The organism is Brevundimonas nasdae (assembly GCF_016654005.1).
Lineage (GTDB): Bacteria > Pseudomonadota > Alphaproteobacteria > Caulobacterales > Caulobacteraceae > Brevundimonas > Brevundimonas nasdae.
This window is the reverse complement of sequence record NZ_JAEPWN010000003.1, coordinates 112,775-226,840: the sequence shown is the minus strand read 5'-3', so window position 1 is coordinate 226,840 and position 114,066 is coordinate 112,775. Positions and strand designations below refer to the sequence as shown.

The 114,066-nt window shown below is 65.8% G+C and carries 104 protein-coding genes, 1 tRNA gene and 2 pseudogenes (2 of these 107 only partly in view); 51 read left to right on the top strand and 56 right to left on the bottom strand.

The window, feature by feature from the left end:
- Positions 1–7: the 5' end (the start) of a phosphatase PAP2 family protein gene (locus JKF87_RS06765; RefSeq protein ID WP_236261194.1), read on the bottom strand. Its footprint begins 704 nt before the window's first position; 7 of the gene's 711 nt are visible here — the first part of the coding sequence; its start codon is at positions 5–7; its stop codon lies beyond the left edge, outside the window.
- Between the two features lie 334 nt (positions 8–341).
- On the opposite strand from JKF87_RS06765, the gene JKF87_RS06760 reads away from it, so the two are divergent.
- Both JKF87_RS06760 and JKF87_RS06755 read left to right on the top strand, forming a co-directional pair.
- Positions 342–2,231: a ribonucleoside-diphosphate reductase subunit alpha gene (locus JKF87_RS06760; protein ID WP_201098613.1), complete on the top strand. Its 1,890-nt coding sequence runs from the start codon at positions 342–344 to the stop codon at positions 2,229–2,231.
- 171 nt (positions 2,232–2,402) lie between these two features.
- On the top strand, positions 2,403–3,278 hold the full coding sequence (locus JKF87_RS06755; RefSeq protein WP_201098610.1) for a lipid A-modifier LpxR family protein: 876 nt from the start codon (positions 2,403–2,405) through the stop codon (positions 3,276–3,278).
- A 7-nt stretch (positions 3,279–3,285) separates the two neighbouring features.
- On the opposite strand, the gene JKF87_RS06750 is transcribed toward JKF87_RS06755, so the two are convergent.
- Positions 3,286–5,034 (bottom strand): gamma-glutamyltransferase family protein, encoded by a 1,749-nt coding sequence (locus JKF87_RS06750; protein WP_201098608.1) that lies wholly within the window; start codon positions 5,032–5,034, stop codon positions 3,286–3,288.
- Between the two features lie 146 nt (positions 5,035–5,180).
- Between JKF87_RS06750 and JKF87_RS06745 the strand changes: the two genes are divergently transcribed.
- Positions 5,181–5,257: transfer RNA gene (locus JKF87_RS06745), tRNA-Arg, on the top strand.
- A gap of 84 nt (positions 5,258–5,341) precedes the next feature.
- Here JKF87_RS06745 and JKF87_RS06740 read toward each other — a convergent pair.
- From JKF87_RS06740 to JKF87_RS06730, 3 genes are all read right to left on the bottom strand, one after another.
- Positions 5,342–6,346 (bottom strand): site-specific integrase, encoded by a 1,005-nt coding sequence (locus JKF87_RS06740; RefSeq protein WP_236261172.1) that lies wholly within the window; start codon positions 6,344–6,346, stop codon positions 5,342–5,344.
- A gap of 749 nt (positions 6,347–7,095) precedes the next feature.
- Positions 7,096–7,470 carry a hypothetical protein gene (locus JKF87_RS06735; RefSeq protein WP_201098602.1) on the bottom strand — a complete coding sequence of 125 codons (375 nt, stop codon included), beginning with the start codon at positions 7,468–7,470 and terminating at the stop codon, positions 7,096–7,098.
- Complete coding sequence (locus tag JKF87_RS06730) at positions 7,470–8,045, bottom strand: hypothetical protein (RefSeq protein ID WP_201098601.1); 576 nt, start codon at positions 8,043–8,045, stop codon at positions 7,470–7,472. Before JKF87_RS06730 ends, JKF87_RS06735 begins: the two co-directional genes overlap by 1 nt.
- A gap of 64 nt (positions 8,046–8,109) precedes the next feature.
- On the opposite strand from JKF87_RS06730, the pseudogene JKF87_RS18645 reads away from it, so the two are divergent.
- Positions 8,110–8,250: pseudogene (locus tag JKF87_RS18645) on the top strand (helix-turn-helix domain-containing protein); the annotation flags it as partial.
- Positions 8,251–8,306: 56 nt separating this feature from the next.
- On the opposite strand, the gene JKF87_RS06725 reads toward JKF87_RS18645, so the two are convergent.
- Complete coding sequence (locus JKF87_RS06725; RefSeq protein WP_201098599.1) at positions 8,307–8,510, bottom strand: hypothetical protein; 204 nt, start codon at positions 8,508–8,510, stop codon at positions 8,307–8,309.
- 628 nt (positions 8,511–9,138) lie between these two features.
- Positions 9,139–9,348 carry a helix-turn-helix domain-containing protein gene (locus JKF87_RS06720; protein ID WP_201098597.1) on the bottom strand — a complete coding sequence of 70 codons (210 nt, stop codon included), beginning with the start codon at positions 9,346–9,348 and terminating at the stop codon, positions 9,139–9,141.
- A gap of 105 nt (positions 9,349–9,453) precedes the next feature.
- Between JKF87_RS06720 and JKF87_RS06715 the strand changes: the two genes are divergently transcribed.
- Complete coding sequence (locus tag JKF87_RS06715) at positions 9,454–10,182, top strand: hypothetical protein (RefSeq protein ID WP_201098595.1); 729 nt, start codon at positions 9,454–9,456, stop codon at positions 10,180–10,182.
- Positions 10,183–10,356: 174 nt separating this feature from the next.
- On the opposite strand, the gene JKF87_RS06710 is transcribed toward JKF87_RS06715, so the two are convergent.
- Positions 10,357–10,650, bottom strand: a complete 294-nt coding sequence (locus JKF87_RS06710) for a hypothetical protein (RefSeq protein WP_201098593.1) — start codon at positions 10,648–10,650, stop codon at positions 10,357–10,359.
- Between the two features lie 722 nt (positions 10,651–11,372).
- Between JKF87_RS06710 and gmd the strand changes: the two genes are divergently transcribed.
- From gmd to JKF87_RS06675, 7 genes are all read left to right on the top strand, one after another.
- Positions 11,373–12,449, top strand: a complete 1,077-nt coding sequence (gmd, locus tag JKF87_RS06705; RefSeq protein WP_201098591.1) for a GDP-mannose 4,6-dehydratase — start codon at positions 11,373–11,375, stop codon at positions 12,447–12,449.
- On the top strand, positions 12,439–13,398 hold the full coding sequence (gene fcl, locus JKF87_RS06700; protein WP_201098589.1) for a GDP-L-fucose synthase: 960 nt from the start codon (positions 12,439–12,441) through the stop codon (positions 13,396–13,398). Before gmd ends, fcl begins: the two co-directional genes overlap by 11 nt.
- The gene (locus JKF87_RS06695; RefSeq protein ID WP_201098588.1) at positions 13,395–14,699 is read left to right on the top strand and encodes a hypothetical protein; all 1,305 of its coding nucleotides are present in this window, start codon (positions 13,395–13,397) and stop codon (positions 14,697–14,699) included. The genes fcl and JKF87_RS06695 overlap by 4 nt, the downstream gene beginning before the upstream one ends.
- Before the next feature lie 119 nt (positions 14,700–14,818).
- A complete protein-coding gene (locus tag JKF87_RS06690) occupies positions 14,819–15,364 on the top strand; it encodes an acyltransferase (RefSeq protein WP_201098587.1) in 546 nt (181 codons plus the stop codon).
- A complete protein-coding gene (locus JKF87_RS06685) occupies positions 15,361–16,662 on the top strand; it encodes an O-antigen ligase family protein (RefSeq protein WP_201098585.1) in 1,302 nt (433 codons plus the stop codon). Before JKF87_RS06690 ends, JKF87_RS06685 begins: the two co-directional genes overlap by 4 nt.
- Complete coding sequence (locus JKF87_RS06680; RefSeq protein ID WP_201098583.1) at positions 16,659–17,804, top strand: glycosyltransferase; 1,146 nt, start codon at positions 16,659–16,661, stop codon at positions 17,802–17,804. The genes JKF87_RS06685 and JKF87_RS06680 overlap by 4 nt, the downstream gene beginning before the upstream one ends.
- On the top strand, positions 17,801–18,727 hold the full coding sequence (locus JKF87_RS06675) for a glycosyltransferase family 2 protein (RefSeq protein WP_201098581.1): 927 nt from the start codon (positions 17,801–17,803) through the stop codon (positions 18,725–18,727). The genes JKF87_RS06680 and JKF87_RS06675 overlap by 4 nt, the downstream gene beginning before the upstream one ends.
- Positions 18,728–18,767: 40 nt before the next feature.
- Here JKF87_RS06675 and JKF87_RS06670 read toward each other — a convergent pair whose 3' ends face one another.
- The 4 genes and pseudogenes from JKF87_RS06670 to JKF87_RS06655 form a co-directional block, all read right to left on the bottom strand.
- The gene (locus tag JKF87_RS06670; RefSeq protein ID WP_307417559.1) at positions 18,768–20,078 is read right to left on the bottom strand and encodes a WcaI family glycosyltransferase; all 1,311 of its coding nucleotides are present in this window, start codon (positions 20,076–20,078) and stop codon (positions 18,768–18,770) included.
- A 104-nt stretch (positions 20,079–20,182) separates the two neighbouring features.
- Positions 20,183–20,422: pseudogene (locus JKF87_RS06665) on the bottom strand (SDR family NAD(P)-dependent oxidoreductase); the annotation flags it as partial.
- On the bottom strand, positions 20,419–21,741 hold the full coding sequence (locus JKF87_RS06660) for a UDP-glucose dehydrogenase family protein (RefSeq protein WP_201098577.1): 1,323 nt from the start codon (positions 21,739–21,741) through the stop codon (positions 20,419–20,421). The gene JKF87_RS06660 and the pseudogene JKF87_RS06665, both read right to left, overlap by 4 nt.
- Before the next feature lie 336 nt (positions 21,742–22,077).
- Entirely contained in the window at positions 22,078–22,656 is a 579-nt protein-coding gene (locus tag JKF87_RS06655) for a TetR/AcrR family transcriptional regulator (RefSeq protein ID WP_201098575.1), read from the bottom strand.
- A 97-nt stretch (positions 22,657–22,753) separates the two neighbouring features.
- On the opposite strand from JKF87_RS06655, the gene JKF87_RS06650 reads away from it, so the two are divergent.
- Both JKF87_RS06650 and JKF87_RS06645 read left to right on the top strand, forming a co-directional pair.
- Entirely contained in the window at positions 22,754–23,578 is an 825-nt protein-coding gene (locus JKF87_RS06650; RefSeq protein ID WP_201098573.1) for an SDR family NAD(P)-dependent oxidoreductase, read from the top strand.
- Positions 23,579–23,623: 45 nt separating this feature from the next.
- The gene (locus tag JKF87_RS06645; RefSeq protein WP_201098571.1) at positions 23,624–24,376 is read left to right on the top strand and encodes an SDR family NAD(P)-dependent oxidoreductase; all 753 of its coding nucleotides are present in this window, start codon (positions 23,624–23,626) and stop codon (positions 24,374–24,376) included.
- Positions 24,377–24,393: 17 nt separating this feature from the next.
- Here the strand turns inward: JKF87_RS06645 and JKF87_RS06640 are convergent, their stop codons facing one another.
- The 4 genes from JKF87_RS06640 to JKF87_RS06625 are packed head-to-tail and all read right to left on the bottom strand — an operon-like array spanning position 24,394 to position 30,596.
- Positions 24,394–24,915, bottom strand: a complete 522-nt coding sequence (locus JKF87_RS06640; RefSeq protein WP_201098569.1) for a TetR/AcrR family transcriptional regulator — start codon at positions 24,913–24,915, stop codon at positions 24,394–24,396.
- A 7-nt stretch (positions 24,916–24,922) separates the two neighbouring features.
- Positions 24,923–26,308 carry an efflux transporter outer membrane subunit gene (locus tag JKF87_RS06635; protein WP_201098567.1) on the bottom strand — a complete coding sequence of 462 codons (1,386 nt, stop codon included), beginning with the start codon at positions 26,306–26,308 and terminating at the stop codon, positions 24,923–24,925.
- 2 nt (positions 26,309–26,310) lie between these two features.
- Positions 26,311–29,451, bottom strand: coding sequence for a multidrug efflux RND transporter permease subunit (locus JKF87_RS06630; protein WP_201098565.1), 3,141 nt, complete (start codon positions 29,449–29,451; stop codon positions 26,311–26,313).
- A 14-nt stretch (positions 29,452–29,465) separates the two neighbouring features.
- Positions 29,466–30,596 (bottom strand): efflux RND transporter periplasmic adaptor subunit, encoded by a 1,131-nt coding sequence (locus JKF87_RS06625; protein WP_201098563.1) that lies wholly within the window; start codon positions 30,594–30,596, stop codon positions 29,466–29,468.
- A 154-nt stretch (positions 30,597–30,750) separates the two neighbouring features.
- Between JKF87_RS06625 and JKF87_RS06620 the strand changes: the two genes are divergently transcribed.
- Together JKF87_RS06620 and JKF87_RS06615 are read left to right on the top strand one after the other, a co-directional pair.
- Complete coding sequence (locus JKF87_RS06620; RefSeq protein WP_201098561.1) at positions 30,751–31,437, top strand: response regulator transcription factor; 687 nt, start codon at positions 30,751–30,753, stop codon at positions 31,435–31,437.
- Positions 31,434–32,459 carry a sensor histidine kinase gene (locus tag JKF87_RS06615; protein WP_201098559.1) on the top strand — a complete coding sequence of 342 codons (1,026 nt, stop codon included), beginning with the start codon at positions 31,434–31,436 and terminating at the stop codon, positions 32,457–32,459. Before JKF87_RS06620 ends, JKF87_RS06615 begins: the two co-directional genes overlap by 4 nt.
- Positions 32,460–32,467: 8 nt before the next feature.
- On the opposite strand, the gene JKF87_RS06610 is transcribed toward JKF87_RS06615, so the two are convergent.
- Complete coding sequence (locus tag JKF87_RS06610) at positions 32,468–33,697, bottom strand: MFS transporter (protein WP_201098557.1); 1,230 nt, start codon at positions 33,695–33,697, stop codon at positions 32,468–32,470.
- Between the two features lie 88 nt (positions 33,698–33,785).
- Here JKF87_RS06610 and JKF87_RS06605 point away from each other — a divergent pair, with 88 nt between their 5' ends.
- Positions 33,786–34,568: an AraC family transcriptional regulator gene (locus JKF87_RS06605; protein WP_236261170.1), complete on the top strand. Its 783-nt coding sequence runs from the start codon at positions 33,786–33,788 to the stop codon at positions 34,566–34,568.
- On the opposite strand, the gene JKF87_RS06600 is transcribed toward JKF87_RS06605, so the two are convergent.
- Together JKF87_RS06600 and JKF87_RS06595 are read right to left on the bottom strand one after the other, a co-directional pair.
- Positions 34,565–35,197: a LysE family translocator gene (locus JKF87_RS06600; RefSeq protein WP_201098555.1), complete on the bottom strand. Its 633-nt coding sequence runs from the start codon at positions 35,195–35,197 to the stop codon at positions 34,565–34,567. The genes JKF87_RS06605 and JKF87_RS06600 overlap by 4 nt on opposite strands.
- Before the next feature lie 88 nt (positions 35,198–35,285).
- Complete coding sequence (locus tag JKF87_RS06595) at positions 35,286–35,684, bottom strand: nuclear transport factor 2 family protein (protein WP_201098553.1); 399 nt, start codon at positions 35,682–35,684, stop codon at positions 35,286–35,288.
- Positions 35,685–35,780: 96 nt separating this feature from the next.
- On the opposite strand from JKF87_RS06595, the gene JKF87_RS06590 reads away from it, so the two are divergent.
- Positions 35,781–36,368: a TetR/AcrR family transcriptional regulator gene (locus JKF87_RS06590; protein ID WP_201098551.1), complete on the top strand. Its 588-nt coding sequence runs from the start codon at positions 35,781–35,783 to the stop codon at positions 36,366–36,368.
- Positions 36,369–36,390: 22 nt separating this feature from the next.
- On the opposite strand, the gene JKF87_RS06585 is transcribed toward JKF87_RS06590, so the two are convergent.
- The gene (locus tag JKF87_RS06585; RefSeq protein WP_201098549.1) at positions 36,391–38,850 is read right to left on the bottom strand and encodes a DNA translocase FtsK; all 2,460 of its coding nucleotides are present in this window, start codon (positions 38,848–38,850) and stop codon (positions 36,391–36,393) included.
- Between the two features lie 140 nt (positions 38,851–38,990).
- On the opposite strand from JKF87_RS06585, the gene JKF87_RS06580 reads away from it, so the two are divergent.
- Entirely contained in the window at positions 38,991–40,244 is a 1,254-nt protein-coding gene (locus tag JKF87_RS06580) for a UbiH/UbiF/VisC/COQ6 family ubiquinone biosynthesis hydroxylase (protein WP_201098547.1), read from the top strand.
- Between the two features lie 3 nt (positions 40,245–40,247).
- On the opposite strand, the gene JKF87_RS06575 is transcribed toward JKF87_RS06580, so the two are convergent.
- The 6 genes from JKF87_RS06575 to dapF form a co-directional block, all read right to left on the bottom strand.
- Positions 40,248–40,565, bottom strand: a complete 318-nt coding sequence (locus JKF87_RS06575; protein ID WP_201098545.1) for a hypothetical protein — start codon at positions 40,563–40,565, stop codon at positions 40,248–40,250.
- Positions 40,566–40,580: 15 nt separating this feature from the next.
- On the bottom strand, positions 40,581–41,396 hold the full coding sequence (locus JKF87_RS06570) for a transglutaminase family protein (RefSeq protein WP_201098543.1): 816 nt from the start codon (positions 41,394–41,396) through the stop codon (positions 40,581–40,583).
- Positions 41,397–41,418: 22 nt separating this feature from the next.
- Complete coding sequence (locus JKF87_RS06565) at positions 41,419–41,823, bottom strand: YraN family protein (protein ID WP_201098541.1); 405 nt, start codon at positions 41,821–41,823, stop codon at positions 41,419–41,421.
- Positions 41,820–42,692, bottom strand: a complete 873-nt coding sequence (gene rsmI, locus JKF87_RS06560; protein ID WP_201098539.1) for a 16S rRNA (cytidine(1402)-2'-O)-methyltransferase — start codon at positions 42,690–42,692, stop codon at positions 41,820–41,822. The genes JKF87_RS06565 and rsmI overlap by 4 nt, the downstream gene beginning before the upstream one ends.
- A 42-nt stretch (positions 42,693–42,734) precedes the next feature.
- On the bottom strand, positions 42,735–45,065 hold the full coding sequence (locus JKF87_RS06555; RefSeq protein ID WP_201098537.1) for an NADP-dependent malic enzyme: 2,331 nt from the start codon (positions 45,063–45,065) through the stop codon (positions 42,735–42,737).
- A 201-nt stretch (positions 45,066–45,266) separates the two neighbouring features.
- Positions 45,267–46,097, bottom strand: coding sequence for a diaminopimelate epimerase (dapF, locus tag JKF87_RS06550; RefSeq protein ID WP_201098535.1), 831 nt, complete (start codon positions 46,095–46,097; stop codon positions 45,267–45,269).
- A gap of 165 nt (positions 46,098–46,262) precedes the next feature.
- Here dapF and JKF87_RS06545 point away from each other — a divergent pair, with 165 nt between their 5' ends.
- The 4 genes from JKF87_RS06545 to JKF87_RS06530 all read left to right on the top strand — a co-directional run bounded on the left by JKF87_RS06545 (position 46,263) and on the right by JKF87_RS06530 (position 52,418).
- Positions 46,263–47,084 (top strand): potassium channel family protein, encoded by an 822-nt coding sequence (locus JKF87_RS06545; protein ID WP_201098533.1) that lies wholly within the window; start codon positions 46,263–46,265, stop codon positions 47,082–47,084.
- Positions 47,085–47,182: 98 nt separating this feature from the next.
- Positions 47,183–49,348, top strand: a complete 2,166-nt coding sequence (locus JKF87_RS06540; RefSeq protein WP_201098531.1) for a prolyl oligopeptidase family serine peptidase — start codon at positions 47,183–47,185, stop codon at positions 49,346–49,348.
- A 56-nt stretch (positions 49,349–49,404) separates the two neighbouring features.
- Complete coding sequence (locus JKF87_RS06535; RefSeq protein ID WP_201098529.1) at positions 49,405–51,606, top strand: prolyl oligopeptidase family serine peptidase; 2,202 nt, start codon at positions 49,405–49,407, stop codon at positions 51,604–51,606.
- Between the two features lie 59 nt (positions 51,607–51,665).
- Positions 51,666–52,418: a DUF1223 domain-containing protein gene (locus JKF87_RS06530; protein ID WP_201098527.1), complete on the top strand. Its 753-nt coding sequence runs from the start codon at positions 51,666–51,668 to the stop codon at positions 52,416–52,418.
- Positions 52,419–52,424: 6 nt separating this feature from the next.
- Here JKF87_RS06530 and JKF87_RS06525 read toward each other — a convergent pair whose 3' ends face one another.
- Together JKF87_RS06525 and glpK are read right to left on the bottom strand one after the other, a co-directional pair.
- Positions 52,425–53,495, bottom strand: coding sequence for a phosphotransferase (locus JKF87_RS06525; RefSeq protein ID WP_201098525.1), 1,071 nt, complete (start codon positions 53,493–53,495; stop codon positions 52,425–52,427).
- Positions 53,488–55,026, bottom strand: a complete 1,539-nt coding sequence (glpK, locus tag JKF87_RS06520) for a glycerol kinase GlpK (RefSeq protein WP_201098523.1) — start codon at positions 55,024–55,026, stop codon at positions 53,488–53,490. The genes JKF87_RS06525 and glpK overlap by 8 nt, the downstream gene beginning before the upstream one ends.
- Before the next feature lie 163 nt (positions 55,027–55,189).
- Here glpK and JKF87_RS06515 point away from each other — a divergent pair, with 163 nt between their 5' ends.
- A complete protein-coding gene (locus JKF87_RS06515; protein ID WP_201098521.1) occupies positions 55,190–55,645 on the top strand; it encodes a MaoC family dehydratase in 456 nt (151 codons plus the stop codon).
- 67 nt (positions 55,646–55,712) lie between these two features.
- Here the strand turns inward: JKF87_RS06515 and infB are convergent, their stop codons facing one another.
- The 8 genes from infB to JKF87_RS06475 form a co-directional block, all read right to left on the bottom strand.
- Positions 55,713–58,763 carry a translation initiation factor IF-2 gene (gene infB, locus JKF87_RS06510; protein ID WP_201098519.1) on the bottom strand — a complete coding sequence of 1,017 codons (3,051 nt, stop codon included), beginning with the start codon at positions 58,761–58,763 and terminating at the stop codon, positions 55,713–55,715.
- Positions 58,764–58,869: 106 nt separating this feature from the next.
- Positions 58,870–59,529, bottom strand: coding sequence for an RNA-binding protein (locus tag JKF87_RS06505; protein WP_201098517.1), 660 nt, complete (start codon positions 59,527–59,529; stop codon positions 58,870–58,872).
- Positions 59,530–59,547: 18 nt separating this feature from the next.
- On the bottom strand, positions 59,548–61,299 hold the full coding sequence (gene nusA / locus JKF87_RS06500; RefSeq protein ID WP_201098515.1) for a transcription termination factor NusA: 1,752 nt from the start codon (positions 61,297–61,299) through the stop codon (positions 59,548–59,550).
- Positions 61,299–61,898 (bottom strand): ribosome maturation factor RimP, encoded by a 600-nt coding sequence (gene rimP, locus JKF87_RS06495; protein ID WP_201098513.1) that lies wholly within the window; start codon positions 61,896–61,898, stop codon positions 61,299–61,301. The genes nusA and rimP overlap by 1 nt, the downstream gene beginning before the upstream one ends.
- 101 nt (positions 61,899–61,999) lie before the next feature.
- Entirely contained in the window at positions 62,000–62,566 is a 567-nt protein-coding gene (locus JKF87_RS06490) for a hypothetical protein (protein WP_201098511.1), read from the bottom strand.
- A gap of 80 nt (positions 62,567–62,646) precedes the next feature.
- Positions 62,647–63,360 (bottom strand): tRNA (guanosine(46)-N7)-methyltransferase TrmB, encoded by a 714-nt coding sequence (gene trmB, locus JKF87_RS06485; protein WP_201098509.1) that lies wholly within the window; start codon positions 63,358–63,360, stop codon positions 62,647–62,649.
- A gap of 48 nt (positions 63,361–63,408) precedes the next feature.
- The gene (gene galE / locus JKF87_RS06480; protein ID WP_201098507.1) at positions 63,409–64,395 is read right to left on the bottom strand and encodes a UDP-glucose 4-epimerase GalE; all 987 of its coding nucleotides are present in this window, start codon (positions 64,393–64,395) and stop codon (positions 63,409–63,411) included.
- Between the two features lie 10 nt (positions 64,396–64,405).
- Positions 64,406–66,589 (bottom strand): AGE family epimerase/isomerase, encoded by a 2,184-nt coding sequence (locus JKF87_RS06475; protein WP_236261189.1) that lies wholly within the window; start codon positions 66,587–66,589, stop codon positions 64,406–64,408.
- Between the two features lie 304 nt (positions 66,590–66,893).
- Between JKF87_RS06475 and JKF87_RS06470 the strand changes: the two genes are divergently transcribed.
- Positions 66,894–67,580, top strand: a complete 687-nt coding sequence (locus tag JKF87_RS06470) for a LolA family protein (protein ID WP_201098503.1) — start codon at positions 66,894–66,896, stop codon at positions 67,578–67,580.
- Between the two features lie 258 nt (positions 67,581–67,838).
- The gene (gene xth / locus JKF87_RS06465; RefSeq protein ID WP_201098501.1) at positions 67,839–68,636 is read left to right on the top strand and encodes an exodeoxyribonuclease III; all 798 of its coding nucleotides are present in this window, start codon (positions 67,839–67,841) and stop codon (positions 68,634–68,636) included.
- A 3-nt stretch (positions 68,637–68,639) separates the two neighbouring features.
- Here xth and yczR read toward each other — a convergent pair whose 3' ends face one another.
- Positions 68,640–70,130, bottom strand: coding sequence for a MocR-like transcription factor YczR (gene yczR / locus JKF87_RS06460; RefSeq protein ID WP_201098499.1), 1,491 nt, complete (start codon positions 70,128–70,130; stop codon positions 68,640–68,642).
- A 60-nt stretch (positions 70,131–70,190) separates the two neighbouring features.
- On the opposite strand from yczR, the gene yczE reads away from it, so the two are divergent.
- Positions 70,191–70,784, top strand: coding sequence for a membrane protein YczE (yczE, locus tag JKF87_RS06455; RefSeq protein ID WP_201098497.1), 594 nt, complete (start codon positions 70,191–70,193; stop codon positions 70,782–70,784).
- Positions 70,785–70,994: 210 nt separating this feature from the next.
- Here yczE and JKF87_RS06450 read toward each other — a convergent pair whose 3' ends face one another.
- Positions 70,995–71,681, bottom strand: coding sequence for a response regulator transcription factor (locus tag JKF87_RS06450; protein WP_201098495.1), 687 nt, complete (start codon positions 71,679–71,681; stop codon positions 70,995–70,997).
- A gap of 81 nt (positions 71,682–71,762) precedes the next feature.
- Complete coding sequence (locus tag JKF87_RS06445) at positions 71,763–72,461, bottom strand: YggS family pyridoxal phosphate-dependent enzyme (protein ID WP_201098493.1); 699 nt, start codon at positions 72,459–72,461, stop codon at positions 71,763–71,765.
- Between JKF87_RS06445 and JKF87_RS06440 the strand changes: the two genes are divergently transcribed.
- Positions 72,460–73,107: a thiamine phosphate synthase gene (locus JKF87_RS06440; protein ID WP_201098491.1), complete on the top strand. Its 648-nt coding sequence runs from the start codon at positions 72,460–72,462 to the stop codon at positions 73,105–73,107. The two genes, JKF87_RS06445 and JKF87_RS06440, sit on opposite strands and share 2 nt — an antisense overlap.
- Positions 73,108–73,119: 12 nt before the next feature.
- Here the strand turns inward: JKF87_RS06440 and JKF87_RS06435 are convergent, their stop codons facing one another.
- Entirely contained in the window at positions 73,120–73,506 is a 387-nt protein-coding gene (locus JKF87_RS06435; protein ID WP_201098489.1) for an NtrZ family periplasmic regulatory protein, read from the bottom strand.
- Between the two features lie 365 nt (positions 73,507–73,871).
- Between JKF87_RS06435 and JKF87_RS06430 the strand changes: the two genes are divergently transcribed.
- The 4 genes from JKF87_RS06430 to holA all read left to right on the top strand — a co-directional run bounded on the left by JKF87_RS06430 (position 73,872) and on the right by holA (position 78,565).
- Complete coding sequence (locus tag JKF87_RS06430) at positions 73,872–74,324, top strand: DUF3576 domain-containing protein (protein ID WP_201098486.1); 453 nt, start codon at positions 73,872–73,874, stop codon at positions 74,322–74,324.
- Between the two features lie 134 nt (positions 74,325–74,458).
- Positions 74,459–77,023, top strand: coding sequence for a leucine--tRNA ligase (leuS, locus tag JKF87_RS06425; RefSeq protein WP_201098484.1), 2,565 nt, complete (start codon positions 74,459–74,461; stop codon positions 77,021–77,023).
- On the top strand, positions 77,023–77,502 hold the full coding sequence (gene lptE, locus JKF87_RS06420; RefSeq protein ID WP_201098482.1) for an LPS assembly lipoprotein LptE: 480 nt from the start codon (positions 77,023–77,025) through the stop codon (positions 77,500–77,502). The genes leuS and lptE overlap by 1 nt, the downstream gene beginning before the upstream one ends.
- A gap of 10 nt (positions 77,503–77,512) precedes the next feature.
- Positions 77,513–78,565, top strand: coding sequence for a DNA polymerase III subunit delta (gene holA, locus JKF87_RS06415; protein WP_201098479.1), 1,053 nt, complete (start codon positions 77,513–77,515; stop codon positions 78,563–78,565).
- 26 nt (positions 78,566–78,591) lie between these two features.
- Here holA and JKF87_RS06410 read toward each other — a convergent pair whose 3' ends face one another.
- From JKF87_RS06410 to hemE, 11 genes are all read right to left on the bottom strand, one after another.
- Positions 78,592–78,774 (bottom strand): hypothetical protein, encoded by a 183-nt coding sequence (locus tag JKF87_RS06410; protein ID WP_201098477.1) that lies wholly within the window; start codon positions 78,772–78,774, stop codon positions 78,592–78,594.
- 26 nt (positions 78,775–78,800) lie between these two features.
- On the bottom strand, positions 78,801–79,685 hold the full coding sequence (locus JKF87_RS06405) for a ParB/RepB/Spo0J family partition protein (protein WP_201098475.1): 885 nt from the start codon (positions 79,683–79,685) through the stop codon (positions 78,801–78,803).
- 28 nt (positions 79,686–79,713) lie between these two features.
- On the bottom strand, positions 79,714–80,523 hold the full coding sequence (locus tag JKF87_RS06400) for a ParA family protein (RefSeq protein WP_201098473.1): 810 nt from the start codon (positions 80,521–80,523) through the stop codon (positions 79,714–79,716).
- Entirely contained in the window at positions 80,513–81,139 is a 627-nt protein-coding gene (rsmG, locus tag JKF87_RS06395; RefSeq protein WP_201098471.1) for a 16S rRNA (guanine(527)-N(7))-methyltransferase RsmG, read from the bottom strand. Before rsmG ends, JKF87_RS06400 begins: the two co-directional genes overlap by 11 nt.
- Positions 81,136–83,016, bottom strand: a complete 1,881-nt coding sequence (gene mnmG, locus JKF87_RS06390) for a tRNA uridine-5-carboxymethylaminomethyl(34) synthesis enzyme MnmG (protein WP_201098469.1) — start codon at positions 83,014–83,016, stop codon at positions 81,136–81,138. The genes rsmG and mnmG overlap by 4 nt, the downstream gene beginning before the upstream one ends.
- 93 nt (positions 83,017–83,109) lie before the next feature.
- A complete protein-coding gene (mnmE, locus tag JKF87_RS06385) occupies positions 83,110–84,420 on the bottom strand; it encodes a tRNA uridine-5-carboxymethylaminomethyl(34) synthesis GTPase MnmE (RefSeq protein ID WP_201098466.1) in 1,311 nt (436 codons plus the stop codon).
- A gap of 112 nt (positions 84,421–84,532) precedes the next feature.
- Positions 84,533–84,757, bottom strand: coding sequence for a DUF6489 family protein (locus JKF87_RS06380; RefSeq protein WP_201098464.1), 225 nt, complete (start codon positions 84,755–84,757; stop codon positions 84,533–84,535).
- Between the two features lie 81 nt (positions 84,758–84,838).
- Positions 84,839–86,272, bottom strand: a complete 1,434-nt coding sequence (gene rho, locus JKF87_RS06375; protein WP_201098462.1) for a transcription termination factor Rho — start codon at positions 86,270–86,272, stop codon at positions 84,839–84,841.
- 221 nt (positions 86,273–86,493) lie between these two features.
- Positions 86,494–86,964 (bottom strand): CopD family protein, encoded by a 471-nt coding sequence (locus JKF87_RS06370; protein WP_201098460.1) that lies wholly within the window; start codon positions 86,962–86,964, stop codon positions 86,494–86,496.
- Positions 86,961–88,055 carry a ferrochelatase gene (gene hemH / locus JKF87_RS06365; RefSeq protein ID WP_201098458.1) on the bottom strand — a complete coding sequence of 365 codons (1,095 nt, stop codon included), beginning with the start codon at positions 88,053–88,055 and terminating at the stop codon, positions 86,961–86,963. Before hemH ends, JKF87_RS06370 begins: the two co-directional genes overlap by 4 nt.
- Positions 88,052–89,110 carry a uroporphyrinogen decarboxylase gene (hemE, locus tag JKF87_RS06360; RefSeq protein WP_201098456.1) on the bottom strand — a complete coding sequence of 353 codons (1,059 nt, stop codon included), beginning with the start codon at positions 89,108–89,110 and terminating at the stop codon, positions 88,052–88,054. Before hemE ends, hemH begins: the two co-directional genes overlap by 4 nt.
- 473 nt (positions 89,111–89,583) lie before the next feature.
- Here hemE and JKF87_RS06355 point away from each other — a divergent pair, with 473 nt between their 5' ends.
- The 5 genes from JKF87_RS06355 to dnaQ are packed head-to-tail and all read left to right on the top strand — an operon-like array spanning position 89,584 to position 93,249.
- Complete coding sequence (locus tag JKF87_RS06355; RefSeq protein ID WP_201098454.1) at positions 89,584–90,444, top strand: pyruvate, water dikinase regulatory protein; 861 nt, start codon at positions 89,584–89,586, stop codon at positions 90,442–90,444.
- Positions 90,441–91,037, top strand: a complete 597-nt coding sequence (locus tag JKF87_RS06350; protein ID WP_201098452.1) for a Maf family protein — start codon at positions 90,441–90,443, stop codon at positions 91,035–91,037. The genes JKF87_RS06355 and JKF87_RS06350 overlap by 4 nt, the downstream gene beginning before the upstream one ends.
- A complete protein-coding gene (locus JKF87_RS06345; RefSeq protein WP_201098449.1) occupies positions 91,034–91,867 on the top strand; it encodes a shikimate dehydrogenase family protein in 834 nt (277 codons plus the stop codon). The genes JKF87_RS06350 and JKF87_RS06345 overlap by 4 nt, the downstream gene beginning before the upstream one ends.
- A complete protein-coding gene (gene coaE, locus JKF87_RS06340) occupies positions 91,864–92,514 on the top strand; it encodes a dephospho-CoA kinase (protein WP_201098447.1) in 651 nt (216 codons plus the stop codon). The genes JKF87_RS06345 and coaE overlap by 4 nt, the downstream gene beginning before the upstream one ends.
- A 6-nt stretch (positions 92,515–92,520) precedes the next feature.
- A complete protein-coding gene (dnaQ, locus tag JKF87_RS06335) occupies positions 92,521–93,249 on the top strand; it encodes a DNA polymerase III subunit epsilon (protein ID WP_201098445.1) in 729 nt (242 codons plus the stop codon).
- A 246-nt stretch (positions 93,250–93,495) separates the two neighbouring features.
- On the opposite strand, the gene secB is transcribed toward dnaQ, so the two are convergent.
- Complete coding sequence (secB, locus tag JKF87_RS06330; RefSeq protein ID WP_201098443.1) at positions 93,496–94,008, bottom strand: protein-export chaperone SecB; 513 nt, start codon at positions 94,006–94,008, stop codon at positions 93,496–93,498.
- Positions 94,009–94,206: 198 nt separating this feature from the next.
- Here secB and timA point away from each other — a divergent pair, with 198 nt between their 5' ends.
- A complete protein-coding gene (gene timA, locus JKF87_RS06325; protein ID WP_201098905.1) occupies positions 94,207–94,848 on the top strand; it encodes a TIM44-related membrane protein TimA in 642 nt (213 codons plus the stop codon).
- Between the two features lie 8 nt (positions 94,849–94,856).
- A complete protein-coding gene (locus JKF87_RS06320; RefSeq protein ID WP_201098441.1) occupies positions 94,857–95,972 on the top strand; it encodes an MltA domain-containing protein in 1,116 nt (371 codons plus the stop codon).
- Here the strand turns inward: JKF87_RS06320 and JKF87_RS06315 are convergent.
- The 3 genes from JKF87_RS06315 to JKF87_RS06305 all read right to left on the bottom strand — a co-directional run bounded on the left by JKF87_RS06315 (position 95,969) and on the right by JKF87_RS06305 (position 102,915).
- Positions 95,969–96,436 (bottom strand): universal stress protein, encoded by a 468-nt coding sequence (locus tag JKF87_RS06315; protein ID WP_201098439.1) that lies wholly within the window; start codon positions 96,434–96,436, stop codon positions 95,969–95,971. The genes JKF87_RS06320 and JKF87_RS06315 overlap by 4 nt on opposite strands.
- A gap of 111 nt (positions 96,437–96,547) precedes the next feature.
- Complete coding sequence (locus JKF87_RS06310; protein WP_201098437.1) at positions 96,548–101,398, bottom strand: NAD-glutamate dehydrogenase; 4,851 nt, start codon at positions 101,396–101,398, stop codon at positions 96,548–96,550.
- A 377-nt stretch (positions 101,399–101,775) separates the two neighbouring features.
- Positions 101,776–102,915 carry an AI-2E family transporter gene (locus JKF87_RS06305; RefSeq protein WP_201098435.1) on the bottom strand — a complete coding sequence of 380 codons (1,140 nt, stop codon included), beginning with the start codon at positions 102,913–102,915 and terminating at the stop codon, positions 101,776–101,778.
- Between the two features lie 96 nt (positions 102,916–103,011).
- Between JKF87_RS06305 and JKF87_RS06300 the strand changes: the two genes are divergently transcribed.
- From JKF87_RS06300 to JKF87_RS06255, 10 genes are read left to right on the top strand one after another with little or no spacing between them, the layout of a single operon-like run.
- On the top strand, positions 103,012–104,577 hold the full coding sequence (locus JKF87_RS06300; RefSeq protein ID WP_201098433.1) for a helicase HerA-like domain-containing protein: 1,566 nt from the start codon (positions 103,012–103,014) through the stop codon (positions 104,575–104,577).
- A gap of 48 nt (positions 104,578–104,625) precedes the next feature.
- Positions 104,626–105,186 carry a NifU family protein gene (locus JKF87_RS06295; protein ID WP_201098431.1) on the top strand — a complete coding sequence of 187 codons (561 nt, stop codon included), beginning with the start codon at positions 104,626–104,628 and terminating at the stop codon, positions 105,184–105,186.
- Between the two features lie 54 nt (positions 105,187–105,240).
- Complete coding sequence (tsaB, locus tag JKF87_RS06290) at positions 105,241–105,933, top strand: tRNA (adenosine(37)-N6)-threonylcarbamoyltransferase complex dimerization subunit type 1 TsaB (RefSeq protein ID WP_201098429.1); 693 nt, start codon at positions 105,241–105,243, stop codon at positions 105,931–105,933.
- On the top strand, positions 105,930–106,346 hold the full coding sequence (gene rimI / locus JKF87_RS06285) for a ribosomal protein S18-alanine N-acetyltransferase (RefSeq protein WP_201098426.1): 417 nt from the start codon (positions 105,930–105,932) through the stop codon (positions 106,344–106,346). The genes tsaB and rimI overlap by 4 nt, the downstream gene beginning before the upstream one ends.
- A 59-nt stretch (positions 106,347–106,405) precedes the next feature.
- The gene (locus JKF87_RS06280) at positions 106,406–106,891 is read left to right on the top strand and encodes a Fur family transcriptional regulator (protein ID WP_201098424.1); all 486 of its coding nucleotides are present in this window, start codon (positions 106,406–106,408) and stop codon (positions 106,889–106,891) included.
- A gap of 54 nt (positions 106,892–106,945) precedes the next feature.
- Positions 106,946–108,442 (top strand): tRNA (N6-isopentenyl adenosine(37)-C2)-methylthiotransferase MiaB, encoded by a 1,497-nt coding sequence (gene miaB, locus JKF87_RS06275; RefSeq protein ID WP_236261169.1) that lies wholly within the window; start codon positions 106,946–106,948, stop codon positions 108,440–108,442.
- Positions 108,442–109,428 (top strand): PhoH family protein, encoded by a 987-nt coding sequence (locus JKF87_RS06270; RefSeq protein WP_201098422.1) that lies wholly within the window; start codon positions 108,442–108,444, stop codon positions 109,426–109,428. Before miaB ends, JKF87_RS06270 begins: the two co-directional genes overlap by 1 nt.
- Positions 109,425–109,880, top strand: coding sequence for an rRNA maturation RNase YbeY (ybeY, locus tag JKF87_RS06265; protein ID WP_201098420.1), 456 nt, complete (start codon positions 109,425–109,427; stop codon positions 109,878–109,880). The genes JKF87_RS06270 and ybeY overlap by 4 nt, the downstream gene beginning before the upstream one ends.
- 1 nt (position 109,881) lies before the next feature.
- A complete protein-coding gene (gene lnt / locus JKF87_RS06260; protein WP_201098418.1) occupies positions 109,882–111,531 on the top strand; it encodes an apolipoprotein N-acyltransferase in 1,650 nt (549 codons plus the stop codon).
- A 14-nt stretch (positions 111,532–111,545) separates the two neighbouring features.
- Entirely contained in the window at positions 111,546–111,959 is a 414-nt protein-coding gene (locus tag JKF87_RS06255) for a helix-turn-helix domain-containing protein (protein WP_201098416.1), read from the top strand.
- 10 nt (positions 111,960–111,969) lie between these two features.
- Here the strand turns inward: JKF87_RS06255 and greA are convergent, their stop codons facing one another.
- Positions 111,970–112,449, bottom strand: coding sequence for a transcription elongation factor GreA (gene greA / locus JKF87_RS06250; RefSeq protein ID WP_201098414.1), 480 nt, complete (start codon positions 112,447–112,449; stop codon positions 111,970–111,972).
- Between the two features lie 76 nt (positions 112,450–112,525).
- Between greA and JKF87_RS06245 the strand changes: the two genes are divergently transcribed.
- Positions 112,526–113,734, top strand: coding sequence for a BaiN/RdsA family NAD(P)/FAD-dependent oxidoreductase (locus JKF87_RS06245; RefSeq protein ID WP_201098410.1), 1,209 nt, complete (start codon positions 112,526–112,528; stop codon positions 113,732–113,734).
- Between the two features lie 38 nt (positions 113,735–113,772).
- Positions 113,773–114,066: the 5' end (the start) of a M28 family metallopeptidase gene (locus JKF87_RS06240; RefSeq protein WP_201098407.1), read on the top strand. 1,359 nt of this gene lie beyond the right edge of the window; only the first 294 of its 1,653 coding nucleotides appear in the window; it begins with the start codon at positions 113,773–113,775; its stop codon lies beyond the right edge, outside the window.

Here is a 114,066-nt window from a genome sequence, read left to right as displayed (position 1 = left end):
CCGCCATCTCGGTGCGCGCCAATGTCAGTGCGCGTGTCAAAAAGGGACGTTGGGCGGGCGTGTTCATCGAGTTTCCAAACGGCTCCGTTTGCCGCGCGTTCCGATCACGCGTTCGTGATCGCGTGACTTGGAAGCGTCACAAGAGGTTCGCTGGCTTGCTGCCGGGCTTTGTCCCCAGTCGGCGATCATTTGTCCAAGTGATTCGCGCCCAAAGGCTGCGTCAAGTCGTTGACGGCTTATTAGGCATGTGCGCCCTATATGTGGGCTCAGGGAGCGCGACGGCCACAAGATGATGTGGTTCTGGCGCAAGTGGCTCTAGGCTCTTTTTGTTCAGGATGCAGATGACCATGGCTGGCGGCGAGGCTTTAAAGACGACCGAATTCCAAGGTGTTGCGGGGACGCAGGCGCCGGAGAAGCCGCATCTGACCGTCGTGAAATCGGTCCAGGTGGACCGTTCGCGCGACGCCCTGCTGACCGATTTCGGCAAGAAGACCCTGGAAGACCGCTACCTGCTGGCGGGCGAAAGCTATCAGGACATGTTTGCGCGGGTCTCGACCGCCTTCTCGGACGACGCCGAACACGCCCAGCGCCTTTATGACTATATGAGCCGCCTGTGGTTCATGCCCGCGACCCCCGTCCTGTCGAACGGCGGCGCCGACCGCGGCCTGCCCATCTCCTGCTTCCTGAACGCGGTGGGCGACAGCCTGGACGGCATCCAGAACGTCTGGAACGAGAACGTGGCCCTGGCCTCGAACGGCGGCGGCATCGGCACCTACTGGGGCGGCGTCCGCTCCATCGGCGAGAAGGTCAAGGGCGCGGGCAAGACCTCGGGCATCATCCCCTTCATCCGCGTGATGGACTCACTGACCCTGGCGATTTCGCAAGGGTCGCTGCGCCGCGGCTCGGCCGCCGTCTATCTGGACATCCATCACCCGGAGATCGAGGAGTTCCTTGAGATCCGCAAACCCTCGGGCGACTTCAACCGCAAGTCCCTGAACCTGCATCACGGCATCAACATCACCGACGAGTTCATGGAGGCGGTGAAGATCGGCGCCACCTTCGACCTGAAGTCGCCCAAGGACGGCGAAGTCCTGAAGACCGTCGACGCCCGCTCGCTGTGGACCAAGCTGCTCGACATCCGCATGCAGACCGGCGAGCCCTATCTGATCTTCTCGGACACGGTGAACCGCCAGATGGCGCCGCACCAGCGCGACCTGGGCCTGAAGGTCAAACAGTCGAACCTGTGCGCCGAAATCATGTTGCACACCGGCAAGGACCACCTGGGCGTGGACCGCACCGCCGTCTGCTGCCTGTCGTCCGTCAACGCCGAGACCTTCCTGGAGTGGCGCGAGGAGCCCCGCTTCATCGAGGACCTGATGCGGTTCCTGGACAATGTGCTGCAGGACTTCATCAACCGCGCCCCGCCCGCCATGGCCGCCGCCGTCTATTCAGCCAAGCGCGAGCGTTCGGTGGGCCTGGGCCTAATGGGCTTCCACTCCTTCCTGCAGGGTCAGGGCGTGGCCTTCGAAAGCGCCATGGCCAAGTCGTGGAACATGCGCCTGTTCAAGCATCTGCGCCGCGAGGCCGACAAGGCCAGCCGCACCCTGGCCGAAGAGAAGGGCCCCTGCCTGGACGCCCAGGACCGCGGCGTCATGGAGCGGTTCAGCCACAAGCTGGCCATCGCCCCGACCGCCTCGATCTCGATCATCTGTGGCGGCACCTCGGCAGGCATCGAGCCGATCCCGGCCAACATCTATACCCACAAGACCCTGTCGGGCTCGTTCGCGGTCAAGAACCCCTATCTGGAGCGCCTGCTCGACGAAAAGGGCATCAACACCGAGGCCGTGTGGAACTCGATCCTGGAGCACGAAGGCTCGGTCCAGCACATCGACGCCCTGAACGAGGACGAGAAGGGCGTGTTCAAGACCGCCTTCGAACTGGACCAGCGCTGGGTGGTCGAACTGGCCGCCGACCGCGCGCCGGAAATCTGCCAGGCCCAGTCGCTGAACCTGTTCATCCCCGGCGACGTCAACAAGTGGGACCTGCACATGCTGCACTGGTCGGCGTGGGAACGCGGGGTGAAGTCGCTGTATTATCTGCGCTCCAAGTCGGTCCAGCGCGCCGCCTTCGCGGGCGCCGAGGACAAGGCCGAGGAGGTGCTGGATCCGAACCAGCCGGACCTCTTCTCCATGCCCAAGACCGACTACGACGAGTGCCTGGCCTGCCAGTAAGGCCGACATTCAGACCCAGTTCAGGGGCCTCGCGAAAGCGGGGCCCTTTCTCTTTGGGGGAACCCTTGCCGTGCGGCGTCGTTCAAAAGTGACGAAACCGTGTCAAAATCTCCGTTGGACTCCCTGCTTATCTGGTGCAGGGTCAGGGTCAGCGGACGGTAGGGAGACCGAATGCGCATCGCGGCCTGGATATTCGGCGTGGGGGGCGTGCTGGCGGTGGCTGGCGCGGCTGACGCCCGCACCCAGCTCTGGGCCCCCAACAGCTTTGACGACGGCCCGGTCACGGATGTCGACGCCGCCGCGCCTGCGCGCCTGGCCGACCAGACCCGGTTCGACGTCCTGCCCGACGCCCGCTTCGGCCCCGTGGTCGAGTTTCCCACCGCCTTCCGTCCCGCCGAGGGCGATGGCCTGGCCGTCACCACGCGCCGCGACGTCTGGATCGACCGCAATGTCGCCGCCGACCGCCTGACGCTGGAGACCGCAGGCCGCCTGCGCCGCGCCGACGGCTCTCCCCTGCCCGTCACGCCGCGCGACGACGTCGAACTGGATCAGAGCGCCTATGACTTGCGCTATGTGCGCGGTTTCCGGGGCGCCAGGGGCCACACCCCGTCGGGCCTCGAAGTCAGCCTGACGCCTCACGCCGGTTTCGGCGTCGGCAGCGACGGCGGATCGGCCGAAGCCGGCGCCACCCTGAAGATCGGCGAGGGCCTGGACCGACTGGCCCCCAGCGGTCAGCAAAGGTTCGGCGAACGCGCCCGCTGGTTCATCTACGCCGCCGGCTCGGGCCGAGCGGTGGGCTATAATTTCGCCCGCACCCGTGACGGCGACTATGCCCGTTCCGGCGTGGCGCAGGACCGCGACCGCGGCTCCTTCCTGGGCGACGCCTCGGTCGGCGTGGCCTATCGGCGCGGCGACATCCAGACCTCGTTCGGGGTGGTCTATCGCGAGATCGACGCCGGCAAGGGCCTGCGCGGCATGAACGGCCTGGACACCGACGTCAGCGAAGGCCTGATCGCCTTCCAACTGTCGATCAGACCCCGCCGCTAAACCCGCCTTACTTCGTCAGCACCACGCCTTCGCGACGCGGATCGGCGCCCGCGTCCCAGGCGCCGTTGCGCCAGATCATGCCGTGCAGACCGGACGTCTCCGTCGCATTGGGCCGCAGCGGCATGCCCGCCTCGGCCAGCGCGGCCTGGATCTCGGGCGACATCTGTTCGGTGTCCGCCCCGACCATGGCGCCGCGCACCACCAGGTTCGGCAGGGCGATGGCCTCCTGCATCGGCAGGTTCCAGTCGATGGCCCCGACCAGGGCCTTAGCCACATAGGCCAGGATGCTGGAGCCGCCCGGCGATCCGATGGCGCCGACCAGGTTCCCCTGACGATCCAGGATCAGCGTCGGCGTCATGGATGAACGCGGCCGCTTGCCCGCTGCCACCGCATTGGCCGCCGGATGACCGTCTTCGCTGGGCGTGAACGAGAAGTCGGTCAGTTGATTGTTCAGGAAGAAGCCGTCGACCAGCCGCCCATTGCCGAACAGGCTCTCAACCGTCGTGGTCATGCTGACCGCATTGCCCCAGGCGTCCACGACGACGAAATGGGTGGTGCCGCCCGGCTCAGCCGTCGCATCCACGCCGACCGGCGGCGCGCCCGTCGGATGTCCCGCCGGGACCGGACCGTTCACCTCGGGAACCAGAGCCGCGCGGCTGGCGACATAGTCCGGGTCCAGCAGGCCCGCCAACGGCACGCCGACAAAGTCGTTGTCGCCGATGTAGCGGTCACGATCCGCATACATCAGACGCTGCAGCCGCCCCAGCGCGACCCAGGCCTCGGGGCTGCTCGCCCCCTTGTCGATGTCCGGCGTCTTCTCGGCCATGGCCAGAAGCTGCAGCACGGCCACGCCGCTGGACGGCGGCGGCGGCACGCAGATCACATAGGCCCGGTACGGACGGCACAGGGCGTCACGCCGAAGCGGGCGATAGGCGGCGATGTCTGCTGCGGTCAGACCACCCGGACGCGGCTCCGCCGCCACGGCGGCGGCGATGTCACGACCGATCTCACCACCGTAAAACACCCCCGGCCCCTGCTGCGCCAGCAAGGACACCGTGCGGGCATAGGCCGGGTTCTTCAGCAGATCGCCCGTCTGATAGCGCGTGCCGTCCGGCTTGGTGAAATAGGCGCTGGCCGACGCCGTCCTGGCCTGGGGCGCATTGCTGTTGATCATGCCCGCCAGACGCGCGCTGACCACAAAGCCGTCGCGGGCCAGTCGCTCGGCGTCCCCGAACAGGTCGCGCCACGCCAGCTTGCCATGATCCTTCTGCGCCATGGCCAACATGGCCACCGCCCCCGGCGCCCCGGTCGAACGGCCCGACAGGACGCCGTCGACAAAGCTCAGCGGCTTGCCATTTTCATAGAACAGCTCCGGCGTCGCCGAAGACGGCGCCGTCTCGCGCCCGTCGTAAGAGGTGATCTCCCCCGTCGCCGCGTCATAGGCCATCAGGAAGGCGCCGCCGCCCAGGCCCGACGACTGCGGCTCGACCAGACCCAGCACGGCCTGCACCGCCACCGCCGCATCCACCGCCGACCCGCCGCGCCGCAGCACCGCCATGCCCGCCTCCGCCGCCAACGGATTGGCCGCCGCCACCAACGGCCCCCGCGCCTGAACAGAACGGGCTTGGGTCGGCTGAACCTGCGCCGAACGCGCTTGCACAGCGCTCTGGGCCACGGCGGAGGCAGGCGCCGCCTGCCAGGCGGTCAGCATCGCCGGAACCAGCAAGGCGGCGGCAAAACGACGGTCGAGACGCATGAAAATCCTTACGGCTGCACGGCTTTCAACCGACCTAAGCCTTACGACCGCACACGCCAACCCGCCCGAACCAGATAAAATCTAAACAGCGGCTTGCGCTTCCCAAACCAGACGCTAAAGACACCCCTTCGCTGCAAGGCGAATGCGCACCCGTAGCTCAGCTGGATAGAGCACCAGACTACGAATCTGGGGGTCAGGAGTTCGAATCTCTTCGGGTGCGCCATTTTTTTCAATGACTTAGCGTCTGGCCCAGTGGTAAAAAGCCGCGCTGTTACAGTCATTTTACAGCCTTCGTTACAGCCTGCGTTCACGCCCTGTTCGAAGACCGCTTTCTCTGAACCTTGATCGCGACGACATTATCGACTCGATCCTGCCCACTGTCGGCCATGCGGCGACGCTCGGCCTGCCGACGGTAAATCTTCGCCGCGCGTTCAGAGGAATGTTCAAGTTGCGCCATGATCTCGGCATCCGACGCACCTGCGTACGCCAGTTCAAGCCCACGGGCGTGACGTAGGCCATGCGGTGAGAGATTGGGACGAGCGTGGCCGGATTGGGCAAGCGCGCCGATCAGGCGGGCGACTGCCTGATTCAAAGCCCGTTGCTTCCAGGGTTGACCTTTTTGGTCGTAGGCGATGGTGAGGGCCTTTGCAGGCGTGCTTTCCAAAAGCGCCGAGAGACGGCCGTCTTCCCGCTTGTCGCACAAGACCTTGCGCTTCTCCGTCGTCCAGTAGAGCCGACGTTGAGGCAAGCCGTCATCATTCTGGGCGAGAACCCTAGCGTTCAGGGGAATATTGCAGATCGTTCCCCGACGAAAGCCGGCCCAGCGCCCAAGAGCCACAGCACGGGCCAAGCCCGGCATCTTGCGCTGGAGGGCCAACGCGATGAACGCGTCAACTTCCTCGTCTGTCCAGGCAAGGTTCACCTCATCGGCGCTGTGCGGCGGCGCCAACTTCTTCAGCTTTAAAAACGGATCCGCTTTTATCCGTTCGTCATTCACCGCCGGCGCCAAGGCGTTCTTTAGAACTTGCAGTCGGTCATTTGCGGCCTTGTAGCCGCGCGGCGCCCAGAGATCGCGCAACTCTGTAATCCAACCCTTATCGACCTCTTCGAGACGGACTTCGCCGACATCGGCTTCGATTTCACGAAGCAGACGCTCGTATTCCTTCTGTGTTGATCGGGCCAGGCGGATAAAATCGGCCGACTTCCTGTAGCGTTGGATGGCGCCGCCGACGGTTCCCGCTTTCGGCGTCTGGGCGGCGTGCGCTCGGGCGATCCGAGCAAGAATGGCGTCAACCTCGGCCTTCAACTCCAAAGACCCATCCAGCGACCGCAGAGGCCCTTCGCGGTGCCCCCCTTTACGAAAATAGAGATCAACAACCCCAGTCCGGCGTCGGATGCGCTGGACGTACCTAACCTGGTCCATTGCGTCCCTCACCACTTGAGCGACAACGACCTTGATCATGGCGACGAAGAGTCGTGCGTGCCCGGACCCTTTCCAATGCAGAGGCCCGCCTCTCGCTGCTTTCGAATTCTGGGTCCGGAAGACTCGCCCTTCCTGCTGCCGCGCGCTTGGTGGGCTTAGAGGGCAGACCTGCAACCCATTCGTCGATTTGAACACGACTATACCGGACCACACTGACGCCAACATCGATGGGGGCCACGGTGCAAATCTTGGAGATGGTTGACCAAGATAGCGCCAGGTATGCGCACAACTGCTCCTTCGAAAGAAGAAGCGGCCAAGCGGTGGGGATTGGAGATGGCCGAGCCTCCTGATCCATCTGTTCAGGAGGCAGCAGGTAGAAGGCGGCAGCCTTAAGCTGGGACCAGTCTTTTGACGCTGCGTCAGGGGAAAATGGCGAGGGGAGACGATTGGGCATTCGACGACTGGAGATAGATATCAAGGCTCGGGATTGAGCGACGCCTTCCCCGACTGTCGTCACGGCCGAGGAACAACGTTGTTCACACAGAAATAGCACATGTGGCGGAGATTGCAATGGGAATGGCCATTTAACCTATTGTTATTGTAAAGGAATGTTCCGTAGCGCCATTCAAGAACACCCTCTATTCGCCTGCTGAAGCATAGGCCGTCAGAAAATCGCAAAACTCGGCCGCCTGCTCCTGCGTGGCTAAAATCACAAAGACAGCGACAATCCAGCCCGCACCAATGGCGCTAAACCCAGACTCGAATCCAACGGCCTCCACCGGGGTCACCTCATCGTTGGTGATGGTGATATGATCGATGATGTCAGACCGAATGCGCTGACCGAGCCAGACGGCTTCAGCCGCATCTGTACAGCCTTCGATCTTGATGATCGCCGTGGTCCAACCATCCTCCGGCGGCCTGGAGCCGACGAAAACACGCTGGCGCCCTTGAGTGACTTCAGGCCCCATGAAGTGGCGCAGCAAGCCCTGCGGACGACATTCAAACCAGGTCATCAGCGCTTCCAATCCGCGCGTATGAACGCCGCTTCCAAGAATTTGGCCACCTTTGCCCATTCCTCACCGGCGCGCCCCGCCAGCGCCGCCTTACGCCGCACCTCGGCAAGCAGGAGTTCCCGGTCGAGGTATTCGACCAGTCGCGCATAATCGGCACGACGCTGATCGACGGCAGTCACAGCACGTTCGATCAGCCCGTTAATGTCCAGGGCGCCCTTCAGGCGATTGGCCCGGTCAGAGATGACGCGGGTGTTCCCGCGAACATAACCGAGGGCTGGGCGTATGCGGTCAAGGGATGGCGAATAGGGCGACCGCATCTCGCCAATAACGAGCGGCACGCCCAAAGCGGGACAGATCGTAGGTACAATGATGTCGCGCACCTCCAGATCGAACGGCAGTCCGCGACGGGCTGCACGCTGGCGGGCGCGACTATGGAGCGCGACGGCAGGGACCAGACGCCGATGGACCTTGAGATAGCGGCGCATGTACGCGGCGTTGCACGTTGCGCAGGCCGAGCGCTGAAGGCGTTTGCCGTGAATCGAGCAGGAAGGGTTGGGCGGATCGTAAATAGTCATTTAAGACTCCATCTTCAGAATGAGTCCACGAATTCAAACTTAGGCTAAAGAGTCAAATTGAATTATGAGCACCCCAAGGACGAAACCCGCCGATCACCCCACCGGCGCCCAGTTGCGGGCCGCCCGAGGACTGGTGAACATGTCTGTATTAGATCTGGCCGAGCGCACCGGACTGGCGCCGAACACGATCAAGCGCGCTGAGTCTGGCAATGGCCCGGCGCCGGTGAACACCGCAAACGCCAAACTGATGGTGTCCATCCTTCATTCAGCTGGGGTGATCTTCATCCCAGCTTGGGCGGACTTGGGGTCTGGCGTGCGATTAGCGTCACCGGAACAACCCGCATTGGCGCGTCGGCGAACGAACGCCAAAACGGAAACCATGACTCCACAAAAGGAGTCACGAAATTCATCGGCGCCGCCCAAACCCTGACGCAGCCTGAATTCAGGAGTCACTTTAGCAGCCATCTATGACTCCGGCAGAGTCACGATAGCCTCTGTCGAGTCACGATAGCCGAAAAGCCCCAGATCGACCGGCCGGCGCCTGGAAACGGGCGCTGAGCGCTGAAATCGGGGTAAATGAGGCACGATTGTGGCGGAACAGGGTTTCAGAGGAGGAGTCACGTTAGCCGCCGAGCGAGGTCAGGCCTTTTGTTGATTTTATTAGACTTTTTCTAGGAATCGGAGGCGTTTTGGAGTCACGATTGCCGTTGTGCGGTGCAGCAATGTGCGTGAAATGGACGTTCTGGGTGGGGACAGAACGGAGTCACGTTACCGTAAGCGATTGAAATCGCCCTGGAAAAATCGAGCGCTTTCGACCTGAGTCACGTTACGCACCAACGATGACTCCTAGGCCCGGCCGGAAGGGGGGCGGCAGGGGCTGGGGGGGTCACCCCCAGCCGCCCCCCTTCCGGCCGGGGACCGCGCCTTGCTTATTCTGGCCAGTCTTCTTCGTGTTGATCGCCTATGCGTTCGAAATGCCCTTAAAGGACATAGTCCGGGAGGCTGGCGGATCCGAAAAAGTCATAAGACCTAGGGCACGACTTGGAGCCGCTTGCCCTTGAGGCTGCCGCACAGCTTAGCGTCAGCGCCGACCCTATTCCAGATCGAACAGACGGCCAGGCTGCACGCCAAGAGCATCCGACAGCTTCACAAGGAACGCCAAGCTGGGGTTTTCCTCGCCCCGCTCGATCCCGGCGAGATAGCGCATAGCCATGCCAGCCTCATGAGCGAGCGCCTCCTGGCTCAGCCCCTTGGTCTTGCGCAATCGCCTAATATTCGCGCCGACTCGATCTTCCCACCGCATCGCTCCATGGGCGCCGACAGTCGCGCTCGGCTCTAGGAACTATCTTGCCTAACTTTCTGGTAACGCTTGATAGGCAAGATAGATCCCACTCAGAGGGAGTTGAGCATGTCCAAGCGGTATCGCATTCGCAGGGTTCAAATCGCCATGGCAGGGGCCGTCGCCGTTGCCGCCATAGGCATCGCCTCGCCCAGCAGCGCGAGAGGCAATCCAGAAACCTGCAGCTACAGAGAAGCCCGTTTGGCGCAAGTCTGCCGCACCGATTCCGACATCCGACAATTTCTGCGCGACCCGGCGAACGCAGGCGTGGAGTCCTACATGGCGATCCCGCCTGTCATTCGCGGCTGGGAACCTGGGGAAGAAGAAATGGTGCTCAGCGTGCTGTCCGGGCAGCCACAAGCGCGCCCCGTTGCCGCCCAGACAAGCCCCTCACGCGGCAGCATTATGGACCGGATCGACCGCTTGGCCTCTGGCGAGTATGATCGTCAGGTGGCTGCTGAGCGCGCTCGAACACACCGAGTGAACTGGACTGCGACCCAAATCCGCACCGCCGCCCGCACCGCCGTCACAAATCGACTGCGCGACCCAGGCTCAGCGCAGTTCCGCAACGTCCGGAGACACGTGAACAGCCTCGGCACAACAACCTTCTGTGGCGAAGTGAACAGCCAAAACATTTACGGCGGAATGACCGGCTTCAGGCGCTTCCATTCTAGCGTCTCCGATCGCGGAGAGGCGTCCGGCCGCATCAATGACGAAAGCGGTCTCATCGGGACGGTCTTTGAAGCGACGTGGGAGCGGATTTGTGATGGCGTTCCAGGGACGCCGACTCAGTTCTGATCTGCCCCCGGTAGCGACAAGCGCCGCTGCAAATCAGCGGCGCCCACTTAAGGCGCTCCGCATCCCTTCCATGTGATCAGGGTAGGGGTGATATAGACACGGCGGATCAGCGCCTCGCCAGTGCACGTGAACTTCGCCACATCCAGGTCGACACGCTTTGCCGCAACAACCAGATTATGCAGGTGTGTTTGAACGTGCGCGGCGCGCCGTTTTCATCCAACTGGGCGAGTCGGAAGGCAGACCAAAGCCCACCTTCTGACGCTGAATGATCTCGTCGGCGTGGCCGCAAGTCCCATGGGTCGTCAGACGACGCCAGCGCAGTAAATACGGCAGCCGCCGCTCGGGAATGGCGTAGGGACGACACCGATTGAGTGTCTCACGCTCAGGCTTGCCGCGCCGATAGATGCGATTGTCGTGAAGATCGACGAAGCCTGCTTCAGCGTTCCCCATCCAGAGCAGGTTCAGCACCGCGCATGACGCGCACTCGTATACAGCGCGATCAAGATGACGCGGGAGACATGATAATTCGGGGTGCCGCCAGATCGCATATCCCACAGCGACCGGATCATATGCGGTAGATGCGGCGACGATCGAATTTCGGTTACGCCCACGCCATGTCTGCATGGGGACGCCAAGTGCTTTAAACCACGACAATTGAGCCGAGCGCCGCCGTCGGCGGTTATGTTTTCGCCGAACAGTTACTGATCCCGGAAGGGACGCGTCGCCAAGTTATTGTCGAGGTTAATTTCGCCGGTTCTCCACATCGCTTCACCTTGAGCCTCGTGCCTTCCGGCACCGATTTTCCCGTGCCTGTTGGCATTCCGGCAACGCCAAGACAGTCCGTTCAGGCGCTGCAGCGTACACCAGAGACATGGCACTGGACCGACAACCTCCACCGTCAAAGGTCGATGGTTTGCCTGTGATAGAATAAACAACTGACGTGCAACGATCGGTACAGATTTTGATCTCGGATAGAGATATAGATTTCCTCTGAATTCAGCCAAACGCCTATCATTGATGAAGGGGCGTAATGCGCTTCGCGCGACAACTGATCCGGTCGCAACAGCCCTTCATTGTTAGCACGATCTTCGCCATAGATGTGCGCCGCAGCAATTTGAATGGCCCTCTTGAATGCACCTTGTTATGTAGCCCACGGCAGCGCTTGGGGTGAAGCTGCATTCGAGGAAACCATGGCTACAGAATTGAACGGTAAGGTCGCACTCATCACGGGTGTGACGGGACAGGATGGCGCGTACCTTTCAGAACTTCTTCTGGAGAAGGGCTATATCGTCCACGGGGTGAAGCGTCGCTCTTCGTCGTTCAACACCGCCCGGATCGAGCACCTTTATCAGGACCCTCACGAGAAGGATCCGCGCTTCATCCTGCATTATGGCGACCTGACGGACTCGACCAATCTGATCCGCATCATTCAGGAAACCCAACCTGACGAGATCTATAATCTGGCGGCGATGAGCCACGTCCAGGTCTCGTTCGAGGCGCCGGAATACACCGCCAACGCCGACGGCATCGGCACGCTACGCATCCTCGAAGCGATCCGCATTCTCGGCCTCGAAAAGAAGACGAAATTCTATCAGGCCTCGACCTCGGAGTTGTACGGCCTGGTGCAGGAAGTGCCGCAGTCGGAAACGACGCCCTTCTATCCGCGCAGTCCCTATGCCGTGGCCAAAATGTACGCTTACTGGATCGTGGTGAACTATCGCGAGGCTTACGGCATGCATGCTTCGAACGGCATCCTGTTCAACCACGAGAGCCCTCTGCGCGGCGAAACCTTCGTGACGCGCAAGATCACCCGTGCGGTCGCCGCCATCAAGCACGGCTTCCAGGAGACGCTGTTCCTGGGGAACATCGACGCCAAGCGTGACTGGGGCCACGCCCGTGAATATGTGCGCGGCATGTGGCTGATGCTGCAGCAGGACAAGCCCGACGACTATGTCCTCGCAACCGGTGAAACCACGGTCATCCGCGACTTCGTCACCCACGCCTTCAGCCAAATCGACGTGACCCTGCGCTGGGAAGGCGAGGGGGTGGACGAAAAGGGCGTCTGCACCGAGACCGGCCGCGTCTATGTCGAGATCGATCCCCGCTATTTCCGCCCGACAGAAGTCGATCTGCTGATCGGCAACCCCGCCAAGGCCAAGGCCAAGCTGGGCTGGACTCACGAAACCAAGTGGGAAGCCCTGTGCGCCGAAATGGTCGCCGCCGACCTGATCGCCGTGGCGAAAGAGCAGCGCGGCAATGGCGAGTGAGATCATCTTCCCGCTTGCGGGCAAACGGGTCTGGGTCGCCGGCCATCGCGGGATGGTCGGCTCGGCCATCGTGCGCCGTCTGGGCAGCGAGAACTGCGAGATCATCACGGCGACCCGCGCTGAGGTGGACCTGAAGAACCCGGCCGAGGTCAACGCCTTCGTCGCCGACAAGAAGCCGGACGCCATTTTTATGGCGGCAGCCAAGGTCGGCGGCATCCTAGCCAACGACACCTACCCGGCCGACTTCCTCTACGACAACCTGATGATCGCGGCGAACGTCACCGAGGCGGCGTATCGCAACAATGTCGGCAAGATGCTGTTCCTAGGCTCCAGCTGCATCTATCCGAAGCTGGCGCCTCAGCCGATCCCGGAAAACGCCCTGCTGACCGGCCCCCTAGAACCGACCAACGAGTGGTACGCGATCGCCAAGATCGCGGGCATCAAGCTGGCTCAGGCGTATCGCAAACAACATGGCTGCGATTTTATCAGCGCCATGCCGACCAACCTGTACGGCCCCGGCGACAACTTCGACCTAAACACCAGCCACGTCCTGCCGGCCCTGATCCGCAAGGCGCATGACGCCAAGGTCTCGTGTGCGGATCACATCACCATCTGGGGCACAGGCACGCCGCGTCGGGAGTTCCTGCACGCTGATGACTGCGCGGATGCCTGCGTCTTCCTGATGCAGCACTACTCCGACTTCGAGCATGTCAACGTCGGCTCGGGCGAAGACATCGCCATCATCGATCTGGCGCGATTGGTGTGCGAGGTCGTGGGTTTCTCTGGCGAAATCTGCACCGACCCTGCCAAGCCAGACGGTACTTTGCGCAAGCTGATGAGCGGGGACAAACTCAGGACCATGGGTTGGCAAGCACGGACTAAGCTGAAGGACGGGATCGGCGAGGCATACAGTTGGTTGCTGGCTCAAGAGGTCGAGCCGATCCATTGAAGGCGATTTTCATGAGGTCGGGCTCACGTAGGCTAGGCAACCTGATCCTGTTGATCGGTGGCTATGGCCTTGGCCAGGGCACTATCTTTCTGGCTCAAACTTGGCTGATTTCTCGCGGTCAATTGGGGCTTGTCGCCAACTTTGGCGTCAACTTCTACATCGCAACCCTGGCGATCATGCTGGTTGATTTCGGATCGACCGCCGTTCTAGCGCGCGAGACGGCGGCTATCCAGCATGCGCGAACGCTCGAACAGACTGCCGTCACGAGGGCAACGAATCTGTGGTCCGAATTCTGGGCCATCGTCCCATCACGGGTAGCCATGGCCGTAGCGGTTGTCGCCGCTGGAGCGATAAGCGCTATTTTGACCGCAGACCCCTTCGCTCGCGCCTACGCCATCTGGGCCTGGCCCGCCGTGGCCATCTGGGCCTTCAACGCCACGGGCCTGCTGGACGGCCTTAGGCTCAGCGGTATGAACGGTGTCGCGGGCGCCCTGCCATTCATCCTCTCGGGCGTGAGCCTGGCCCTGGTTGCGGACCAGCCCCCGGCGGTGGCCGGAGCCCTCTTGGGTGCAGCCCTGTCGACCGGATATTTGCTGGCCGTCACGGGCCAAATGCTGGCCCTGGGCCGCTCCGGCCACGCCCCACGCTGGGTCCGCCCCACACGCCCCACCGTGATCCAGTCCGCTCGCTCGGGCTTCGCCGCCCTGCTGGCCACCTTGCCGGGCCAGATTTATTTCCGGTTTCAGATACTTCTGGCTGGAGCATTCCTGGGAGAAGCGGGAGTAGCGCTGTTCCTGTACGCAAAACAGATCGTCATAGGGTTCGCTCAATTGATCGGCTTCCTGCGACGAATCGAGTTTCCGGATCTCGTCAGCCGTTTGAAGGGGACCCACGGGCCTATTCTACGTGAAATCATGGCTGCCCAACGCCTCGGAACTGTGATCGCTGCCGCTGCGAGCGTGTTGGTGCTAGTTGTCGGCCTAACTGTCTGGCTAACGACCACAGGATCAATAGCCGAAGCGGGGCTGGCGACTGCCTTGTTTGCACCGATAATTATCACCAGCGGGGTCATGCTGTCTCTGACACAAGCATTGACCGCCCAAGGTAACTATCATTGGACGGCGCTCGTAATGATCATGTCCAGTGCCATAGCGGCCCTGCTTACCTTTGTTTTCGCATTTTCACGCAACATAACGGGCTTTGCTGCAGCCGATGCCATAGCAAATTTACTGGCTATCACCTTGGCGATCTGGGTGTTGAAGCACCCGGCCAAGTCTCGAATTGAAGTGGTCGCTCAATGATCAAGATACTAGTTCAGTTGGCGCTGATGCCTTTGCCGTGGCCACTCCGGCGGCGGCTTCTGTCTGCGTTTTTCGGCTATAGGATCGCGCCGTCAGCACGGATACGATGGTCAATTGTGATGGCTGATCAAGTCGATATGGAGCCCGGCGCCCGCATCGGTTCTCTGACCTATGTGAAGGGCTTAGGAGAGCTGCTAATCGAAGAGAACGGCCGCCTCGGTAACTTAAATTGGGTAACAGGTCTACCGAAGTCTTCGACTGCGTTTTTCAAAGAGCAGCCTGACCGTCGCCCCGCTTTGGTGATTCGATCTAATGCCGCGATCACTCATCGACACCTGATTGATTGTACTGACCTTGTCGAAATTGGAGCATACGCGACATTTGCTGGATGGGGCTCCCAAATTCTAACCCATGCGATTGACTTTGCGGCAAACCGCCAAAGTGCATTACCCGTACGTATCGGCGCGTATGCCTTCGTTGGAACACGGTGCGTGTTTCTTAAGGGCGCTTATCTTCCCGAACGGTCCATTCTTGCAGCAGGATCCGTCTTGTCCACCCACGAAACACAAACAGACTCCCTTTACTCTGGCGTGCGCGCCACCTGGATCAAACGCCTCGATACCGGGCTCGCCTATTTCCAACGACATTTAGGGTTCGTCCAATGAACACGGCTCACAACCCGCGACAGACATCAAATGTCAATATAGCACAAAATTTTGCCGAAAAACGTCAGCAGAACAATTGGCTGTTTTCAATATCTGCATTGACATTGGCGGTATATTTCTTCTGCCTTTTGTGGCCACAACAGTACCTTATCAACTGGCTGATGAATGCCTCGCCAGTTGTTCAGGGTGAAATCAGAAGATGGAACACGATTGGAGTTTTGTCATTTTTTGTTTTGAGTTTTTTTACCGTCATCGGAAATAGCGGTAAAACACAAAAAATTCACGCTCCATATTTAATTCTCTGCTTGTCGCTAGTTACTTGGGTTTTTTTCACAAGTTTTTGGTCAATAAATTCGTCGTCATCAGCGACATACAGCCTTGCTCTTTTGGCTCTATTTGTATCTGGCGCCCTTTTTTGGTGCATGCCGGGCTCTTACGTAAAGCGTTCAGCTACGCTGGGGTTAGTCGTAGGTGGGCTCATGATGGCATATCTTTTCAGACAGCTTCCTTTGGTAGGTAGGGATTTGGGAGGAATCCAGCCTAATGTTCTGGGGCATATTGGCTTCGCATTTATACTGCTCGGATACATAGCTGGAGGACACACAAGGACCGCCGCCATCGTTCTGGGCGGTGCACTCATTGCTGTAGGTCAGGCCAGAACTGTATTTTTGGGATTAGTTACATTTTTGGTAGTTTATCACCTAGTGATGCCGCAAATCAAAAACAGACAATCCCTCATAATGACAGCCATCTGTGCATCATTTGCATTAGTCCTCGTATCATTGACTTTTGAACCAGTGGTTGATGCATCCAGTCGTGCTGCCACACAGTTATTAGGCGTCACTGACGCTGCAAGAACAGGTAGCGGATTTACGGGCCGAGATACGCTTTGGCAGAATGGTCTTGATGTCATGAAAGGCCACGAACTGAACGGATATGGATTTCGTACTCGAGGCTCGAAAGAACTTTCTCAAGCGGGAATTGCAGTCAACGCGCACAGCGGGATAATCAATGCAATATTGGATATAGGGCTTGTTGGATTATTGCTTTACATGATGGTAATCGGCACTGCTGCGTTCAAGATGTCGGAAGCTTGGGGCCGCTTTCGAGAAACAAGTGATAGGGCGGGCGCTGCATTCCTTGTAGCCATGGTTCCGGTTTTGGTCGTGGAACCGAACTACCTAAACTTTGGTTCGGCCTCTCATTTTCTAATGCTTTTGTTCCTCACTAAGCCATTGGTCGAAATAGTGCGCCTTCGACAAGGGGCGGTCTCCAACTTTACGAATGTTACGCGATGAAAATTCTTCGGATTATTGCCACTGTTGATCCCCGAACAGGGGGACCGATTGAAGGGTTGGTTCGGAGTTCAGAAGCGATGCGGCGGCTTGGGCATCAGGTGGAAGTCGCCACATTGGACGCCCCCCAATCGCCGTGGGTAACAGAATTCCCGTTTCCCGTTCATGCCCTTGGACCGAGGATGCGTGTGTATGGGTATGCCAAGCGCTTTACACCGTGGCTGATCAACAACCTGTCTACATACGACGCCGCGATTGTTCACGGAATCTGGAATTATACATCTTTCGGGGCATGGCGAGCCTTGCGTAAATTTAGCACTCCATATTGCATATTCACACATGGAAGCCTCGATCCTTGGCATCGCAAGGCCTATCCAATCAAAGACTTTTTTAAGCAGTTATACTGGACCTTCTTCGAGGGTTCAGTTCTACGCGACGCACGCTATGTACTTTTTACGACTCAAGAAGAACGACGACTTGCACGATTATCCTATCGGGGCAGGCAATCTTATCGTGACCGAGTGATCGCCTATGGCACAGCTGACGCCCCCCCTGCATCCAGCGCTCAACAGGCTGCATTTATCGAGGCCACGGGACTAAACCCGGATCAGCCGTACCTTCTTTTTCTTAGCCGCATTCATCCGAAAAAAGGGGTAGATCTTTTGATCCGCGCCTTTGCAGGCATCCACTCAAACTGGCCAGATCACCGACTGGTTATTGCGGGACCAGATCAAACGAATTGGCGACCCGCTTTGGAAGCCCTGTCAACTGAACTGGGTGTCGCAGAGAAGATTGTTTGGCCAGGCATGCTCAAAGGTGATGCTAAATGGGGAGCATACAGAAACGCGGCTGCATTCGTTTTACCATCGCATGGAGAGAATTTCGGCATCGTAGTGGCGGAGGCCCTAGCCTGTGCGACGCCGGTGTTGATTAGCGACAAGGTCAATATCTGGCAGGACGTCAAGGCAGCCGATGCAGGGCGGGTTGCGGCGAATACCACAGAAGCAACAGAAATTATGTTGCGCTCATTTCTTGCTCTGAGTGATGACGAACAGAAGGCGTGTGGCGTCGCTGGTCGACAGTTGTTTCTTCAGAAATTCGACATTGAGAATTCGGCAAAGGATATCGTGGACGCATTGTCATGACTCTGGCCGTTGTAATCCTCACGTATAACGAGGCTATACACCTGTCCCGCGCGCTAGCTTCGGTCGCCATGATCGCGAGCCAAGTCTTCGTAATCGACTCAGGCTCTACAGACGAGACAGTTGCGCTCGCCGAGGCGGCGGGCGCAATTGTTCTTACCAATCCATTCATTAATCAGGCGCAACAGTTCCAGTGGGCCTTAGATAACGCGCCAATTACAGCGGATTGGGTTATGCGACTGGATGCCGACGAGGTCATTGAAGCTGATCTAAGCGCGACACTGGCGGAACGGCTTTCGACACTTCCACTCGAAGTGTGCGGCGTGAACCTGAAACGCAAGCATATCTTTATGGGTCGCTGGATTCGGCATGGGGGACGATACCCTCTGACGATGCTACGGGTCTGGCGACGCGGTCATGCCAGAGTTGAGCAGCGCTGGATGGATGAGCACATACTACTCAAATCAGGGAGTACTATCTCTGTGGATGGCGGGTTCTCGGACATAAATCTAAATGACCTGACCTATTTCACCGACAAGCATAACAAGTACGCGACGCGCGAAGCCATCGATGTGATAGCCCAAAAGTACGACCTGTTTTCACGTGGCGAGGCCTTGGAGACACGCACAACCTCTGCAGCCGTTTCAGGCAAGCGATGGCTGAAGGAAAGTCTATATAATCGCCTGCCCTTCTGGGCAGGCCCAGTGTGCTATTTTATCTATCGCTATGTATTTCAAGTCGGATTTCTAGATGGCCGAGAAGGCTTAATTTATCACGGACTTCAAGGCGGCTGGTATCGCTTTCTTGTAGCCGCAAAGGTATCTGAATTAGAACGAGAAATTTCTTCTCTAGACGGCACCCACGCTCGGATAGCGGCTCTGAAGCGATTGACGGGACTTGACTTGGCAGCTTTGGCTCAACGTTAGGTGTGGTTGAGATTAGACACCGCCCGAACCTCAACTTGCCTTAAAGCGCTTTTGGGCCGTAAGCGAAACACGCCTCCTCAAACCCGTCGATGATGGCGCTCTTGCGCCAACGGGTCTCAGCGCGGAGGCGGCCAGCGGCGCCGAGGGTGCGGCGCAGATCGGGGTCCTCGGCAAGACGCAGGATGGCGGTGGTCATTGCTTCGGCATCGGGCGCAACGACCAAGCCACAGCCATCGACCTCATACGCCAGGCCCGTTCCCTCACTAGCCATGGCGACGACCGGCCTCCCGGAGGCCAACATCCCCGTCAGTTTTGACGGCAGGACCAGATCGGCCGCCTCGGGACGTTGGGGTAACAAGTGAATATCCGCTGTGCCTAGTAGTTCCGGCAAACGCTCCATTGGCTGTAACGGCAGGAAATGAACAGTATCTATATCTTTACAAGAGACCTCTAGCGCGAGGCGAGCAGGACCTTCACCACATAGAAGGAGCGACACCGGTGCTAGCGCAGCTTTCAGATTTTTTGCCACTTGAGCTAGTACCTCCAGCCCTTGTTTTCCAGCCATATTCCCAGAATATAGAGCGACGATCTGGTCATCGGGAATGCCCAGTTCTTGGCGGTACCGCGTGTTAGGGCTGGCGAATACTTGCACAGCATCGACGTCTACCCAATTGCGAAACTCAACGATTTTGTCAGTGCTGACACCTTTGGCCGCCAAGCGCTGAATCATTGCGGGTGAGATACTGGACACTCGGTCGAACGTTCGGAACAGACTGCTCTCGACCCGCAGGGCCATCGCACGGCCTATTGTGTTCTTCAGCATGTTCAAATCAAAGGCGGCGTCCACCTCAAAGTCCTGAATATGCAACCAACTGGATGCTCCCGAGGCTTTTGCAGCCACCAATGCCGTAGATGCTGCGGCCAAGGTCGGGGCTACAGCGAAAACAAGGTCAGGTTTGAAGCGCAGGGCCACACCAAGGGCCGCCGGAAGGGCGGCAGCCCCAAACGAAGCCAAATGCATCATACGCTTGAAGGCGTCGGGCCTTGGCGGAACATAGAGAGGAGTACGATGGACGACGACGTTATTCAGTGTCTCGTTGCTCCACCGGGCACCAGAGTATCCTGAAGCAACAGACCAGGCCGGGTAGTAAGGCGGTCCGGTCACCACTTCGACCTTATGCCCGCGCGCAACTAGTTCTTCGGCAAATTCCGTCGTATATTTTGCACAACCAACCAGTTCAGGAGCGTAGTTCAGCGCAACGATCAGAATTCGAAGGCGTTCATTGTTGAATCGGTTTTCTGGACTTAGTTCAGTTACGTTGGAATCTATAGTTCCAACCACCTCACTCACTTTCATAACCCCACCACCGCTTGCCCCACTATAAAAAGTCGTCCTTCAGCAGAATCTTGGGCAGGTAATCGGTCAGGGCATTCAGCTTTGACATCCGCATAGGTAGCGCCTGCGTCGGCGACCAGGACCTTCATCTGCTCATGATCGGCGATGTCGGCCCGGACCATGCGAAAGCCCTCACGCCCTTCCAGCCGGGCGGCGCGGGCCTCTTTCAGCGCCGGGTCGTAATAGTCGTTGAGGACATCGACGCCGATCACGGTCTCGCCACGGTCAAGCAGACGCTCGGCCGTATGCATGCCGATGAACCCGGCGGCGCCGGTGACGATGATCGGCGTGCCCATCAGCCGCGACCGATGCCGGAATATTTGAACCCACGCTTCAGCATGTCTTCGGAGCGATAGACGTTGCGCAGGTCCACCAGCACCGGTTGGTTCATCAGCCCCTTGACCCGGTCCAGGTCCAGGGCGCGGAACTGATCCCATTCGGTGACGATGACCACGGCGTCGGCGCCGGTGACGGCGTCGTAGGCGCTGTCCTTCATCTCGACGCCCGGCAGCAGCTTGGCGGCCTCATGCATGCCTTCGGGATCAAAGGCCTGGACCCTGGCGCCGGCGGCGATCAGGGCGGGGGCGATGTCGAGGCTGGGCGCATCGCGCATGTCGTCGGTGTTGGGCTTGAAGGTCAGGCCCAACAGGGCGACCGTCTTGCCGGAGACGCTGTCGCCCAGGGTCGTCTCCACGCGTCCGGCCATGGCCTTCTTGCGCGCGTCGTTGACCTCGACCGTGGTCTCGATCAGGCGGACCGGGGCGCCATACTGCTGGGCCGTGCGGACCAGGGCGATGGTGTCCTTGGGGAAGCAGGAGCCGCCATAGCCCGGACCGGCGTGCAGGAACTTGGACCCGATCCGCTTGTCCAGGCCGATGCCGCGCGCGACCTGCTGCACGTCGGCGCCGACGGCTTCGCACAGGTCGGCCATCTCGTTGATGAAGGTGATCTTCATCGCCAGGAAGGCGTTGGCGGCGTATTTGATCAGCTCGGACGTGCGGCGGCCCACGAACAGCAGCGGGCTCTCGTTCAGGTTCAGCGGGCGGTACAGTTCACCCATCACGCCCTTGGCGCGCTGGCCTACGTCGCCGTCGATGTCGTTGACGCCGATCACCACCCGGTCGGGACGTTTGAAGTCGCCGATGGCGGCGCCTTCGCGCAGGAACTCGGGGTTGGACACCACGGCGAAATCAGCGCCGGGATTGGCCTTTCGGATGATCGTCTCGACCTCGTCGCCGGTGCCGACCGGGACGGTGGACTTGGTCACCACCACGGTGAAACCGTCGATCAGGCCAGCGATCTCTTCGGCGGCGGCATAGACGTAGGACAGGTCCGCATGGCCGTCGCCGCGACGGGTCGGGGTGCCCACGGCGATGAAGACCGCGTCGGCGTTGCGGATGGCCTCGGCGCCGTCCAGGGTGAAGGACAGCCGCCCTTCGCGCACGTTCGTCGCGACCAGATCATCCAGGCCCGGCTCATAGATCGGAATCTCGCCGCCGTTCAGCCGCTCGATCTTGGACGGGTCCTTGTCGATACAGGTCACCACATGACCGAAATCGGCAAAACAGGCCCCTGACACCAGGCCGACATAGCCCGTGCCGATCATCGCAACACGCATAAATACGCCCCCAACAAGCTTGGCGGGTCCTTACCCCGTTGCGATGCAACATAGCAACGGTTGATAAGGCTGAGGGCGAGCAATAGGATGTCGCAGGCACAATGTGGCCCAAAACGGTCGCCTCTAGTCGGCCGTAAACGACGTAGCCGCATTTTACCCCGCCGCAACAACCTTGGCTGTTACGGACCGAAAAACTACAGGGCTGATTCCTCTGGCCATTTCACCAGACTACGAATCTGGGGGCAGGAGTTCGACTTTCTTCGGGCGCGCCATTTTTCTTCAATGGCTTAGCGTCGTTGAGCATTGGGTTAGTCTGGCGTTAGACGCCTCGGCGTCTCAAAAGCGGCTAGTTGGGTGCAATCCAGCCGCTGTCACCGCGGCCAGCGCTCTGACCTGATCGCAAAGGGCGGCGTTGTCCAGCGCCATGTCCTTGAAGCCTTTCACCGCGTTCGAGATCACGGCGGCGAAGAGGTGTTCGGAGATGTCTAGGCGACTGTCGGCCAGGGGTTGGCGGATGATGTCGGCGATCAGGGCCTCGAACGCCTCGTGGCTTTCGCGGACGGGCAGGACTTTCAGGTCGAACAGGTCCTGGGCGTCGGGATAGTCGCGCACCAGTTCATAGGCGCCCAGAACCCAGGTTTCGCAGGCGAACACCAGCCTGTCCTGCAAGGTCTCGCGCTCCGCCACGCCGAGACGGATTTCGGCGATCCGGTCGGCGACCATGGCGCGGATGACGGCGTGGAAGATGCTCTCCTTGTCGCGAAAGCTCAGATACAGGGTCGGCCGCGTCAGGCCCGCCGCCTGGGCGATGTCGCCCATCGTGGTGCGCCCATAGCCGTAGCGCAGGAACACGTCCCGCGCCGCCGAAACCACCATCGTCCGCCGGTCCGATACCGGTTCCGCCTCATCTGCCATGGGGCCGATCTGACATACCGCGAAAAAATGTCAAACCGCATCATTGACAATCTGACAACAAATGTCATTTGCCGAACTCACTCTAGAGAGCTCGAAAATGGCAGACTCCAAAATCTGGTTCATCACCGGCGCCAGCCGCGGCTTCGGCCGCATCTGGACCGAAGCGGCCCTGGCCCGTGGCGACAAGGTCGCCGCCGCCGTCCGCACCCCCTCGGCGTTGGATGATCTGGCGCAGAAGCACGGCGACAGCCTTTATGTCGTCAAGATCGACGTCACCGACCGGGACGGCGTCATCCAAGCCGTGTCGGATGTCGTCGGCCATTTCGGACGCATCGACGTGGTGCTGAACAACGCCGGTTTCGGCTGCATGGGCGCCGTCGAGGAAGTCAGCCCGGACGATGCGCGCGCCACCTTCGAGACCAATGTCTTCGGCTCGCTGTGGGTCATTCAGGCCGTTCTGCCGCACCTGCGGGCCCAGGGCTTCGGCCATATCCTGCAGCTGTCCAGCGTGGCGGGGGTCGTCGCCCTGCCCACCGCTGGCGTCTATGAGGCCGCCAAGTTCGCCGTCGAGGGTCTGGTCGAAGCCCTGGCCGCCGAGGTCGCGCGCTTTGGCGTCAAGGCGACCCTGATCGAGCCGGGCGGTTACGCCACCGACTTCCTGGAAGGAACCAACATCAGGAACGCCGAACCCATCGCCGCCTATGATCCGGTGCGTGAGGATCTGGCCCGCCAGATCACCGCCGACCAGCTGGGCGATCCCCGCGCCACGGTTCCGGCCATCCTGAAGCTGGTCGATTCCGACGCGCCGCCGCTGCGCCTGATCCTGGGCGACCTGCTGCCTCTGGTGAAGACGGTCTATGCCGACCGCATCCAGACCTGGGAGGCCTGGGACGAGGTCGCGCGGGCGGCCAAGACCCTCTGACGCCGCGCCGTCCAATCGCTCATCTCATCTGAAAGGCCTGCCCCCATGCCCCAGTCCCCTGCCCGTTTCACCGACCAGACCATCATCGTCACCGGCGCAGGGGCCGGCATAGGGCGGGCCACGGCCCTGCGCCTGGCCAGCGAGGGCGCCCGGGTCATCGCCGCCGACCTGTCCGCCGCCAATCTGGCGTCTCTGGCCGATGAGGCCGCAGGCGGAGAGATCGTCCCCGTCGTCGGCGACCTGACCCAGACCGACTTCATCGACGCCATCGTCGCGGCGGGCGGCGACCGGATCGACGGCGTGGCGAATATCGCCGGGATCTCGGACGGCTGGCGTCCCCCGGCGGAGATCGACGACGCCACATGGCAGCGGGTGTTCGACCTGAACCTGACGGCGCCCATGCGTCTGTCGCGCGCGGTCCTGCCGCAGATGCTGGCCAGAGGACGCGGGGCCTTCGTCTTCGTCTCGTCGGAAGCCAGCTTCCGCGCCTCGCTGTCGGGCGCCGCCTACACCAGCTCCAAACACGGGCTGAACGGCTTCGCCAAGTCCATCGCCTTCTACTATGGAACCGAAGGAATCCGCTCCAATGTCGTGGCGCCCGGCGGCGTCCTGACCGGCATGGATACGGTCTTCCACTCCGACTACGCCAAGGCCAAGACTGCGCCGATCCTGCAGACAGCCCCGGCCTCGGTCGAGCCGGACGTCATCGTCCATTCCATCCTGTGGCTGCTGTCGGACGACTCGCCCAACATCAACGGCGTGATCCTGCCGTGCGACAGCGGCTGGACCACGATGTGAGATGAAGGCGGCGCCCGCTAGCGGTTCGAAACCAGCGCGGGCGCGTCCAGATCGGCGTACATGCGCCGCGCCATCTGCCTGAACTCGGGATCGTCGAGATGGGCGGCCAGCAGCAGGGTCTGGGCCAGTTCGGCGCAGACCACCGCTCCCAGACGCACGTCCAGAGGCGCATTCCGGTCCATGGCGGCCTTTTGCGCCATCGCCCGACTGACGGCGCGCTTGACCTCGATCGGCGCATAGGCGGCGGCCAGGACCAGACGCGCCGCCTTCTGATGGGCGGGCGACTGCTCGCCCGGCGTCCAGTCCTCGACCTCGTCCAGGGCCGTCTCCACGCAGCGGACGAAAAGCTGGGCCTTTCCCGTGAAATATCGGACGATCAGGGCGTGATCCACGCCCGCCCGGCTGGCGATCCGCCGCAGGTTGGCTTCATGATAGCCCAGCGCGTCGAACAGGTCGGCCGCCGTGGCCAGGATGCGTTCGGGCGTCGACAGACAGTCGCATCCCCTGCCCGTCCCCAGCGGCCGTCCCGTTCTGCTCATGGCGGCGTCACCCTCCGTCGCCATCGACCTTAGGCCCGCCGCCCAGCGCGCGATAGAGGGCGATGCTTGCCGACGACTGCGCCGCCTGCGCGCCCAGCAGGGCCAACTGACCGCCATACAGCTGACGCTGGGCGTCCAGCAGCTCCAGACGGCTGGTGGCGCCGGCGCGGTAACGGGCCTCGGCCAGGGTCACACGCCGCGACGCCGCCTCGACCGCCTGGCGTTGGGCCGTGATCTGACGGTCATAGGTTTCGCGCGCGGCCAGACCATCGGACACCTCGGCAAAGGCCCGCTGGATGGCCCACTCATAGCCCGCCACGGCGACGTTCTGACGAATGACCGACAGGTCCAGCTGGGCCTGCAGCCGCCCCCCCTGGAAGATCGGCACGCTGATCTGGGGCGTGAACGACCAGACCTCCGGTCCGTCGAACAGGCTGTCGAGGTCGGAGCTGGCATAGCCGTACTGACCCGTCAGGGCGATGCTGGGCAGAAAGGCCCGCCGCGCCGCACGGATGTCGGCGCGGGCAGCGAACAGCGACCGCTCGGCCTGACGGATGTCAGGACGTCGGGTCAGCAGATCGGACGGCAGGCCGACCGGCAGACGCGTCAGCACCGGACTGGTCTCGAACGTCGCCGTTCCCAGTTGATCCGCCGCCAAGGGCCGTCCGACCACCAGAACCAGAGCGTTTTCGGCGACGGCGGCGTCGCGCCGCGCCGCCTGCAGGTCCGCCTCTGCCGAACGCACCTGGGCCTCGGACGAGGCGACCTCGGAGCCGTCGGCCTGACCGGCGTCGTACAGTTGCCGGGTCAGGCGTTCGGACGCCTGCCAGTCCGTCAATGTCGCCTCGGTCAGACGCACCCGCTCGCGCGCCGCCAGGGTGGCGACATAGGCGTCCGCGACGGTGGCGCTGAGGGTGATCCGCGCCGCCTGCGCCCCCTCGCCCGCCGCCAGATAGGACTGGAAGGCGGCCTCGGACTGGGCGCGCAGCCGACCGAACAGATCTAGCTCAAAGGTGCTGAGGCCCAGACCCGCCTGGGCCTGGCTCTGCACCCCATCGCCTAGACCGGATCGAGCGCGGGTGTAGGACCCAGAAGCCCCGATCTGCGGCCAGAAGCTGGCGCGCTGCATCCGCAGCTGGGCCTGCGCCGCATCCGCCTCCAGCAGGGCCAGCCGCAGGGGGCGACTGTCGCTGAGGGCGATCTCGACCAGTTGCTGCAGGCGGGGATCGACGAAGACCCCGCGCCAATCCAGATCCGCCGCCGTCTGGGCGTCAGAAACGCTTTCGACCGGGTATTGGTCGGCGACCACCTGAACCGCCGGATCGACGGTCGGGATGGTCTGGCAGGCGGCGAGAAGGGCCGCCGCCGCCGACAGGGTGAGGAAACGACGCATGGTCAGACCTTCCGCGAGAAGTTGGGCAGGCGCAGGTTCAGCGCGGCGGCGCGGCGTTGCAGGAACTCGATCCCGCCGACCACGACCACGAAGAAGACCGGCACGAAGATGATCGCGAACAGGGTGCCCGTGATCATGCCGCCGAAGACGCCGGTGCCGATCGCCTGCTGGGTCGCCGAGCTTGCGCCCGAGGCCAGCATCAGGGGCGTGACGCCCAGGGTGAAGGCCAGCGAGGTCATGATGATCGGGCGCAGACGCAGGCGCGCCGCCTCGATCGCCGCCTCGACCAGCCCCATCCCCTGTTCGCGCAGCATCTTGGCGAACTCGACGATCAGGATGGCGTTCTTCGAGGACAGGCCGATGATGGTGATCATCCCCACCTTGAAGAAGACGTCGTTGGGCAGGCCGCGGATCATCACCGCCGCCACCGCGCCGATCAGGCCCAGCGGCACCACCAGCATGACCGACAGCGGGATGCTCCAGCTCTCGTACAGGGCGGCCAGCACCAGGAAGACGACCAGCATCGACAGGATCAGCAGCATGGTGGCCTGATCGCCGGTCTGCTTCTCCTGCAGCGAGGTGCTGGTCCAGGCCACGGCGAAACCGTCCGGCAGCTGTTTCACCAGCCGCTCCATCTCGGCCATGGCCTCGCCGCTGGACACGCCGGGCGAGGCGCTGCCGGAGATGCGGATCGACGGATAGCCGTTGTAGCGGACCTGCTGGACCGGGGCGTCCTCCCAGATCGGCCGCACGAAGTTGGACAGGGGCGCCATGCCGCCGGACGTGCTGCGCACATACAGGGCCATGACGTCGCCGATCTGCATCCGGTGCGAGGCCTCGGCCTGGATGATCACCTGCTGCAGACGTCCGTGGTTGGGGAAGTCGTTGACATAGGTGGAGCCCATGGCGGCCGAGATGGTGCTGCGGATCGCATCGAACGACACGCCCTGCGCGGCCGCCTTCTCGCGGTCGATCTCAAGCCGGATGCTGGATCCGGGCGGCAGGCTCTCGGGATAGACGCCCGCGACGACCTTGCTCTCGGCGGCCAGCTGAAGCAGCTGGTTCTGCGCCGCCTGAAGCGCGCCCTGACCCTGGTTCCTCAGATCCTGCAGACGCATGGTGAAGCCCGCGCTGGTGCCCAGCTCCGGAATGGCCGGCGGGTTCAGCGACATGACCATGCCGTCCGAGACATTGGCCATGGCGGCGTTGGCCGCCATGATCTCTTCCTGCGCGCTCGCACCGTGACGGTCTTTCCAGTCGACCATGTTGGTGAAGGCGATGCCGGTGTTGGGGCCTGAGCCGTTGAAGCCGAAGCCCTGGATGGAGATCACGCTCTCCACCCCGTCGCGGCTGCGCACGGCGTTCTCGAACTCGCGGATCACCCCGATGGTGCGCTCCGCCGTCGCCTCGGCAGGCAGGGTGAACATGGTGATGAAGGCGCCCTGATCCTCATCCGGCAGGAAGGCGGACGGCAGGCGCACGAAGGTGAAGCCCAGCGCCAGAACCATGACAGCAAAGACCGCCATCATCCGACCGCCGCGCCGGATGGCCGTGCCGACCCAGCCGGTGTAGCGGCCCGTCAGGCGGTCCATGCCGCGGTTGAACCAGCCGAAGAAGCCTTTCTTCTCGTGATGACCGGGATCGACGGGCTTCAGCAGGGTGGCGCACAGGGCGGGCGTCAGCGACAGGGCCAGAAGCGCCGAAAACAGGATGGAGACCGCCATCGAAACGCTGAACTGGCGATAGATTTCGCCGACCGAACCCGAGGCGAAGGCCATCGGAATAAAGACCGCCGACAACACCAGGGTGATGCCGATGACGGCGCCGGTGATCTCCTTCATCGCCTTCTTGGTGGCTTCCTTGGGCGACAGGCCCTCGGTGGCCATGATCCGCTCGACGTTCTCGACCACCACGATGGCGTCATCGACGATGATGCCGATGGCCAGAACCATGCCGAACATGGTCAGGACGTTGATCGAGAAGCCCGTCGCCATCATCACCGCCAGGGTCCCCATCAGGGCGATGGGCGCGACGATGGACGGGATCAGGGTGTAGCGGACGTTCTGCAGGAACAGGAACATCACCAGGAAGACCAGCACCATGGCCTCGACCAGGGTGTGGACCACCTTCTCGATCGAGATTTCGACGAAGGGCGCGGTGTCGAACGGCACCGAGACCGCCATGCCGTCAGGCAGGGCCGGCTCCAGCTCCTTCAGACGCTGGTGCAGGGCCTTGGCCGTAGCCACGGCGTTGCCGCCGGGCGCCAGCTGGACAGCGGCCACCGCGATGGGACGGCCGTTCTCGAACGCCGAGAAGTCATAGAACTGGGCGCCCAGCTCAACGCGGGCCACGTCGCCGATGGTCAGGCTGGAGCCGTCCAGGTTCGAGCGCAGCACGATGGCGGCGAACTGGTCCGGCGTCGTCAGCTGGCCGTCGGCCGTCATCGGCACGGTGACGCTCTGGCCTTCGATCTGCGGCATCCCGCCCAGACGACCCGGCGCGATCTGGGCGTTCTGGGTCTGGATGGCGGCGGCGACGTCATTGACCGTGATGTCGTAGCTGGCCAGCTTCTGCGGATCGATCCAGACGCGCATGGCCCGCTCGGACGAGAAGTTCTGAACCCGGCCGACGCCTTCGACCCGCTTCAGCTCCTCGATCATGTTGCGCGACATGTAGTCGCCCAGCTCCTGGGCGTTGTAGCGCCCGCCGTCCGCGCTGACGGCGACCATCATCAGGAAGCCTGACGAGGCGGCTTCGACATAGAGGCCGCTCTGGCGCACCATCTGCGGCAGGCGCGGCTCGACCGCCTTCAGGCGGTTCTGCACGTCCACCTGGGCCAGGTCCGGGTCGGTGCCCGGCTTGAAGGTGGCGGTGATCTGGGCGATGCCCGAGGTGTCCGTCGCGCTTTCGAAATAGAGCAGGTTCTTGACGCTGGACAGCTCCCGCTCGATCGGCCCGACCACGCTGTCGGTCAGCGACTGGGTCGAGGCGCCGGGATAGTTGGCGTAGATGGTGACGGTGGGCGGCGCAACCGACGGAAACCGCTCAACGGCCAGATTGGGAATCGCCAACAGGCCGAGCAGGATGATGAAGATGGAGAGCACCCATGCGAACACGGGCCTCTCGATGAAAAACTGGGGCATGGGGCGGCTCGACCTCAGGCTGCGGCGGCTGGGGCGGGCGTCGCTGCGGCGCGCCAGGGCTTGGTCTTGACCGTTTCATCGGGTCGGGCGCGGTCACGCCCCTCGACGACCACGCGCTCTCCCTCGCGCAGTCCGTCCTCGACGACATACTGATTGTCGACCACCTCGCCGATGCGGACTGTGCGCGCCTCGACCTTGCCGTCCGCCTTGACGACCAGAACCTGAGCGCCGCCCTGGGTGCGGACCACCGCCTGCTGCGGCACCCGCGTCAGGGTCTGCTCCGGTCCGCGCGGCAGGCGGACGCGGACGAACATGCCGGGCAGCAGACGCCCGTCTGTATTGTCCACCAGCACCCGCGCGCGCAGGTCGCCGGTGCCGGGATCGACCACCGCTTCCGAGAACAAAAGACGCCCCGTCAGACCCAGCGGCTTGCCGTCGCCGTCCAGCAGCTCGACCGTGCTGGAGCCCTGCCCCAAACCGCGCAGCGCCTCCAGACGCGCGGCGGGCTGATTGACGTCGACATAGACCTGATCCAGCTGGTGCACGGCGGCCAGAGGCTCGCCGCCCGCCGCGCTGACCAAGGCCCCCTCGGTGATCGACGAGGCGCCGATGCGGCCGCTGATCGGGGCGGTGATGGTGGCGAACGACAGGTCCAGATTGCGGCGCGACAGGTTAGCCCGCGCCACGCCGACCTCCGCCGCCGCCTGTGCGAATGCAGCCTCGGCGTCGTCGAAGGTCTTGCGGCTGACCGCATCGACATCGATCAGCCCCTTCAGGCGGTCACGCTGGACCTGGGCCTGGTTCAGGGTCGCCTGTGCGCGTTGCAGGGCGGCCTGCGCGCTTTCGACCTCGGCGCGGAACGGGGCCGGATTGATCTGGTACAGCGCCTGGCCCGCACGCACTGTCGCGCCTTCAGTAAACATCCGACGCTGGATGATGCCGCTGACCTGCGGGCGGATTTCAGCGACGCGGACCGCGACGACCCGCCCCGGCAGGGTGTCGCTCAACTGGACCAGGCCGACTGTGACGGGGGCGACGCTGACTTCGGGCGGGGCCGGAGGCGGAGCCTTGTCGGCGCCGCTGCATGAAGCCAGCGCGAGAGCGGCTGACGCCGCCAGCAGCGCGGCGCGGGTGGTTCGATACATGAGCATCACCTGGAGAATTTCGGCGTGCGGGGAGGCACGGGAGCGGGGCCTGTCGCACCAAAACATCCGGCCTTGTTGGAGACTTCTTGGAGATTTCATCCAGACGACCGCCTTGCGGTGGCGCCCCCCTGGCGTCGGCTGTAGGACAGAGGCCATGACCCCCTTGGCCCTGATCGCCGAGGACGAAGACCAGATCGCCGACGTCCTCGACCGGTATTTCATTCGCGAAGGCTTTCGCACCAGCCGCGCCGGCGACGGCGTGACAACGCTGGACCTGCATGCCGCGCTGAAGCCGGACGTCGTCCTGCTGGACGTCATGATGCCGCGCATCGACGGCTGGTCGGTACTGGCCGAGCTGCGCCGACGCGGTGACACGCCGGTCATCATGATGACAGCCCTGGATCAGGATCTGGACAAGCTGCAGGCCTTGCGGATGGGGGCCGACGACTATGTGGTCAAACCGTTCAACCCGCTGGAGCTGGTGGCCCGCGCCCAGGCGGTGATCCGTCGGCACGGCAAATGGGGGAATGATCGGGTGCTGCGCCACGGCCCGCTGGAGATCGACCCCGAGGCCTATGAGGCGTCCATCGTCCGCGATGGCGCCGCCGCCCCGCTGAAACTGACCCTGACGGAGTTCCGCCTGCTGGAGTTCATGGCCCGCCAGCCGATGCGGGTCTTCACTCGCGCGGACCTGGCCGACGCCTGCCTGAACGGCGACGAGGTTCTGGACCGCACGGTCGACAGCCACATGAGCAATCTACGCCAGAAGCTGAAGAAGAACGGCGCGGGCGAACTGATCGCCAGCATCCGCGGCGTCGGCTTTCGGATGAACCGGCCGTGATCTCCTGCCACAGCGGCCTGTCGCGCAAGCTCGCCCTGCGCATGGCCCTGGTCGCGGTCTGCAGTGTCGTCCTGACGGTCGCCGGTTTTCTGGCCATTCAGGTCTTCATCCTGAAGCAGCCCATACTACTGGACACGCGCGACTACGTGGCCATCGTGTCCTTCTGCATCCTGGGGGTGGTGATGGGCAGCGTGGCGGCCAACCACCTGGCGCGCCAGATCGTCTCGCCGGTGCGGCGCATCGCGGCCGCCGCCCGCCGCATCTCCGAGAACGACCTGTCCGCCCGCGTCGACGAACCTGATGAAACCCTGGGCGAAGTGCAGGAGCTTGCGCGGGACTTCAACCTGATGGCGGTGCGGCTGGACCGGCTGGCCAAGGAGCGCAAACAGTGGCGCGACGCCATTTCGCATGAGCTGCGGACCCCGCTGATGATCCTGCGCGGGCATCTGCAGGGCGGGCTGGACGGCATCTATCCCAATGACGATCGCCTGCTGAGTCTGGCGCTCAGCCAGGTCGAGACCCTGACCCGCGTCATGGGTGATCTGGCGGCGATGGAAGACGCCGAAGACCCCGGCCTGCAAGCCCACCCGGTCGCGGTCGACCGTCTGCTGTCCGACATCAGAAGCCTGATGGACCCGCCCCTGCGCCGGGCGGGCTTCGTCGTCGACTGGCGCATCGCCCCGGTCGCGGCGGTCGTAGACGAAACCCGCATCCGCCAGGCTGTGGTCGCCCTGGTCCAGAACCTGCTGGTCCACGCCACGCCCGGCCCCGCCCAGGTCCAGCTCCAGCAAAACGATGATCGGCTGGTCCTGACCGTCGCCGATTCCGGGCCGGGCATCGACGCCGCCCTGTCCGAGACGATCTTCGAACCCTTCAAGCGCGGCCCCACCCAGGCCAGCGGCTGCGGCGTGGGCCTGGCCATGGCCCGCTACGCCGCAGACGCTCACGGCGGCTCGGTCCAGCTTCGCCCCTCAGACCTAGGCGGCAGCGCCTTCGTCGTCACCGTGCCGCTGCGCGGTTAAGCCAAGGATCAGCCCCCCGCCTCCGCCCCGGCGCGCGCCTTCTTCAGGTCCGGCAGGAAGGCGGCCAGCAGGCCGATGGCGGGCAGGACGCTGCAGATCGCATAGACGGTCGTCACCCCGTACAGGTCCGCCATCCAGCCCAGGACCGCCGCGCCTATGCCGCCCATGCCGAACGAAAATCCGAAGAACAGGCCCGAGATCATGCCGATCTTTCCGGGCGCCAGCTCCTGGGCGAAGACGACGATGGCGGGGAAGGCCGAGGCCAGCAGCAGGCCGATGATGATCGTGATCGGTCCCGTCCAGAACAGGCTGACGTGCGGCAGCAGAAGCGTGAACGGCAGCACGCCCAGGATCGAGGCCCAGATCACATATTTGCGCCCGAAACGATCGCCGATCGGCCCCCCGATCATCGTCCCCGCCGCCACGGCGCCCAGGAAGGCGAACAGGTGCAGTTGGGCGGTGTCGACATCCACGCCGAACTTCTGGATCAGGTAGAAGGTGAAGTAGCTCGTGATGCTGGCCAGATAGACATATTTCGAAAAGATCATGGCCAGCAGAATGGCCAGGCCGCGCCGCGCCGTGCCCTTGGGCAGTTCAATCGCCTCCAGATGTTTGCGTCCGGCGACCAGACGGGCCAGGCCGTGATCCCGGTACCAGAGGCTGACCTGCCACAGGATGGCCCCCGCCAGCAGGGCCAGAAGGGCGAAGAAGGCCAGGCTGCTCTGCCCCCAACGGACCACGACGATGGCGGCGGCCAACGGCCCCAGGGCCGAGCCTGCATTGCCGCCGACCTGGAACAGGGACTGCGCCAGCCCCGCGCGGCGCCCCGCCGCCATCCGCGCCACGCGGGAGGCTTCCGGGTGGAAGACCGACGAGCCCATGCCCAGCAGGGCCGCGCCGACCAGCAGCAGCGGATAGGTGTGGGCGACCGACAGGACGACCAGGCCCGCCAGCGAGAACAGCGTCCCGCCCGGCAGGGCCAGCGGCGTCGGGCGTCGATCCGCATAGACCCCGACCAGAGGCTGCAGGATCGAGGCGGTGATCTGATACACCAGGGTGATCAGGCCGATCTGGCTGAAGGACAGGTCAAGCGACGCCTTGAGGTTGGGATAGATGGCCGGAAGCAGCGCCTGCATCATGTCGTTCAGCAGGTGACAGGCGCTGACCGCCACGATTACGGGAAACACCGTGGTTTGCGCCACCGAGGGCTGGGCAGGATCTGCGTGGGCGGTCGTCATCAACTCAAACCTTGTTCGGGCGTCTGCGATAGCGCACAGACCCCTGGCCCGCATTCGATGTCGGGACATTCACTTTCGCGAGTGGGACATGGCCGAAGTCTGGATCAATCCTGACGACTATGATCAGACGCCGCGGCCGGTCGTCGGCATCGGCAACCGCTATCCGCCGTCATTCGAACTGGCGCCCCACAGTCATGGACGCGGCCAGTTGCTGTACGCCGCCAGCGGCGTGATCGTGGTCAGCACCGCCCATGGCGCCTGGGTCGCCCCGCCCGAACGCGCGGTCTGGACGCCGGCAGGCATAACCCACGCCGTGCGCATGGTGGGCAATGTCGAAACCCGCAGCGTCCTGCTGGACGACGCCGCAGCCCGCGCCCTGGGCGGTCAAAGCCTGGTGATCGGCGTCCCGGCCCTGTTGCGCAGCCTGCTGATCGCCGCCTCCGACATCGTCGCCGACTATGAGCCGGGCGGGCGCGATGAACTGGTGATGGCCCTTTTGCTGGCGGAGTTGGAGCGCGCGCCGCGCCTGCCCCTGTCCGTCCCCTTCCCCGTCAGCCCCGCACTGGCCGCCCTGTGCCACAGGTTTCTGGATCGCCCGTCGCCGCACGACACCATCGACGACTGGGCGCGGCGGATGGCGATGGACCGTCGATCCTTCACACGCCGGTTTCGCCGTGAGACCGGCATGAGCTTCGGCGCCTGGCGGCAGCAGGCCTGCCTGGTCAACGCCCTGCCCCTGCTGGCCGAAGGGCGTTCGATCACCGCCGTCGCCCTGGACCTGGGTTATGACAGTCCCGCCGCCTTCTCGACCATGTTCAAACGCCTGACCGGCCTGTCGCCGGTTCGATATGCGGCTGCGCAGACGCCCTAGCGCCGCGCCTCGGCCAGCATCGACACCGCCAGCCCGCCCAGCACCGTGCCCATCAGCCAGCGTTGAATGGACAGCCAGCTGGGACGACGCGTCAGGAAGACGGCGATCGATCCCGCCGCAACAGCGATCACGGCGTTGACGCTGAGACTGATCACCACCTGCGTCATGCCCAGAACCAGCGACTGCGCCAGCACGCTCCCATGTCCCGGCGTGATGAACTGCGGCAGCAGCGACAGATACATGATGGCGATCTTGGGGTTCAGCAGATTGGTCATGAAACCCATCATGAACAGCCTGCGCGGGCTGTCTTTGGGCAGTTCGCGGACCTCGAACGGCGAACGACCGCCCGGCTTCACCGCCTGCCATGCCAGATAGAACAGATAGGCCGCCCCCGCGATCCGCAGCGCATCATGGGCGAATGGCACAGCGATTAGAAAGGCCGTGATCCCGAAGGCTGCGCACAGCAGATAGAAGACAAACCCCAGCGCCACCCCGCCCAGAGAGATCAGACCCGCCACGCGCCCCTGGCTGATCGAGCGGGAGATCAGATAGACCATGTTCGGTCCCGGCGTCAGGACCATGCCCAGCGCGATCAGGGCGAAGGTCATCAGGCTGGACAGTTCTGGCATTCGGCTTGTTTCCCTATTAGGCGACCGTCTCTCACCTATCTTATTTTGGCGACAGGATCAGTCGGTTATCGGCCCAGCCGCCCAAGGGTCAGACAGCAGCCTGGGCCACGGCGAAACTGTCTTCGAACATGCGAAACCGGACGATCAGACCGTCACGGAAGGTCAGGTCGAAGGCGAACTCCGACACAATAAGCTTGCCGGTGCTTTTCACGCGGGATTCCAGGTCGCCCAGGGCAATGGCCCGGTTTCCCTGCACCAGGATCTCCGTGACCTCGAACCGTTCTGAAACGATCAGATCGCGGATCGCCTGATAGAATTCAGCGACGCCTTTACGCCCCGTCTTGCGGCCGATCCAGGAGACGGCGTCGACATCACCGGCGACATGCCAGTCCACGTCCTCGCTGAACAAGGCGCTGATGTCCTGCGGGGTTTCGCAAGCGGTGCGGCGGAAGAACTCGATAACGGCGGGTCGGATGGGGTCGGTCATGGCTCTATTTTTGTAAACCTCAGTACATAAACCTATCTGCATTTGCGCTGTTCGCGTCAAGCATTTATGTAGCAAGAATTATAGAAAGGCTGGCCCGTGCCCCCGCGTGGAAGACCCCGAAAATTCGACCGCGACCAGGCGCTTCAGCAGGCGTTGCAGATCTTCTGGGAAAAGGGGTTCGAGGCCGCCCAAGTCGGCGATCTGACCGCGGCCATGGGCATCAATCCGCCCAGCTTCTACGCAGCCTTCAAGTCCAAAGAAGCCCTGTTCCATGAGGCGTTCGACCTCTACCTCTCGACCATCGGGGCGCGCAGCATCACCGCGCTGGACGCCACGCCCGATGTCCGGGCCGCCATCCACGCCATGTTGGCCGCCAGCGCCGATAACGCGCTGGGCGCCCCCCGTGCGGCAGGCTGTCTTGCCGCCCTGGGGCTGGTGAACTCACCCCATGACCATGTTTTGCGCCAACGCATGGCGTCCGAAAGACGCGCCATGATCCAGCGCATCCATATCCGTCTCGAAAAAGGCCGCAGCGAGGGCCAACTGCCCCCAGACGCCGACACATCCGGCCTGGCCGTCTTCTACGCCTCCGTCGTTCTGGCCCTGTCGCTTCAGGCGCAGGACGGCGCAGATCGGCCGGAACTCATGGCCACGATCCAGGGCGCGATGCACGCCCTGAACTGACGCCCCACGGCCGCAGCAACCTTCACACCATCGGCGGCGGACCGGCCAGGACGTCACGCTTGCCGGCGTGGTTGGCCTGCGAGACGACGCCTTCCTGCTCCATCCGTTCGATCAGGGAGGCGGCGCGGTTATAGCCGATCTGCAGACGGCGCTGGACGTAGCTGGTCGAGGCCTTGCGGTCGCGGGTGACCACGGCGACCGCGCGATCATACAGGTCGTCGCCGGAACCGCCGTTTCCGCCCTCGTCAAAGGCGTTGTCGCCGTCGCCGTCCGGTTCGTCGGTGATCAGGTCCAGATAGTCGGGTTCGGCCTGGGCCTTCAGGTGTTTGCAGACGTCCTCGACCTCCTTGTCGTCGACGAAGGGGCCGTGCAGGCGGGTGATGCGCCCGCCGCCCGCCATATAGAGCATGTCGCCCTGACCCAGCAGCTGTTCGCCCCCCTGTTCGCCCAGGATGGTGCGGCTGTCGATCTTGGAGGTGACCTGGAAAGATATCCGGGTCGGGAAGTTGGCCTTGATGGTGCCGGTGATGACGTCCACCGACGGGCGCTGCGTGGCCATGATCAGGTGGATGCCCGCGGCGCGCGCCATCTGGGCCAGACGCTGGACGGCGCCCTCCACATCCTTGCCCGCAACCAGCATCAGGTCGGCCATTTCGTCCATGACCACGACCAGGAAGGGCAGCGGCTCGGGCCGGATCTTCTCGGACTCGTAAACGGGGCGGCCCTGATCGTCGAAGCCGGTCTGGACGGTGCGTTCGAAATGTTCGCCCTTCTCCTGCGCCTCACGGGCGCGTTCGTTGTAGGAGGCGATGTTGCGCACGCCCAGCTTGGACATGCGGCGATAGCGGTCCTCCATCTCGCGCACCGTCCATTTCAGGGCGACGACCGCCTTCTTCGGATCGGTGACGACCGGGGCCAGCAGGTGCGGAATGCCGTCATAGACCGACAGCTCCAGCATCTTGGGGTCGATCATGATGAAGCGGCATTCGGCCGGGCTGTGGCGATACAGGATCGACAGGATCATGGCGTTGACCCCGACCGACTTGCCCGAGCCGGTGGTGCCCGCGATCAGCAGGTGGGGCATGCGCGCCAGGTCGGCGACATAGGGCTCGCCGCCGATGGTCTCGCCCAGAGCCAGCGGCAGAAGGTGGCCCTTCTTGTCGTATTCGGCGCTGGCCAGAAGGTCGCGCAGATAGACGGTCTCGCGCTTGGCGTTGGGCAGTTCGATGCCGATGGCGTTGCGCCCCTGAACCACGCTGATGCGGCAGGCGCGGGCGGACATGGAGCGGGCGATGTCGTCGGCCAGGGCCACGACGCGGCCATGCTTCACGCCCGGCGCCGGGACCAGTTCGTACAGGGTGACCACCGGGCCGGGGCGGATCTGGTCGATCACCCCGCGCACGCCAAACTCCTGCAGCACGCCTTCCAGCATCTTGGCGTTCTGTTTCAGCGAATCCTCATCGACCGAGGCGGTGCGCTGGCCGGGCTTGCTCAATATGCCCAGCGGCGGCAGGTCGAAGTCGCCCTCTGGCCGGGTGAAATCGAAGGCCTGCTGGTCCAGATCGTCCTTGCGCGCCTTGGGCGCCTTGACGGCGGCGACGCGCGGTTCGACGGCGCGGGAGGCAGACGGGCGCGGCGCGGTCTCGACCGGCAGGGCCTCCTCCCACGGCGGCAGATCGTCATAAGCCGTTTGTGACCCGGCCTGGGCCTCATCGGCGTAGGTCGGGGCCTCGGCCTCATAGGCCGGTTCATCCTGGGCGGCCGCGCGGGGGGCGGCCTTGGCCCTGGCCGACTTGGCGGGGGCGTCTTCAGACGGTTTGGCGCGCTGGGCCTTCTTGACGGCGGCCTGCGGCGCGGCGGGCGCCCGCAGCGACTTGCCCCAGTGCAGGGCGTCGATGAAGTCCATCGCGCGGATGCCCACGGCGTAGGCCAGCATCCACAGACTGGCGATCAGGAAGATCAGACCGGCGATGATCCGTCCAGCGGGAATATGCAGGGCGGTGATCCCCTTGGCGGCCAGGCCGGTGACGGCGTCGCCCCACAGACCGCCAAGACCGGCCGCCAAGGGCCAGGCGGCGGGCGCAGCCAGCGCCGCCAGGGCGCTGGACAGCAGCAGCGTCCCGCCCGTCGCCGCCAGCGCCTTCAACGGCGTCGGCTTCAATCTTTGCTGCAGGGCGTCGCCCACCGCGCGGGCCACGCCGAAGGCGATCAGCAGCAGGGCCGCGGGCCAGGCCGCCAGCCCCAGCGACTGCATGAAGATGTCGGCGAACAGGGCGCCGTTCACACCCAGCCAATTGGTCGTCGGCAGGCTGGAGGCCGCGTTCAGGCTGGCGTCCGCCGGATTCCACGAGATCAGGGCGACCAGCAGCAGCGCCGCCAGCAGGGCCTGCAGCACGCCCCTGAACCGCACGACAAACGGCGCGTCCCACAGGATGCGGGCGCTGATCCAGGCCTGACGGCTGATGGCGAGGGCGGTGGACATGAAGGGCGGAACCTTCCTGGCGGCTGACGTTCGGCAGCCCTTGTCGCACCCACAGGGTTAAGAGCCCATTTACCAGAGCCGCCGCTGCGAAGACGTTTCGCCCTCTGGACCTTTGGGCCGCCCGGCGCGACAAGCCTGTCATGTCCGACACCGAAACCTACGACATCATCATCGCAGGCGCGGGCCTGACCGGCGCAGCCTTCGCGCTGGCGGCGGCGCAGGGCGGGCTGAAGGTGGTCATGATCGACCCCCAGCCGTTCGACGCCCAGCTGGCGCCGACGTTCGACGGGCGTTCGACCGCCATCGCCTTTTCGACCTTCCGCATGCTGGACGCCTTGGGGCTGGGCGAGGATCTGCGCCCCCACGCCTGCCGGATGGACCATATTCTGGTCACGGATGGGCGCCGGCCGGGCGCGGCCAGCTCGGCCCCCTCCTCCGCCTTCCTGCGCTTCGACGCTGACGAGATCGGCGGGCGCACGGGCGGAGAGCCTCTGGGCTATCTGGTCGAGAACCGCCGCATCCGCGTGGCCCTGGCCCAGGCGGTGATCCGGGCGGGGATCGAGGTTCGCGCGCCCGCCTCTGTGGCTTCGGTCACTACGGACGCGGGCAAGGCGACGGTGACCCTGGCCGATGGTTCAACCCTGACCGCGCCTCTGGTCGTCGGCGCCGAGGGACGCGGATCGACCGTTCGCCGGGCCGCCGGGATCGAGACGGTGGGCTGGACCTATGGCCAGAGCGGCGTCGTCGCGACGGTGCGGATGGGCCGCGACCACGGCAATGTCGCCCACGAATATTTCCTGCCCAGCGGCCCCTTCGCCATCCTGCCCCTGACCGACCAGCGCGCCAGTCTGGTCTGGACCGAAAGCACCCGCCGGGGCGAGGCCCTGCGCTCAGCCTCGGACGAGGCCTTCCACGCCCATCTGATGCGCCGCTTCGGCGAGTTTCTGGAGGATGTGACGGTCGAGGGGCCGCGCTTCGTCTATCCGCTGTCGCTCAGCCTGGCCGAAAAGCTGATCGCCCCGCGCATCGCCCTGATCGGCGACGCCGCCCATGGTGTGCATCCCATCGCCGGACAGGGGCTGAACATGGGCCTGAAGGACGCCGCCGCCCTGGCCGAGGTGCTGGCCGAGGCCGCGCGTCTGGGCGAGGATCTGGGCTCTGAGACGGTGCTGGAGCGCTACGCCCGCTGGCGCCGGTTCGACAATGCGGCGCTGGCGGCGGGCTTCGACGCCTTCGTGCGCCTGTTCTCCAACGACATCGCCCCGGTGCGGTTCGCGCGCAATCTGGGCATGGCCGCCGTCAACCGCATCGGCCCCCTGCGCCGCGCCTTCATGCAGGAGGCGGGCGGCGCGACGGGCGACCTGCCCCGTCTGCTGCGCGGCGAGCCGGTTTAGGTCCTATGCCGGCTTAAGCCGTTCAATCACACGGCCAACGCCGATAAGCCTGTCCCCTTCTTGAATACGCCATTCACGGCCATTCTGAAGAAGATCATTCAGTTCCGGGGCATCGAAGAATTCAATAGTGACGTCTCTTGTCTCTCCCGGGTGACAAGGCGCAGTCCCGAAATCGATCTGACCGATCATCATCTCTGATCGGTCGTTGTCGAAGAAACCATGATTGGGTCTGTATCGACCATAGACCGGCAAGGTGCGCCCGCCCTCATCTGCTGACAAAAGCCTGATCCGGGCTTTCACCACGATCGCTCCATCAGCCAAGATCGCCTCCGGGGATCAATTCAACCGCATCCGCAGCCGTTCGAAACTGCTCGAACGCTGGGCTTCCTCCAGTCCGTTCAGCCCGTGCGCCTGTGACAGGGCCTGAAGCGAACCGGCCAGGGCGCCCTGTTTCTCACGCGCGGAGGCCACGTCCAGCCAGTGACGATGGTCGTCCGGCGCCAGCAGCGCGCGGCGCAGGGCCGAGCGTTCGGCGCCGACATAGTCCTGGCTGCGTATGGCGCGGTGAAACAGCATGTTCTGCAGCCGGATCAGGGACTCGCGGTCCGACACCGGCGTCATCAACACCTCCAGCCGGTCGGCGACCTGCGGCGTCAGACCGGCGCGCAGGGCGCGGCGGGTCAGTTCGCTGGGCATGACCAGCCGCCCATGGGCGAAGGGGTCCAGCGCCACCGGCCCGACAGGGGTCTCGACGCGGACCATGAAATGGCCGGGAAAATCGACGCCGGCCGCGTTCAATCCCGCCGCGCGGGCGGCGTGCAGATAGAAGATCGCCAGGGCCGCCGACAGGCCGCGCCGCCGCTCGGCCACGTCAATGATGTCGGTGTTGGCCGGGTCGTCATGGTTCAACAGATCGCCATTCAGACGCAGGTCCGAGCCCATGGTTTCGGACAGGGCGTCGTCAGGACTTTCAGTCGCCACCCGCTCCTTCAAACGCTCGCAGGCGCTTTGGGCCAGGGTGCGCACGGGTTCGACATCGCGCAGCGGATAGTCATGAATGGCGCAGGCGATTGCGGCCTCCAGCAAGGGGAAGGCGGCGTCGTCGGCTTCGCCCGCCGACGTCAGGATGGCCTCGGCCTCCTCACGCGTCATACGCCCCGGATCCTCGTTTGCGTCAGACGCCCCGAACATGACGTGGAAAGCGGCCGGGGGCCAGCGCCACGATATCAATTCTCAAATCAAGAGCTTGCAGGGCCGGGCGATTGCGCCTGACGGCCTCGCCCGCTGCGGCCAGACGCTGTCTCTGGGCGGGTTTCAACGCCTCAATCGCCGCCTGGACAGTCGAACGACGCTTGACCTCGACCACCGCCAGAACCCGGCCGCGTCGGGCCAGAATGTCGATCTCGCCGCCGCGCGCCTTCAGCCGGAAGCCCAGGATCTGATAGCCCTTGACCATCAGCAGCGCCGCCGCAATCCATTCGGCGGCATGTCCGGACTTGAACGCCTGCCCGCCCTTCGCCTGCCGCCACGCCGCCTTGGGACGACGGATCGGCGCCGGGCGAGGCAGGCGTTCGCTCACTTGCCCTGAAGCTCCAGCGCGCGGCGATACAGGGTCTTGCGGTTCATCCCAAGGGCCCTGGCCACCTCGGAAGCGGCCTCGCCCGTCGGCAGGCGTTTCAGCGCCTCGGTCAAGGCGGCGTCGGCGTCGGCCTCTGACGCCTGTTCCACTTCGCCCGGCCCGATCACCACGACGATCTCGCCCTTGGGCGCATCCAGCTTCGGATGGACGGCCAGTTCATCCAGCGTCCCCCGCACGCATTCCTCGTAAAGCTTGGTCAGTTCGCGCGCGACGGCGGCGGGGCGCGGGCCCAGCACGGCGGCCATGTCGGTCAGACTGTCCTTCAGGCGCGGACCGCTTTCGAAGAAGACCAGGGTCTGGCGCTGGCCCTTCAACGCCTCCAGCGCGGCGCGGCGTCCGGCGGTCTTGTTCGGCAGGAAGCCGGCGAACAGCACCCGGTCGGCAGGCAAACCGGCGATGCACAGGGCGGCCAGCAGGCTGGACGGGCCGGGGATCGGATGGACCGGCAGACCCTCGGCGATCACGGCGCGGGCCACGACAAAGCCGGGGTCGCTGACCAGAGGGGTTCCGGCGTCAGACACCAGGGCCACCACCTGGCCTTCGCGCAGACGCTCGATGGCCAGTTCGGCGGCGCGGGCCGACGCATGGTCGTCACAGCGTTCCAGCTTGGCCTTCAACCCATAGGCCGACAGCAGTTTGGCCGTGACGCGGGTGTCTTCGGCCAGCACCAGATCGGCGGCGGCCAGCACATCCAGCGCCCTCAGCGTCATGTCGCGCAGGTTGCCGATCGGCGTGGCGACCAGATAGAGGCCCGGTTCGACCCGTCGCGGCGGCGGGGCGGTCGGGGGATAGAGTGCAGGCTCGTTCATCGGCGGACCGTGCCTGCACCCGTCGCGGGGTTCAAGCCGTGATCAGCGCTCGACCAGGGCCGCAGGCGGCCGAGGCGACGAGGTCAGCCCTGTGCCCTGGAAGGCGGGCCCGGCGTCATAGGCCGCAAAGGTCGCCGCCGTGATGATTTCCGACACCGAGGCGCCCAGAGACACGATCTGCACCGGTTTCTCCAGACCGACCAGCAGCGGACCGATCAGGGTCGCCCCCTCCAGCGCCTGGACCAGCTTGGTCGAGATGGCGGCGGAATGGATGGCGGGCATGACCAGGGTGTTGGCGGGCTTGCTCAGGCGGTTGAACGGATAGGCGGGGTGCCCCTTGGGATCCAGGGCGACTTCTGGGGGCATTTCGCCTTCATATTCGAAATCGACGCCGATCTTGTCCAGGATGCGGATGGCCTCGCGCACCTTCTCGCTGCGGTCGCCGGGCGGGTTGCCGAAGGTCGAATAGGACAGGAAGGCCACGCGCGGATTGCGGCCCAGCTTGCGCACCGTCTCGGCGGCCTTGATGGCGATTTCGGCCAGCTCCTCGGCGCCCGGCAGTTCGTGGATGGTGGTGTCGGCGACGAACAGGGTGCGGCCCTTGGCCAGCAGGATCGACAGGCCGATCAGGGTGTCGTCCACGTCCAGAACGCGCTGCACCTCCTTCAGGGCCATGTTGAAGTTGCGGGTCACGCCCGCGACCATGCCGTCGGCCCGGCCCTTGGCGACCAGGGTGGCGGCGTAATAGTTGCGGTCCTGGTTGATCATCCGCTGCACGTCACGGCGCAGATAGCCCCGACGCTGCAGTTTCTCGTACAGCCAGTCGGTGTCCTCGACATTGTGGCCCGAGACGCGGGCGTTGGTGATCTCGATGCCCATGTCGTCGAAGTTGAACCCGGCCTCGGCGGCGTTCTGACGGATCAGGTCCTCGCGTCCGACCAGGATGGGCGTGCCCAGTTCGGCCTGTTTGAAGCCCCAGGCGGCGCGGATGACGGCGGGCTCCTCGCCCTCGGCGAAGACGATGCGCTTGTCCGCCCCGCCGCGCACGGCCGAGTTGATCTTCTGCATCAGGGCCGCCGACGGATCGACACGCGAGCGCAGGGCGTCGCGATAGGCGTCCATGTCGTCGATCTGCACGCGGGCCACGCCCGTATCCATCGCCGCCTGAGCGATGAAGGGCGGGATGTACCAGATCAGGCGCGGATCGAACGGAGTCGGGATGATGTAGTCCGGGCCGAACTTCAGCTTGCGCCCGCGATAGGCGGCGGCGACCTCGTCCGGCACATCCTCGCGGGCCAGGGCCGCCAGGGCCTGGGCGCAGGCGACCTTCATCTCGTGGTTCACCCGGCGCGCACGCACGTCCAGCGCGCCCCGGAACAGATAGGGGAAGGCCAGGACGTTGTTGACCTGGTTCACATAGTCCGAGCGCCCGGTGGCGATGATGGCGTCGGAGCGGACGGACTGGACGTCCTCCGGCGTGATTTCAGGGTCCGGATTGGCCATGGCGAAGATGATCGGATTGGGCGCCATGGAGGCGACCATCTCCTTGGTGATCGCGCCCTTGGCCGACAGACCCAGCACCACGTCGGCGCCGACCATGGCCTCGGCCAAAGTGCGGAAGGGGGTGTCGGTGGCGTGGGCGGCCTTCCACTGGTCCATGCCGTGCTCGCGGCCCTTATAGACCACGCCGTCACGGTCGCAGATGACGGTGTTCTCGGCCTTGACCCCCGCCGCCTTCATCAGGGCGATGGAGGACAGGCCCGCAGCGCCTGCGCCCGCCAGAACCACCTTGACCTCGTCCAGCCGCTTGCCCGCGATATGGACGGCGTTGATCAGGCCGGCGGTCGAGATGATGGCCGTGCCGTGCTGGTCGTCATGAAAGACGGGGATGTCCAGCAGATCCTGAAGCTCGCTCTCGATCACGAAGCATTCCGGGGACTTGATGTCCTCCAGATTGATGCCGCCCCAGGTGTCGCCGATGTTCTTGACCACGGTGATGAACTCGTCCGGATCGGTGGTCTTCACCTCGACGTCGAAGCTGTCGACGTCGGCGAAACGTTTGAACAGGACGGATTTGCCCTCCATCACCGGCTTGGAGGCCATGTGGCCCAGATTGCCCAGACCCAGGATGGCCGTGCCGTTCGAGATGACGGCGACCATGTTTCCCTTGGAGGTGTAGTCATAGGCCTTGTCCGCATCGGCGGCGATGGCCAGCACCGGCACGGCGACGCCCGGCGAATAGGCCAGCGACAGGTCGCGCTGGGTCGCCATCGGCTTGGTCGGCGCCATCGAAATCTTGCCCGGCGTCGGAATGCGGTGGAAGTCCAGCGCCTCTTCGTCGGAGAAGGTCTGTTTGTCGGTTTGATCGGGCATGATGTCGGGCGTTTCCGGGCGCGTCGTTTCTGGTTGTCTTGCCTGTTCCTAAAGCGGGCGGGAAGACGGGACAACCACAGAGCCGGGAACACGGCCTGACAGGCCGCAAAAGCAAGATCTGCGGCGGTCTGCGCGATATTTGTGCGGAAAAGGTGACCGTGCGGAAGCTGTTCGTGCGGATTGCCGCAAAAACCCGTTGGGTCAGATCGCCAGGACGCCCGTCCGCTCGATCTCCACCGGGCCTGTCATGAAGACGTGGTCGGTTTCGGCGTCCCAGTCGATGACCATTTCGCCGCCGTCCACAACCACCGTCGCCCTGCGTTCCGTCAGGCCGCGCCGGGCGGTGGCGACCAGGGCGGCGCAGGCGCCGGTGCCGCACGCCTTGGTCAGGCCCGCGCCCCGCTCCCAGACGCGCAGGCGGATATGGTCGCGGTCCAGCACGTTTGCGAAACCGACATTGACCCCTTCTGGAAACAGGGGGTGATGCTCGACCAGAGAACCCGAGCCGGTGATGAAGGCGTCGTCCTGGCGGTCGGTGAAGAAGACGACATGCGGATTGCCCATCGAGACGGCGCCCGGCGTGTGCAGGACCGGCGCGTCGATGGGGCCGACCTGCAGCTCGATGTTGCGAGTGTCCATCTCCTCGGAGAGCGGCACCTGGGCCCAGTCCAGACGCGGCTTGCCCATGTCCACGGTGACGCGGTGGTCGCCTGCGCGGGTCGCCGTGGCCGGGCCGCCCGTCGTGTCGATCACGACCCGGTCCGAGCCATTGGCCTGCATCAGCAGCCAGCCGACACAGCGCAGGGCGTTGCCACAGGTCTCGACCATCGAGCCGTCTGCGTTCCACACCCGCATGAAGGCGTCGGCGTTGTCGGACGGCTCGATCGCGATCAGCTGGTCGAACCCCTCGCCCGAGGCGCGCTCGCCCAGCGCCCGCACCTGATCGACAGTGGGGTTGAAGGGCTGCTCCAGCGCATTGACGACGACGAAGTCGTTGCCGGCGCCGTTCATCTTGACGAAGGGACGGGTCATGCCGAGCCATATAGGCGCGCTGGCGGCGCTGCGCGATCCCCTTGTTCTTCGGCATCCGCAACCAGGCCGACTGCAGGCGGACGCTGTAAGCATTGGACACCAGGGGCGGCGCGCTGTTCAGTGGCGGTTCGCCGGGCCGCGTGTTCGGAGCGAAGGAAGGTCCAGTTGGCCCAAAAGAAAACCGAGGCGGGAACCGGCGCGGACGCCGAACCCAGAGGCGAGGGCCTGCGTCTGCGGACCTGGCTGCGCTACCTCTATCACGGCTCACGCCCGCTGGCGGTCAAGTTCCGCCTGGCGGTGATCGTGGTCGACGTGGCCATCATCGCCTTCTTCCTGGCCTCCCCGATCCTGAAGAACATGGGCTGGGCCTTCTATGTTCTGGACTATGTGATCGCGGCCCTGCTTGCGGCGGATCTGGCGGCGCGGGCCTATGCCTACGCCGACATCAAGGACTGGCTGAAGCGGCCCATCGTCTGGGTGGACCTGTTCGTGCTGGCGACCCTGCTGTTCCCGGCCTGGCTGTTCAACCTGGGCTTCCTGCGGATGCTGCGGCTGTGGACCCTGCTGAACTCGGACTTCTTCTGGCGCACCGTGGGCCACAGGTTCGATGACACGCGGGTCGAGGGTATCGTCCGCGCCATGGCCAATCTGGTCACCTTCGTCTTCGTGGCCACCGGCTTCGTCTATGCGACCTTCCTGGGGCACGAAGGGATCGCGGGCTATGTCGACGCCCTCTATTTCACCGTGGCGACCCTGACGACGACGGGGTTCGGCGACGTGACCCTGCCGGGGCCGACGGGCAAGCTGCTGTCCATCGCCATCATGCTGGTGGGAATCACCCTGTTTTTGCGCCTGGCCCAGGCCCTGATCAAACCAGCCAAGGTGTCCTATCCCTGCGACCGCTGCGGCCTGCACAAGCACGACGCCGACGCCGTCCACTGCAAGGCCTGCGGCAATCTGCTCTGCATCCCGGACGAGGGTTCGTAATAGGGATCATGACAATGTCGTAACCTTTGGGGCGGTCGCTTGCCGCCCCGGCGCCCGTCGTTAAGGTGCGTACAACCTAACATTTCGGGATTCATTGCATGATCCGTTCGTCCGCCGCCGTTCTCGCGGCTCTTCTCGCCTCCACCAGTCTGACCTCGATCGCCATGGCCCAAACCCAGCCCCCGACGCCTGCCGCCTCCACCGGCTTCGCGACCAGCGAGGCGACCGATCCCTATGTCTGGCTGGAGGATGTCGAGGGCGAGCGGGCGATGGAATGGGTGCGCGCCCACAACGCCCATTCGCTGGGCGTCCTGCAGGGCGACCCCCGCTATGAGACCCTGCACCAGCAGGCGCTGGAGATCGTGCAGTCGCGCGACCGCATCCCCTCGCCCGGCTTCACCCACGACGGCCATATCGACAATTTCTGGCAGGACGCCGAACACGTCCGCGGCATCTGGCGTCGCACGACGCTGGACAGCTACCGCACGACGGCGCCCCAGTGGGAGACGATCCTGGACTTCGACGCCCTGTCCACGGCCGAGGGCGCCAACTGGGTCTATAAGGGTTCGACCTGCCTGCAACCCGAAGAGCGCTACTGCCTGATCAGCCTGTCGAACGGCGGCAAGGATGCGGTGACCCTGCGCGAGTTCGACAGCGTCGAACGCAAATTCGTCGAGGGCGGCATCGTCCTGCCGGAATCCAAGGGCGGCGCCGACTGGATCGACAAGGACACCCTGCTGGTGTCGCGCGACTTCGGCCCCGGCACCCTGACCGAGTCCGGCTATCCGATGGTGGTCAAGCGCCTGAAGCGCGGACAGACGCTGGAGCAGGCCGAAACCCTGTTCACCGGCGAACCGAGCGATGTTTCGGTGTCCGCCTACACCCTGCGCGACGCCGACGGGGTGCTGAAGGCCACCCTGATCAACCGCGCCATCGACTTCTATTCGTCCGAGACCTGGCGGGTGGAGAGCGACGGAACCCTGGTGCGCCTGCCGCTGCCGGCCAAGTCCGACATCGACGGTCTGGTCGACGGCCGCCTGATCGTGACGGTCAAGGAGAACTGGACCGCGCCCTCGGGTCAGGCCTTCCAGACCGGCGACGTCATCGCCTGGCCGCTGGACGCCTGGCTGGCCGATCCCAAGACCATGGCCCAGGTGGTGCTGCGCCCGACCGAGCGTCAGTCGGTCGAATCCATCCGCGCCACCCGCCATCATCTGGTGGTCGCCCTTTATGAGAACGTGCGCGGTTCGGTGCGCGTCTATCAGCCCGGCGACTGGTCCTATTCGACCCTGGACCTGCCGCAGAACGTCTCGGTCGGCGTCGGCTCCGCGTCCGAAAAGGACGACCGCGTCTTCGTCAGCGTCACCGGCTATCTGAACCCGTCCAGCCTGTGGCTGGCCGATGCGTCGACCGGCGCGGTCGAGCAGGTCAAGTCCATGCCCGCCAAGTTCGACGCGACCGGCATGACGGTGGACCAGCACGAGGCCCGATCCGCCGACGGCACGATGATCCCCTATTTCGTGGTCCATAAGTCGGCCATGCCGCTGGATGGATCGAACCCGACCCTGCTGTACGGCTATGGCGGGTTCCAGAGCTCGCTGCTGCCCGGCTATTCGGCGACGGTGGGCAAGCTGTGGCTGGAGCGCGGCGGCGTCTATGTCATCGCCAACACGCGCGGCGGCGGCGAGTTCGGCCCCCGCTGGCACGAGGCGGCCCTGCAGCAGAACCGCCAGCGCGCGCATGAAGACTTCCAGGCCGTGGCCCTGGACCTGATCGCCCGCAACATCACCAGCCAGCCCAAGCTGGGGATCATGGGCGGCTCGCAGGGCGGGCTGTTCATGGGGGCGATGCTGACCCAGCGCCCGGACCTGATCAACGCCGCCGTCATTCAGGTGCCCCTGTTCGACATGCTGCGCTTCCACAAGCTGTTGGCGGGCGCGTCGTGGATCGGCGAATACGGCAACCCGGACATCCCCGAGCAACGCGCCTGGATCGAGCAGTATTCGCCCTATCAGAACCTGCGCGCGGGCCAGCCCTATCCCGAGGTCTTCATCCACACCTCGACCAAGGACGACCGCGTCCATCCGGGCCACGCCCGCAAGGCGGCGGCGCGTCTGGAGGAACTGGGCTATCCGGTTCTGTTCTATGAGAACACCGACGGCGGCCACGCGGCGGGCGCGAATCTGCGCGAGACCGCGCGTCGTCTGGCGCTGGAATACACCTATCTGTCGCGCCGTCTGATGGACACGCCCGCCCAACAGTAGGTTCTTTATGTCCTCCCCCGCAGCGCGGGGGAGGATCATCGAAGCGGAGTTTTTGAATGCGTCACCTGATCCTGTCCGCCGCCATTCCGGCCCTTCTGATGGCCGCCGCGCCCGCGCTGGCCCAGAACGCCGCCTCGGGGGCTTCGTCCGCCATCAGCCGCACGCCCGCGCCCCACTTCCCGCGCGACCTGAGCCCGGCCGGTGTCGCGGCGGCGGACGATCATCTGGCGCTGGAGCAGGTGGACGGCGCCGAGGCCATGGCCTTTGTCGCCGAGGAGAACAGGAAGTCGCTGGCCGCCCTGACCGGCGACCGACGCTATGAAACCTTCCGCCGCGAGGCCGAGGCCATCCTGACCGCCACCGACCGCATCCCCACGCCCCGCTTCCTGGGGGATGGGATCGCCAACTTCTGGCAGGACGCGGCCAATCCCAAGGGGGTGTGGCGCCGCACGACGCTGGCCAGCTATCGCACCGCCAATCCGCAGTGGGAGACCCTGCTCGACATCGACGTCCTGTCGAAAGCCGAAGGCAAGGACTGGGTGTTCAAGGGCGCCGACTGCCTGGCGCCCGACGAGACCCGGTGCCTGATCAGCCTGTCCGACGGCGGCAAGGACGCCGTGGTTGTGCGCGAGTTCGACACCACGACTAAACAGTTCGCAGCCGACGGCTTCAACCTGCCCGAGGGCAAGCACCGCATCGAATGGCTGGACCGCGACACCCTGCTGGTCGCCACGGATTTCGGCGCCGGAACCCTGACCGAGTCGGGCTATCCCTTCATCGTCAAGACGCTGAAGCGCGGCCAGACCCTGGCCCAGGCGGTCGAGGTCTATCGCGGCGATCAGTCCGACGGCGGATACGGCGTCAGCCCGTCCGTCTATCGCGACAAGGACGGCAAGGTCACCGCCGTCATCATCACCCGCCCGCTGGACACCTTCCGGTCCGAGACCTGGAGCGTGGCGCATGACGGCAAGACGCAGAAGCTGAACCTGCCGGAGCGTGTCGGCGTCTATGGCGTGATTGATGGTCGTCTGGTCTTCTCGCCGGACCAGGCCTGGAGCTTCGACGGTCAGGATTATCTCGCCGGATCTCTGCTGGCCCTGCCGCTGGGCGTGTTGGGGCAGACACGTCTGGACATCCACATCGGTCGCGATACCGCAGTCATCTTCCAGCCGACCGCGCGTCAGGCGCTGCAGGACGTCGCCGTCCTGTCCGACGCCGTGGTCGCCGCCGTGACCGACAATGTGGCCGGGGCGTTGACGCGTTTCCGTCCCCAAAGGCAGGGTTGGACGGCGACATCGATCAATGTTCCTGCGAACCTCGCCGTCAGTCTAGGCGATGCCTCCAAATCGCGCGGCGAGGTCTTCGTCTCGACCCAGGGCTTCCTCGTGCCGCCGACCCTGAGCCTGGCCAATGTCGGCGCGGCGACCCTGACCGAACTGAAATCCGCCCCCGCCAAGTTCGACGCCTCACACGACATCACCGAACAATATGAGGCGACATCGACCGACGGGACGAAGATCCCCTATTTCATCACCCGTCCGCGCGACATGAAGCTGGACGGGTCGAACCCGACCATCATGTTGGGCTACGGCGGTTTCCAGGTCAGCCTGAACCCGGCCTACAAGCCCGAGATGGGCAAGCTGTGGCTGGAGCGGGGCGGCGTCTTTGTTCAGGCCAATATCCGCGGCGGCGGCGAGTTCGGCCCCGACTGGCACCAGGCGGCCCTGAAGGAGAACCGCCAGCGCGCCTTCGACGACTTCGCCGCCGTGGCCCGTGATCTGGAACAGCGCGGCGTCACCAGCCCGCGCCGTCTGGGCATATACGGCCGCTCGAACGGCGGCGTGCTGACTTCCGTCTCCATCACCCAGCACCCGGAGCTGTTCAATGCGGCGGTGATCGAAAGCCCGCTGGTCGACATGCTGCGCTATCAGGACCTGCCCGCAGGCGCCTCGTGGATCGGTGAATACGGCGACCCGCGCATTCCGGGCGACGCCGCCTTCATCGCCCGCTATTCGGCCTATCAGCAGCTGCGCCCCGGCGCCGCCTATCCGCGCGTCTATCTGACCACCAACACTCGCGACGACCGCGTCCATCCCGGCCATGCGCGCAAGTTCGCCGCGCGTCTGGGCGACCTGGGCTATGACCACCTCTATTACGAAGACACGGCGGGCGGTCACTCCAACGACGCCGATCCGGTGGCCAACGCCCGCCGCTGGGCCCGCCACTATGTCTATCTGTCGCAACAGCTGATGGACTGAGCGCGCTTTCACGCACTTATGAGGCGCTCTGGCGAATAGCGAAGTCTAAGAACGGGACCATGAAAACCAAGGGCTGGGTCATTGCGGGCACGGTGATAGCGGGCGCCCTTCTGTCGATGGGCGCCTCGGCCCAGCCGACGGGAACGCGCGCGGCCCTGACCCGGCACGCCGCCAGCAACAGTCCGCCCGTGGTGATCGAACTGTTCACCGCCCAGGGCTGCGGCAGCTGCATCGAGGCCAATGCGGCGGTCGAGCGCGCGGCGGGCGATCCAGGCGTGATCGCCCTGACTTACGGCGTCGACTACTGGGACTATCTGGGCTGGACCGACACCTTCGCCCAGCCCAAGTTCTCGGAGCGCCAGCGGGCCTATCGCTCGGCGCTTCGCCTGCGCGGCGTCTCGACCCCGGAAGTGGTCATCGACGGCCGCCGCCAGATGTCAGGGGCGCGCGCCGCCGAGCTGGAGGCGGCCATCGGCGAGGAGGCCAGCCGCCTGAACTGGCCGCCCCAGATCGAGTTCCGTGAGACCGGCGACCGCGTGGGCGTCGGTTCGGGCCGCGCGCCCGCAGGCGGCGCCGAGGTGATCGCCGTCACCTACACGCCCGGCCCCCAGGTGGTTCAGGTGCGGACCGGCGAGAATCGCGGCCAGTCGGTGCGCCACATCAATGTGGTGCGCGACATCAAACGCCTGGGCGACTGGCGCGGACGCCCCGTCCTGTTCCACCTGCCCCACGCCACGGAGGGAGAGGCCGTCGTCGTCCTGGTCCAGTCCAAGGACAGCCGCCAGATCATCGGCGCGGCCGCGCAGGACTGACGGGCCTCAGGCCCCCGCCTTCTTCGCAAATCCCCAGGCCGCGTCGCTGAGCGGGCCGACCTGTGCGGCCATGGTCCTGGCGTGGGCGCTGGCGGCGGTGCCGTCGCGAACGCGGCCTGCAATGCCCTGACAGATGGCCGACAGGCGGAACAGATTATAGGCGTACAGCCAGTCCAGATTGGCCGGTTTCAGACCCGTTCTGGCGGCATAGCGTTCGACCGTTTCTTCGACCGAGGGAATGCCCAGGGCCTCAAGGTCGGCTCCCGCCAGACCATTGCGCAGGCTGGCGGGAATGGCCCAGCCGATCAGCAGATAGGAGAAGTCGGCCATCGGGTCGCCCAGGGTCGACAGCTCCCAGTCCAGCACGGCGCGCACCTCGGCCCGGTCGGGCGCCAGGATCATATTGTCCAGACGGAAGTCGCCGTGGACGATGCGGCTTGGCCCCTCGGGCGGCAGGCTTTCGGGCAGGAAGGCGATAAGCCGGTCCATGGAGGCGATCGGCTCGATCTCGGACGCGCGATACTGTTTGGTCCAGCGCCCGACCTGACGGGCGAAATAATTGCCCGCCTTGCCATAGTCCGCCAGGCCGATGGCGTCGGGATCAAAGGCGTGCAGGGCGGCCAGGGTGTCGGTCTGGGCCTCATAAATGGCGCGCCGCTCCAGCGGGGTCAGGCCGGGCAGTTTCAGGTCCCAGAAGATGCGCCCCTCGACCTTGTCCATGACATAGAACATCGAGCCGATAACGGCATCATCCGTGCACAGAGCATAGGATCGGGCGACAGGGAAACCCTGCGCCGCCAGGGCTGAAATGACCTGGAACTCGCGGTCCACGGCGTGGGCGCTGGGCAGCAGGACGCCCGGCGGCTTGCGACGCAGCACATAGGCGGCGGTCGGGGTGGTCAACTCATAGGTCGGGTTCGACTGGCCGCCCTTGAACTGGCGCACCGTCAAAGGCCCGGCGTAGCCCGCGACATTCTCGGCCATCCAGGCGTCGAGCGCCGCCTCGTTCAGCTGATAACGCGGATCCACGTCGCGCGTGCCGGAAAAGGCGGATTGGGCGTCCAGGGTCTCAGTCATTCACATCCTCCGCCGTCCCGTCTTCAGCGGGGTCGTGCGCTGCAACAATGGCGGCCTTCACGGCCCGACGCCAGCCCGAAAGCAGCCGTTTGCGTTCATCCGCCGTCATGCGCGGGGTCCAGCGCGCGGGGGCTTCCGCAGGGTGAGCCTCCAGATCAGGGATCAGGCCGACGCCGAATGCGGCCAGACGCGCCGCCCCCAGGGCCGTCATTTCCTGAAAGGCCGGACGCTCCACCACCACGTCGCAGATGTCGGCGACGAACTGCATGGCGAAGCTGTTGGCGGTGACGCCGCCGTCAACCTTCAGCGTCTTCAGCGCGGGGGCGCCGTCGGCGGCGAGCGCGTCCAGCAGATCGCGGGTCTGATAGGCCAGGGCCTCCAGCGCGGCGCGGACGAAATGGGCCGGTCCGGCGTCGCGCGTCAGTCCGACGACGGTTCCGCGCGCCTGCGGCTCCCACCAGGGCGCGCCCAGGCCGGTGAAGCCCGGCACCAGATAGACCCCGCCATTGTCCGGCAGGCTCTGGGCCATGGCCTCGGACTGGCGCGATTCCGAAATCAGCTTGACCCCGTCCCTCAGCCACTGGATCGCCGATCCCGCCGAGAAGATCGACCCCTCCAGCGCATAGGCCGTCTGGTCCGCCGCCGCATAGCCCAGCGTGCCCAGAAGCCGTCGGGTCGAGATCACCGGCTGGTCCCCGACATTGGCCATCAGGAAGGCGCCGGTGCCATAGGTGATCTTGGCGTCGCCGGGCTTCAGCGCGCCATGCCCGACCAGGGCCGCCTGCTGGTCTCCCGCCGATCCGGCGATGGGCAGGGCGCGTCCAAACAGCTCGGCCTCGCTTTCACCGACCACCTCGGCGCAGCCCGCGATGCGCGGCAGGGCGGCGCGCGGAACCTGGAACAGGGCGCACAGATCGTCGCGCCATTGCAGCGTCTTCAGATCGACCAGCGAGGTGCGCGAGGCGTTGGAGGCGTCCGTCGCATGCTCGCGCCCGTGGGTCAGTTTCCAGATCAGCCAGCTGTCGATGGTGCCCAGCTTCACCTCACCCTTTTCGGCCCGCTCTCGCGATCCGGGCACGGCGTCCAGCAGCCAGGCGAACTTGGTCGCCGAGAAATAGGGATCCAGGATCAGGCCCGTGGCCTGTTGAACGGCGGCCTCATGTCCTTCCGCCGCCAGACGGCTGGTCACGGCGGCGGTGCGGCGGTCCTGCCAGACGATGGCCCGGTGCAGGGGTTCGCCCGTCGCAGCATCCCAGATCACCGCCGTTTCACGCTGGTTGGTGATGCCGATGGCGGCGAACCGGCTGACCCCGCCCGCCTTGCGGATCACCTCGCGGCAGGTCTGGAGCGTGGCGGACCAGATTTCGGCGGCGTCATGCTCGACCCAGCCGGAGCGGGGGAAATGCTGGGCCAGTTCGATCTGGCTGACGGCGACGGGGCGCAGGTCGGAGGGCTGATCCCCCGAAGTCAGTTGAAAGGCGATGGCTCGGGTCGAGGTGGTGCCCTGGTCGATGGCGAGGATCAGGCTCATCAGCGGTTCCCATGCGAAGCGGCGGCGATGCGGACCTGATCGGAGCATAGGACGAAGGCGGGGGCCAGCGCCTTGCGCCGCTTGCGGCCATCCGCCCTTTTCTTCGCGGCGCAGGACGTTAAATCTGACGGCTTCGTACAGATTGGAACAAGGGGAGACGCACATGACCAAGCCCAGCGAACTGGCGGGCCTGATCGGCCAGGAGGTCGGGGTTTCGAAATGGATCGAGGTCACCCAGGCGCGCATCGACGCCTTCGCCGACTGCACCGAGGACCATCAGTTCATCCATGTGGACCCGCAGGCCGCCAAGGCCACGCCGTTCGGCGGGACCATCGCACACGGCTTCCTGACCCTCAGCCTGGCCTCGGCCATGAGCTATGACGCCGTGCCGCCGCTGGAGGGCGTGGTGATGGGGGTCAACTACGGCTTCGACAAGCTGCGCTTCCTGGCGCCCGTGCCCGCGGGATCGAAGGTGCGGGGCCGGTTCAAGCTGCTGGCCGCCGACGACAAGGGTGGCGGCCGCTGGCTGCTGAAGCACGAACTGACCGTCGAGATCGAAGGCGCCGACAAGCCCGCCCTGATCGCCGAATGGCTGGGGATGCAGATGGTCGGCGGCTGATCCGCCGCCAAACCCGTCCGTCAAAGAAAAAAGGCCCGGAACCTGAGTTCCGGGCCTTTCGTCTGTTCTAGTCCAAGGTGCGCTTGATCTCTTCGACCGTGAAGCACTCGATGTAGTCGCCTTCCTTGATGTCCTGGAAGCCCTGGAACTGCATGCCGCACTCCTGGCCCGAGGGCACCTCGTTGACCTCGTCCTTGAAGCGTTTGAGCGTGTTGAGCACGCCCAGCTCCAGCACCACCACGTCGTCGCGGATGATGCGGACGCGGGCGCCCTTGCGCACGACGCCTTCGGTGACGCGGCAACCGGCGATCTTGCCGATCTTGGAGATGTCGAACACCTGCAGGACGGCGGCGTTGCCCAGGAAGGTTTCCCGTTGCAGCGGCGCCAGCATGCCCGACAGCACGCCCTTAATGTCATCCAGCAGGTCGTAGATGATCGAATAGTAGCGGATCTCGACGCCCTCGCGGTCGGCCAGATCACGCGCCTGTTTCGACGCACGAACATTGAAGCCCAGGATCGGCGCACCGGCCGACTTGGCCAGGTTGACGTCGCTCTCGGTGATGCCGCCAGCGCCCGAATAGACCGTACGGGCGCGCACTTCGTCCGTGCCCATCTTGTCCAGCGAACCCACGATGGCTTCGGCCGAACCCTGCACGTCCGCCTTGATGACGACCGGCAGCTCAGAGGCCTTCTTCGTACCCAGCTTGGCCATCATGTCGACCAGCGACACCGAACCACCCGAGACCTGCGCCTTCTCACGCTTCACGCGCTGACGGTATTCGGTCAGCTCGCGGGCGCGGGCTTCGGAATCCACGACGGCGAAGACGTCGCCCGGAGACGGGGCTTCGTCCAGACCCAGGATCTCGACCGGAACCGACGGACCGGCTTCGGTCAGCTGTTCGTTGCGCTCGTTCAGCAAGGCGCGGACCTTGCCCCACGAACCGCCGGCGACGACGATGTCGCCGCGTTTCAGCGTGCCGCGCTTGACCAGGACGGTGCCGACGGGGCCGCGGCCCTTGTCCAGCTTGGCCTCGATGACCACGCCTTCCGCCGAACGATCGGGGTTGGCGCGCAGGTCCATGACCTCGGCCTGAACCAGGATGGCTTCAAGCAGGCCGTCCAGGTTGGTGCGGTTCTTGGCCGACACCTCGATGATCTGGGTTTCGCCACCCAGGCTCTCGGCGATGACCTCGTACTGCAGCAGTTCGTTGACCACCTTCAGCGAGTTGGCGTCTGGCTTGTCGATCTTGTTCACCGCCACGATCAGGGGCGCATTGGCGGCCTTGGCGTGCTGGATGGCTTCGATCGTCTGCGGCATGACGCCGTCGTCGGCGGCGACGACCAGCACCACGATGTCGGTCACATTGGCGCCGCGCGCCCGCATGGCCGAGAAGGCGGCGTGGCCCGGGGTGTCCAGGAAGGTGACCTTCTGGCCATCTTCCAGACGCACCTGATAGGCGCCGATGTGCTGGGTGATGCCGCCGGCTTCGCCGCCCGCCACATCCGTGGTGCGCAGCGCGTCCAGCAGCGAGGTCTTGCCGTGGTCGACGTGGCCCATGATGGCCACGACCGGGGCGCGGGTTTCGGTAGCGATCTCGTCGTCGGCCTCGGCGATGAAGCCGGTTTCGACGTCGGATTCCGACACGCGACGCACGGCCATGCCGAATTCTTCAGCCACCAGTTCGGCGGTGTCGGAATCGATCACGTCGTTGATCTTCATCATCATGCCCTGACGCATCAGGAATTTGATGATGTCGACGCCGCGGACGGCCATCCGGTTGGACAGCTCCTGCACGGTGATGACGTCGGGAATGACCACTTCGCGCGGACGGTTCGGCGCGTCGGTCGAGCCGCCCTTGCGCTTTTCCTTCTCGCGTTCGCGGGCCCGGCGGACAGAAGCCAGCGAGCGCATCCGCTCGGCGGCGTCGCCGTCGCCGACCACCGACTGGATGGTCATGCGGCCTTCGCGGCGCTTGGGCTCGCCGCGCGTGCGGCTGACCGCCTTGCCGGCGTCGGAGAAACGCTTGTCGCGATCGTCGTCACGGCCGACCGGACGGCCGAAGCCGGCGCCGGGGGCGCGGCTGGGGCGCGCCACTTCGGGCGTTGCGGGGGGCGCGTTCGGTGCGGCGCGGCCGCCAGGGCCGGAGCGCGCGCCGCCAGGACGGGCCGCACCCGGCGCCGGGCGCGGGTTCAGCGCCGAATAGCGGACGGGCTCCGCCGGCTTGGCGCCTTGCGGACGCTGGCCGCCGGGGCCGGAACGCGTGTTTTGCGCACGATCACCCTGCGGGCGTTCGTTCTGCGGACGATCCGTATAGGAACGCTCGCCGCCGCCCATCGCCTGTTCACGGGCCGAACGGCCGCCGAAAGCGGGACGTTCAGCCGGAGCACGCTGCGGGTTGCCGGGCTTGGGCACGCGCTGGCCGAAGTTGACCACGGGCCGCGCCGGACGGGCCGGAGCCGCAGGGGCTGCGGGCGCCGGGGTCTGGGTCGCGGTCGGGGCGGCAGGAGCCGGAGTCGGCGCGGGCGTCGGCGCCGCTGCGACAGGCGCAGCAGGCTTGGGCGCGGGCTTGGCCGGTGTCGGTGCGGCTGCGGCCAGCTTGGCGGCCTCGGCGCGCGCGGCGTCAGCGGCGGCCTTGGCGGCGGCGGCTTCTTCGCGGGCGGCCTGTGCGGCGCGCTCGGTGGCGGCGGCCTGTTCGCGGGCGGCGTTCTCGGCCGCCAGCTTGGCGGCGGCGGCGGCGCGCTCGCGTTCGGCGTTGGCCTGCGTCGCCATGGCGATGGCGCGGCGACGCGCTTCCTGCTCCTCGGGCGACAGGGCGCCGCCGGCGGGTTGCGGCGAACGCTGGCCCTGCGGGCGCGACTGCGACTGCTGCGGACGCGCGACATCGAAGCCCTGGGGACGTTGCGGTCCGCCAGCGCCGGGACGGCGCTTGGTTTCGACCACCACCGTCTTGGATCGGCCATGGCTGAAGCTCTGCTTCACGGTCCCGGTCGAAACCGATCCCGCAGCGCGCGGCTTAAGGCTCAGCGGAGCGCGCGGCCCCGACTGGGACGGCGTGCCGCCCTGATTGCCTTGTCCGGCGCCTGGGCCTTGGTTGGTCTTGTCGTTTTCGTCGCTCATCCGGTCGCTTTACTAGGGGCGGAAAAGCCCGCCGTCGTCTCAATACCCATGAACGACCGTGAGCCCGTCTCCGCCCTTGGAGACAGGCCCTCGGCCGTCAAAATCCTCAGCTCGCCCCTATCGGGGTTGCTCCCGCCGATCCGTCCTCGCCACCGGGAACATCCCAGTGAGGGGGGCGAAGCGGCCGAAATCCGGCCAGTCGTTCGACCTCAATGGTCCACCGATCGGCCCTTCCGCCCGCAAGCAGGACGGCGTGTATCGCATTTTCCAGCCCAAGGGCCAAACTCAAATCGTCCGCCGTGAAGGCGCCGCAGATCTTGGAGGTCTGATGGCGGGCCAATGCGAGGATTTTGCCACGCCCGTCGGCGGAGCCGTCGGCGGCTTCCAGCACCCAGGCGGCCTTGCCGGAACGGATGCTCGCGGCGGACTTTTCGAAGCCGGATATAAGCACGCCTTCGCGCCGGGCAAGACCCAGCTGGTCGAGACAGCGCTTCACCAGCAACCGTTCGACGACATCGGCCAGGTCGGCCGGGGCGGTCAGTTTTGTCTTGGCCGAGCGGGTGAAGCCGTTTTTCTTGACCGCCGCCTCGACGGAGGCGCGGCTGGCTTCGACCCACAGGCCGCGTCCGGGCAGTTTCCTGCCCAGGTCGGGGACCACCTGGCCATCAGGCCCGGCGACGAAACGGATCAGGCGAGATTCATCCATGACCTCGTGCGAAACGAGGTCCCGGCGTTCTCTATCGATCGTTGCGTCGCGCAAGCTCATGTACGGCCAGGTCTCCCATCACGCGTTCGACGGTTCGGAGGCGTCCTCGTCGAGGACCTCCGCATCGTCGGCTGCGTCGTCTGCATCATCGGCCGAAGCTTCGCCGAACACCTGGTCCGGGTCGTATTCGCCCTCGGCGTATTCGCCGTCTTCCTCGAACTCTTCCGGCTCGGACTGCGGCAGCTCCGAGGCGTCGATCCAGCCTGCGGCGACGCGCGCCTGCAGGATCAGCAGCTCGGCGTCTTCCTGGGCCAGGTTGAAGCTTTCCAGAACGCCCGGGACCTTCACCCGTTCGCCGTTCTTGACTTCATAGCCGCCGCGGATTTCGTCGGTGGCCAGGTCGGCCAGATCCTCGACCGTCTTCACGCCGCCTTCGCCCAGGGCGACGGCGATGGCCAGGGTCACGCCCGGCACCTGAAGCACGCCGTCCTCGACGCCCAGTTCGACGCGCTTGGCGTCCAGCTCGGCGGTCTTGCGGTCCAGGAAGTCGCGGGCGCGGGCCTGCAGCTCCTCAGCGGTTTCCTCGTCGAAGCCTTCGATCTCGGCGACTTCGTAAGCGTCGACATAGGCCAGGTCTTCGACCGTGGCGAAGCCTTCGGTGACCAGCAGCTGGGCGATGACCTCGTCCACGTCCAGGGCTTCCTGGAACAGGCTGGTGCGTTCGCTGAACTCGCGCTGACGACGCTCAGAATCCTGGGCCTCGGTGATGATGTCGATCTGCCAGCCGGTCAGCTGCGACGCCAGACGGACGTTCTGGCCGCGACGGCCGATGGCCAGCGACAGCTGTTCGTCCGGCACGACCACTTCCACGCGGCCGGCTTCTTCGTCGAGCACGACCTTGGAGACTTCGGCCGGGGCCAGGGCGTTGACGATGAAGGTCGGCTCGTCCGGGTTCCACTGGATGATGTCGATCTTCTCGCCCTGCAGTTCGGCGACGACCGCCTGAACGCGCGAGCCGCGCATGCCGACGCAGGCGCCGACGGGGTCGATGGAGCTGTCGTTGGACAGGACGGCCATCTTGGCGCGCGAGCCGCTGTCGCGGGCCGCGGCGCGGATCTCGATCACGCCGTCGTAAACTTCGGGCACTTCCTGCGCGAACAGCTTGGCCATGAAGCCCGGATGGGCGCGCGACAGCATGACCTGCGGCCCCTTGGCCTCAGGACGGACGTCGTAGATGTAGGTGCGGATGCGGTCGCCGATGTTGAACACTTCGCGCGGGATGGACTGGTCGCGGCGCATGACGCCCTCGCCCCGACCCAGATCGACGATGGTGTTGCCGTATTCGACGCGCTTGACCGTGCCGTTGACGATCTCGCCGACGCGGTCCTTGAACTCTTCGTACTGGTTGGCGCGCTCGGCTTCACGGACCTTGCCGGTCACGACCTGGCGGGCCATCTGGGTCTGGACGCGGCCGAACTCGAACGGCGGCAGGTGTTCGACATATTCCTTGCCGACTTCCGCTTCCGGGTCGCGCTTGGAGGCGTCGGTCAGGCGCACCATGGCGCTGTCGTTGAACTCTTCCAGCTCGTCTTCCGGCATCCAGTCGTCGGCGACGATGGTGACGTGGCGGGTCAGCGACAGTTCGCCGGTCTTGTGGTCGATCTTGGCGCGGATGTCGTGGTGGGCGCCGTAACGCGACTTGGCGCCCTTCTGGATCGCCTCCTCGATCGCCTCGATGACGATTTCACGGTCGATGTTCTTCTCGCGCGCGACCGCGTCCGCGATCTGCAGCAGTTCGAGGCGGTTGGCGGAAATACCGGTGACGGCCATCAGGCGTTGTCCTCAGAAGGGGTCGTGGTGTCGGTTTCAGTGTCAGCGACGTCGCCTTCCGGCAGGCCGTCGTCTTCGGGTTCGCCACGCGCAGCGCGAATGGCGGCGCCCCGTTTCATCAGGGCGTCGGTCAGAACCAGTTTGGCGTCGCTGATCCAGTCGAACGGGATCAGGGCGGTGTCTTCCTCGCCGTCCAGGTCGATCAGGACGTTGTCGTCTTCGAACCCGGCCAGCACGCCCTTGAACCGCTTGCGGCCCTCGATCATGCGGTCGGTCTCCAGACGGGCCTCCTCGCCCTCGAACAGCTCGAAGTCGATGGGACGGGTCAGAGGGCGGTCGATGCCGGGCGACGAGACTTCCAGCAGATATTCGCCGGCGATGGGATCAGAGGCGTCGAACACCTCGGACACCGCGCGGCTCAGCTTGGCGCATTGTTCGACCGAAATGTCGTGATCGGTCGGGCGCTCGGCCATGATCTGCAGGCGCTGGCGCTTGGAGCCGGACATCAGGCGGATGCGCACGACGTCGAGGCCGAGCGACTCTGCAATAGGGTCGATCAGCTCAAGCAGTTGGCGGTCCTGGGCGGTTTTTGCGCGCAAGCGTCGAATATCCAAAACAAAAGCGGCGGTCCGTCCGGGCCGCCGCTTGGAACGACGCCGTTGGACGCCGGTCTAACGATGTGAAGGGCCATATAGGGGTTTCAAGCGCGCTTGTCAGCCCTCTTTGACGCGCGCCCTCCCCGCCTGAGGCGAAAGTAGAGAGATCCCGCCATGAAACCCGCCGCCAGAATAGCCGCTACGACGCCGCCCAGGGTCGGATCCCAAAGCCAGTCGGGAGCCTCGTCATATGCCCGCCGCTGCTCCATCAGAAACAACCAGGGCGAAAACAGAAAGCTGAAAGCAGCAGACAGACGGCTGCCGACGAGGGCCGTCACCACATAGCCCCCCGCCGAGAGCAGACCAGCCATACCCCACATCCACCATCCACCCGACCGCAGCGTGCGCTCGGCCAGCCAACAACCCGTCGCACCGAACAGGAGCGACGGCAGAAGGCCCCAGAGGGTCACCATGACGATCAGCGCCAACAGGGCGACCAGGGTCTGGATTGCAAACTCCAATGACGCCCGTATCTCGCTCGCAGGCGGCGCAGTATCGAAAATCGCGCCACCCAGCGCCCAGACCAGAACAAAGATCAGGGCCAGGCCCGGGGCGCACAAGGCACTGAGACAAAGGCCGGACAGACGAATCCCATCGCTGGACGACTTCATGTCCCCCTCCTGAACGCCATGGTCGGTTCAACCGCCGATACTTGTCCGTCCTGACCGCCGCCCGTCAACAATGACGGAGATTATACGCGGCGGAATTCAAGGAAGACCGGCGTGGTGTCGCCCAGCTTCTTTTCCTCATAACGGGTGACGACGTGATCCGCAGGCGGGACGAACCAGTCCTGATCCGCCGCACCGATGCGTTCCAGACCCGGCGTGCGCTCCAGCCGCTCCAGCGCCCACTCGGCGTAATCCAGCCAGTCGGTGACGAAGCGCAGGGTTCCGCTCGGCTTCAGGATGCGGGCGAAGGCCTGGGCCGTCTCGTCCTGCAGCAGGCGGCGCTTGTTGTGGCGCGCCTTGTGCCAGGGATCGGGGAACAGGATCAGCACCCGATCGACCGACGCGTCCGGCAGGGCGTCCACCACGTCGCGCGCATCGTCGGCGTGGATGCGGACATTCTTCAGTCCGCCTTCCTCGACATGGCGCAGGGCCGAGGCCACGCCGTTCAGGAAGGGCTCGCACCCGATGACCAGGGCGTCGGGCCGCGTCGCCGCCTGGGCCGCCATATGCTCGCCGCCGCCAAAGCCGATCTCCAGCCAGACTTCCGTCGCCTCGGGCATCATCGCCCTGGGGTCCAACGGTCCGGCCTTGGGGTCCGGCACGGCGATGGCGGGCAGCAGCGTGTCCATCAGGGCCGCCTGACGCGGCTTGATCGGGCGGGCCTTGATGCGGCCGAACGACCGCAGCGGGCGGTCCAGGTGCGGATTGTCGTCTTCGGGGGGCAGGTCGGCGCTCATGCGCCTGCCGTTAGCGGTCGAAGGCCAAGGCGTCCAGCGCAGGACGCATCAACCAATCCGCTCGCGCTCGGCCGAATGCCAGCGCCAGGCCGACTGGATGATGTCCGTCAGGTCGCGCGTCGGCCGCCAGCCCAGCACCTCGCGCGCCCTGGCGTTGTCGGCGACCAACACCGGGGCGTCCCCCGCGCGGCGCGCCACCGTCTCAACCTCGAACGGCAGATTGGTGGTGCGGCGGATGGTGTCGATCAGCTCCTTGACCGTGGTGCCAGTCCCGGTGCCCAGGTTGAAGACCGTCGTCTCGCCGCCCTGCAGCAGATATTTCAGCGCCCGCACATGGGCGTCGGCCAGATCCATCACATGGATGTAGTCGCGCACCGCCGTGCCGTCGCGGGTGTCATAGTCGTCGCCGAACAGTTTGAAGCCCGACCGCTGGCCCAGGGCCGTCTGCAGCGCCAGGGGAATGGCGTGGGTTTCCGGGTGATGCCGCTCGCCGATCCGTCCCTGCTCATCTGCGCCCGCCGCGTTGAAATAGCGCAGGCAGACCGAGCGGAACCCGGCATAGGTCGAGTAATCGGCCAGGGCCTGTTCGACCATCAGCTTGGACCGGCCATAGGGGTTCAGCGGCGCCTGGGGATGGGTCTCATCCATCGGCAGACGCACCGGATCGCCATAGGTGGCGCAGGTCGAGGAAAAGACCATGCACTCAACCCCGCCGCGCCGCGCCGCCTCGATCAGGGTGATCGCGCCCGCGACATTGTTCTCATAGAACCGGCCCGGCGCCTTCACCGACTCCCCGACCTCGATCAAGGCGGCGAAATGCAGGACGGCGACAGGCCTGTGCGTGGCGATGACCTCATCCAGACGCGCGCCGTCGCGAATGTCGCCCTGCTCCAGAACACCCCACTGCACAAAGGCCGCATGGCCGTTGCTCAGGTTGTCATAGACGACTGGCGTGAATCCAGCCTCATGCAGGGCCAGACAGACGTGCGATCCGACATAGCCCGCGCCGCCGGTTACAAGAACGGTTTGAGACATGAGTTTCTGTTCAGTTCAGCCGAAGCGGGCTGGCGTTCAGACCTACGGCCTTGGCGGTGACCTGCAGCTGAAGATAGGCCCCGAGGATGTGGTAAAATGAGCTCGCTGGCGCTGGCTCATCAATGAAATCGCCGCCTTCCAGCAGCTTGTCACGCCACAGGCCGTCCGGCGTCAGATAAAGCCACAGGGCGCGCTGGGCGGCGGCGGCGTCCTCCAGAAAACCGGTCCGCTCCCCGTCGTCGCTGACTTCCGCCAGAATCAGCGCCGCCTTCATCCATTCGGTCTGAGGCCAGAGCCTCGCCCGCGGGTTCCGCACGGAGCCGTCGGCATTCAGGGCGTCGACCGCCACCTGTCTCTGAGAGGCGATCCCGCGTCGCCCAAAGGCGTAAAGCCGACGCGCTGCAGCCAAGGCTGTCGCGTCGCCGCGCGCCCGTCCGTACCGCGCCAACAGCCACGCCCACTCAAACTGATGACCCGGCTCGACCAATCGGCCATCCTCGCCCGCAGCAGGCGACCAGTCCGCATCGAAATATTCGCGCAGGAAGCCGCCCTCTGCATCAATGAACCGTTCCAGCGCCAGAGCGACAATACGATCGGCCAGTTGCGCCCAACCTGCGTCTTCGCCCGCGATCTCCCACGCCAGACAGGCTTCCAGCAGATGCATGTGGGCGTTCGACTGATAGGGATGGTCGCCCTTTTCAATCAGCCCGCCCTGTTGCGGCGCATGCTGCAGCAAAGCCTGCCGCACAGCCAGGGCGCTGTTCTCATGATCACCCTCAACCCCGGCAAGAGAGGCCGACGCGCGGGCCAGCATCAGAAACGCCTGATCATAGACCATGGCCGTTTCATCCAGCGGCCGTCCCTCTTCATCCAGCAAGGTCCGCATCAGGCCGTCCGCCCGAAGATAGTCAGCCTCAAGCCGGGCCAAGCCCTGTTGAACCAGACCTATCCACGGCCCCCGCCATCCGCTTCGGCCCGCTTCGGCATAGACGTGGATCTGACGCGCCTGAACCCGCGCACGCCGCTCGGCTGCAACAGATCGGCCATCAAGGCCCAGAAGCTCGGCGAAGGCGCCCTGATCCTGACCTGCCGACGCCCATAACGGCAAGGCGCGCATGCGCAGCCAGTCGGCGAACCGTCGTCCGCCATCCGCCAGACCTTCCGGCTTCGGGTTCTTAAAATCCAGATGTTGAGGCGAAGCCGTCTTCAGGCGTTCGACCACCTTCTTGACCTCCTGACTGCGGTTCATGTCGCAGACCAGAACGGCGTCGTGTTCGACGATGATGGCGAGGTTGCGCACGCCGATGGCTGCAACCATCACCCCTTCCGGCGCCCGCGCCATGCAGTTTTCAGCATCCTCAAAAATAAAGGCGCCGAGATCGCCCTCGCCTGTCGCGGAAACCGCGTCCCAAGCCCCCAGGTCAGACCAGGCGAAGTCCACGGCCAGAACCGAAGCATGCCGGGTCTTCTCCATCACCGCATAGTCGATGGAGATCTTGGGCGCGGACGAAAAAGCGGGCGACAAGGTGGCCAGATCCCCGGCCTCTATCGGCGGCAGGGCGGCGACAACCGCCGCGGCCACCGCAGGCGCCTCATGCCTGAGCTCGTTCAATAGGGTTGCAGCAGAGACGATGAAATTGCCGCTGTTCCACAGATAACCGTCAGCAATATAGCGTTCGGCGGTATGAGCATCCGGCTTCTCGACAAAAGCCTTCACGGCGGACAGCCCCTGCCCCTCCGGCGCGATATAGCCATAGGCGGATGACGGCGTATCCGGCCTGACGCCCAGGGTGACGATCTGGCCTGCTCTGGCCGCTTCCGCCGCTTTCAGCGCAGCGTCGCGGAACGCCTGATGATCGGGAATATGATGGTCCGATGCGACGAAGACATTGACGCCCGTCGGGTCCAGGCGCGCGGTCCAGGCGGCGGCTGCGGCCATGGCTGCGGCGGAATCCCGCGCTTCAGGCTCCAGCAGAACCTGCGCCTCGATCCCCAGTTCAGCCAATTGGCTGAGGATCGCATCCCGGTGCGCCACGCCCCCGACGACGATCAGCCGCCCGCCGTCCGACGACAGCGGCGCCACGCGCAGCGCCGTCTCCTGAAACAGAGAGCGGTTGCCTGACAGCGGAATGAATTGTTTCGGCCTGGAGGGTCGCGACGCCGGCCACAACCGCGTCCCCGCCCCACCGCACATGATTACCGGATAGATCCCCATAGGCCCCAGATTACACACCGGCCGCGCTCATAAAACCTTGAAACGATGACACTTCGCGATTTCAATCGATCATTGTTACAAGAAAGCCGCGCAACCCCAGGCTCCTGCTGCGTCAGCCTCGTCCTCTCGAAAGGCGCAGGCAACAAACCCCTGCATTCAGCATTTCGATGAACAGGGCTTCATCGGAGCGCCGGAATATGGTCAGGCTCGCGTCATGCTGACGCCCGACCGACGCATGAGGGTGGCGGCCTCGACAACCGTCCCGAACGGGAGACTTAAAGACATGAACGACCGCGCCGCCAAGACGATCGCCGCCCCTGCCGATCTGCAACGCCGCCAACTGCTGCTGGGCGCCGGGCTGGTGACCGGCTTCGCCGCGCTCGGCGTCTTCGCCTCGCCGGCGCAGGCTCAGACCGCTCTGTCGGCTGAAGACCGCGCCGTGGTGCAGCAGGCCCAGACCTATCTGCAGGGCCTGACCTCGGCTCAAGGCTCCTTCGTCGAGACCGGACCCAACAATGTCCGCCGCGAGGGGCGTTTCTATCTGCAGCGTCCGGGCAAGATGCGGTTCGAATACACCAACCCCGCCGGGCTTCTGGTCGTGTCGGACGGCTATAACGTCAAACGCTATGACCCCCGGCTGGAGAATTTCCAGCAGGTGCCGCTGGGCCGAACACCCCTGTCGGTCTTCCTGGCCCGCAACGTCCGCCTGGATCAGGGCGTCCGCATCGATGGCGTGACCCGCATGGCTGGCGGCGGTTTCTCGATCACCGCACGCGATTCCGCCCGTCCGAACGACGGTCAGGTGGTGTTGAGCTTTGCAGGAAGCCCGCTGCGCCTGACCGAATGGACCATCACCGATCCGCAAGGCGCCCGCACGCGGACCCAGCTGACCGCCCTGCAACCGGCCTCTAGCCTGGCCGCCAGCCTGTTCCAGCTGCGCGACCCCACGCGCCGCCCGGGCCGTAACTAACGGATCATGGAACGGAAACCTCAACGATCACGGTTATCAGTCCGTTACCGGATAATCACACTCAAACAGTAATTATGACAGTTTGACCTTTTCGTTTTGTCGTGACATCTAGATCACAGGACGACGGCGGTCGTCCTACCGCCACGGATGTCATCCCCCTCCCGGCGGCGAGAGAGACGAAACTTTCAGAGCCCGGCCCGCAGCGGCCGGGCTTTTTTTATGCCGCCAAACCTGATCCTGGCCTGCTAAAGCGGGGCCATGACCCTTCGCCTCGCCACCTGGAACATCAACTCCGTCCGCCTGCGCATCGACCAGGTCGCCCGCTTCGTTCAGGAGCGCGCGCCCGACGTCCTGATGCTGCAGGAGATCAAATGCACCACGGACCAGTTTCCGCGCGCCGCCTTCGAGGAGATGGGCCTGCCGCACCTGCGCGTTCTGGGCCAGAAGGGCTGGCACGGGGTGGCCATCGCCAGCCGCCTGCCGATCGAGGACAGCGAAACCTTCCAGGTCTGCAAGCTGGGCCACGCCCGCTGCGTTTCGGCCAGCGTCGCCGGAATCGACATCCAGAACTTCTACATCCCCGCAGGCGGCGACATCCCCGACCGGGCGCTGAACCCCAAGTTCGATCACAAGATGGACTTCTATGAACAGCTGACCGAGATCGTGGCGCGTCAGGACAAGTCGCGCCCTCTGGTCATGGCGGGTGATTTCAACATCGCGCCGGGCGAAGGCGATGTCTTCAACCACCGCTACATGTCCAAGATCGTCAGCCACACCCCCATCGAGGTCGAGACCCTGAACCGGCTTCAGGCCACGGGCGGTTTCGCCGACGTGCTGCGCGACCGTTTCCCCGAACCCCAGAAGCTGGCCAGCTGGTGGAGCTACCGCGCCGCCGACTTCCGCAAGTCCAACCGGGGCCTGCGGCTGGACCACATCTGGACCTCCCCCGGCCTGACCTCCGCCGTGGTCAAGAACACCGCCCGCATCCACGACGATGTGCGCGAATGGGAACGCCCCAGCGACCACGCCCCCGTCACGGTCGACCTGGACGTCTGATCCTTAATAGACGGCGACCGGACGGCTGGGCTGAGACGGCGTCGACTTGGGCGACCGCCCCACCTTTTCCGCCGCTCGGGCCAGACGCTCGACCACCTGATCCAGTTCGGCTTCCGGCAGGGTGTACGGCAGGCGCAGGCGGCGTTCGAAGGCGCCGTCTATGCCGAAACGCGGGCCGGCAGCCAGCCTGACCCCCTCCTCCCCCGCCTGCTGGACCAGGGCCGAGCTGACCGGCCCGGGCAGGCGCGCCCACAGGGACAGGCCGCCCGCCGGACGCGGACAGACCCAGTCGGGCAGGCGTTCGGCAAGACGCGCACGCAGATGATCTCGCCTGGCCCGCAACAGGGGCCGCCGCGCCGCCAGGGCCGCGCCGCCGTCGTTAAGCAGTTCGACCGCCGCCAACTGCTCCAGGATCGGCACGCCCAGATCGAAACTGGCCCGGCTCTGGGCCAGACGCTGGATCACCGCCCGGTCCGCGCGGATCCAGCCGATCCGCAAACCGCCCCAGACGCTCTTGGACATGGACCCCAGCCGCACCATGCGCGGCGCATCCACCGCCGAGGCGGTCAGGGCGGGCGGACCGCTGAGGGTCAGCTCCACCAGCGTCTCGTCCAGCACCAGCAGGGTCTCCGAACCCTTCAGCGCCGACAGCAGGCGCAGACGGTCCGCCGCCCGCATCATCCGCCCCGTCGGATTATTGTGGTCCAGCACCAGATAGGCCATCGGCGCGGTGTGGCGGCGGCAGGCGCAGGCCAGACCCTCGACATCCCAGCCCTCCTCGCCGTCTTCGTCCGGCAGGGCGACCGGGATGGGCCGCGCGCCCGCCGCCAGAATGGCGTCTATGGCCTGCGGATAGGTGGGATGGTCGAACACCACCGCATCGCCGGGCCGCACCGTCAGCCGCAGCAGATGCACCAGCCCATTGTGCGCCCCATGGGTGATCAGGATCTGCCCCGCCGAGGTCGGCAGGCCGCGCCGCCGATAGCCCGCCGCCACCGCTTCGCGCAGCTCCTCCAGCCCCGCCGTCTCATAGCCATGCCCCGGCAGATTGGCCGGCAGACGCTCCAGCGCCCGCACATAGGCGGCGTGAATATTGGGGTCGGCCGGCAGGACCGCAGCGGTCAGGTCGATCACATCCGAGGTTTCCGCCTCGGTTGCCGCGGGCGGACGGGTCAGGCCAAGGTTGCGGCCAGGGTTGCGACTGGGGTTGCGGCTGGGCGGCAGGCTGGTGCGGGCGGCGGCCCCTTGTCCTCCGGTCAGAAATCCGTCATCGCGCAATCCGCCATAGGCGGCTGAAACAGTCGTTCGGCTCAGACCCAGCGCCTGGGCCAGCTCGCGTTCTCCGGGCAGGCGCGCGTCCAGCGGCAGTCGTCCGTCCAGGATCAGCAGCCGCACCGCACCGGCCAGCTGGCGATAGGCGGCCCCTGCCCCCGGCCTGCGCCAGTCTCCCAGATGGCGGATCAGGGTGGCGGAACGGATGGTGCGCGGCGTCATCAGGCCAGAATGCCACAACTGGCCCTTTTTCTGAAGTCCAGTTTGGCGCAAATGACCCGAATGACCCGTCGCCTGCTCCAGCTTTTCCTCGGCCTTGGCCTCTACGGCCTGTCCATCGCCATGATCGTCCGCGCCGGTCTGGGACTGGACCCCTGGGATGTGCTGACGCAAGGGGTGTTCGAACGGTTCGCCGGTCCCGCCGGGATCAGCTTCGGCATGGTGGTCAATCTGATCGGTCTGGCGGTGCTGCTGCTGTGGCTGCCGCTGCGCCAGAAGCCGGGCGTCGGCACGGTGGCCAATGTTTTGGTCATCGGCACGGTGGCCAATTTCGGTCTGGACTGGATCCCGTCTGACCTGGCCCTACCCCTGCGCGCGGGCCTGCTGGTCGCGGGCATTGTGCTGAACGGCGTGGCGACCGGCGCCTATGTCGGGGCGGGCCTTGGTCCCGGTCCGCGCGACGGCCTGATGACCGGCATCGTGGCCCGCACCGGCTGGCCGGTGAAATGGGTCAGAACCGCCATCGAGATCACCGTCGTCGCCGTCGGCTGGCTGCTGGGCGGATCGGTCGGGCTGGGCACCATCCTGTACGCCGTGACCATCGGCCCTCTGGTCCATGTCTTCCTGCCGATGTTCACGATCAGGAAGAAGGGCTAGAGGCCGCTCGACATTCCGTCGGCTGGAAATCTTAGATCGTCATTCCGGGGCTGAGCAAAGCGAAGAACCCGGAACCCAGGGCTGCAGCGCCGTCGTTGGACGTATTCGGCGCAGGGTTGCGAGCCTCCTGGGTTCCGGGTTCGTCCTACGGACGCCCCGGAATGACGCGCTAGGCTGAATATCGATTAGCCTTGAGGACCGCCAGCCCGCTTACGGCTGCAGCCTGTATCCGCCCGCGTCCGTCAGCAGCAGACGCGCCTGACCCGGCTCGGGCTCGATCTTCTGGCGCAGGCGATAGATGTGGGTTTCCAGCGTGTGGGTCGTGACCCCGGCGTTATAGCCCCAGACTTCCGTCAGCAGCTCTTCACGCGACACCGGCTTGGCCCCGGCGCGATAGAGGTATTTCAGGATATTGGTTTCCTTCTCGGTCAACCGCACCTTCTTGCCCTTGGCGTCCGTCAGCATCTTGGACGCGGGGCGGAACTCGTACGGGCCGATGGTGAAGACCGCGTCCTCGGACTGTTCATGGCTGCGCAGATGGGCGCGGATGCGCGCCAGCAGCACGGCGAACCGGAAGGGCTTGGTGACATAGTCGTTGGCGCCCGCATCCAGCCCCAGAATGGCGTCGGCGTCCGCCGACTGGGCCGTCAGCATGATCACCGGGGTCGACACCCCGTCCTTGCGCAACAGGCGGCAGGCCTCGCGGCCGTCCATGTCGGGCAGGTCGACGTCCAGCAGGATCAGGTCGGCGCGGACCTCGCGGCCCATGCGGACCCCGTCCGTCGCGGTCGCGGCCTGCAGGGTGCGGAACTCTTCATGCAGGTTCAGCTGCTCGGCCAAGGCCTCGCGCAGGTCGTCGTCGTCGTCGATGATCAGGATGGTCTTGGGCGTAGGCATGGGTCAGACAATGGCGAGGCTTTGGCCCCGCGCCAAGGCTTGGGGGTGCGAATTCAACTCAGGTAACCGCTTAGAGCCTGTTTAAGGCCGATTTCGTTCCCCGAACAATGCGGTTCCGACGCGCACATGGGTGGCGCCGCGACCGATCGCCGCCTCGAAGTCGCCGCTCATCCCCATCGACAGGACCGACAGGCCGTTGCGCGCCGCGATGGATTTCAACAGGTCAAAATGCGGGGCGGGATCTTCATCCGCAGGCGGAATGCACATCAGGCCTTCGACATTCAGACCATGGGTGTCGCGCGCGGTCTGGATCAGGGCGTCGGCCTCCTCGGGCAGGACGCCCGCCTTCTGGGGCTCGGCGCCGGTGTTGACCTGAACCAGAACGCGCGGCGAACGGCCCAGCTTGGCCGCCGCGACCGCCAGGGCCCGCGCCAGTTTTTCGCGGTCTAGGGTCTCGATGACGTCGAACAGGGCCACCGCGTCCTCGGCCTTGTTGGTCTGCAACGGGCCGATCAGGCGAAGCTCCAGCCCCGGCAGGTCCGCCAGACGGTCGGCCCAACGGCCTTCAGCCTCCTGCACCCGGTTTTCGCCGAACACCCGCTGGCCCGTGGCCAGAATGGCGTCGATGGCCTCGGCGCCTTGCGTCTTGGATACAGCCGTCAGGACCACCGAGGCGGGGTCGCGGCCTGCCGCCTGACAGGCCGCGTCGATACGGCTGCGGACGGCGGCGACCCGTTCAGCGATGGACGCCGGAGGTGAAGCGGGGGAAGAAGGGCTCATGATCCTGCCGACCGGTTACAGCGATGAGGCGCGTGCGCTCTGGGATGCGGCGACCGCTCTAAACCGCGCCGCCGCGACTGTCAGCCCGCGCGCCGCGGGTTTGCCGCCGCTGCTGTTCTTCACCGACCCGGAACGGACGCCGCGTCCGTGGGAGACGGCGGCGCGTCTGCCCGCAGGCTCCGCCGTCATCTATCGCGCCTTCGGGGCGGCGGATGCGGTTGCGACAGGCCGGCGTCTGCGCGAAGCGACCCTTGGCGCCGAGGTGCGGCTGCTGGTCGGACGCGACCTTGATCTGGCCCAGGCGGTTGGGGGCGACGGCCTGCATCTGCCGGAGCGCGAGGCCGCGCGGGCCGTTGAAATCCGCGCCGCCCATCCCGACTGGCTGCTGACCGCCGCCTGGCACGGCGCGCCTCAGCCGCTGCAAAAAGGGTTGGACGCCCTGATCCTGTCGCCGGTCTTCCCGGCGGGCGGCGCGTCGTCGGCCAAGCCTGCGCTGGGCGTCGCGGGGTTTCAGGACAGGGTCAGCTCAATCGCCGCGCCCGTCTATGCCCTGGGCGGCGTCAGTGCGCTGAATGCGGGCGAACTGCGGGGATCGGGCGCCTGCGGACTGGCGGGCGTCGATGCGGTTCAGTCAGCATTTCGCTGACCTTAAAGCCGATCAGAACTTGAAGATGGTTTCCAGACGAACGCGCGGCTGGGCGCGGCCGTTGGTTTCCTGGGCGCGGGCCGGATCGGCCTCAGGCGCGCCGACAGCGGCGGCGGCGCCGACACGCAGGCGGTCGTTCAGGCGGTAATAGGCGCCCGCTTCGACATCGCCCCAGTCGGTTTCACGACCGACAGGCTGGTTCAGGTTGAAGTCCAGGCTCCAGCGGCCGTTTTCGTTCAGGCGCAGGCCGCGGCGCGGGGCCGGGGCGTTGGGCTGGCCTGCCTGGGCGTCGGCCAGGGAGACGCTGGGCGCGCGGGTCTGCGACTGGGCGAGCACAGGCGTCGACACGGCGAGAACCGCCGTCGCAAACCCTGCTGCTATGATGCCGCCGAAACGCATTCCAGATCCTCAATGACCTCGCAAACCCGCAAGGCCGCACGCTTTTCCGTCCTTAGATGGGGACGGACTGCGCGATTAGACACCCGGGGTCCGGTCGGTCAACGCAGTCACGGGCGCATATTTCCGATTCTGTTCATTGTTGCACTGCGATGTGGCTCAAGCGTCACGGGAATTGCCCCAAAACGAGCCGATGTTCGCCCAATGGATCGTCGAACTGGCCAAACAGAAGCCCCCGCCCGCGACTTCGCCTTGTCATCGCCCCTTTTGACCGTGTTATAGAACCCTGCTGCGGCGCGGATCATGCGAAAGCCGTGCGCGTGCGGGCCGAGGGCCCCCACGGTTCAGAGTTTACGGAGACTTCCTTGATGAGCCTCAACAAGGCCCTGGTTCGCGGCGTCGCCATCGCCCTGGTCTCGGGCGTCGCCCTCGCGGGCTGCTCCAGCATTCCTTTCGTCGGCGGCAAGAAGAGCGCGCCCAAGACGAACGTGCAGCAGGGCATCGGCGTCAACGGCTATCTGTGGCGCGCCTCGCTCGACACCCTCAGCTTCATGCCCCTGATCACCGCCGACCCGTGGGGCGGCGTGATCAACTATGACTGGTACTCCAGCCCGCAGGCCCCGAACGAGCGGTTCAAGGCCACGGTCTTCATCCTGGACACCCGCCTTCGCGCCGATGCGCTGACGGTCACGGTGAGCAAGGAAGTGAAGGGCGCGGACGGTCAATGGACCACCGCCCCCGTCGCCGCCCAGACCGAGTCCGATCTGGTCAACGCCATCCTGACCAAGGCGCGCCAGCTCAACCTCGCCAACGCCGGCTGATTCAGGCGCTCTTCTATGCTGGCGCCGATGCTTCGGCCTGAGCGCCAGCCACTATTCTTCTTGGGGCGCGACCGCCCTTCGGGCTAGTTGAGCGCGAGGGCGCGTTAGCGTCCTCGCTGCTTTTCAGGATCCCCGTGGCCCGTTACGAACCCAAGACCGCCGAACCCCGCCAGCAGACCCGCTGGGCGGACGCCAACGCCTTCGTGACGAAGGACACCGGCCGTTCGAAGTATTATGTTCTTGAAATGTTCCCCTACCCGTCCGGGAACATCCACATGGGTCACGCCCGCAACTATGTGATGGGCGACGTGGTGGCCCGGTCCAAGCGCGCCCAGGGCTTCGATGTTCTGCACCCGATGGGCTGGGACGCCTTCGGCATGCCCGCCGAGAACGCGGCCATGGAGCGCGGCATCCACCCCAAGGGCTGGACCTACGACAACATCGCCACAATGCGGGATCAGCTGAAGCTGTTGGGCCTGTCGCTGGACTGGTCGCGTGAGTTCGCCACCTGCGACCCGGAATATTACGGCAAGCAGCAGGCCTGGTTCCTGGAGCTGTATCGGCGCGGTCTGGTCTATCGCAAGGACGGGGTCGTCAACTGGGATCCGGTCGACAATACGGTCCTGGCCAATGAACAGGTGATCGACGGGCGCGGCTGGCGTTCCGGCGCCCTGATCGAGAAGCGCAAGCTGAACCAGTGGTTCCTGCGCATCACCGACTATGCCGACGACCTGATCGACGGGCTGAAAGACCTGGACCGCTGGCCCGACAAGGTCCGCCTGATGCAGGAAAACTGGATCGGCCGCTCCAAGGGTCTGCAGATGACCTGGAAATGGGCGGGCGAGGCCCCTGCCGCATCGCCGGAAGGTCTGGAGATCTACACCACCCGCCCCGACACCCTGTTCGGCGCATCCTTCATGGGGATTGCGCCCGACCACCCCATCGCCAAGGCCCTGGCCGAGGCCAACCCCGAGGTCGCCGCCTTCGTCGCCGAATGCCGCAAGGGCGGCACCTCGCAGGCCGACATCGACCAGGCCGAAAAGATCGGCTGGGACACGGGCCTGAAGGCCGTCCATCCCTTCACCGGCGCCCAGGTTCCGGTCTGGATCGCCAACTTCATCCTGTCGGAATACGGCACAGGCGCCATCTTCGCCTGCCCGGCCCACGACCAGCGCGACCTGGACTTCGCGCGCAAATACGGCCTGCCCGTCACGACCGTGGTCCGCCCTGAGGGCGCCGGCGACGACTTCGCCGTCGGCGACGAGGCCTACACCGGCCCCGGCTCCATCTTCAATTCCGACTTCCTGAACGGTCTGGACATCGAGGCCGCCAAGGCCGAGGCCATCGGCCGGATCGAGGCCGCCGGAACCGGCAAGGGCGCGACCATCTACCGCCTGCGCGACTGGGGCGTTTCGCGCCAGCGCTACTGGGGCTGCCCCATCCCGATCATCCACTGCTCGACCTGCGGCCCGGTGGAGGTTCCGGCCGACCAGTTGCCGGTCGTCCTGCCTGACGACGTCACCTTTGACGTGCCTGGCAACCCGCTGGATCGCCACGCGACCTGGAAACACGTCAAATGCCCGTCGTGCGGAACCGATGCGACGCGCGAGACGGACACCCTGGACACCTTCGTGGACTCCAGCTGGTATTTCGCCCGTTTCACCGATCCCAAGGCCGAGGCGCCGATCGACAAGGCCGCCGCCGACCACTGGCTGGCCGTGGATCAGTATATCGGCGGCGTCGAACACGCGGTGCTGCACCTGCTCTACGCCCGCTTCATCACCCGCGCCCTGACCGATGCCGGCCTGATGAGCGTCAAGGAGCCGTTCGCGGGCCTGTTCACTCAAGGCATGGTCGTCCACGAAACCTATTTCGAGGGCCATGACGAGGTCGGCAAACCGCGCTGGGTCGAACCCACCGACGTGAAGATCGAAACCGTCGACGGCCAGCGCGTCGCCACCCGCCTGTCGAACGGCGCGGCCCTGACCATCGGCGACATCGAAAAGATGTCCAAGTCCAAGAAGAACGTCGTCGCGCCGCAGGAGATCCTGACCTCGCACGGCGTGGACGCAGGCCGTCTGTTCGTCCTGTCCGACAGCCCGCCGGAACGCGACATCCAGTGGACGCCGGGCGGCATCGAGGGCGCCAGCCGCTTCGTCCAGCGCACCTGGACCCTGTTCGACGGCTTCGATCCCGCCGTGGCGGGCGACGAAAAGGCCAACGCCGAACTGGTGCGCGAGACGCATAAGGCCATCAAGGCCGTGTCCGAAGGCGTGGAAGGTTTCCGCTTCAACTCCGCCATCGCCAAGCTGTACGCCTTCGTCGCCACCGTGCGCGACAACGCCCAGGCGGGCGGTGACGCCAAGCGTCAGGCCCTGTCGGCCCTGGCGCGCCTGATCGCCCCCTTCACCCCGCACCTGGCCGAGGAATGCTGGACGCGCCTGGGTGAGGACGGGATGGTTCTGGACGCGCCGTGGCCTGTGTGGGACGCTGCGCTCGCGGCTGACGACGAAGTGGTCCTGCCCATCCAGATCAACGGCAAGCGCCGGGCGGAAATCCGCGTGGCGCGCGGTTCCGAACCGGCCGCGGTCGAGGCTCTGGTCCTGGCTGACGAGACCGTCAAGGCGCGTCTGGAGGGTCTGAGCGTGAAGAAGATCGTCGTGGTCAAGGACCGCATCGTCAATCTGGTGGCCGGCTGATGCGCGTCGCGGCCGTCTTTGCCGTCCTGCTGGGGCTGGGGGTTTCGGCTTGCGGCTTCACGCCCATGTACGCCGAACCGGCGACGGGGTCGGCCCTGCGCCGCATCGCCGTCACGACCCAGGACGACCGTCTGGGGTACCGGCTGCGCGAGCAGTTGGAAGACGCCCTGGCCTGGGACCGCAGCGTCACGCCGCTATACCGCCTGACCGCCACGGTCGAGCAGAACCGCCGCTCGCTGGGCCGCCGCATCGACGACACCGCCACCCGCTATGAGCTGACGGTCAAGGCGACCTGGACCCTGACCCCGGCCGCGGGCGGAACGCCCCTCAGCGGCGCGGAAACCGTCACCACGACCTACGCCAGCGACGACCAGCCCTATGCCGCCATCGCCGCCCAGCAGGACGGCGAGGAGCGCGCCGCGTCGGAACTGGCCCGCCTGATCCGTCTGGACGTCATGCAGGCGCTGTCAGGCCAGTGAGCCGACTGCGATGATCCTCGCCAAACGCCCGGAAATCGAACGGTTCCTGAAGGCGCCTGATCCGGCCATCCGCGCGGCGGTGATCCACGGCAAGGACCGTTCCGGCGTCGCCGAACGGGCCGAGATCCTGTGCAAAACGGTCACGCCGGACCTGAACGACCCCTTCAACGTCACCGTCCTGACCGACAGCGACATCGACGGCGACGAAACCAGGCTGGAAGAGGCCCTGACGGCCATGTCCCTGATGGGCGGGCGTCGTCTGGTGCGCATCCGCCTGTCGACGATCAAGCCCGGCGTGGACAAGGCGGTGGCCGCTGCGCTCAAGATCCATGCGGCGGGCGGCTATAATCCCGACGCCATGATGGTGGTCGAGGCCGACCAGCTGGGCCGTGAATCCGCCCTGCGAAAGACCGCCGAAAAGGAAAACGGCGCCGTCGGCATCGTCTGCTACGAGGATGAAACCGGCGATGTGGCCCGCATGACGCGCGAGGCCCTGGCCGCGGACAAGGTCGGCCTGAACGCCGACGCCCTGGACCGTTTCGTCGCCCGCCTGCCCCGCGAACGCGGCCTGATGCGCCAGGAGATCGAGCGTCTGGCCCTGTTCATCGGCCCGGGATCCGGCCGCACCATCGGCCCGGAAGAGCTGGAGCAGCATCTGGGCGTCGAGCCCGACGCCTCCTTGTCCGACGCCGCGCTCCAGGCATTCGGCGGTCGTCCCGGCCCTGCCCAGTCCGGCCTGCGCCGCGCCTTCGCCGAGGGTGAGTCTTCGGTGCTGGCGGTGCGTTCCGCCGCCATGCATCTGGGCCGTTTGCGCCGGATCAACATCCTCCAGGCCAATGGCGCCAACGCCAAGGAGGCTGCAAAGGCCGCAGGCGTCTTCTGGAAGCAGGAGGCGGAAATGCTGCGTCAGGCCCGCGCCTGGCGGCTGGAGGCGCTGGACGATGTTCTGGACAGCATCAACACCGCAGACGTCGCCACCAAGACGACGGGAATGCCGGATCAGCTGATCGCGGAACGTCTGCTGCTGGAGATCGCGGGCCGCGCGCGGCGCCTGGGCCTCTAGAGCCCGCGACCTGCTCTGCGGAAGGCCTAGCCCCGCTTCGAGGCCTTGCGGAACGCAGGCTTGGCCATGGCCACATTGCGCGCGGACACGCTTTTTTCTTCAGCCTTGGCGCTGGGCTGGCCGGAGAATCCGTGGCCGGCCTTGGCCTTCTTGGCGGCCAGGGCCTGTTTCAGCTTTTCGGCGGGGGTGAGCGTGGTTTCTTCAGTCATAGGCTCACCCTAGCACGTGAAACCCCTCAGCCCCGCATCAATCGGCGGCACAGGTCATCCAACTGCTCCAGCGAGCCGTAACGGATGGTCAGTTCGCCTTTGCCGCTGCGGTCGTTCAACTCGACCTTCAGGCCCAGGGCGTCGGCCAGATCCTGTTGCAGGGCCACGACATCCGCCGAGCCCTCGCCTGCCCGCGCCACAGCCTTGGCCTTGACCGGCTTTGGCCCTTCCGTCGCGCGACGCGCCAGGGCCTCGGTTTCGCGCACGCTCAGACCGTCGACAAAGGCGATGTCGGCCAGCTGGCTGGGATCCGGCGTATTGATCAGCGCCCGCGCATGACCCGCCGACAGCTTGCCCTCGCGGACATAGAACAGCACCCGCTCCGGCAGCTGCAGCAGGCGCATCATATTGGCGACATGGCTGCGGCTCTTGCCGACAACCCCGGCGACGGCGTCCTGGGTTCGACCGAAACGGTCCATCAGAACGCGGTAAGCCTCGGCCTCCTCCAGCGGGTTCAGGTCGGCGCGCTGGACGTTTTCGACGATGGCGACTTCAAACACCTCGACGTCATCCATCTCGTGAACGACGATCGGCACCTCAGTCAGCCGCGCGGCCTGCGAGGCGCGCCAGCGGCGTTCACCGGCGATGATCTGCCAGACGCCGTCCTCACCCGGCTGGCTCCGCACCAGAATGGGCTGAAGCACGCCCTTGTCACGGATCGAGGCTGTCAGCTCCTCCAGGTCTTCCTGGCGGAAGGTCTTGCGCGGCTGGTCCGGGTTCGGCTTCAGGCTCTCAATCGGCACGCGCTGCACGCCCGCCGGGACCGGAGCGTCCGGCGCCACCGGCGCCTCCGCATTCTCGCCCATCAACGCCGACAGGCCGCGGCCCAGACCTCTGTGTCGTTCAGCCAAGATACTGTTCCGTTTCTTCTTCTAAAACTCAGGCCGCCAGCTTCAGACGCTGACGTTCGCGCTTCACCACTTCCTTGGCCAGACGCAGATAGGCCTGGCTGCCGGCGCATTTCAGATCATAGATCAGCGCGGGCTTGCCAAAGGACGGCGCCTCAGCGACGCGGACATTGCGCGGAATGACGCTGGCGTAGACCTTGTCGCCGAAGTGAGCGCGGACGTCATTGGCTACCTGCCCCGACAGGGCGCTGCGGCGGTCGAACATGGTCAGGACCAAGCCCTGGATCTCCAGCGCCGGGTTCAGGCTGTGCTTGACCATGTCGATGGTCCGCATCAGTTGGCTGAGACCTTCCAGCGCGAAGAACTCGCACTGCAGCGGCACCAGAACCGCGTCCGCCGCCGCCATGGCGTTCAGCGTCAGCAGGTTCAGCGACGGCGGGCAGTCGATCAGCACATAGTCATACGCGGTAGGGCCGTCGTCGTGGGCGCGCAGAGCATCCCGAAGGCGATAGGAGCGACGATCCGCCTGGCTCAATTCGATCTCGACCCCCGACATGTCGGCGTCGGCCGGGACGATCCACAGGTTCGGAACCGTCGTCTGGACCGAGGCGTCCGCGATGGAACGCTGGTCCACGACCACGTCATAGATGGTGACCCGGCGTGTTTCACGTGGAACACCCAGCCCCGTCGAGGCATTGCCCTGCGGGTCCATGTCCACGATCAGCACCCGCTCGCCGATGGCGGCCAGGGCGGTGCCCAGGTTGATGGCGGTCGTCGTCTTGCCGACGCCCCCCTTCTGATTGGATACGGCGAGAACTCGGGCAGGCTTTTTAACGGGCACGTTTCAGGCTCCGGACTGTCACGATACGGCCCCTCGCATCGCTCTGCGACGGAACCAGTTCAGCTTGGAAATGCCAGGATTTCCGGGCTTCAAGCAACTCCGATTCCGCCTTCTCCCCCTTGAGAAACAGACCTTGTGCACCCCTTTCGAAATAGGGCTGTGCATAACCGAGAAGCTTATCCATAGGCGCCACAGCCCGTGCTGTAACGATGTCACATCGCACACGCTGCTCCTCGGCCCGTCCATTCAGAACCGTCGCCGGAAGACCGAGTGCATTAACGATCTCCTGAAGGAAACGGCAACGTTTGCCCAGGCTGTCGATCAGCCAGACATGCGCCCCTTCCCTGCCCTTCAGCAGGATCGTCAGCACAACGCCCGGAAACCCCGCCCCCGCTCCCAGATCCGCCCAGGTCAAGGCGTCCGGGGCGTGGGTCAGCAGTTGGGCGCTGTCCCAGGCGTGGCGGTTCCAGAAGTCCGGCAAGCTGTCCGGCCCCACCAGGTTCATGACCTCATTCGCCTCCGCCAGACGCAGGCGAAACGCCTCCAGATCAGCCATCTGTTCCGGCGTCGCCTGGGTCTTTTGCTGGAAGACGGCCTTCTCGGCTTCCAGGCTCATGCCGCCACCGTCGTGCGCGGCGCGCGTTTCACGTGGGACAGCAGGGCCGTCAGGGCGCCCGGCGTCATGCCTTCGATCCGCCCGGCCTGGCCGAGCGTACGCGGACGGATGCGGATCAGCTTGTCCTTCACCTCGTTCGACAGACCGCCGATGGCGCCATAGTCCAGATCAACCGGCAGGGTCAGCGCCTCCTCCGAACGGAGGGCGGCGGCGTCCACGGCCTGGCGGTCCAGATAGTTGGCATAGCCTGCATCAATCTCGACCTGCTCCCTCACCTCTGGGCTCCAGTCGGCAATGGCCGGGCAGACGGGAACAAAGTTCTCCAGGGTCACGTCCGGGAAGGCCAGAAGTTCTCGCATCGAGCGGCGGCGCCCATCAGCGTTCACCGGAATGCCAAGGGCGTTGGCCTCCTTGGGCGTGAACAGGGTTTCACGTGAAACAGAACTGGCCTTGGAAAGTTCGGCCGCCTTGGCCTCAAAACGCAGCCGCCGCGCCTCCGACACGATGCCGAGAGACAACGCCAACCCCGTCAGACGCTGGTCGGCGTTGTCGGCGCGCAGGCTCAGCCGATATTCGGCGCGGCTGGTGAACATGCGATAGGGCTCGGTCACGCCCCGCGTCACCAGATCGTCGATCATCACGCCGATATAGGCCTGGTCTCGACCGAAGACGACGGGTTCCAGACCCGATGCGGAACGCGCCGCATTCAGGCCCGCCATCAGTCCCTGGGCCGCCGCCTCTTCATATCCGGTCGTGCCGTTGATCTGGCCTGCCAGATAGAGGCCAGGCCGCTTCTTCACTTCCAGCGTCGGGCTCAGTTCACGGGGATCGACATAGTCGTATTCGATAGCATAGCCGTAACGGAACACCTCGACCGCCTCCAGACCGGGGATGGTCCGAAGGAAGGCCAGCTGGGTCGGCTCGCTGACCGAGGTCGAAATCCCGTTCGGATAAACGGTCGGATCATCCAGGCCTTCCGGCTCGAGGAAGATCTGGTGGCTGGTCTTATCGGCGAACCGCACCACCTTGTCCTCGATCGAGGGGCAATAACGCGGGCCGATGCCGGAGACCTTGCCGCCATAGACGGCGCTCTCGTTCAGATTCTCGGCGATGATGCGGTGGGTCTCGGCCGTCGTATGGGTCACGCCGCAGGCGATCTGCGGCACGGTGATCTGATCCGTCAGGAAGGAAAAGGCCGACGGAACGGTGTCCGCATCCTGCATCTCCAGACGATCCCAGGCGATGGTTCGGCCATCCAGCCGCGCGGGCGTGCCGGTCTTCAGCCGCCCCATCATCAGGTCGGCGGCGTGCAGATCGGCGGCCAGGCCGGTCGAGGGCGCCTCGCCATGTCGGCCTGCCGGGATACGTTCGTCGCCACGGTGAATGACGCCGTTCAGGAAGGTGCCGGTCGTCAGGACCACGGACGAGGCGTGAATCCTCTCCCCTGCCCCGGTCGTGACGCCGACCACGCGGTCGCCGTCAAGGATCAGGCTTTCCGCCGTGCCCGCCATCAGGGTCAGGTTCGGCGTCCGGGCCAACTCGGCCTGCATGGCTTCGCGATACAGACGGCGGTCGATCTGGCTGCGCGGGCCCCGAACCGCCGCACCCTTGGAGCGGTTCAGCAGGCGGAACTGGATGCCCGACACATCCGCCAAGCGGCCCATGATGCCGTCCATGGCGTCGATCTCACGGACCAGATGTCCCTTGCCCAGACCGCCGATGGCCGGGTTGCAGGACATCTCACCGACGGTCTCAAGCTTCTGGCTCAGCAGCAGGGTGCGCGCGCCTGCGCGGGCGGACGCCGCCGCCGCTTCACAACCGGCATGGCCGCCGCCGATGACGACGACTTCACAGGTGATTTCGAGTGGGGAGTTCATCTGCGCCACATAGTCCAAACAGCGCCTCTTCGCCACCCGTGCGAGAAAGGCAGGGCGGATACGGTCAAGCCTGTTTCACGTGGAACACCGGTATTACTTTCCGATGCAGAAGGTCGAAAAGACCTGACCGAGTATGTCCTCGACCCCGATCGCGCCGGTGACACGCGACAGCGCCTCGGCCGCACGACGCAGATCGTCACCCGCCATTTCAGGCGCCACGTCCAGCGCCGCCAAGGCCGCCTCGACCGCCGCCAGGGCTTCCGTCAGACGCAGTCGGTGACGCTCGCGCGTAATGGCCGGGAAGTCGGCGCCCGACAGATCGCGGGCCAGTCGCGCGGCGATCCAGTCATGCAGATCGGACAACCCCTGCCCAGTCTGGGTGCTGACCGTCAGACTATCCAGGCCTCTGGTCGCGGTGACTGTGCCGACATCCGCCTTGTTGGCGATCACCAGGTCGCCCGATTGGGCATAGTCGGCGGCGACGCCTTCCGGGTCGCCCGGCGCCCGGACCCACAGTCGCAGGTCCGCCTGTTCGGCGCGCAACCGCGCCCGGCGAACCCCTTCGGCCTCGACCGGATCATCACTGTCGCGCAGACCCGCTGTGTCCGACAAGGTCACGGCATAGCCGCCAATGACCAGATCGGCGTCCAGCACATCCCGTGTGGTGCCGGCGATGGGGGTGACGATGGCCGCCTCGCGCGCGACCAGGGCGTTGAACAGCGACGACTTGCCGGCGTTGGTTTCGCCGATCAGAACGATGCGATAACCGTCGCGCACCCGTTCGCCCCGCCGTCCCGTATCGACGGCGCGGCGCAGATCCTCCGCCAGTCGGACCAGAACCGGACCAGCGGTGCGGGCCAGATTGTCGGGAACCTCCTCATCCGGGAAATCGATCTCCGCCTCGACCAGGGCCAGGGCGTGCAGAAGATCGCGGCGGAACCCGACGTAGGTTTCGCTGAGTTTTCCCTCCAGCTGACCTAGGGCCTGTCGGGCCTGGGCCGCTGTCTCGGCGTCGATGAGGTCGGCGACCGCCTCAGCCTGGGCCAGGTCCATGCGGCCGTTCTGGAAGGCGCGGCGGGTGAACTCGCCCGGTTCGGCGGGACGTACGCCCAGGGCGATCAGGGCGGAACTGGCCGCCTCGACCACCGCGCGGCCGCCGTGAAGATGAAGCTCGGCGGAGTCTTCGCCCGTATAGGAATGAGGCCCGACAAAGCGCAGGACCAGGGCCTGGTCGATATGGGCGCCGCCGTGCGTCAGGTCGCGCACAGACGCCATGCGCGGTTTCACCTTGGACGCCCCCAGCCCCGTCAGCGTCGCCTCAACCTGGGGGCCGGACAACCGGATGACGGCGATGGCCCCCCGGCCGGGCGGCGTCGCGAGGGCGAAGATGGTGTCGTTGGTCATGAGATTTCTCCCCGCTCTGGTCTGGCGGGCGGCAACGTCGACGTCCGGGGATTTCCCCCTTCGCCCCGTTGCGCACGGCCCTCCTCCCCCACGGGGGGAGGAGAAAACCGGCTCATTTTACGGCGGCTTCCATAAGGCGGCGGAACTGGTCCTGGGCCTGAAGGCCGAAGCTGGTCCAGGTCTTCATCAGTTCTTCGGGCTGCATGGCCGCGACATTGGCCTTCATCCGATCCTGCATTTCCGCGACCATCGCCTCGTTCAGCGGGGTCACGTCGGGCAGGCCGAGAAAGGCGCGCGCCTCGGCGGGGGTGCAATCGATCTCGACCTGGACCTTCATGGAAGCCTCTCCTGTTTCACGTGAAACTGAACTCCCTCAAGCAGCCTCACGCCGCGCGTGAGGCGATAGGGGGAACAATGATCAGGTGTTCATCGACTGGAAGAAGTCCGCGTTGTTCTTGGACTGGCGCAGCTTATCGAGCAGGAACTCGATCGCGTCCTGCGGTCCCATCGGGTTGAGGATGCGGCGCAGAACATAGGTCTTGGCCAGCTGATCCTTGGGCGTGATGAGGTCTTCCTTGCGGGTGCCGGACTTGAGCACGTCGATGGCGGGGAAGATGCGCTTGTCCGCCACCTTGCGGTCCAGCACGATTTCCGAGTTGCCGGTGCCCTTGAACTCTTCGAAGATCACCTCGTCCATGCGGCTGCCGGTGTCGATCAGGGCCGTGGCGATGATGGTCAGCGAACCGCCCTGCTCCACATTGCGCGCGGCGCCGAAGAAGCGCTTGGGACGCTGCAGGGCGTTGGCGTCGACGCCCCCGGTCAGCACCTTGCCCGACGACGGGACGGTGGCGTTATAGGCGCGGCCCAGACGGGTGATGGAGTCCAGCAGGATGACCACGTCCTTCTTGTGCTCGACCAGACGCTTGGCCTTTTCGATCACCATTTCGGCGACGGCGACGTGGCGGGTGGCGGGCTCGTCGAAGGTGGAGGCGACGACCTCGCCCTTCACCGTGCGCTGCATGTCGGTGACTTCTTCGGGGCGTTCGTCGATCAGCAGGACGATCAGGAAGACCTCGGGGTGATTGCGCTCGATCGACTTGGCGATGTTCTGCAGCATCACCGTCTTACCCACGCGCGGCGGGGCGACGATCAGGCAGCGCTGGCCCTTGCCCAGAGGCGCGACGATGTCGATGACGCGGCCCGAACGGTCCTTCAGGGTCGGGTCCTGGATTTCCATGTGCAGCCGCTCCTCGGGATAGAGGGGCGTCAGGTTGTCGAACAGGACCTTGGTCTTGACCAGCTCCGGGTCTTCCAGATTGATCGTATCGACCTTCAGCAGGGCGAAGTAGCGTTCACCCTCACGCGGGCCGCGCACGGCGCCGTGGACCGTGTCGCCCGAGCGCAGGCCGAAGCGGCGGATCTGCGACGGCGAGACATAGATGTCGTCCGGGCCCGGCAGATAATTGGCGTCAGGGCTGCGCAGGAAGCCGAAGCCATCGGGCAGGATCTCCAGCACGCCATCGGCGATGATCTCGACCTCCTCGTCGGCCAGGGCCTTCAGGATGGCGAACAGCAGGTCCTGCTTGCGCAGGTTGGAGGCGTTCTCGACCTCCAGCTGCTCGGCGAAGGCGACCAGATCGGCCGGCGTCTTCTCGTTCAGCTCGGCCAGGGTGATGCGGCCGTTCGGCACGACGGGATCGCCGTCCTCTTCATCCTCGACCGTGGTGTCGACGCCGGAATCGGCGCCTGCGGCCTCGCCGGCCTCATGCTCGGCGCCGTGATGGGTCGGGGTTTCAGCTTCGAGGTTTTCGGCCTCGGGGGAGTCGGGATCGGTGTCGCGGACGTCGGTCATGATGCAGGCTCGCAGTCGCGCACAGCAAAGGGCTGCGGCGTCAGGTCTCTGGGAATGTCTGGCCGTAAGGCCGAAGGGAGGTGCGGCGGGCTCCCGCTGGTCGATACCTGCAGGCGTCGCAAAAAGAGAGGGACCGCCAGCAGGGCCGAACGGTTCACCGCCAGCGGAACCACAGGCGAGCGGTCAGGTCAAGCGGAGGGGTTAAGGAAACCGAACCCTGCCTAGCGCAGGGTCCATTCCGTCGTCACCGACAGGACCATGATGATCGCCAGAACGAAGGGGATCTCGTTCGTCATGCGCCAGAACCTGCCCGAGTATTTGGACGTGCCCGCCGCGATCTTCTTGCGCTGCCCGGCCAGGAAGCCATGCCAGCCGAACAGCAGGACCACGCCGATCAGCTTGGTGATCATCCACGGCTGATGCGCGAAGGACCAGTCCGCGCCCTGCCCGCTTCTGAGCCAGAACAGCCAGACGCCGAAGATCAGGGCCAGGATCATGGCCGGGTTCAGGATGATGCGCAGCAGGCGCGTCTGCCAGGTGCGCAACAGGGCCTGCATCTCGCTTTTCAGCGGCTCGGGCTTTGCGTTCTGTTCGGCGTCATAGGCATAGAGGCGCGGCAGGAACAGCATCCCCGCCATCCAGGCGATCACCGCCAGAATGTGCAGGCCCCGGACCAGATCATAGGCGTTCATGCTGCGGTCCTCGCACTACAGGTCCCGGCGTCCCCGCGCGGGCAGGATTTCCACCTGGCCTTGCAGCCCGGGCCGAAAGGGGCGACGCCGCTGCGATCTAAGGCGTCGAGCGCCGCATCCGCCAGGGCGCCGATGAAGGGGGCGCCGATTCCGACGGCGGGCGCCCGCAGATAGGGACTGGCGCCTTTTTCATGGGCCAGTTCGGCATATTCGATATCCAGCTCGACCAGGGTCTCGATATGTTCGGAGACGAAGGCGGTGGGAACCACCACCACGCCCAGACCGTCACGCCCCGCCGCCTCGATGGCCTCGGGCGTCGAAGGGCCCAGCCATTTCATCGGCCCGACGCGGCTCTGATAACAGATGGCGTGGTCGATCGGCCCGCGCCGCGCCTCTACGGCGGCGACGACCGCGGCGACGGTCGTCTCGACCTGCTCCTGATAGGGGTCGCCCTTGCCGGTCACTAGCTTCTCGGGGATGCCGTGGGCCGAGAACAGGACCCGCACCGGCGCATCGCCAGCCGCATCCAGCTTTTCGCAGACGCCATCGGCCTGAGCCTCGATCCAGCCGGGCGCATCAGGATAGCAGCAGACGGCGCGGCTGACGCCCGAACCGGCATAGACGGCGTTCCATTCCTTCAGCGAGGACTGGGTCGTCGTGGTCGAATACTGCGGATAGAGCGGCAGCAGGATCACTTCGTCCGGCCCATAGACCGCGACATCGGCCGCCGTCTCCTGGGTCAGGGGATGCCAGTAGCGCATGGCGATGAAGACGCGGACCTCGTCGTCCGCCAGCCGGTCGTTCAGCACCGCCTCCAGCGCCTGCGCCTGCCTGCGGGTTTCCGGCAACAGGGGCGAACCGCCGCCCATCAGACGATAGTTGGCCTGGGCCGCCGCCTCGCGACGGCTGGAGATCAGACGGGCCAGAGGCGTGCGCGCCAGCCCCGGCAGGCCGATGATGGCCGGGTCGTTGAACAGGTTGAACAGGAAGGGTTTGACCGAGGCCTGATCGTCCGGCCCGCCGAGATTGAACAGGACGACGGCGATGCGCCGCCCCTTCAGCCCGCCTGCGTCTCTGTCCGCACCGCTCATTGCGCGCCGATCCGTTTCAGCACCTGTTCGACATGGCTGATCGGCACGTCCGGCAGGATGCCGTGGCCCAGGTTGAAGATCCACGGCCCCTGCCCCCAGGCCTCCAGCAGCTGATCGACGCGGCGGTCCAACATCTCGCCGCCGGCGCGCAGCAGAAGCGGGTCGAGCGCGCCCTGGATCGGCTTGATCTGCTGCACCCGTTTGCCGACCTCCAGAGGACAGGCGGTGTCGAGGGCGACGGCGTCCACCTCAACCTGTTCCGCATATCGCTCTGCAAGCGCCGCAGAGCCCCGTGGGAAGCCGATCAAGGGGACGGTGACCCCAAGCTCCCGCGTGCGCTTCACAAGCGCCTGGTGGGGCTTCAGAACCAGACGCTCGAACAGATCGTCGGGGAGCCCTTCGGCCCAGCTTTCGAAAATCTTGAGCACCTGGGCGCCGCTGTCGGCCTGCATCTTCAGATAACGGGCGCTGGCCTCGACCAGAACCTCCAGCGTCTCATCGACCCGTTTCGGATCGGCGTAGGCGTAGGTGCGGGCCTGGGCGCGTTCGCCCTTGCCGATGGTGCGGTGTTCCCCGTCCAGCATATAGGTCGCCACTGTCCAGGGCGCGCCTGCGAACCCGATCAGGGCGCGTTCCGGCTCCAGCGCCGCACGTACGATGGACAGGGTCTCGCCCACGGCGGACAGATGTTCACCCGCCGACGGCGCCAGTTCCGCCATCCGGCCGGGGATCGGCATTTCGCCCAGCCTGGGTCCCTCGCCCGTCTCGAACCAGACGTCCTGACCCAGAGCGCGCGGGATCAGCAGAATGTCGGCAAAGACGATGGCCGCGTCGAACCCGAACCGACGCATCGGCTGCAGCGTCGCCTCGGCCGCCATCTCGGGGTTCAGGCAGAAGGCGATGAAGTCGGGCGCTTCGGATCGGAGCTTGCGATACTCGGGCAGGTAACGTCCCGCCTGGCGCATGAACCAGACCGGCGGACGGTCCAGAGTCTCTCCCCGGAGAGCCCGGATCATCAGGGGCGTCTGGTCGTGTGTCTGGGTCTGATCGGTCATGCCTGGACGATTAAGGTCACAGCCCCCTGCTCTCAATCCCTAATCAAAATAAGAATTAAAAGATTCGTAGAGGCAGGTAGGGCCGTGGAAACCCGGGGAAGACTCACACGTCGCCCACGGAACAAAAGCGGATATCCACGCGCCGAAAATACTTAACGGGGATGCAGACCAACGCTATCCCGACGGTGGATAATCCTTAACAAGGTCTTAATTTCCCAGGCTTTGCAGGACGCCAGCCTGTGAACGCGGTTAAGGGCCGTTAACCTCTCATTAGGTTTTCCACAATCGAGGGGAAACCGGATATCCGCCTTGGGATGAATGGGGCGCCAAGCCATGAGATCACCCACCATCATCCACGCTCGCCGCCCGAAGGATCAGCGGCTATGGAGAATGGCGCCCGGATGACGCCGGATCGCCCCCACCCTTTCCACAGGGACCGGCCCCAGGTCGGACTGTTTGCCGGGACTGATTGAATGAGCCCTTCAAGACCCCATCGACTGGCGACCTATTTCCACGTCCATCTGGTGTCGGACTCGACCGGCGAGACCCTGAACGCCATGGCCAAGGCGGTGACGGCCCGTTTCGACGGCGTCATTCCGATCGAGCACATCTATGCCCTGGTGCGGTCGGCCAAACAGATGGACCGGGTGCTGGAGGAAGTGGCTTCGGCGCCGGGCGTGGTTCTGCACACGCTTGTGGACCGCGAGCTGCGCGAACAGCTGGAGGAAGGCTGCCGTCGGCTGGACATGCCGCAGATCGGGGCGCTGGACCCGCTGGTCGGGGCCATGTCGCGCTATCTGGGCGCGGCGCTGTCGTCGCGCGTTGGCGCCCAGCACACCCTCGACCACGACTATTTCAACCGGATCTCGGCCCTGGACTTCGCCATGGCCTATGACGACGGGCAAGGCACGCTGGAGCAGCTGGAAGGCGCGGACGTGGTGCTGTGCGGCGTCAGCCGGACGTCCAAGACACCGACCTGCATCTATCTGGCGCATCGGGGCATCCGGGCGGCCAATGTGCCGCTGGTGCCGGGACAGGAGGACGGCGAGCGTCTGACCCAGTTGAAGAAGCCGCTGGTCATCGGCCTGACGGTGTCGCCTGACCGGCTGATCCAGATCCGCAGGAACCGCATCGACAATCTGAACGCCAATCAGACCTCGTCCTATACGGATCAGGACGCGGTCAGGGACGAGACGATCAAGGCGCGGCGCGCCTTCGAACGGCGCGGCTGGCCCACCATCGACGTGACCCGCCGCTCGGTCGAGGAGACGGCGGCGGCCATCACCAATCTGCTCAGCGAGCATCGCAACCACAGGATCGGGACTACCTGGTGAGTAAGGAAAAACTGGTGCTGGCGTCCAAGAGCGCCGCACGCCGCGCCATGCTGGAGAACGCCGGGGTCGCGTTCGAGGTCCGGGTCGCGGGCGTTGACGAGGACGCGATCAAGGCCCGTTCGGGCGATCTGGATGCGGCGGCCCTGGCGGTGCGGCTGGCCGAGGCCAAGGCCCTGGCCGTGTCGCGCGATGACGAGGCCGCCTGGGTGCTGGGCTCGGACCAGACCCTGGCCTTTGACGGCGGCCTGATCTCCAAGGCCAAGACGCTGGAGGGGGCGCGCGCGCGGCTGAAGTCCATGCGCGGCAAGACCCATCATCTGCATTCCGGCGCGGCCCTGGCGGTCAAGGGACAAGTGGTCTGGTCCGGCGTGGACACGGTGCAGATGCGGATGCGGGATTTCTCGGACGCCTTCCTCGACGCCTATCTGGCGGCGGAGGGCGAGGTGTTGCTGACCTGCGTCGGCTCCTACCGGCTGGAGGGGCTGGGGTCGCAGCTGTTCGAGGCGGTGGACGGCGACTATTTCACCGTTCTGGGCCTGCCCCTGTGGCCGGTCTTGGCCGAGTTGCGTCGCGCGGGGGTTCTGGCGGCATGAGCAGACAGATCATCACGGGCGCGGCCCTGCTGGGCGGCATCGCCGGGCAGCCGGTGGCCCATTCGCTCAGCCCCATCATCCACAACGCCTGGCTGACGGCGGGCGGGATCGACGGCGCCTATCTGCCGTTCGCGCCGGTCGATGCGGCGGGGTTCGAGGCCCTGGTCGCGGCGGGTCGCGCGGGCCTGATCTCGGGACTGAACGTCACCTCGCCGTTCAAGGAGCAGGCGTTCGCCCTGGCCGACGAGGTGTCGCCCGCATCGAAACTGACCTCCTCGTCCAACATCCTGAAATTCGTCGACGGCCGGGTGCTGGGCGACAGTTCGGACGGGATCGGACTGATGCTGGGGCTGAAAGAGCAGGCGCCGGATCTGGATGTGGGCGGCAAGCCAGTCGTCATTCTGGGCGCGGGCGGCGCGGCGCGGGCCGGATCGGGCGTTCTGGTCGAGGCGGGCGCCGAGGTGCGGATCGTCAACCGCTCGCGTGACCGGGCCGAGGCCCTGGCCGCCGATCTGGGACCGTCGGTGCGGGTGATGCAGGCGGCGGAAGCGTTCGACGGCGCGGCTCTTGTCGTCAATGCGCTCAGCGTTCAGCCCGATGTGGACTTCGACCAGATCGCGCCCGGAACCGTGATCATGGACATGACCTACAAGCCGCTGTGGACGCCCTTCCTGATCGAGGCGCGGGCGCGGGGTCTGACCACCGTGGATGGTCTGGCCATGCTGATCGGACAGGCGGCGCCGTCGTTCGAGGCCATCTTCCGCCGCCCGCCCCCGCCGCTGGACCTGCGCGCCCTGCTGATGGCGCATCTGGTCGAGGCGGCCGCATGATCCTGCTGGGCCTGACCGGCTCCATCGGCATGGGCAAGTCGACGACGACGGCCATGTTCGCCGATCTGGGGGCGGTGATCTGGAACGCCGACGAGGCCGTGCATCGGCTGTACGCCAAGGGCGGGGCGGCGGTCGGGCCGGTCGGACAGGCCTTTCCCGGCGTGGTCGTGGACGGAGCCGTGGACCGCACGCGCCTGGCCGAGGCGCTGGGCCGTGACGAGACGGCGTTCAAGACTCTGGAGGCCATCGTCCATCCTCTGGTCGCCCAGGGACGCCAGGCGGATCTGGACGCCGCACGGGCGGCGGGCGTCCGGCTGGGCGTGCTGGACATCCCCCTGCTGTTCGAAACCGGCGGCGACCGCAGCGTGGACGCCGTGGTGGTCGTCAGCGCCGACGCCGAGGTTCAGGCCGCCCGCGTCCTGGCCCGCCCCGGCATGACGCGCGAAAGGTTCGAGGCCATTCTGGCCCGCCAAACGCCGGACGCCGAAAAACGCGCCCGCGCCGACTTCATCGTCGACACCGGCCATGGTCTCGACGCCGCCCGCGCCGAGGTGGAGGCCATCGTCGCCGCCGTGTTGGATCCGGCGTGGATATCTCCGCGTCGCGACGCCGCCAGACTTTCGCAATCCGGCGAACGACCCCATTAAGGGCGCATGGCGCGCGAGATTGTCCTTGATACGGAAACCACCGGGTTTGACCCCAAGACGGGCGACCGGCTGGTCGAGGTCGGCTGCATCGAACTGCTGGACCTCTTGCCGACCGGCCGCACCTTCCACCGGTTCGTCAATCCCGAGCGCTTGATCCCGGAAGACGCCATCCGCGTTCACGGCATCACCGACGAAAAGGTCAAGGACGCGCCCAAGTTCGCCGAGATCGTGGATGATCTGTTCGAGTTCATCGGCGACGCGCAACTGATCGCCCACAACGCCAATTTCGACCGCAACTTCATCGACTTCGAGCTGAACCGCGCCGGGCGCCAAATCACGGGCGAGCCGCGCTGGATCGATACGCTGAAACTGGCCCAGACGCGGTTTCCGGGCATGCCCAACTCGCTGGACGCCCTGTGCAAACGCTTCAAGGTGTCGCTGGTCGAACGGACCCTGCACGGCGCCCTGATCGACGCCCGCCTGCTGGCCGAGGTCTATCTGGAGCTGCGCGGCGGCAAGGAGCGGGTTCTGGACCTGTCGTCCGGCCCGCGCGGCAAGGGACCGGGCGGAGCCATCGAACTGACGGTTTACGGCGCGCGCCCGCACCCGCTGGCGCCCCGTTCGACGCCGCAGGAGCATGAGGCCCACGCCGCCTTCCTGCGTTCGGTGCTGAAGGACCACAGCCTGTGGGCCCGTTACGGCGTCACGATCGCCGAAACAGAAGAGGCGAACTGACCGTTTTTTCCCTCCCCGTCCGGGGAGGGTGGTCGCGTTTTAACCCGTCATTCCGGGGCTGAGCGAAGCGAAGAACCCGGAACCCAGGACTACAGTCCTGCTGCTGGACGCATTCGACGCTTGATATGAACGTCTGGGTTGGCTGCTGCGCGCCGCCCTTCGGGTCCGGGTTCGTCCTTACGCCCCGGAATGACGGTTTCTGGCTCAATGTCGATTGAGCCTAGAGACTGGGGAGGGTGGCTGAGCTTAAGCTTGGCCGGTCGCCGGCGGCTGTTGGGCGATCTGCTGCTGGCGGGCGATGTAGATGGCCGCGAAATCGATCGGGTCCAGCATGAAGGGCGGATAGAAGCCGCCGTCCGCCGTGGCGCGGGCGACGATCTCGCGCGCGAACGGGAACAGGTAGCGCGGGCATTCGATCAGCAGCAGCGGCTCGATGTCCTGCTCCTGGACATTGGCCAGCTGGAACAGGCCGCCATAGACCAGTTCGACGTGGAAGACCGGCTGGTTCTCGTGCGAGGCCTTGATCGACAGTTTCAGATCCAGCTCGAACAGGCCGTCGGGGCGGCCCTGCGCGGCCATTTCGACGCCCAGGTCGATGGCGGGCTTGCCGTCGATGCGCAGGGATTCCGGGGCGCGCGGGTTCTCGAACGAGAAGTCGCGGACATATTGCGCCAGGATGCGGAAGCCGGGACCGGCGGGCTGGCCCTGTTGGGCGTCGGCGCCGTTGGGGGTTTCGGCAGGCGGCGTTGCGTCGGTCATGTTGCGATCTTCAAAGTCGGAATTGGGCCGATTGGGCCGGGAATAAGGCGGGGCGATTACCATGCCGAGACGCTTGGCCGCAACTTTGGTTGGAGCGCGGGGGGCGCGCTTCGCCTTGCTTCACCTTATATCAGCCCCTAATCGTCAAATAGTGTCTTTTGACAAGCTCCCGCCTGCCACAGGAATAGCCCCTTGAACCTGCCGGTCCAGTTCCAGATCGTCGTCTTCGCCGTGATCGCGGCCTTTGTCCTGTTCCAGCTCTATAATGTGCTGGGCAAGAAAGTCGGACGCCAGCCGCAGGAGGACGCCAAGCTGGTCGTTCCCGGCCCGAACACGCCTGATCAGGCGGTCAAGCCGACCGCCGCCGAGGCCGCCATGCTGGCGTCCGTCGCCGGTCTGAAGGCGCGCGACCCGGCCTTTGACCCCGCCCGCTTCGTCGAGGGCGCGCGTCAGGCCTATGAAATCATCGTGCGCGGCTATGCGTCGGGCGACCGTGCGGCGCTGAAACCCCTGCTGACGCCTGCGGTCATGGCCTCGTTCGAGGCGGGGATTGCAGCGCGTGAGACGCGCGGCGAAACCGAGACGGTCGAGTTCCTGTTCCCGCCCCGCGCCGATCTGGAAGGCGCCACGGCCGAGGGCGACAAGGCCGTGGCCAAGATCCGTTTCCTGGCCGAACTGCGCAGCCATGTGACCAAGGCCTCGGGCGAGACGGCGGACGCCGCCACCGGCGAGCCTCTGGTCGAAGAGCGCCGCACCGCCGAACATTGGACGTTCGAGCGCACCCTGGGCGCGGCTGATCCCAACTGGGTCCTGGCCCGCGTCGAGCCGGCCAACGCCTGATGGGCCTTATGCGTCGGCTGATCGCCGCAACGCCGACGCTGGCCGCCCTTCTGGCGGCGGCGGCCTGTTCGACCGGGCCGATGACACCTGGGCCTGCGACCACGCCTGGAAGCGAAATCCCCTACACGCCGCCCCCCGGGGGCGTCGGCCCCGCCCTGCCCCCGACTTCGTCCCACGCGGTCAGTCCTGCGGTCCTGCCGGGCTGGAATGACGAGGATCATTTGGCCGCCTTCCGCGCCTATGTCGACGGCTGCGGCGCGGCGCGGGATGCGACGGCGCGCACGACCTGCAGCCGCGCCAAGGCCATGAACGCCGGAACGACGGTGACCCCGTCCGACGCGCGCGCCTTTTTCGAAGCCAACTTCAGCGCGGTTCCGGCGGAAACCGCCGATGGCCGCCCCGGTCTGCTGACCTCCTATTTCGCGCCTGAATATCCCGCCCGTCGCTGGGCCGACGCCGAGTTCTCGGCCCCGCTCCTGCCCAAGCCCGCCGATCCGCGCGCGGCAGGCGACCGGGCGACGATCGAGGCCAACGCCCGCCCGGATCAGGCCCTGGCCTGGATGCGGGCCGAAGACCTGTTCTTCCTGCAGATCCAGGGGTCCGGCTATCTGACGTTCGAGGACGGCCGCCGCGCCCGCGCCGCCTATGCCGGGGACAACGGCAAGACCTTCGTCGGCATCGCCCGCCCGATGGCCCAGCGCGGCCTGCTGCCGGAGAACGGCACGTCCGGCGATGCGATCCGGGGCTGGCTGGCCTCGCACCGGGGCTATGAGGCCCAGAGCGTGATGGCGTTGAACCCGCGCTACATCTTCTTCCGCATCGACCCCGACGACAACGGCCATCCGCCGGGCGCCGCAGGGGTGCCCCTGACCGAGCGCCGCGCCATCGCGGTCGATCCGTCCCAGTGGCGTTATGGCGAACTGGTCTGGCTGGATGCGGACGCCGGCAATCTGCGCGGCGCCACCGCCAGCTACCGCGGCCTGGCCATGGCGCTGGACACCGGATCCGCCATTCGCGGCCCCGTCCGCGCCGACCTCTACATGGGCCGCGGCGACGCCGCCGGCGCCGAAGCCGGCACGGTGCGTCACCCTTTACGCATGTGGCGTCTGGTCCCGAGGGGCTAGGCCAGATCCTCGATCTCGTCTTCGGTCAGGACGCCGGGGACGATGGTGACGGGCAGTTTGCGGCCGCCAAGGGATGCGCCGTGCTTGATGATGGCGGAGACCAGGGGGCCGGGGCCGCGCGACCCGGCGCCTGCCGCCAGGACCAAGATCTTGATGTCGTGATCGTCGCTGACGACCTTGCGAATCGCGCTTTGGGCCTCGCCCTGTTCGATCAGGAAGATGGGGGCGGCACCTGAGCGTTCCAGCGCCTCTTCGCCCAGTCGGTTCAGCAGGGCCTCGGCCTCTTCGCGCTGCTGGCGTTCGATTTCCTCACGCGCGCCGGACCAGTGGGCGTCGCTGTTGGAGGGCAGGACGCGCAGCATGACGACGCGCCCGCCCGTCGATTTCGCCCGACGGCAGGCGAAGCGAAGGGCGGCCTCGAACTCGGGCGTGTCGTCGGCGACGACGAGGAATTTTCTCGGCATGACGGCCTCCCCTGCCCGTTAATCGGTTTTTGAAAAGGCCGCGAGACGGCGGCTTCGTCAACTCATTCCTTAGCGCCCCATCCCGACTGGCGTCGGGATGGGGCGGCAGGATCAGAGCGCGGCGACGGCCAGGTCGCGGATCGTGGCGTTGGCGATGGTCAGTTTGGCGAAGGTCCAGCCGGAGCCGGACTGTTCGATCTCATCGACCGAGGCGCGGACGCTCTCGACCAACTCCTGCTTGGAGCCGATCCAGGCGTCGACAGCCGCCTCCGCCGCATCCTCGCTGACGCCGACCGAAGGATCGGAGGCCTTGGCGACGGCGCGGGTCAGGGTGGCCTGTTCGTTCATCAGGTCTTCGATCAGGCGGCGGACGGCCAGGCGATCGAAATGATCCGCCGACGGAATCGAACCGGCCGCTGCACGCAGACGGTCGAAGTCGAAGGCGGCGCCGACCTGGTGATACAGGCGCGCCATGGCCGGGACGGGCCACTGGGCTTCCTGGGCCAGATCGCCGATGTCGGCGGCGGCGACCAGCGGACGCATGATCGAGATGGAGCGCGCCAGATCTTCCGGGGCGCCCAGATCGGCGAAGCGGCGGACCCGCTTGTCCAGCTGCGCCTGTTCGAAGCGCGACAGGACCCCTGCCCCTTCCGCCTGGATCGCATCGGCGACCGGACGATAGAGGTCGATCAGGGCCTGGACGCTCATGCCCTTCTTGGCGCGGCGGGCCAGCCAGGCGGTCTGGCGGCGCAGGACGACGGCGATCTCGCGATAGAGGGCGATCTGGGCCTCGGACGGGATCTTCAGGTCCAGGGCCGAAACCGCCGCCCAGGCCTCGTCCAGACGGAAGGCGCGGCGTGCGGCCTCGAAGGCGATGATCAGGGCGGTGGTGTCGCACTCGACCGAGTGGCGCAGACGGTCCGGGAAGGTCGGGCCGCACATATTGACCACTTCGTTCGACAGAACGGTGGCGATGATCTCGCGCCGCAGCCGGTGGCTCTTCATCTCCGGCTCGAACCGGGCCAGGGCGTCGGGGAAATAGCCCGTCAGGATGCGTTCGAAGAACGGATCTTCCGGCGCCGTCGAGGCGACGATCTCGTCCGACAGCTCCAGCTTGGCGTAGGCCATCAGCACGGCCAGTTCGGGCCGGGCCAGCGGAACGCCCGCCGCCATCATCTCCTTGACGCGCAGGTCGCTGGGCAGGCCCTCGACCTTGCGGTCCAGCTTGCCGCGCGCCGACAGGGCCTGCATGAACCGTTCCTGGGCGTCCAGCCCGCCCGCGCCTTCGGCCTGTTGCAGGGTCAGGGCCAGGGTCTGGTCGTAGTTGTGGGCCAGAACCTTCTTGCCCACGACATCGGTCATCGAGGCCAGCAGGGGCGCGCGTTCGTCCGCCGGCAGGACGCCGTTGGTGACCGCCGATCCCACCAGGATCTTGATGTTGACCTCATGGTCGGAGGTGTCGACCCCGGCGGAGTTGTCGATGGCGTCGGTGTTGATGCGGCCGCCGTTCTGGCCGAAGACGATGCGGCCCGCCTGGGTGAAGCCCAGGTTGGCGCCCTCGCCCACCACCTTGACCCGCAGTTCGTCGCCGTTGATGCGCAGGGCGTCGGTGCCCTTGTCGCCGACCTGGGCGTCGGTCTCGGCAGGCGATTTCACATAGGTGCCGATGCCGCCCAGATACAGCAGCTCGGTCGGGGCCTTCAGGATGGCGCGGATCAGGCTGACGGGGTCCAGCACGTCGTCGGCGATGTCCAGCGCGGCCTTGATCTGGGGCGTCAGCTGGATCGACTTGGCCGAGCGTGAGAAGACGCCGCCGCCCTCGGAGATCAGGCTCTTGTCATAGTCCTGCCAGGACGAGCGCGGCAGGTCGAACAGGCGCTTGCGCTCGGTCCAGCCAGAGACATGATCCGGGTTCGGATCAATGAAGATGTCGCGGTGGTCGAAGGCGGCGACCAGGCGCGTGGCCTTGGACAGCAGCGCGCCATTGCCGAAGACGTCGCCGGACATGTCGCCGACGCCGACCATGGTGAAGGGCTCGGTCTGGATGTCCTTGCCGATCTCGCGGAAGTGGCGCTTGACCGCTTCCCAGGCGCCGCGGGCGGTGATGCCCATGCCCTTGTGGTCATAGCCGACCGACCCGCCCGAGGCGAAGGCGTCGCCCAGCCAGAAGCCGTAGGAGGCCGAGACGCCGTTGGCGATGTCGGAGAAGGTCGCCGTGCCCTTGTCGGCGGCGACGACCAGATAGGGATCGTCCTGCTCCCAGGCCACGACATTGGCCGGGCGCACCACCGAACCGTCGGCGGCGATGTTGTCGGTGATGTCCAAGAGGCCCGACAGGAAGGTGCGATAGGCGCGGATGGCCTCGCCCTGAATGGCCTCGCGGTCCGTCGTGCGGGGCAGTTGCTTGGGATAGAAGCCGCCCTTGGAGCCGACCGGCACGATGACGGCGTTCTTGACCTGCTGGGCCTTCACCAGACCCAGAACCTCGGTGCGGAAGTCGTCGCGACGGTCGGACCAGCGCAGGCCGCCGCGCGCGACAGGGCCGAAGCGCAGGTGCACGCCCTCGATGTGCGGCGCCCAGACGAAGATTTCGCGATAGGGTTTGGGCAGGGGCAGGTCCTCAAGCTCACGCGAGGCGATCTTGATGGAGATGTGGGGCTTGGGCTGGCCGTCGGCGTCCGACTGGAAGAAGTTGGAGCGTTTGATGGCGCCGATCAGCAGGGCGATCCGGCGCAGCGCCCGGTCGTGGTCCAGGCTCTTGACGTCCTGAAGCAGGGCGACGATGCGCTCGTTCAGTTCGGCGACCGTCGCCTCACGATCCTGAACCGCACCGCCTTCATCGCCGAACTTGGCGGTGAACAGGGCCATAAGGGCGCGCGTCACCTCGGGATATTCGCGCAGGGCCTCTTCCTGCACCGGCTGGGACGGGTCCAGGCCGGTCTGCTGGCGATAGCGGGCCAGGGTGCGGATCAGGGCGGCTTCGCGCCATTCGAAGCCCAGTTCGACCACCAGACGGTTGAAGCCGTCGCTTTCGGTGCGGCCGGTCCAGACGGCGGCGAAGGCGCGCTCGAACGGGGCCTTCACATCGGCGAAGATCAGGGCCTCGCCGCGCGGGTCCTCCATCAGGAACTCGTGGACGTGGATTTCCTCTTCGCCCGCCGGACGAATGGAATAGCCGTATTCCTCAAGCGTTTTCAGGCCCATGTCGGCCATGATCGGCAGGACGTCGGACAGGGGCACGGCCGGACCGCGACGGTACAGTTTGAAGCGGAACTGAAGGCGGCTGTCGTCGGGATTGCGGAAGGCGCGCACGGCGATGGGTTCGCCCTGGCCCGGCTCTCCGGTCGCGTTCAGACGGTCCATCTGCTGCAGGTCGACGGCGGCCTCGTCGGCGTCGTAGCGGTCGCGGTAGGCGGCGCCGAAAGCGCGGGCCCAGCGGGCGCTGAGCGGGCCGACCTGGACATCGGCGACGTTGGCGCGGCGCAGGGCGGCCTCGAACCGATCGACCCAGCCGCGACCGGCCTCGGCGACGTCATGCTCCAGCTGGGCATGATCCGGCGTCGGATGGTTCCCCGGCTCGACGCCGATGATGTAGTGGACCCGAACCAGCGGCGCGTCGGACAGCTGCGGATACCAGGCCGAGACACGGCCGCCCCAGGCGCGGGCGATGATATGGCCGATCCGTTCGCGCACCGAGGCGTCGAACTTCTCGCGCGGAATGAAGCACAGGACCGAGACGAACCGGTCGAACGGATCCTGGCGCGAGAACAGCCGGATGCGCGGACGGTCGTACAGGTGCAGGATGCCCAGGGCGATGGACAGCAGTTCGTCCTCGCCGATCTGGAAAAGCTCGTCGCGGGGATAGTTCTCAAGGATGTTCTTGAGGCGTTTTTCGTTGTGGCTGCCCGGCGCCTTGTCGGCGCGGGCCAGGGCGTTGGCCACCTTGCGGCGCAGCAGCGGCACTTCGGTCGCCAGCTGGTCGTAGGCGTCGGAGGTGAACAGGCCGACGAAACGGGTTTCGCCCGTCGCCTTGCCGTCCGCGCCGTAACGCTTGACCCCGACATAGTCCATGTAGGCGTGACGGTGGACGCGCGAACGGGCGTTGGCCTTGGCCACGGTCACCGGCTCGGACAGGTCCAGTTGGCGGCGCATCTGGCGGGTCAGGACTGCAGGCTCGGACGCGCGGCGCAGCACGGTGCGTTCCGGGTCGGCCAGAATGCCCAGGCCTGCGCCCGACTGGTTCAGCGCGGCCTCGGCCTCATAGTCGCCGTCGGCGGCGCGGGGATAGTCGTAGTCGCGCGCGCCCAGGAAGACGAAATGGTCGCTCTTGAGCCATTTCAGGAAGGCGATGGTTTCGGCCAGCATGGCCGGATCGCCCTGGGGCGGGGTGTCCTGCAGACGTTGCAGGGCCTGACGCATCAGGGCGGCCATGGCCTCGTGGTCGTTCACGGCGGCGTGGACGTCGGACAGGGTCTGGGCCAGACCTTCGCCCAGGGCGTCGCGACGCTCCTGCGGCACGCCGTCGATGACCAGCATGATGATGGACAGGCGCTGGCCCTGAAGCTCGACCACCGGGTGGAACAGGGCGCGCACGGAAACCCCGGCTTCGGCCAGAACCCCCATGACGCTGTCGACCAGGAAGGGGGCGTCCGACTGGACGATGCGGACCAGATTATAGTCCAGCGTCTGACCGTCCGCGCCGACCAGGGGGCCGACGGTGATCAGGGGGGCGGACCCGGCGGCGTAGGCGCCTGCGGCCTTCCAGGATTCCGCCAGCAGGGCGGCCAGGTCTTCGCCGTCCAGTTCGGGGGTTTCGTCGGCGGCGTAGTCTTCGTGCGCCTGGGTCAGATAGGCCTTTTCCGAGGCGCCCGGCCCAGACCCAATGATCCGCGCAAACGCCGCCTCCAGAGCCGTCAGAGAAATCGTCTGGACTGGGGTGGGACGCGGATCGAGGGCGGTCATTTCAACTTGTCTCGGCGACGCGGCGAGGCCGCAGGAAGAGCGGCGCGACGGCGCGCCACCCATTTGACCTAGGCCAGGTCCGGTCGCGGGAAAAGCCCCCAAAACGGCTGAACGCGCGAGATCATGCTCATGATCGTCGTTAAGCTTGGAATGATTGTGCGGCGCCGCAAACGAGAAGGCCGCCGAGCTAGGGGAAGCTCGGCGGCCTGCGCGGGCCGACGCTTGGGGAGGGGAGGGCGCGCCGGTCTCGCATCCACCGCGGTTCGGAGGGGAGGGTCACCGCGGCGTTGAGGCTAAGGTGGTGAAACAATCCGGCGGTTCAAGGGCGCCCGTTGCGACATTTTTCGAGAATATGTGCGACTGGGCGCCGCAGGTGCTCAGTCGGCGGCTTCGGCGGCTTTCGGCGGGGACTTTTTCGGTTTGCGGACAGGCTTGGCGCGCCTGGCCTTGCTCTCCTCGGCGTAAGGGTTGCCGTCGCCCGACAGCAGCACCGCCATCCAGCGTGATCCCTTGAACTCGGCCAGGATCGCCATGGCCATGACGGCCAGCGGCGTGGACAGGAACATGCCGACCACGCCCCACAGCTTGCCCCAGAAGGCCAGGGCCAGCAGCACCACCACCGGGTCGATGTTCTGGTTGTCGCCCTGCATGCGGGGCTGGATGAAATTGCCGACCACGAACAGGATGATCTGCAGGCCCACCAGCAGGATCAGGGCTGGCCAGTAGCTTTCGAACTGCACCAGGGCGAACAGAGGCGGGGCCAGGCCCGCAATGGCGCCGCCCAGCATGGGGATGAAGCCGACGATGAAGATGACGAAGGTCCAGAACTCGGCGTTCTGAAGCCCGACGGCCCGCATCAGAGCCCAGGCCACGGCGCAGACCATCACGCCCGTGACGGCCTGAACCCAGATATAGCCCTCGACCCCGCCGCGAACGCGCTGGAAGATGGCCACGGCCTCGTCCCGCTGGGCCTTGAAGGGGAACATGCCGACCACCTTGCGCTGGAAGCCCATCTGCGAGGCCAGAAGAAAGCCCAGATAGATCAGGACGAAGAAGGCGCTGGAGACGACGCCCTGGGCCTGAAAGGCGGCGGAGGCCAGATAGGACCGCAGATCGACGCCGTTGATCAGGTCCTGCGTCTTGGGCGGATTGGCCAGATGGAACAGGCCATAGCTGTCGTGGATGATCTGGTCGATGCGCGGCCCCAGATTCTGGGACACGCCGGACGCCTCGCCGAAGAAGCCCGCCGCGCCGTTCACGATGATGCCGATGGAGGCGAAGAAGCCCAGAACCACCAGGGTCAGGGCCGCGATCCCGGCCCAGCGGTCGTCCAGCGGCGTGCGCGCGGCGATCGAACGCTTCACCCCGTCGATCATGATCAGCAGGAACAGGGCCATGGCCAGCGGCGTCAGAATGTCTCTGAGCCAATAGACGGCGGCGCCTGCGGCGACGGTCGCGATGATCGCCAGGGCGTTGCGTGAAGCAGCGGGCGCCGGGGTTGTGATCGGTGTTTCCATCCCCCAGTCATCGACTTGACAGATCGTGACGTCAATCACTGTTCCGGCCCGGGATTTATCGCGCTAGACCTTGTCGTGACGCTCCCGGAGACTTGCATGTCCGATACGCCTTCCGGCCTGTTTCTTGGCCAGTCCGACGCCAATGCGCCGGAAAATCTTCTGTTGAACCGCGCCAACCGCCACGGCGTCGTCGCGGGCGCCACCGGCACCGGCAAGACGGTCACCCTGCAGATCATGGCCCAGGGCTTCTCCGACGCCGGGGTTCCGGTCTTCTGCGCGGACGTGAAGGGCGACCTGTCGGGCATCTCCCAGCCGGGAGCGCCTAACGACAAGCTGATCGCCCGCGCCGCCGACATGGGCCTGACTTTGACCCCGCGCGCCGCGCCCACCGTCTTCTGGGACCTGTACGGCCAGAAGGGCCACCCGATCCGCGCCACCATGTCCGAGATCGGCCCCGTGCTGATGGCCCGGATGCTGAACCTGAACGAGGTTCAGGAAGGCGTGCTGACGGTGGTCTTCCATGTCGCGGACAAGGAAGGCCTGCTGCTGCTGGACATCGGCGACCTGCGCAGCCTTCTGGCCTATGTGGGCGAGAACGCCGACCGCATCGGTCGCGAGGTCGGCAACGTCGCCCCCGCCTCCATCGCCTCGATCCAGCGCGCCCTGCTGCAGGTCGAACAGGAAGGCGGCGGCGCCTTCTTCGGCGAACCTGCGCTGAAGCTTGAGGACATGATCCGCACCGGCCTGGACGGACGGGGCCAGGTCAATGTGCTGGATTCCACGCGTCTGATGAACAGCCCGCGCCTGTATGCGGCCTTCCTGCTGTGGCTGCTGTCGGAGCTGTTCGAGCGCCTGCCCGAGATCGGCGACCCGGACAAACCGCGCATGGTCTTCTTCTTCGACGAAGCCCACCTGCTGTTCAATGACGCGCCCAAGGCCCTGCTGGAGAAGGTCGAACAGGTCGTGCGCCTGATCCGGTCCAAGGGCGTCGGCGTCTATTTCGTGACCCAGAACCCGGCGGATATTCCCGACAGCGTCCTGGCCCAGCTGGGCAACCGCATCCAGCATGCGCTGCGCGCCTATACGCCGTCGGACCAGAAGGGTTTGAAGGCCGCCTCCCAAAGCTTCCGCGCCAATCCCGCCTTCAACACCGCCGAAGCCATTCAGGCCTTGGGCGTGGGCGAGGCCCTGGTGTCGGTGCTGGACGAAAAGGGCGCGCCGACCGTGGTGGCCCGCACCAAGATCAGGCCACCGGACTCGCGTCTGGGCCCGGCGACGGACGCCGAGCGTGCCGCCACCATCGCCGCCAGCCCTGTCGGCACGCGCTATGATGTCGCGGTGAACCGTGAGTCCGCCGAGGAGATTCTCAACGCCCGCCATGCCGCGTCCGATCAGGCCGCCGCCCAGGCCAAGGCGCAGGCGGACGCCGCCAAGGCTGCGGAGGCTCAGGCCAAGCTGGACGCCAAGGCGGCCCAGGTGCAGGCGCGTGAACAGGCCAGGGCGGCCCCCAAGCCTGCACCGCGTGCAACGACCCCCGCCAAGCGTGCCTCCACCCGCCAGACGCCGCTTGAGGCCCTGACCACATCTGTGTTGCGCACGGCGGGCACGACCCTGACCCGTGAGCTGATGCGCGGCATCCTGGGCGGCTTGAAAAAGCGCTAGGCGTCTTTGGACCTTGAAACGGGGCGGGAGCGAGCGCATCTCCCGCCCATGTTCATCCAGACCGAACCCACGCCCAATCCCAATGCGCTGAAGTTCCTGCCGGGGCGCGAGGTTTCGCCGCTCGCCACGCTGGAGTACCGCACCATCGACGAGGCGACTGCCTCGCCCCTGGCCGAGGCCCTGTTCGAGCTGGAAGGCGTCGACGGCGTGATGTTCGGCATGGACTATGTCTCGGTGACACGCCACGAGCGCGGACCCGACTGGTCGGAGATGAAGGCGCCGATCCTGGGCGTCATCATGGACCATTTCGTCTCGGGCCAGCCCCTGACGCGCGGCGTCGAGGCGGACGCCGACGGCCATGCCGAGGGCGACAGCGAAATCATCACCGAGATCAAGGCGCTGCTGGACAGCCGCATCCGCCCGGCGGTGGCCCAGGACGGCGGCGACATCCTGTTCGACTCGTTCGACGAGGAGACCGGCGTGCTGAACCTGCGGATGCGCGGCGCCTGTTCGGGCTGTCCGTCGTCGTCGGCGACGCTGAAGGCGGGCGTGGAGCAGATGATGCGCCACTATGTGCCCGAAGTGACGCGGGTCGAGCAGACGATCTGATCTGACGGTCTGGCGTGTTGGAGCTTCTTCTCCAGTCCGCCTAAAAGACGCGGCATGAGACTTCTGGTTATTGATACGGCGCTGGGCGCCTGCACGGCGGCGGTGTTCGAGGACGCCCGGCTGCTGGCGGCGCAATTCCTGCCCATGACCAAGGGGCATCAGGAACGCCTGGGCGGCGTGGTGCGCGATGTGGTCGCAGAAGCAGGCGGCGGTTTCGACGCGCTGGACCGGATCGGCGTCACGGTCGGGCCGGGGTCGTTCACGGGCTTGCGGGTCGGATTGGCCTTCGCCCAGGGTCTGGGCGCGGCGCTGGACCGGCCGGTGGTCGGCATCTCGGCGCTGGACGGTCTGGCGGGATCATTGCCCGAGGACGGATCGCCCGTCGCCGCCCTGATCGATGCGCGGCGGGGGCAGGTTTACATCAAGCTGTTTGTGAACGGCCTCGCCGCTGGCCCGGATGAGGCCCTGACGCTGGAGGAGGCCGCGCAACGGGTCGCCGCGCTTGGCCCCGATGTGCGTCTGGTCGGCAATGGCGCGCCTGTGCTGATCGACGCCTTCCCCGATGTGAAACACGCGCTGCTGGACGACCGCGTCGCCCCCTCGCCCGAGGCCCTCGCGCGGCTGGCGGCGGCGGCTGATCCGGCGACGGATCTGCCCAAACCGCTTTATCTGCGGGCGCCCGACGCCACCCCGCCCAGCCGCCTGCCGGGCCAGCCGCGCCAGCCCGCGCCCCCGACCGCCACATGACCGCGCCCGCCCGTCTGGCTTCCCTGCACGCCCAGGCCTTCGCTGCGCCCTGGAGCGAGGTTGAGTTCGCGGACCTGCTGGATCAGCCGGGCGTGTTCGCGGTCGAGGAGGCGGACGGCTTCATCCTGATTCGCGTCGTGCTGGACGAGGCCGAGATCCTGACCCTGGCCGTGCGCCCGTCCGCCCGTCGCGCCGGTCTGGGCGGGCGTCTGGTGGGGCAGGGGGCGATTGCGGCGGCGCAGGCTGGGGCCGTGCGCCTGTTCCTTGAAGTGGCCGAGGATAATGTCGCCGCCCGCGCCCTTTATGAACGCGCAGGCTTCGGTCAGATCGGACGGCGGAAAGCCTATTATGCGGCCCCGGACGGCGGGCGGACCGACGCCCTGGTGCTGGCGCTGGACCTCGCGGCGTCGTGAAAGCCGAAAGGGGCAAGGTCACGCTTCCCTGATGCGTTCCAAATGCCTATTCTAGGGGCATGGACCGGATCGAAAAACTTTGCGCCGACCGCGGCATGCGCATGACCGAACAGCGCCGGGTGATCGCCCGGGTGCTGTCGAACGCCGATGACCACCCCGATGTCGAGGAGCTGTACCGCCGCGCCTCGGCCATTGATCCGCACATCTCCATCGCCACCGTCTATCGCACCGTGCGCCTGTTCGAAGAGGCAGGCGTGGTCGAGAAGCACGACTTCGGCGACGGCCGCAGCCGCTATGAAGAGGCGGGCGACGACCACCACGACCACCTGATCGACACCAAGACCGGTGAAGTGATCGAGTTCTTCGACGCCGAGATCGAGCGCCTGAAGTCCGAGATCGCCGAGCGCCTGGGCTTCCAGCTGATCGGCCACAAGCTTGAGCTTTACGGCGTGCCGATCGAGGGCGCCGAGCCGTCCAAGCGCGAAGGCCTGATCTTCACCCGCCACGCCGCGCGGGTCGATCCGGCTGATGTCGACGCGGGCTGATCGCGTCATCGCGTCCGCCTTGTCGTCGCCCGCCTGGGCGATCATAAGCCGACCATGAGCGACACCCTGCGACCCCAGCCGGTCGAGGCGACGGATGCGCCCAAGCGTCTGTTCATCAAGACCTACGGCTGTCAGATGAATGTCTATGACTCAGAGCGCATGGCCGATGTCCTGCGCCCGCTGGGCTATGCGACGACGGAGGATGTGGCCGAGGCCGACTTCGTCATCCTGAACACCTGCCACATCCGCGAGAAGGCGGCGGAAAAGGTCTATTCCGAACTGGGCAAGATGCGCGAGCTGCGCGACATCAAGCGCGAGACCGGCGGGGACATGACCATCGCCGTCGCCGGCTGCGTCGCCCAGGCCGAGGGCGAGGAGATCATGAAACGCCAGCCCGCCGTCGACATCGTCGTCGGGCCGCAGGCTTATCACCAGCTGCCCGAACTGCTGACCCGCACGGCGCGGGCGCGGGGCGAGCGGATCGGCGCCGACTTCGCCCCAAACGACAAGTTCGATTCCCTGCCGGCGGCGCGCGGGACCAAGGGGCCGACCGCCTTCCTGACCGTGCAGGAGGGTTGCGACAAGTTCTGCACCTTCTGCGTTGTGCCCTATACGCGCGGCGCCGAATGGTCGCGCCCCCTGGCCTCGGTGCTGGAGGAGGCGCGCCAGCTGGCGGATCGCGGCGTGCGCGAGGTCACCCTGCTGGGCCAGAACGTCAACGCCTATGACGGCGAACGGGCGGACGGCAGGAAGGCGACCCTGGCCGAGCTGGCCTACGCCCTGGCTGAGATCCCCGGCCTGGACCGCATCCGCTATACGACCAGCCACCCCAACGACATGAGCGACGACCTGATCGCCGCCCATGCCGATCTGGACGCCCTGATGCCCTATCTGCACCTGCCGGTTCAGGCCGGGTCGGACCGCATTCTGCGGCTGATGAACAGGAAGCACGGGCGCCAGAAATATTTCGACCTGATCGACCGCATCCGTCAGGCGCGGCCCGACATGGCGCTGGCTGGCGATTTCATCGTCGGCTTCCCTGGAGAGACGGACAGGGAGTTCGAGGACACGCTGGATCTGGTGCGGCGCGTGAACTACGCGGGGGCCTTCGCCTTCATGTATTCGCCGCGCCCCGGCACGCCGGCGGCGGGCATGGGCAAACAGGTCGAGCCGGAGGTGGCCAAGGAGCGGCTGCACCGCCTGATCGCGCTGCTGACCGAACAGCAGACCGCCTTCAATGAATCTCAGGCGGGAAAGACCCTGAATGTCCTGTTCGACCGCAAGGGGCGCCATGCCCACCGTCGCCAGGCGATAGGGCGATCCCCATATCTGCAGTCGGTCCACGTCGATGACGCGGATCATCTGATCGGCCAGATCGTTCCGGTCGAAATCATCCTGGGCCAGCAGAACAGTCTGCATGGCCGACTGGTCGCACCCAACGGGCTCATGCAGCCGAGCGCCGCGCGCGAGGCGATAGCCCAAGAAGACAACGGGCTCATGCAGCCGAGCGCCGCGCGCGAGGCGATAGCCCAAAAAGAAAAGGCTGCTTGATGGCGAGAGAGTCCGAGTTCGTACCGCTGAATGACGCTGAACTGCGCGCGGTCATCGGGCCGAACAGCCGCCACGTCGCCCTGATCGAGGACGCCTTCAAGGTGTTGGTCGAGGCGCCGGGCGGCGGGGTCTCCGTCAACGGCGGCACGCGCGACCGATCCGACGCCCGCCGGGTGATCGAGGATCTGGCCAAGCGCGCGGCCCTGGGCGCCGAGGTCACCGAGGCCGATGTGCGCGCGGCTCTGGGTCAGGCGCGCGGCGGCAAGGGCACGCCGGGCATGGCGGCGGCGGGCGTGTCCCTGCCGGGCGGCAAGCGCGGCTCCATCGTGCCCAAGACCAAGGCGCAGGCCGCCTATCTGGACCTGCTGGGCCGGTGCGAGCTGACCTTCGGCGTCGGGCCTGCGGGCACCGGCAAGACGTTTCTGGCGGCGGCCTATGGCGCCTCGCTTCTGCGGCGCGGACAGGTGGACCGGCTGGTCATCACCCGCCCGGCGGTTGAGGCGGGCGAGAAGCTGGGCTTCCTGCCTGGCGACCTGAACGAGAAGGTCGACCCCTATCTGGCCCCGATCTGGGAGGCCCTGAACGATATTCTGGGCGCCGAGGACGTGCAGCGCCGACGCGACAAGGGCGAGATCGAAGCCGCCCCCATCGCCTTCATGCGCGGCCGCACCCTGAGCCACGCCTTCGTCATCGTGGACGAGGCCCAGAACACCTCGCGCCTTCAGATGAAGATGGTGCTGACCCGTTTGGGCGAAGGCGCGCGGATGGTGGTGACGGGCGACCCGTCGCAGATCGACCTCTTGAACCCGCGCGATTCCGGCCTGGCCCATGCGCTGCGGATTCTGGACGGGGTCGAGGGCGTCGGCGTGCTGAAGTTCGACGCCTCGGACGTGGTGCGCCACGCCATGGTCGAGCGGATCGTGCGCGCCTATGACGCCGACGCAGCGCGCGGTCGTCCTGCCCCGGACCTGGAAGACCCCGCATGATCGAGATTGAAGTCGAAACGGACGACTGGACCGCCGCCCTGCCTGAGGTCGAGGCCGTGGTTGAACGTGCGGCGACGGCGGCTCTGGGCAGGATCGAGGGCGATGTCGTCGTCCTGCTGACCGACGACGCAGCGGTGCGCGACCTGAACGGCCGGTTCCGCGACAAGGACAAGCCGACCAACGTCCTGTCCTTCCCGGCGCCCGAAAGCGCCGCGCCGCATCTGGGTGACATCGTCCTGGCCTACGGCGTCTGCGCCGACGAAGCTGTGGCGCAGAAGAAGACCCTGGCCGATCACCTCAGCCATCTGGTCGTCCACGGCGTGCTGCACCTGCTGGGCCGCGACCATGAGGACGACGCCGAGGCCGAGGAGATGGAGGCCGAGGAGCGCGAGATCCTGGCCGGGATCGGCGTCGCCGACCCCTATGCCGCAGACGCTGAAAGCGCCGACTGACATGATGATCGACGCCGTTCTGGACCGTTTCGCCGCCCCCATCCGGGCCTTGCCGGACAGACGGCGCGCCCTGGCCTGGCGGCTGATCCGCATTCTTCTGGCCCTGCTTGCAGGGGCCGGGACAGCCTTCGCCCATCCGCCGTTCGGGGTTCTGATCGGCCTTTTGGGCTATCCGCTGCTGATGATCCTGTCAGAGCGGTCCGACACGGTGCGCGGCGCCTTCTGGATGGGCTGGCTGGCAGGGTTCGCCTATTTCTTCGTCGGCTGCTGGTGGGTGGCCGAGGCCTTTTTCGTCAATCCCGAACAGGCGTGGATGGCGCCCTTCGCGGCCAGCCTTCTGCCGGCGGGCCTGGGCCTGTTCTGGGGGGCGGCGACCGCGCTCTATCGCCGGTTCGCCCCCATCGGATCCGTGCGGGTTCTTTTGTTCGCCGCCCTGTTCTGCATCTTCGAATGGCTGCGCGGCCATGTGCTGACCGGGTTTCCGTGGAATCCGGCGGGCGCGACCTGGAAGGCGGGCGGCGGCATGTCCCAGTTCGCTTCGTTGGTCGGCGTCTATGGGCTGAGCCTTGTCACCGTCGCCGCCACCTCGGCCTTTGCGCCCTTGATCGGGCCGGGTCTGAAGCGCAGCCGTCTGATCTCGGCGGGTCTGGGCGCCCTGACGCTGGTTTCGGTCGGCGTCTTCGGCGCGGTGCGGCTGGCCCAGTCGGACCTTCAGTTCACCGACACGGTGGTGCGTCTGGTTCAGGCCGATGTGAAACAGGAGACGAAATGGTCGCCCGAGACCTATCGCTCCATCGTCGACCGCTATGTGCAGCTGACGGCGCAGCCGACCACGAACCCGGACGGGCGCGCGCCCAATGTCATCGTCTGGCCGGAAGGGTCGCTGCCGGCTTCGGCCAACGACGTCTTCGCCTCAGAAGACGCCCGCGCCATCGCCGAAGCCGTCCGCCCCGGCCAGACCCTGCTGGTCGGCCTGGCGCGCGGACAGATCGATCCGACCGCGCCCGACGGCGCCCGCTATTACAACAGCCTGTTCGCCCTGTCCGGGGAGGGGCAGGCCGGTCTGCGGATCGCCGCCGTCTATGACAAGCACCGCCTGGTGCCGTTCGGCGAGTATCTGCCGCTGGGCTCGCTGATGACCTCGATCGGGCTGCGCAGCCTGGTCCATATGCCCAGCGATTTCTCGGCCGGACCCCGGCCCGAGCCCATCGCCATTCCCGGCGCGCCGCGCGCCCAGATCCTGATCTGTTACGAAAGCCTCTATCCGGGCTTCACGCCGGGTGCCGCGGGGCGGCCGGATTGGATTGTTAATGCATCAAATGACGCCTGGTTTGGTGCAACCTCTGGTCCGTTGCAGCATCTGAACCTGGCCAGCTATCGCGCCATCGAGACCGGCCTGCCCATCGCCAGAGCCACGCCGACCGGCGTTTCGGCCATGATCGACCCGTGGGGACGGATCGTCGGCAACTCCCAATTGTGGTCAGGTGTCATGGGGGTGGTGGATGCGCCATTGCCCCGTCCGACGGGTGTCACAGCCTATGGTCGTCTGGGCGACTGGCCCTTGCTGATCGGCCTTTTGTTCGCACTTTTCCTGTCCTTGTGGCCGCTGGGACAGCGAACTAGGGTGGCCCCGAATCGCGAGTTGAACTGAACGGGGGGGAAGTCTTGGCGCGCATCAAGGATGAGGATCCGCATCCCGTAGACCGCCACGTCGGTCGCCGCGTTCAGGAGAAACGCCTCGGTCTGGGTCTGACCCAGACGGCGCTGGCCAAGGCGGTCGGGGTCAGTTTCCAGCAGGTGCAGAAGTACGAGAAGGGCACCAACCGCGTCTCGGCCTCCAAGCTTTTCGAAATCGCCGACTTCATGAAGGTGGACATCCCCTTCTTCTTCGAGGGCTTCGCCGTCGCCCAGCCGGGTTTCGGCGAAGAGGAGACCGCCGCCTTCGACCACGAACGGTCGGCGACCAAACACTCCATCGAGATCGACAATCTGGTGCGCCGCCTGCCGGCCCGCAAACAGAAGCTGATCCTGGACATGGTGCGCGAAATGCTGGGCGAAGGCCCGGACAGCGAAGACTGACTGCGCCGTTTTAGTCGACGGCGACGATCTCCACCGTCTGACCCGCCACCGTCGCCTCATCCCCGGCCCGCTTGCCCAGAACGGCGCGGGCCAGAGGCGAGACATGGCTGACGCTGCCCTGAGCCGGATCGGCCTGGTCCTCGCCGACGATGCGCCAGGTCTGGGTGCGGCCGTCCTCGCGCGCGATTGAGACGGAGCCGCCGAAACGCACGACGCCGTCATCCTCGCCCGGCTCGACCAGCTGGGCGGAGGCGCGGCGGGCACCCCAGTAGCGCAGGTCGCGCGTGGCGCGGGCCATGGCGGTGCGGTCGCTTTCGATCGACCCCTGAACCTGGGCGGCGGTGTAGGCGGCGCGGGCGGCGGCCAGCTCGGCCTCGATCAGGGCCAGGCCTTCAGGCGTGACCAGATTGGGATGGGGCGAGATCGGGCGGTCCGCCAGGTCGGCGGCCGTGGCTTCCAGATCTTCTTCTCGGGTGAAGGCGACGCTCATGGCGCGGAGCATAGCGGCGCGCGACCCTATGGCCAGCCCTATGGTCAGGACGGGCGCGAAAGGGCAAAGCGGGGCGATGACGCAATCCGCGAAAAAACAGGTTCATGTGATCGGCGCCGGGCCGGCCGGTCTGATGGCGGCCGAACGTCTGGCCCAGTCTGGCCTGAGCGTGGTCGTGCACGAACGGATGCCCTCGGTCGGGCGCAAGTTCCTGATGGCGGGCCGGGGCGGGCTGAACCTGACCCATTCGGAGCCTCTGGCCCGCTTCCTCGACCGATACGGCGCCGCCGCCAGCCGGGCCGCCGGATGGCTGGAGGCCTTTTCGCCGTCTGATCTGGTCGCCTGGGCCGAGGGTCTGGGGCAACCGACCTTCGTGGGGTCCAGCGGGCGGGTGTTTCCCAAGGCGATGAAGGCCTCGCCCCTGCTGCGGGCCTGGCTGGCGCGATTGAATGCGCTGGGCGTCGAGGTGCGGCTGCGGTCGCGCTGGACCGGCTGGGATGGCGAGGCCCTGCGGTTCGAGACGCCGGACGGAGAACGGCTGGAGACGCCCGGCGCCGTGGTCCTGGCCCTGGGCGGCGCCAGTTGGCCGCGTCTGGGCTCGGATGCGGCGTGGACGCAATGGCTGGAGGCGCCGTTGCGCCCGTTCCGCCCCGCCAATGTCGGTTTTGACGTGGCCTGGTCGGATGTCTTGCGCGAGGGGTTCGCCGGGCGTCCGCTGAAGGGGATAGCCCTGACGCATCAGGACCGCACGGTGCGGGGCGAGGCCATGATCGCCGCCTATGGGATCGAAGGCGGGGCGATCTACGCCCTGTCGGCGGGACTGCGCGATGCGGTGGAGCGGGACGGTCAGGCGACGCTGGCCATCGACCTGAAGCCCGATCTGGCGGCGGATGACCTGGCCGTGCGTCTGGCGCGTCCGCGCGGCAAGGCCAGCCTGTCCAATCATCTGAGAAAGACCGTGGGGCTGGATGCGGTCGGCGCGGCCCTGCTGCGCGAGGCCGGACCCTTGCCGACAGCGCCCGATGAGCTGGCCGCGCGGATCAAGGCCACAACCGTGACCCTGAGCGGGGTTCAGGGATTGGAGCGGGCCATATCAGCGGCGGGCGGGGTGAGGTTCGACGCGCTGGATAAGCATCTGATGCTGACGGCCCGGCCCGGCGTCTTCGTCGCGGGCGAGATGCTGGACTGGGAGGCGCCGACCGGCGGCTATCTGCTTCAGGCCAGTTTCGCATCCGGCGTCGTGGCGGCGCAGGGCGTGAAGGCCTGGCTCGACAGGTCCGGCTGATCGGCCCAAGAAGACGGTCAGATCTGGAGGGAAGCCGCATGAAGACCCTGACCACCGCCGCCGTTCTGGCCCTGTTCGCCGCCACGACGGCCCAGGCCCAAGCCCAGACGCAGGACGCAGCCCCTGCCATCAGCGCCGAACGGATGAACGAGGCGGTGCGGGTTCTGGCCTCGGATGAGTTCGAGGGGCGCGGCCCGGTCTCGGCGGGCGAGGAGAAGACCGTCGCCTGGCTGGCCGAACAGTTCCGCGCGGCGGGCGCCGAGGGCGGCGGGCCGAACGGCTCCTATTTCCAGACGGCCCTGTTGTCGCGCACCCGCCAGAACGGGCCGGCG

Bases quoted from the DNA above. Each gene is read 5' to 3' on its own strand.
- JKF87_RS06530 (WP_201098527.1), top strand. From the start codon at position 51,666: ATGAAAACCAAGGGCTGGGTCATTGCGGGCACGGTGATAGCGGGCGCC.
- JKF87_RS06435 (WP_201098489.1), bottom strand. From the start codon at position 73,506: ATGCGTTTCGGCGGCATCATAGCAGCAGGGTTTGCGACGGCGGTTCTC.
- JKF87_RS06450 (WP_201098495.1), bottom strand. From the start codon at position 71,681: ATGCCTACGCCCAAGACCATCCTGATCATCGACGACGACGACGACCTG.
- JKF87_RS06750 (WP_201098608.1), bottom strand. From the start codon at position 5,034: ATGCGTCTCGACCGTCGTTTTGCCGCCGCCTTGCTGGTTCCGGCGATG.
- dnaQ (WP_201098445.1), top strand. From the start codon at position 92,521: ATGGCGCGCGAGATTGTCCTTGATACGGAAACCACCGGGTTTGACCCC.
- JKF87_RS06525 (WP_201098525.1), bottom strand. From the start codon at position 53,495: ATGACTGAGACCCTGGACGCCCAATCCGCCTTTTCCGGCACGCGCGAC.
- gmd (WP_201098591.1), top strand. From the start codon at position 11,373: ATGGCTACAGAATTGAACGGTAAGGTCGCACTCATCACGGGTGTGACG.
- JKF87_RS06370 (WP_201098460.1), bottom strand. From the start codon at position 86,964: ATGAACGCCTATGATCTGGTCCGGGGCCTGCACATTCTGGCGGTGATC.
- JKF87_RS06505 (WP_201098517.1), bottom strand. From the start codon at position 59,529: ATGAGCTTGCGCGACGCAACGATCGATAGAGAACGCCGGGACCTCGTT.
- dapF (WP_201098535.1), bottom strand. From the start codon at position 46,097: ATGACCCGTCCCTTCGTCAAGATGAACGGCGCCGGCAACGACTTCGTC.
- hemE (WP_201098456.1), bottom strand. From the start codon at position 89,110: ATGACCGATCAGACCCAGACACACGACCAGACGCCCCTGATGATCCGG.
- mnmG (WP_201098469.1), bottom strand. From the start codon at position 83,016: ATGAACTCCCCACTCGAAATCACCTGTGAAGTCGTCGTCATCGGCGGC.
- tsaB (WP_201098429.1), top strand. From the start codon at position 105,241: ATGAGACTTCTGGTTATTGATACGGCGCTGGGCGCCTGCACGGCGGCG.
- JKF87_RS06320 (WP_201098441.1), top strand. From the start codon at position 94,857: ATGCGTCGGCTGATCGCCGCAACGCCGACGCTGGCCGCCCTTCTGGCG.
- JKF87_RS06345 (WP_201098449.1), top strand. From the start codon at position 91,034: ATGAGCAGACAGATCATCACGGGCGCGGCCCTGCTGGGCGGCATCGCC.
- nusA (WP_201098515.1), bottom strand. From the start codon at position 61,299: ATGGCCGTCACCGGTATTTCCGCCAACCGCCTCGAACTGCTGCAGATC.
- JKF87_RS06555 (WP_201098537.1), bottom strand. From the start codon at position 45,065: ATGCCCGATCAAACCGACAAACAGACCTTCTCCGACGAAGAGGCGCTG.
- JKF87_RS06650 (WP_201098573.1), top strand. From the start codon at position 22,754: ATGGCAGACTCCAAAATCTGGTTCATCACCGGCGCCAGCCGCGGCTTC.
- JKF87_RS06690 (WP_201098587.1), top strand. From the start codon at position 14,819: ATGGCTGATCAAGTCGATATGGAGCCCGGCGCCCGCATCGGTTCTCTG.
- JKF87_RS06445 (WP_201098493.1), bottom strand. From the start codon at position 72,461: ATGAGCCCTTCTTCCCCCGCTTCACCTCCGGCGTCCATCGCTGAACGG.
- JKF87_RS06735 (WP_201098602.1), bottom strand. From the start codon at position 7,470: ATGACCTGGTTTGAATGTCGTCCGCAGGGCTTGCTGCGCCACTTCATG.
- JKF87_RS06410 (WP_201098477.1), bottom strand. From the start codon at position 78,774: ATGACTGAAGAAACCACGCTCACCCCCGCCGAAAAGCTGAAACAGGCC.
- JKF87_RS06535 (WP_201098529.1), top strand. From the start codon at position 49,405: ATGCGTCACCTGATCCTGTCCGCCGCCATTCCGGCCCTTCTGATGGCC.
- coaE (WP_201098447.1), top strand. From the start codon at position 91,864: ATGATCCTGCTGGGCCTGACCGGCTCCATCGGCATGGGCAAGTCGACG.
- JKF87_RS06585 (WP_201098549.1), bottom strand. From the start codon at position 38,850: ATGTCCACCGCCCTCGCCATCAGCCGTCAGGCCTGGATCAGCGCCCGC.
- JKF87_RS06580 (WP_201098547.1), top strand. From the start codon at position 38,991: ATGTCCGACACCGAAACCTACGACATCATCATCGCAGGCGCGGGCCTG.
- xth (WP_201098501.1), top strand. From the start codon at position 67,839: ATGACCCTTCGCCTCGCCACCTGGAACATCAACTCCGTCCGCCTGCGC.
- rsmI (WP_201098539.1), bottom strand. From the start codon at position 42,692: ATGAACGAGCCTGCACTCTATCCCCCGACCGCCCCGCCGCCGCGACGG.
- hemH (WP_201098458.1), bottom strand. From the start codon at position 88,055: ATGAGCGGTGCGGACAGAGACGCAGGCGGGCTGAAGGGGCGGCGCATC.
- JKF87_RS06490 (WP_201098511.1), bottom strand. From the start codon at position 62,566: ATGAAGTCGTCCAGCGATGGGATTCGTCTGTCCGGCCTTTGTCTCAGT.
- mnmE (WP_201098466.1), bottom strand. From the start codon at position 84,420: ATGACCAACGACACCATCTTCGCCCTCGCGACGCCGCCCGGCCGGGGG.
- JKF87_RS06595 (WP_201098553.1), bottom strand. From the start codon at position 35,684: ATGACCGACCCCATCCGACCCGCCGTTATCGAGTTCTTCCGCCGCACC.
- JKF87_RS06430 (WP_201098486.1), top strand. From the start codon at position 73,872: ATGAGCCTCAACAAGGCCCTGGTTCGCGGCGTCGCCATCGCCCTGGTC.
- JKF87_RS06630 (WP_201098565.1), bottom strand. From the start codon at position 29,451: ATGCCCCAGTTTTTCATCGAGAGGCCCGTGTTCGCATGGGTGCTCTCC.
- JKF87_RS06640 (WP_201098569.1), bottom strand. From the start codon at position 24,915: ATGAGCAGAACGGGACGGCCGCTGGGGACGGGCAGGGGATGCGACTGT.
- JKF87_RS06635 (WP_201098567.1), bottom strand. From the start codon at position 26,308: ATGCGTCGTTTCCTCACCCTGTCGGCGGCGGCGGCCCTTCTCGCCGCC.
- JKF87_RS06315 (WP_201098439.1), bottom strand. From the start codon at position 96,436: ATGCCGAGAAAATTCCTCGTCGTCGCCGACGACACGCCCGAGTTCGAG.
- glpK (WP_201098523.1), bottom strand. From the start codon at position 55,026: ATGAGCCTGATCCTCGCCATCGACCAGGGCACCACCTCGACCCGAGCC.
- JKF87_RS06730 (WP_201098601.1), bottom strand. From the start codon at position 8,045: ATGACTATTTACGATCCGCCCAACCCTTCCTGCTCGATTCACGGCAAA.
- JKF87_RS06685 (WP_201098585.1), top strand. From the start codon at position 15,361: ATGAACACGGCTCACAACCCGCGACAGACATCAAATGTCAATATAGCA.
- secB (WP_201098443.1), bottom strand. From the start codon at position 94,008: ATGACCGACGCAACGCCGCCTGCCGAAACCCCCAACGGCGCCGACGCC.
- lnt (WP_201098418.1), top strand. From the start codon at position 109,882: ATGATGATCGACGCCGTTCTGGACCGTTTCGCCGCCCCCATCCGGGCC.
- ybeY (WP_201098420.1), top strand. From the start codon at position 109,425: ATGATCGAGATTGAAGTCGAAACGGACGACTGGACCGCCGCCCTGCCT.
- JKF87_RS06310 (WP_201098437.1), bottom strand. From the start codon at position 101,398: ATGACCGCCCTCGATCCGCGTCCCACCCCAGTCCAGACGATTTCTCTG.
- JKF87_RS06570 (WP_201098543.1), bottom strand. From the start codon at position 41,396: ATGACGCGTGAGGAGGCCGAGGCCATCCTGACGTCGGCGGGCGAAGCC.
- JKF87_RS06280 (WP_201098424.1), top strand. From the start codon at position 106,406: ATGGACCGGATCGAAAAACTTTGCGCCGACCGCGGCATGCGCATGACC.
- yczE (WP_201098497.1), top strand. From the start codon at position 70,191: ATGACCCGTCGCCTGCTCCAGCTTTTCCTCGGCCTTGGCCTCTACGGC.
- rho (WP_201098462.1), bottom strand. From the start codon at position 86,272: ATGACCGACGTCCGCGACACCGATCCCGACTCCCCCGAGGCCGAAAAC.
- trmB (WP_201098509.1), bottom strand. From the start codon at position 63,360: ATGAGCGCCGACCTGCCCCCCGAAGACGACAATCCGCACCTGGACCGC.
- yczR (WP_201098499.1), bottom strand. From the start codon at position 70,130: ATGACGCCGCGCACCATCCGTTCCGCCACCCTGATCCGCCATCTGGGA.
- JKF87_RS06245 (WP_201098410.1), top strand. From the start codon at position 112,526: ATGACGCAATCCGCGAAAAAACAGGTTCATGTGATCGGCGCCGGGCCG.
- miaB (WP_236261169.1), top strand. From the start codon at position 106,946: ATGAGCGACACCCTGCGACCCCAGCCGGTCGAGGCGACGGATGCGCCC.
- holA (WP_201098479.1), top strand. From the start codon at position 77,513: ATGATCCTCGCCAAACGCCCGGAAATCGAACGGTTCCTGAAGGCGCCT.
- JKF87_RS06270 (WP_201098422.1), top strand. From the start codon at position 108,442: ATGGCGAGAGAGTCCGAGTTCGTACCGCTGAATGACGCTGAACTGCGC.
- JKF87_RS06610 (WP_201098557.1), bottom strand. From the start codon at position 33,697: ATGACGACCGCCCACGCAGATCCTGCCCAGCCCTCGGTGGCGCAAACC.
- JKF87_RS06715 (WP_201098595.1), top strand. From the start codon at position 9,454: ATGTCCAAGCGGTATCGCATTCGCAGGGTTCAAATCGCCATGGCAGGG.
- greA (WP_201098414.1), bottom strand. From the start codon at position 112,449: ATGAGCGTCGCCTTCACCCGAGAAGAAGATCTGGAAGCCACGGCCGCC.
- JKF87_RS06305 (WP_201098435.1), bottom strand. From the start codon at position 102,915: ATGGAAACACCGATCACAACCCCGGCGCCCGCTGCTTCACGCAACGCC.
- JKF87_RS06380 (WP_201098464.1), bottom strand. From the start codon at position 84,757: ATGAAGGTCCAGGTCGAGATCGATTGCACCCCCGCCGAGGCGCGCGCC.
- fcl (WP_201098589.1), top strand. From the start codon at position 12,439: ATGGCGAGTGAGATCATCTTCCCGCTTGCGGGCAAACGGGTCTGGGTC.
- galE (WP_201098507.1), bottom strand. From the start codon at position 64,395: ATGTCTCAAACCGTTCTTGTAACCGGCGGCGCGGGCTATGTCGGATCG.
- JKF87_RS06295 (WP_201098431.1), top strand. From the start codon at position 104,626: ATGTTCATCCAGACCGAACCCACGCCCAATCCCAATGCGCTGAAGTTC.
- JKF87_RS06355 (WP_201098454.1), top strand. From the start codon at position 89,584: ATGAGCCCTTCAAGACCCCATCGACTGGCGACCTATTTCCACGTCCAT.
- JKF87_RS06680 (WP_201098583.1), top strand. From the start codon at position 16,659: ATGAAAATTCTTCGGATTATTGCCACTGTTGATCCCCGAACAGGGGGA.
- JKF87_RS06300 (WP_201098433.1), top strand. From the start codon at position 103,012: ATGTCCGATACGCCTTCCGGCCTGTTTCTTGGCCAGTCCGACGCCAAT.
- JKF87_RS06725 (WP_201098599.1), bottom strand. From the start codon at position 8,510: ATGGCTGCTAAAGTGACTCCTGAATTCAGGCTGCGTCAGGGTTTGGGC.
- lptE (WP_201098482.1), top strand. From the start codon at position 77,023: ATGCGCGTCGCGGCCGTCTTTGCCGTCCTGCTGGGGCTGGGGGTTTCG.
- JKF87_RS06440 (WP_201098491.1), top strand. From the start codon at position 72,460: ATGATCCTGCCGACCGGTTACAGCGATGAGGCGCGTGCGCTCTGGGAT.
- JKF87_RS06655 (WP_201098575.1), bottom strand. From the start codon at position 22,656: ATGGCAGATGAGGCGGAACCGGTATCGGACCGGCGGACGATGGTGGTT.
- JKF87_RS06475 (WP_236261189.1), bottom strand. From the start codon at position 66,589: ATGTGCGGTGGGGCGGGGACGCGGTTGTGGCCGGCGTCGCGACCCTCC.
- JKF87_RS06760 (WP_201098613.1), top strand. From the start codon at position 342: ATGACCATGGCTGGCGGCGAGGCTTTAAAGACGACCGAATTCCAAGGT.
- JKF87_RS06540 (WP_201098531.1), top strand. From the start codon at position 47,183: ATGATCCGTTCGTCCGCCGCCGTTCTCGCGGCTCTTCTCGCCTCCACC.
- JKF87_RS06755 (WP_201098610.1), top strand. From the start codon at position 2,403: ATGCGCATCGCGGCCTGGATATTCGGCGTGGGGGGCGTGCTGGCGGTG.
- JKF87_RS06605 (WP_236261170.1), top strand. From the start codon at position 33,786: ATGGCCGAAGTCTGGATCAATCCTGACGACTATGATCAGACGCCGCGG.
- JKF87_RS06470 (WP_201098503.1), top strand. From the start codon at position 66,894: ATGAACGACCGCGCCGCCAAGACGATCGCCGCCCCTGCCGATCTGCAA.
- JKF87_RS06625 (WP_201098563.1), bottom strand. From the start codon at position 30,596: ATGTATCGAACCACCCGCGCCGCGCTGCTGGCGGCGTCAGCCGCTCTC.
- JKF87_RS06660 (WP_201098577.1), bottom strand. From the start codon at position 21,741: ATGCGTGTTGCGATGATCGGCACGGGCTATGTCGGCCTGGTGTCAGGG.
- infB (WP_201098519.1), bottom strand. From the start codon at position 58,763: ATGAGCGACGAAAACGACAAGACCAACCAAGGCCCAGGCGCCGGACAA.
- rimI (WP_201098426.1), top strand. From the start codon at position 105,930: ATGACCGCGCCCGCCCGTCTGGCTTCCCTGCACGCCCAGGCCTTCGCT.
- JKF87_RS06720 (WP_201098597.1), bottom strand. From the start codon at position 9,348: ATGCGGTGGGAAGATCGAGTCGGCGCGAATATTAGGCGATTGCGCAAG.
- rsmG (WP_201098471.1), bottom strand. From the start codon at position 81,139: ATGAGCCTGGAAGCCGAGAAGGCCGTCTTCCAGCAAAAGACCCAGGCG.
- JKF87_RS06620 (WP_201098561.1), top strand. From the start codon at position 30,751: ATGACCCCCTTGGCCCTGATCGCCGAGGACGAAGACCAGATCGCCGAC.
- JKF87_RS06515 (WP_201098521.1), top strand. From the start codon at position 55,190: ATGACCAAGCCCAGCGAACTGGCGGGCCTGATCGGCCAGGAGGTCGGG.
- JKF87_RS06600 (WP_201098555.1), bottom strand. From the start codon at position 35,197: ATGCCAGAACTGTCCAGCCTGATGACCTTCGCCCTGATCGCGCTGGGC.
- JKF87_RS06645 (WP_201098571.1), top strand. From the start codon at position 23,624: ATGCCCCAGTCCCCTGCCCGTTTCACCGACCAGACCATCATCGTCACC.
- JKF87_RS06675 (WP_201098581.1), top strand. From the start codon at position 17,801: ATGACTCTGGCCGTTGTAATCCTCACGTATAACGAGGCTATACACCTG.